83 protein-coding genes (1 of these 83 only partly in view) are annotated in these 88013 nt (G+C 73.0%); 43 read left to right on the forward strand and 40 right to left on the reverse strand.

Going from position 1 to position 88013, the window contains the following annotated elements; translation table 11 throughout:
* From ACFYW1_RS01510 to ACFYW1_RS01565, 12 genes are all read left to right on the forward strand, one after another.
* Positions 1-123, forward strand: partial view of a GNAT family N-acetyltransferase gene (locus ACFYW1_RS01510; RefSeq protein WP_388985522.1) — the end only. It extends 474 nt beyond the left edge of the window; 123 of the gene's 597 nt are visible here — the last part of the coding sequence; the start codon falls outside the window, past its left edge; its stop codon occupies positions 121-123.
* A gap of 228 nt (positions 124-351) precedes the next feature.
* Positions 352-435, forward strand: coding sequence for a putative leader peptide (locus ACFYW1_RS01515; protein ID WP_316248393.1), 84 nt, complete (start codon positions 352-354; stop codon positions 433-435).
* Between the two features lie 124 nt (positions 436-559).
* Entirely contained in the window at positions 560-2257 is a 1698-nt protein-coding gene (locus ACFYW1_RS01520) for a nitrite/sulfite reductase (protein ID WP_388985524.1), read from the forward strand.
* Positions 2254-2433 carry a hypothetical protein gene (locus ACFYW1_RS01525; protein ID WP_388985526.1) on the forward strand — a complete coding sequence of 60 codons (180 nt, stop codon included), beginning with the start codon at positions 2254-2256 and terminating at the stop codon, positions 2431-2433. Before ACFYW1_RS01520 ends, ACFYW1_RS01525 begins: the two co-directional genes overlap by 4 nt.
* Positions 2430-3146: a phosphoadenylyl-sulfate reductase gene (locus tag ACFYW1_RS01530; RefSeq protein WP_388985527.1), complete on the forward strand. Its 717-nt coding sequence runs from the start codon at positions 2430-2432 to the stop codon at positions 3144-3146. The genes ACFYW1_RS01525 and ACFYW1_RS01530 overlap by 4 nt, the downstream gene beginning before the upstream one ends.
* A gap of 23 nt (positions 3147-3169) precedes the next feature.
* Positions 3170-3715, forward strand: a complete 546-nt coding sequence (gene cysC, locus ACFYW1_RS01535) for an adenylyl-sulfate kinase (RefSeq protein ID WP_388985529.1) — start codon at positions 3170-3172, stop codon at positions 3713-3715.
* Positions 3712-4647, forward strand: a complete 936-nt coding sequence (gene cysD, locus ACFYW1_RS01540) for a sulfate adenylyltransferase subunit CysD (protein ID WP_388985530.1) — start codon at positions 3712-3714, stop codon at positions 4645-4647. Before cysC ends, cysD begins: the two co-directional genes overlap by 4 nt.
* On the forward strand, positions 4648-5982 hold the full coding sequence (locus ACFYW1_RS01545; RefSeq protein WP_388985532.1) for a sulfate adenylyltransferase subunit 1: 1335 nt from the start codon (positions 4648-4650) through the stop codon (positions 5980-5982).
* 233 nt (positions 5983-6215) lie between these two features.
* On the forward strand, positions 6216-7331 hold the full coding sequence (locus tag ACFYW1_RS01550) for an aliphatic sulfonate ABC transporter substrate-binding protein (protein ID WP_388985534.1): 1116 nt from the start codon (positions 6216-6218) through the stop codon (positions 7329-7331).
* A 42-nt stretch (positions 7332-7373) separates the two neighbouring features.
* Complete coding sequence (locus tag ACFYW1_RS01555; protein ID WP_388985536.1) at positions 7374-8162, forward strand: ABC transporter ATP-binding protein; 789 nt, start codon at positions 7374-7376, stop codon at positions 8160-8162.
* Positions 8149-9027 carry an ABC transporter permease gene (locus ACFYW1_RS01560; RefSeq protein WP_388985538.1) on the forward strand — a complete coding sequence of 293 codons (879 nt, stop codon included), beginning with the start codon at positions 8149-8151 and terminating at the stop codon, positions 9025-9027. Before ACFYW1_RS01555 ends, ACFYW1_RS01560 begins: the two co-directional genes overlap by 14 nt.
* An 8-nt stretch (positions 9028-9035) precedes the next feature.
* Complete coding sequence (locus tag ACFYW1_RS01565; protein ID WP_388985540.1) at positions 9036-9800, forward strand: sirohydrochlorin chelatase; 765 nt, start codon at positions 9036-9038, stop codon at positions 9798-9800.
* A gap of 12 nt (positions 9801-9812) precedes the next feature.
* On the opposite strand, the gene ACFYW1_RS01570 is transcribed toward ACFYW1_RS01565, so the two are convergent.
* Positions 9813-10448: a DsbA family protein gene (locus ACFYW1_RS01570; RefSeq protein ID WP_388985542.1), complete on the reverse strand. Its 636-nt coding sequence runs from the start codon at positions 10446-10448 to the stop codon at positions 9813-9815.
* 111 nt (positions 10449-10559) lie between these two features.
* Between ACFYW1_RS01570 and ACFYW1_RS01575 the strand changes: the two genes are divergently transcribed.
* Positions 10560-11954, forward strand: coding sequence for a hypothetical protein (locus ACFYW1_RS01575; protein WP_388985544.1), 1395 nt, complete (start codon positions 10560-10562; stop codon positions 11952-11954).
* Here ACFYW1_RS01575 and ACFYW1_RS01580 read toward each other — a convergent pair.
* Entirely contained in the window at positions 11843-12427 is a 585-nt protein-coding gene (locus ACFYW1_RS01580) for a TIGR03086 family metal-binding protein (protein ID WP_388985546.1), read from the reverse strand. The genes ACFYW1_RS01575 and ACFYW1_RS01580 overlap by 112 nt on opposite strands.
* A gap of 374 nt (positions 12428-12801) precedes the next feature.
* Between ACFYW1_RS01580 and ACFYW1_RS01585 the strand changes: the two genes are divergently transcribed.
* Positions 12802-13647, forward strand: a complete 846-nt coding sequence (locus ACFYW1_RS01585; protein ID WP_388985548.1) for an ABC transporter ATP-binding protein — start codon at positions 12802-12804, stop codon at positions 13645-13647.
* A 6-nt stretch (positions 13648-13653) separates the two neighbouring features.
* On the opposite strand, the gene ACFYW1_RS01590 is transcribed toward ACFYW1_RS01585, so the two are convergent.
* The 8 genes from ACFYW1_RS01590 to ACFYW1_RS01625 form a co-directional block, all read right to left on the reverse strand.
* Positions 13654-14046: a DUF4440 domain-containing protein gene (locus tag ACFYW1_RS01590; protein ID WP_388985550.1), complete on the reverse strand. Its 393-nt coding sequence runs from the start codon at positions 14044-14046 to the stop codon at positions 13654-13656.
* A complete protein-coding gene (locus ACFYW1_RS01595) occupies positions 14043-14618 on the reverse strand; it encodes a DUF1697 domain-containing protein (protein ID WP_388985552.1) in 576 nt (191 codons plus the stop codon). Before ACFYW1_RS01595 ends, ACFYW1_RS01590 begins: the two co-directional genes overlap by 4 nt.
* Before the next feature lie 126 nt (positions 14619-14744).
* A complete protein-coding gene (locus ACFYW1_RS01600; protein WP_388985554.1) occupies positions 14745-15947 on the reverse strand; it encodes a S8 family serine peptidase in 1203 nt (400 codons plus the stop codon).
* Positions 15948-16295: 348 nt separating this feature from the next.
* The gene (locus ACFYW1_RS01605) at positions 16296-17339 is read right to left on the reverse strand and encodes a cytochrome P450 (protein ID WP_388985556.1); all 1044 of its coding nucleotides are present in this window, start codon (positions 17337-17339) and stop codon (positions 16296-16298) included.
* 115 nt (positions 17340-17454) lie between these two features.
* On the reverse strand, positions 17455-17580 hold the full coding sequence (locus tag ACFYW1_RS01610; RefSeq protein ID WP_388985558.1) for a tryptorubin family RiPP precursor: 126 nt from the start codon (positions 17578-17580) through the stop codon (positions 17455-17457).
* Positions 17581-18182: 602 nt separating this feature from the next.
* Positions 18183-19481, reverse strand: a complete 1299-nt coding sequence (locus ACFYW1_RS01615) for an ABC transporter substrate-binding protein (protein ID WP_388985560.1) — start codon at positions 19479-19481, stop codon at positions 18183-18185.
* The gene (locus tag ACFYW1_RS01620) at positions 19481-20320 is read right to left on the reverse strand and encodes a carbohydrate ABC transporter permease (protein ID WP_388985562.1); all 840 of its coding nucleotides are present in this window, start codon (positions 20318-20320) and stop codon (positions 19481-19483) included. The genes ACFYW1_RS01615 and ACFYW1_RS01620 overlap by 1 nt, the downstream gene beginning before the upstream one ends.
* On the reverse strand, positions 20317-21267 hold the full coding sequence (locus ACFYW1_RS01625) for a carbohydrate ABC transporter permease (protein WP_388985563.1): 951 nt from the start codon (positions 21265-21267) through the stop codon (positions 20317-20319). Before ACFYW1_RS01625 ends, ACFYW1_RS01620 begins: the two co-directional genes overlap by 4 nt.
* 125 nt (positions 21268-21392) lie before the next feature.
* Here ACFYW1_RS01625 and ACFYW1_RS01630 point away from each other — a divergent pair, with 125 nt between their 5' ends.
* Positions 21393-22259: a phosphotransferase enzyme family protein gene (locus tag ACFYW1_RS01630; RefSeq protein WP_388985565.1), complete on the forward strand. Its 867-nt coding sequence runs from the start codon at positions 21393-21395 to the stop codon at positions 22257-22259.
* Positions 22260-22380: 121 nt separating this feature from the next.
* Here the strand turns inward: ACFYW1_RS01630 and ACFYW1_RS01635 are convergent, their stop codons facing one another.
* Both ACFYW1_RS01635 and ACFYW1_RS01640 read right to left on the reverse strand, forming a co-directional pair.
* Positions 22381-23109 (reverse strand): 3'-5' exonuclease, encoded by a 729-nt coding sequence (locus tag ACFYW1_RS01635; protein WP_388985567.1) that lies wholly within the window; start codon positions 23107-23109, stop codon positions 22381-22383.
* Positions 23110-23186: 77 nt separating this feature from the next.
* Positions 23187-24419 carry an SAV2148 family HEPN domain-containing protein gene (locus ACFYW1_RS01640; protein WP_388985569.1) on the reverse strand — a complete coding sequence of 411 codons (1233 nt, stop codon included), beginning with the start codon at positions 24417-24419 and terminating at the stop codon, positions 23187-23189.
* A gap of 366 nt (positions 24420-24785) precedes the next feature.
* Here ACFYW1_RS01640 and glgX point away from each other — a divergent pair, with 366 nt between their 5' ends.
* Together glgX and treY are read left to right on the forward strand one after the other, a co-directional pair.
* On the forward strand, positions 24786-26933 hold the full coding sequence (gene glgX, locus ACFYW1_RS01645; RefSeq protein WP_388985571.1) for a glycogen debranching protein GlgX: 2148 nt from the start codon (positions 24786-24788) through the stop codon (positions 26931-26933).
* Between the two features lie 125 nt (positions 26934-27058).
* Positions 27059-29428, forward strand: coding sequence for a malto-oligosyltrehalose synthase (gene treY, locus ACFYW1_RS01650; protein ID WP_388985573.1), 2370 nt, complete (start codon positions 27059-27061; stop codon positions 29426-29428).
* 34 nt (positions 29429-29462) lie between these two features.
* Here treY and ACFYW1_RS01655 read toward each other — a convergent pair whose 3' ends face one another.
* Positions 29463-30452, reverse strand: a complete 990-nt coding sequence (locus ACFYW1_RS01655; protein ID WP_388985575.1) for a cytochrome P450 — start codon at positions 30450-30452, stop codon at positions 29463-29465.
* Between the two features lie 267 nt (positions 30453-30719).
* Complete coding sequence (locus tag ACFYW1_RS01660) at positions 30720-31286, reverse strand: DUF1707 and FHA domain-containing protein (RefSeq protein WP_388985578.1); 567 nt, start codon at positions 31284-31286, stop codon at positions 30720-30722.
* A gap of 219 nt (positions 31287-31505) precedes the next feature.
* On the opposite strand from ACFYW1_RS01660, the gene ACFYW1_RS01665 reads away from it, so the two are divergent.
* Positions 31506-32438: a GNAT family N-acetyltransferase gene (locus ACFYW1_RS01665; protein WP_388985911.1), complete on the forward strand. Its 933-nt coding sequence runs from the start codon at positions 31506-31508 to the stop codon at positions 32436-32438.
* A gap of 28 nt (positions 32439-32466) precedes the next feature.
* Here ACFYW1_RS01665 and ACFYW1_RS01670 read toward each other — a convergent pair whose 3' ends face one another.
* Both ACFYW1_RS01670 and ACFYW1_RS01675 read right to left on the reverse strand, forming a co-directional pair.
* Positions 32467-33549 (reverse strand): alpha-L-fucosidase, encoded by a 1083-nt coding sequence (locus ACFYW1_RS01670; RefSeq protein ID WP_388985580.1) that lies wholly within the window; start codon positions 33547-33549, stop codon positions 32467-32469.
* Positions 33550-33618: 69 nt separating this feature from the next.
* Positions 33619-34980 (reverse strand): GH1 family beta-glucosidase, encoded by a 1362-nt coding sequence (locus ACFYW1_RS01675; RefSeq protein ID WP_388985581.1) that lies wholly within the window; start codon positions 34978-34980, stop codon positions 33619-33621.
* Between the two features lie 181 nt (positions 34981-35161).
* Here ACFYW1_RS01675 and treZ point away from each other — a divergent pair, with 181 nt between their 5' ends.
* On the forward strand, positions 35162-36952 hold the full coding sequence (treZ, locus tag ACFYW1_RS01680; protein WP_388985583.1) for a malto-oligosyltrehalose trehalohydrolase: 1791 nt from the start codon (positions 35162-35164) through the stop codon (positions 36950-36952).
* A 57-nt stretch (positions 36953-37009) separates the two neighbouring features.
* Here treZ and ACFYW1_RS01685 read toward each other — a convergent pair whose 3' ends face one another.
* The 4 genes from ACFYW1_RS01685 to ACFYW1_RS01700 form a co-directional block, all read right to left on the reverse strand.
* On the reverse strand, positions 37010-38137 hold the full coding sequence (locus ACFYW1_RS01685; protein ID WP_388985585.1) for an aminopeptidase P family protein: 1128 nt from the start codon (positions 38135-38137) through the stop codon (positions 37010-37012).
* 105 nt (positions 38138-38242) lie between these two features.
* The gene (locus ACFYW1_RS01690) at positions 38243-38896 is read right to left on the reverse strand and encodes a nucleoside/nucleotide kinase family protein (RefSeq protein WP_388985586.1); all 654 of its coding nucleotides are present in this window, start codon (positions 38894-38896) and stop codon (positions 38243-38245) included.
* A 41-nt stretch (positions 38897-38937) separates the two neighbouring features.
* On the reverse strand, positions 38938-39597 hold the full coding sequence (locus tag ACFYW1_RS01695; protein ID WP_388985588.1) for a LuxR C-terminal-related transcriptional regulator: 660 nt from the start codon (positions 39595-39597) through the stop codon (positions 38938-38940).
* Positions 39585-40814 (reverse strand): sensor histidine kinase, encoded by a 1230-nt coding sequence (locus ACFYW1_RS01700; protein WP_388985590.1) that lies wholly within the window; start codon positions 40812-40814, stop codon positions 39585-39587. Before ACFYW1_RS01700 ends, ACFYW1_RS01695 begins: the two co-directional genes overlap by 13 nt.
* Positions 40815-40988: 174 nt before the next feature.
* Between ACFYW1_RS01700 and ACFYW1_RS01705 the strand changes: the two genes are divergently transcribed.
* Complete coding sequence (locus ACFYW1_RS01705; protein ID WP_388985592.1) at positions 40989-41696, forward strand: ABC transporter ATP-binding protein; 708 nt, start codon at positions 40989-40991, stop codon at positions 41694-41696.
* The gene (locus tag ACFYW1_RS01710) at positions 41693-44377 is read left to right on the forward strand and encodes an FtsX-like permease family protein (RefSeq protein ID WP_388985594.1); all 2685 of its coding nucleotides are present in this window, start codon (positions 41693-41695) and stop codon (positions 44375-44377) included. The genes ACFYW1_RS01705 and ACFYW1_RS01710 overlap by 4 nt, the downstream gene beginning before the upstream one ends.
* Positions 44378-44438: 61 nt before the next feature.
* On the opposite strand, the gene ACFYW1_RS01715 is transcribed toward ACFYW1_RS01710, so the two are convergent.
* The 8 genes from ACFYW1_RS01715 to ACFYW1_RS01750 form a co-directional block, all read right to left on the reverse strand.
* Entirely contained in the window at positions 44439-45371 is a 933-nt protein-coding gene (locus ACFYW1_RS01715; protein WP_388985596.1) for a LysR family transcriptional regulator, read from the reverse strand.
* Positions 45372-45471: 100 nt separating this feature from the next.
* Positions 45472-46668, reverse strand: coding sequence for a glycine C-acetyltransferase (locus tag ACFYW1_RS01720; protein ID WP_148840033.1), 1197 nt, complete (start codon positions 46666-46668; stop codon positions 45472-45474).
* Between the two features lie 105 nt (positions 46669-46773).
* Entirely contained in the window at positions 46774-47802 is a 1029-nt protein-coding gene (tdh, locus tag ACFYW1_RS01725) for an L-threonine 3-dehydrogenase (RefSeq protein WP_388985598.1), read from the reverse strand.
* Between the two features lie 252 nt (positions 47803-48054).
* Positions 48055-50181: a bifunctional serine/threonine-protein kinase/ABC transporter substrate-binding protein gene (locus ACFYW1_RS01730; RefSeq protein WP_388985600.1), complete on the reverse strand. Its 2127-nt coding sequence runs from the start codon at positions 50179-50181 to the stop codon at positions 48055-48057.
* Between the two features lie 6 nt (positions 50182-50187).
* Positions 50188-52323 carry a bifunctional serine/threonine-protein kinase/ABC transporter substrate-binding protein gene (locus tag ACFYW1_RS01735; protein ID WP_388985602.1) on the reverse strand — a complete coding sequence of 712 codons (2136 nt, stop codon included), beginning with the start codon at positions 52321-52323 and terminating at the stop codon, positions 50188-50190.
* Between the two features lie 6 nt (positions 52324-52329).
* Positions 52330-53100 carry a hypothetical protein gene (locus ACFYW1_RS01740; protein WP_388985603.1) on the reverse strand — a complete coding sequence of 257 codons (771 nt, stop codon included), beginning with the start codon at positions 53098-53100 and terminating at the stop codon, positions 52330-52332.
* A gap of 248 nt (positions 53101-53348) precedes the next feature.
* A complete protein-coding gene (locus ACFYW1_RS01745) occupies positions 53349-53987 on the reverse strand; it encodes a GNAT family N-acetyltransferase (RefSeq protein WP_388985605.1) in 639 nt (212 codons plus the stop codon).
* Positions 53988-54133: 146 nt separating this feature from the next.
* The gene (locus ACFYW1_RS01750; protein WP_388985607.1) at positions 54134-55018 is read right to left on the reverse strand and encodes a peptidase S1; all 885 of its coding nucleotides are present in this window, start codon (positions 55016-55018) and stop codon (positions 54134-54136) included.
* Positions 55019-55651: 633 nt separating this feature from the next.
* Between ACFYW1_RS01750 and ACFYW1_RS01755 the strand changes: the two genes are divergently transcribed.
* From ACFYW1_RS01755 to ACFYW1_RS01775, 5 genes are all read left to right on the forward strand, one after another.
* Entirely contained in the window at positions 55652-56923 is a 1272-nt protein-coding gene (locus ACFYW1_RS01755) for a hypothetical protein (RefSeq protein ID WP_388985609.1), read from the forward strand.
* 356 nt (positions 56924-57279) lie between these two features.
* Positions 57280-57954, forward strand: a complete 675-nt coding sequence (locus tag ACFYW1_RS01760) for a transposase family protein (RefSeq protein WP_388985611.1) — start codon at positions 57280-57282, stop codon at positions 57952-57954.
* Positions 57951-58460, forward strand: a complete 510-nt coding sequence (locus tag ACFYW1_RS01765) for an ISAs1 family transposase (protein WP_388985613.1) — start codon at positions 57951-57953, stop codon at positions 58458-58460. Before ACFYW1_RS01760 ends, ACFYW1_RS01765 begins: the two co-directional genes overlap by 4 nt.
* 94 nt (positions 58461-58554) lie before the next feature.
* Positions 58555-59193 (forward strand): GrpB family protein, encoded by a 639-nt coding sequence (locus tag ACFYW1_RS01770; protein WP_388985615.1) that lies wholly within the window; start codon positions 58555-58557, stop codon positions 59191-59193.
* A complete protein-coding gene (locus ACFYW1_RS01775) occupies positions 59190-60440 on the forward strand; it encodes an MFS transporter (protein WP_388985616.1) in 1251 nt (416 codons plus the stop codon). Before ACFYW1_RS01770 ends, ACFYW1_RS01775 begins: the two co-directional genes overlap by 4 nt.
* A gap of 246 nt (positions 60441-60686) precedes the next feature.
* Here ACFYW1_RS01775 and ACFYW1_RS01780 read toward each other — a convergent pair whose 3' ends face one another.
* Positions 60687-61151: an ATP-binding protein gene (locus ACFYW1_RS01780; protein WP_388985618.1), complete on the reverse strand. Its 465-nt coding sequence runs from the start codon at positions 61149-61151 to the stop codon at positions 60687-60689.
* 165 nt (positions 61152-61316) lie between these two features.
* Between ACFYW1_RS01780 and ACFYW1_RS01785 the strand changes: the two genes are divergently transcribed.
* The 4 genes from ACFYW1_RS01785 to ACFYW1_RS01800 all read left to right on the forward strand — a co-directional run bounded on the left by ACFYW1_RS01785 (position 61317) and on the right by ACFYW1_RS01800 (position 65671).
* Positions 61317-62171, forward strand: coding sequence for a Scr1 family TA system antitoxin-like transcriptional regulator (locus ACFYW1_RS01785; RefSeq protein WP_388985620.1), 855 nt, complete (start codon positions 61317-61319; stop codon positions 62169-62171).
* Positions 62168-62425: a DUF397 domain-containing protein gene (locus ACFYW1_RS01790; protein WP_388985622.1), complete on the forward strand. Its 258-nt coding sequence runs from the start codon at positions 62168-62170 to the stop codon at positions 62423-62425. Before ACFYW1_RS01785 ends, ACFYW1_RS01790 begins: the two co-directional genes overlap by 4 nt.
* A gap of 197 nt (positions 62426-62622) precedes the next feature.
* Positions 62623-65079, forward strand: coding sequence for a GTPase-associated protein 1-related protein (locus ACFYW1_RS01795; RefSeq protein WP_388985624.1), 2457 nt, complete (start codon positions 62623-62625; stop codon positions 65077-65079).
* Between the two features lie 112 nt (positions 65080-65191).
* Positions 65192-65671, forward strand: a complete 480-nt coding sequence (locus ACFYW1_RS01800) for a hypothetical protein (protein ID WP_388985626.1) — start codon at positions 65192-65194, stop codon at positions 65669-65671.
* A 39-nt stretch (positions 65672-65710) separates the two neighbouring features.
* On the opposite strand, the gene msrB is transcribed toward ACFYW1_RS01800, so the two are convergent.
* The 4 genes from msrB to ACFYW1_RS01820 form a co-directional block, all read right to left on the reverse strand.
* Entirely contained in the window at positions 65711-66118 is a 408-nt protein-coding gene (gene msrB, locus ACFYW1_RS01805; RefSeq protein ID WP_388985628.1) for a peptide-methionine (R)-S-oxide reductase MsrB, read from the reverse strand.
* Between the two features lie 9 nt (positions 66119-66127).
* Positions 66128-67522: a UDP-N-acetylmuramate--L-alanine ligase gene (murC, locus tag ACFYW1_RS01810; protein WP_388985630.1), complete on the reverse strand. Its 1395-nt coding sequence runs from the start codon at positions 67520-67522 to the stop codon at positions 66128-66130.
* Between the two features lie 61 nt (positions 67523-67583).
* Positions 67584-68036, reverse strand: a complete 453-nt coding sequence (locus ACFYW1_RS01815; protein ID WP_388985632.1) for an indole-3-glycerol phosphate synthase — start codon at positions 68034-68036, stop codon at positions 67584-67586.
* Between the two features lie 148 nt (positions 68037-68184).
* The gene (locus tag ACFYW1_RS01820) at positions 68185-68949 is read right to left on the reverse strand and encodes a pyrimidine reductase family protein (protein ID WP_388985634.1); all 765 of its coding nucleotides are present in this window, start codon (positions 68947-68949) and stop codon (positions 68185-68187) included.
* A gap of 37 nt (positions 68950-68986) precedes the next feature.
* Between ACFYW1_RS01820 and zapE the strand changes: the two genes are divergently transcribed.
* The 4 genes from zapE to ACFYW1_RS01840 all read left to right on the forward strand — a co-directional run bounded on the left by zapE (position 68987) and on the right by ACFYW1_RS01840 (position 73268).
* Positions 68987-70126, forward strand: coding sequence for a cell division protein ZapE (zapE, locus tag ACFYW1_RS01825; RefSeq protein WP_388985636.1), 1140 nt, complete (start codon positions 68987-68989; stop codon positions 70124-70126).
* 82 nt (positions 70127-70208) lie between these two features.
* Complete coding sequence (locus tag ACFYW1_RS01830) at positions 70209-70634, forward strand: OsmC family protein (protein ID WP_388985638.1); 426 nt, start codon at positions 70209-70211, stop codon at positions 70632-70634.
* Between the two features lie 147 nt (positions 70635-70781).
* Positions 70782-72203: an alkaline phosphatase PhoX gene (locus ACFYW1_RS01835; RefSeq protein WP_388985639.1), complete on the forward strand. Its 1422-nt coding sequence runs from the start codon at positions 70782-70784 to the stop codon at positions 72201-72203.
* A gap of 186 nt (positions 72204-72389) precedes the next feature.
* Positions 72390-73268, forward strand: coding sequence for a polysaccharide deacetylase family protein (locus tag ACFYW1_RS01840; protein WP_388985641.1), 879 nt, complete (start codon positions 72390-72392; stop codon positions 73266-73268).
* A 29-nt stretch (positions 73269-73297) separates the two neighbouring features.
* Here the strand turns inward: ACFYW1_RS01840 and ACFYW1_RS01845 are convergent, their stop codons facing one another.
* Genes ACFYW1_RS01845 through ACFYW1_RS01860 form a run of 4 tightly spaced genes read right to left on the reverse strand, consistent with a single transcriptional unit; the run spans position 73298 to position 75772 of the window.
* Positions 73298-73522, reverse strand: coding sequence for a hypothetical protein (locus ACFYW1_RS01845; protein ID WP_388985643.1), 225 nt, complete (start codon positions 73520-73522; stop codon positions 73298-73300).
* A 14-nt stretch (positions 73523-73536) separates the two neighbouring features.
* The gene (locus ACFYW1_RS01850; protein WP_388985644.1) at positions 73537-74205 is read right to left on the reverse strand and encodes an ABC transporter; all 669 of its coding nucleotides are present in this window, start codon (positions 74203-74205) and stop codon (positions 73537-73539) included.
* Positions 74202-75050 (reverse strand): ATP-binding cassette domain-containing protein, encoded by an 849-nt coding sequence (locus ACFYW1_RS01855; RefSeq protein ID WP_388985646.1) that lies wholly within the window; start codon positions 75048-75050, stop codon positions 74202-74204. Before ACFYW1_RS01855 ends, ACFYW1_RS01850 begins: the two co-directional genes overlap by 4 nt.
* Before the next feature lie 44 nt (positions 75051-75094).
* Complete coding sequence (locus ACFYW1_RS01860; RefSeq protein ID WP_388985648.1) at positions 75095-75772, reverse strand: AIM24 family protein; 678 nt, start codon at positions 75770-75772, stop codon at positions 75095-75097.
* A 71-nt stretch (positions 75773-75843) separates the two neighbouring features.
* On the opposite strand from ACFYW1_RS01860, the gene ACFYW1_RS01865 reads away from it, so the two are divergent.
* From ACFYW1_RS01865 to ACFYW1_RS01890, 6 genes are all read left to right on the forward strand, one after another.
* On the forward strand, positions 75844-76590 hold the full coding sequence (locus ACFYW1_RS01865; RefSeq protein WP_388985650.1) for a peptidyl-tRNA hydrolase: 747 nt from the start codon (positions 75844-75846) through the stop codon (positions 76588-76590).
* A gap of 40 nt (positions 76591-76630) precedes the next feature.
* Positions 76631-77146 carry a hypothetical protein gene (locus ACFYW1_RS01870; RefSeq protein ID WP_388985652.1) on the forward strand — a complete coding sequence of 172 codons (516 nt, stop codon included), beginning with the start codon at positions 76631-76633 and terminating at the stop codon, positions 77144-77146.
* The gene (locus ACFYW1_RS01875; protein ID WP_388985654.1) at positions 77134-77667 is read left to right on the forward strand and encodes a GNAT family N-acetyltransferase; all 534 of its coding nucleotides are present in this window, start codon (positions 77134-77136) and stop codon (positions 77665-77667) included. The genes ACFYW1_RS01870 and ACFYW1_RS01875 overlap by 13 nt, the downstream gene beginning before the upstream one ends.
* 190 nt (positions 77668-77857) lie before the next feature.
* Positions 77858-79162 (forward strand): DUF692 domain-containing protein, encoded by a 1305-nt coding sequence (locus tag ACFYW1_RS01880; RefSeq protein ID WP_388985655.1) that lies wholly within the window; start codon positions 77858-77860, stop codon positions 79160-79162.
* 5 nt (positions 79163-79167) lie between these two features.
* A complete protein-coding gene (locus ACFYW1_RS01885) occupies positions 79168-80190 on the forward strand; it encodes a TIGR04222 domain-containing membrane protein (RefSeq protein WP_388985657.1) in 1023 nt (340 codons plus the stop codon).
* An 89-nt stretch (positions 80191-80279) separates the two neighbouring features.
* Positions 80280-81080, forward strand: a complete 801-nt coding sequence (locus tag ACFYW1_RS01890; RefSeq protein WP_388985659.1) for a TIGR04222 domain-containing membrane protein — start codon at positions 80280-80282, stop codon at positions 81078-81080.
* 159 nt (positions 81081-81239) lie between these two features.
* On the opposite strand, the gene hemQ is transcribed toward ACFYW1_RS01890, so the two are convergent.
* Positions 81240-81968 carry a hydrogen peroxide-dependent heme synthase gene (hemQ, locus tag ACFYW1_RS01895; RefSeq protein WP_388985660.1) on the reverse strand — a complete coding sequence of 243 codons (729 nt, stop codon included), beginning with the start codon at positions 81966-81968 and terminating at the stop codon, positions 81240-81242.
* A gap of 4 nt (positions 81969-81972) precedes the next feature.
* Positions 81973-83460, reverse strand: coding sequence for a protoporphyrinogen oxidase (hemG, locus tag ACFYW1_RS01900; protein WP_388985662.1), 1488 nt, complete (start codon positions 83458-83460; stop codon positions 81973-81975).
* Positions 83461-83592: 132 nt separating this feature from the next.
* Here hemG and ACFYW1_RS01905 point away from each other — a divergent pair, with 132 nt between their 5' ends.
* Complete coding sequence (locus tag ACFYW1_RS01905; RefSeq protein ID WP_388985664.1) at positions 83593-84975, forward strand: FAD-dependent oxidoreductase; 1383 nt, start codon at positions 83593-83595, stop codon at positions 84973-84975.
* 64 nt (positions 84976-85039) lie between these two features.
* On the opposite strand, the gene hemE is transcribed toward ACFYW1_RS01905, so the two are convergent.
* On the reverse strand, positions 85040-86113 hold the full coding sequence (gene hemE / locus ACFYW1_RS01910; RefSeq protein ID WP_388985666.1) for a uroporphyrinogen decarboxylase: 1074 nt from the start codon (positions 86111-86113) through the stop codon (positions 85040-85042).
* A gap of 91 nt (positions 86114-86204) precedes the next feature.
* Here hemE and ACFYW1_RS01915 point away from each other — a divergent pair, with 91 nt between their 5' ends.
* Positions 86205-86864 (forward strand): DUF3000 domain-containing protein, encoded by a 660-nt coding sequence (locus tag ACFYW1_RS01915; RefSeq protein ID WP_388985668.1) that lies wholly within the window; start codon positions 86205-86207, stop codon positions 86862-86864.
* Positions 86865-87180: 316 nt separating this feature from the next.
* The gene (locus ACFYW1_RS01920; protein WP_148840003.1) at positions 87181-87843 is read left to right on the forward strand and encodes a response regulator transcription factor; all 663 of its coding nucleotides are present in this window, start codon (positions 87181-87183) and stop codon (positions 87841-87843) included.
* The last annotated feature ends 170 nt before the right edge of the window (positions 87844-88013 follow it).

The raw sequence follows: 88013 nt of genomic DNA on the forward strand, positions 1-88013 counted from the left end.
TCCAAGGACGGACCGCACGCCATGGACAACTATCTGCGGCGCGGCTTCCGGCTCTTCGACACGAAGGTGGAGCTGGAGCCGGACGTGGCGACCCCCGGACCGTGGCCGGGCGCCGGACGGTAGCCCCCGGCCCGCCGTCCCCGTCCGCCCGTACCCGGGCCCGGCCCCGGAACTCCACCGGGACCGGGCCTTCCGCTTCCGCTGCCATGTCGGGAGATTGCCGCCATTCCGGATGGAACCGATCGGGCACACCGCGTGACGGGCGCCACATCGTCCCACACTTCAGGACGATCCCGTCCAGATATTGGATGGTGGTGGACTGGCCCGAGAGACGCGTGCCACGCTTCCGTCATGCCCGGAACTGGAATCGCCTTGGTGAGTCGACGTCACGTCGACCTCGGCCGCATGTCCAGCGCCATCTGTCCGGCGGGCTGAGAGTCCCGGCACCGCCGCGTTCCCCCCTTTCCCCGCTTCTTCAGCACGACCTGCGCACCGCCGCGCCTCAACGCGAGTGTGCAGTTCAGAGCCGCCCTCCTGCAGTCCCGAAGGACGTACCGTCATGGCCGCTACCCCGAAACAGCCCGCGCCCGCGGCGCCCCGCCGCAAGGCCGGACGCCACCGCGGCGAAGGCCAGTGGGCCCTGGGGCACTACACCCCGCTGAACGGCAATGAGCAGTTCAAGAAGGACGACGACAGTCTCAATGTGCGGACACGCATTGAGACGATCTACTCCCAGCGCGGTTTCGACTCCATCGACCCCAACGACCTTCGCGGACGCATGCGCTGGTGGGGCCTGTACACCCAGCGGCGGGCCGGCATCGACGGCGGCAAGACCGCGGTCCTGGAGCCCGAGGAGCTGGAGGACAAGTACTTCATGATGCGGGTCCGCATCGACGGCGGGAAGCTGACCACCGAGCAGCTGCGCGTCATCGGCGAGATCTCCCAGGAGTACGCCCGCGGCAGCGCCGACATCACCGACCGGCAGAACGTCCAGATGCACTGGATCCGCATCGAGGACGTCCCGGCGATCTGGGAGAAGCTGGAGGCCGTCGGGCTCTCCACCACCGAGGCGTGCGGCGACTGCCCCCGCACGATGATCGGCTCCCCCGTGGCGGGCATCGCCGCCGACGAGATCATCGACGGCACCCCGGCGCTGGAGGAGATCCACGCCCGCTACATCGGCAGCCCGGAGTTCTCCAACCTGCCGCGCAAGTTCAAGACCGCGATCTCCGGCTCCCCGGTGCAGGACGTGGTGCACGAGATCAACGACATCGCCTTCGTCGGCGTCGAGCACCCCGAGCACGGGCCCGGCTTCGACCTCTGGGTCGGCGGCGGCCTCTCCACCAACCCCCGGCTGGCCGAACGGCTGGGCGCCTGGGTGCCGTTGGACGAGGTCGCGGACGTCTGGGCCGGTGTCGTCGGGATCTTCCGCGACTACGGGTACCGCCGGCTGCGCAACCGCGCCCGGCTGAAGTTCCTGGTCGCCGACTGGGGTGTCGAGAAGTTCCGCCGGGTGCTGGAGGACGAGTACCTGAAGCGCCCGATGCTGGACGGCCCCGCCCCCGCGGAGCCCAGCAGCCGGTGGCGCGACCACATCGGCGTCCACCCGCAGCGGGACGGCCGGTTCTACATCGGTTTCGCCCCCCGGGTCGGGCGCGTCGACGGCTCCACCCTCGCCAAGATCGCCGACCTGGCCGAGGCGCACGGCTCCGGCCGGGTGCGCACCACCGTCGAGCAGAAGATGATCATCCTCGACGTGGCGCAGGACCGGATCGAGTCGCTGTCCGAGGGGCTGGAGGCGCTCGGTTTCCAGGTGAAGCCCTCGCCGTTCCGCCGCGGCACGATGGCCTGCACCGGCATCGAGTACTGCAAGCTGGCGATCGTCGAGACGAAGGCGCGCGGCGCCTCGCTCATCGACGAACTGGAGCGCCGACTGCCGGACTTCGACGAGCCGCTCACCATCAACATCAACGGCTGCCCCAACGCCTGCGCCCGCATCCAGACCGCCGACATCGGCCTCAAGGGCCAGCTCGTGCTGGACGACGACGGCAACCAGGTCGAGGGCTACCAGGTGCACCTGGGCGGTGCCCTCGGGCTGGAGGCCGGCTTCGGCCGCAAGGTCCGCGGCCTGAAGGTCACCTCGGCCGAACTGCCCGACTACATCGAGCGGGTCCTGGGCCGCTTCCAGGAGCAGCGCGAGGACGGCGAGCGGTTCGCGACCTGGGCGGCGCGCGCCGGTGCGGAGTCGCTGTCATGAGCGGACGCGCCGCGCCGTTCTACTGCCCGTACTGCGGGGACGAGGACCTGCGCCCGCACGAGGCCGGTCACGGCGCCTGGGAGTGCGCCTCCTGCAACCGCGCGTTCAAGCTCGGGTTCCTGGGGCTGCTGACCCGGGGTCTGCGGGGCGACGACGGTGAAGGAGACGGGAGATGACGGACACTCGACTCGGCACCGGACCCACCGCCAAGGAGCTGGAGGAACTGGCCGTGCGGGCGGGCCGGGAGCTGGAGGAAGCCTCCGCGACCGAGATCCTGCGGTGGGCCGCCGACACCTTCGGCCGGAAGTTCTGCGTCACCTCGTCCATGGAGGACGCGGTCGTCGCCCACCTCGCGTCGCGCGTCCTGCCCGGCGTGGACGTGGTCTTCCTCGACACCGGCTACCACTTCCCGGAGACGATCGGCACCCGTGACGCGGTCGAGGCGGTGATGGACGTCAACGTCATCACGCTCACGCCCCGGCAGACCGTGGCCGAGCAGGACGCCGAGTACGGTCCGGGGCTGCACGACCGCGACCCCGACCTGTGCTGCGCGCTGCGCAAGGTCGGGCCGCTGCGGGAGGGTCTGACCGGGTACACGGCCTGGGCGACCGGGCTGCGCCGCGACGAGTCCCCCACCCGGGCGAACACCCCGGTCGTCGGCTGGGACGCCAAACGGGAAAAGATCAAGGTCTCGCCGATCGCCCGCTGGACGCAGGACGACGTGGAAGCATACGTGGCCGAGCACGGCGTGCTCACCAACCCGCTGCTGATGGACGGCTACGCCTCCGTGGGCTGCGCGCCCTGCACCCGCCGGGTGCTGGCCGGCGAGGACGCCCGCGCCGGGCGCTGGGCGGGCCGGGGCAAGACCGAGTGCGGGCTGCACGACTGATGACGACTGATCAGGAGACTTCGATGAGCGTGACGGAGACGGGAGCCACCATCTGGCTGACCGGTCTGCCGAGCGCGGGCAAGACCACCATCGCCTACGAACTCGCCGGGCGGCTGCGCGGCGAGGGCCACCGGGTGGAGGTGCTCGACGGCGACGAGATCCGGGAGTTCCTCTCCGCGGGGCTCGGTTTCTCCCGGGAGGACCGCCACACCAACGTCCAGCGGATCGGCTTCGTCGCCGAGCTGCTGGCGGCCAACGGCGTGAAGGTCCTGGTCCCCGTCATCGCCCCGTACGCGGACAGCCGGGACGCGGTGCGCAAGCGGCACCAGGCCGAGGGCACCCCGTACCTGGAGGTGCACGTCGCGACCCCGGTCGAGGTGTGCTCCGAACGCGATGTGAAGGGCCTGTACGCCAAGCAGGCGGCGGGCGAGATCAGCGGGCTGACCGGGGTCGACGACCCGTACGAGGAGCCCGAGTCGCCCGATCTGCGGATCGAGTCGCACCGGCAGACCGTGCAGGAGTCCGCGGCGGAGCTGTACGCGCTGCTGAGCGAGAGGGGTGCGGCATGACGACCGTCGCGACCGTGCCGGAGGGCACCGGCCATCCGTACGCACTCAGCCACCTGGACTCCCTGGAGTCCGAGGCGGTGCACATCTTCCGCGAGGTGGCGGGCGAGTTCGAGCGGCCGGTGATCCTCTTCTCCGGCGGCAAGGACTCGATCGTGATGCTGCACCTGGCGCTCAAGGCGTTCGCGCCCGCGCCGGTGCCGTTCGCGCTGCTGCACGTCGACACCGGGCACAACTTCCCCGAGGTGCTGGAGTACCGCGACCGCGCGGTGGCCCGGCACGGGCTGCGGCTGCACGTCGCCTCCGTGCAGGAGTACATCGACGCCGGGAAGCTGCGCGAGCGCCCGGACGGCACCCGCAACCCGTTGCAGACCGTGCCACTGACCGAGGCGATCCAGCAGCACCGCTTCGACGCCGTGTTCGGCGGCGGGCGCCGCGACGAGGAGAAGGCGCGCGCCAAGGAGCGGGTCTTCTCGCTGCGCGACGAGTTCTCCCAGTGGGACCCGCGCCGCCAGCGCCCCGAGCTGTGGCAGCTCTACAACGGCCGGCACGCCCCCGGCGAGCACGTCCGGGTCTTCCCGATCTCCAACTGGACCGAGCTGGACGTCTGGCAGTACATCGCCCGGGAGGGCATCGAGCTGCCGGAGATCTACTTCGCCCACGAGCGCGAGGTCTTCAACCGCAACGGCATGTGGCTGACCGCCGGCGACTGGGGCGGCCCCAGGGAGCACGAGGACGTCGAGACCCGGCAGGTGCGCTACCGCACCGTCGGCGACATGTCGTGCACCGGCGCGGTCGACTCGGACGCGACGACGCTGGACGCCGTGATAGCCGAGATCGCCGCCTCCCGGCTCACCGAGCGGGGCGCGACGCGCGCCGACGACAAGATGTCCGAGGCCGCGATGGAAGACCGCAAGCGCGAGGGGTACTTCTAGATGTCCACCACAGCCGAGCAGTTGTCGGCCACCACCCTGCTGCGGTTCGCCACCGCGGGGTCCGTCGACGACGGCAAGTCCACCCTCGTGGGGCGTCTGCTGCACGACTCCAAGTCGGTCCTCACCGACCAGCTGGAGGCCGTCGAGCACGCCTCGCGCAGCCGGGGCCAGGAGGCGCCCGACCTGGCGCTGCTGACCGACGGCCTGCGGGCCGAGCGCGAGCAGGGCATCACCATCGACGTCGCCTACCGCTACTTCGCGACGGCGCGCCGCCGTTTCATCCTGGCCGACACGCCGGGCCATGTGCAGTACACCCGGAACATGGTGACCGGCGCGTCGACGGCCGAGCTGGCCGTCGTCCTGGTCGACGCCCGCAACGGGGTCGTCGAGCAGACCCGCCGGCACGCCGCCGTCGCCGCGCTGCTGCGGGTGCCGCACGTGGTGCTGGCCGTCAACAAGATGGACCTGGTCGACTACGCGGAGCCGGTGTTCGCCGCCATCGCCGAGGAGTTCACCGCGTACGCCGCCTCGCTCGGCGTCCCGGAGATCACCGCGATCCCGATCTCCGCGCTGGCCGGGGACAACGTCGTGGAACCGTCCGCGCACATGGACTGGTACGGCGGCCCCACCGTCCTGGAGCACCTGGAGACGGTGCCGGTCAGCCACGACCTCACCGCCTGCCACGCCCGTTTCCCCGTCCAGTACGTGATCCGGCCGCAGACCGCCGAGCACCCCGACTACCGCGGCTACGCCGGCCAGATCGCGGCCGGCGCGTTCCGGGTCGGCGAGGCCGTCACCGTACTGCCCTCGGGCCGTACGTCGACCGTCGCCGCGATCGACGCGCTCGGCGAGAGCGTGGACATCGCCTGGGCGCCGCAGTCCGTGACGCTCCGGCTGACCGACGACATCGACATCTCGCGCGGTGACCTGATCGCCCCGTCCGACGACGCGCCGGCGGTCACCCAGGACGTGGAGGCGACCGTCTGCCACGTCGCCGACCAGCCGCTCGGCGTCGGCCAACGGGTGCTGATCAAGCACACCACCCGCACGGTCAAGGCGATCGTCAAGGACATCCCCTCGCGGCTCACGCTGGACGACCTCTCCCAGCACCCGGCGCCCGGCCGGCTCGTCGCCAACGACATCGGCCGGGTCGTCCTGCGGACCGCGGAGCCGCTCGCCCTGGACGCGTACGCGGATTCCCGGCGCACCGGATCGTTCCTCCTGATCGACCCGGCGGACGGCACCACGCTGACGGCCGGCATGGCGGGCGCCTCGTTCGCCGAGTCCGCCGCGGCCGGGGACGACGCGTCCGACGACGCCGAATGGGACTTCTGATGGACATCGACGTCTACTCCACGTTCGCGAAGGAGGGCGGCCGCATCGGCAGCGGCGCCCTCGGCAGCGGCCAGGGCGGAGTCGCGCGATGTGCGCGATGACGTACGCGCACCGCCTGCGCGCCCGGTCGTACCACCCGCACCGCCAGTTCAGACGAAGACCTGCCGACCGCCCGGCCGCGTCCCCGTAGTTCCGGGGACCCGAGCACCGGGCCGACGAGAGGAAGACCTCCCGTGCCTGCCCCCCGTACCGCGCTGCGCCGAAGCCTCGCCGCCGTCGCCGCACTGCCGCTGCTCGCCGTCGCGCTCACCGCCTGCGGCTACGGCTCCGAGGCGAAGAAGGACGACGCGGGGAAGGCGGGAGTGACGGCCGGCGGCAAGAAGCTCTCCGTGGACACCGTACGGATCGGCTACTTCCCCAACCTCACCCACGCCACCGCCCTGGTCGGCGACCAGGAGGGAATCTTCCAGAAGGAGCTGGGCGGCACCCGGCTGAAGACCTCCCAGTTCAACGCGGGCCCCTCCGAGATCGAGGCGCTCAACGCCGACTCGATCGACATCGGCTTCATCGGCCCGTCGCCCTCCATCAACGGCTTCACCAAGTCCGGCGGCAAGAGCCTGCGGATCATCGGCGGTTCGGCGTCCGGCGGGGTGAAGCTGGTCGTGAACCCGAAGAAGATCAAGACCCTGGACGACCTCAGGGGCAAGCGGATCGCCACCCCGCAGCTCGGCAACACCCAGGACGTGGCCTTCCTCAACTGGATCTCCGAGAAGGGCTGGAAGGTCGACGCCCAGAGCGGCAAGGGCGACGTCTCCGTGGTCCGCACGGACAACAAGGTGACCCCGGGAGCCTACGCGTCCGGTTCCATCGACGGCGCCTGGGTCCCCGAGCCCACCGCGTCCAAGCTGGTCGCCGAGGGCGCGAAGGAACTGCTCGACGAGTCGAGCCTGTGGCCGGACGACAAGTTCGTGATCACGAACATCATCGTGTCGCAGAAGTTCCTGGGCGAGCACCCGGACGTCGTCGAGGCGGTGCTGCGCGGTTCGGTGAAGACCAACGCGTGGATCAACGCCAATCCCGAGAGGGCGAAGGAGTCCGCCAACTCCGCGCTGGAGAAGCTGACCGGCAAGGCGCTGCCCGCCGACATCGTCGACCCCGCGTGGAAGTCGATCCAGCTCACCGACGACCCGCTGGCCGCCACGCTCGACGCGCAGGCGCGGCACGCGGTGAAGGCCGGGCTGCTGGAGAAGCCGGACCTCGACGGGATCTACGACCTGCGGCCGCTGAACAAGGTGCTCAAGTCCGAGGGCAGGCCCGGGGTCACCGACGCCGGTCTCGGCGTCAAGTAAGCCGTCCGGACCCGAATCCAGGATTTCCAGGAGGTGACGACCATGGCGACCACTCTCACCGAGGCCGAGGAGCGCACGGCTGTCGGGCACGCGGCCCGCATCGCGCACGTGTCCAAGTCCTTCGGCGGACCGCAGGGGCAGCAGCTCGTGCTCGACGACATCACGCTCGATGTCGCACCGGGCGAGTTCGTCACCCTCCTGGGGGCCTCCGGGTGCGGGAAGTCGACCCTGCTCAATCTGGTGGCCGGACTCGACCGCCCGACCTCGGGGTCCATCGAGACCCCCGGCGGGCGGCCGGCCCTGATGTTCCAGGAGCACGCCCTGTTCCCGTGGCTGACCGCGGGCAAGAACATCGAGCTCGCGCTGCGGCTGCGCGGCGTGGACAGGTCGGAGCGCCGCACGGAGGCGGAGCGGCTGCTCGAACTCGTACGGCTCGGCGGGGCGTACCGCAAGCGCGTGCACGAGCTCTCGGGCGGCATGCGGCAGCGGGTGGCGATGGCCCGCGCCCTCGCCCAGGACAGTCAACTGCTGCTGATGGACGAGCCGTTCGCCGCGCTCGACGCCATCACCCGGGACGTGCTGCACGACGAGCTGACCCGGATCTGGCGCGAGACGAACCTCTCGGTCCTCTTCGTCACCCACAACGTGCGCGAGGCCGTGCGGCTCGCCGAGCGGGTGGTCCTGCTGTCGTCCCGCCCCGGCCGGATCGCCCGCGAATGGACGGTCGGCATCGAACAGCCGCGCCGCATCGAGGACAACGCCGTCGCGGAGCTGTCCGTCGAGATCACCGAACAACTGCGTGGGGAGATCCGCCGTCATGGCCGGCACTGACACGAAGCCCGACGACCTGGCCGGACTGGAGGCGGGGCTCGACGCGCTGGACACCGTGCAGGTGCGCCGCACCCCGGTGCGCGAGGTGCTGGTGCGCAAGGTGCTGCCGCCGGTGCTCGCGGTGGCGCTGGTGATCGTCGTCTGGCAGTTGCTCGTCCGGGCCCAGGTCACCGACGACTACAAGCTGCCGTCCCCGGCCGCGGTCTGGGACAGCGCGGCGCAGATGTGGTTGCAGGGGACGCTCCTGGACGTCGTCTGGACCAGCGTCTCGCGCGGTCTGCTCGGCTTCCTGCTGGCCGTGGCCATTGGTACGCCGCTGGGTCTGCTGGTCGCCCGGGTGCGGTTCGTACGGGCCGCGATCGGCCCGATCCTGTCCGGGCTGCAGTCCCTGCCGTCGGTGGCGTGGGTCGCTCCGGCCGTGATCTGGCTCGGGCTGAACGACCGGATGATGTACGCCGTGATCCTGCTGGGCGCCGTCCCCTCGGTCGCCAACGGGCTGGTCTCCGGCGTCGACCAGGTGCCGCCGCTGTTCCTGCGGGCGGGCCGCACGCTCGGCGCGACCGGGCTGCGCGGGACCCGGCACATCGTGCTGCCGGCCGCGCTGCCCGGCTACCTGGCGGGGCTCAAACAGGGCTGGGCGTTCTCCTGGCGCTCGCTGATGGCCGCCGAGATCATCGCGTCCTCCCCCGATCTCGGCCTGGGGCTCGGCCAGTTGCTGGAGAACGGCCGCAACAACGCGGACATGCCCGGCATCTTCCTCGCCATCATCCTGATCCTGTTCGTCGGCATCGCGATCGACCTGCTCGTCTTCAGTCCGCTGGAGCGGTGGGTGCTGCGCAGCCGCGGCCTCCTCGTCAAGGACTGAGCCCGCCCATGAACCCCCCGGTCCTTCTCGTCGTCGCCCACGGCAGCCGTGATCCGCGGCACGCGGCGACCGTGCACGCGCTCACCGCGCGGGTACGGTCACTGCGGCCGGGGCTGCGGGTGGAGACCGGTTTCCTGGACTTCGACGCGCCGGCGGTGCCGCGGGTCCTGGAACGGCTGGCGGCGCGGGGCGCGCGGGAGGTCATCGCGCTGCCCCTGCTCCTGACCCGGGCCTTCCACGCCAAGTCCGACATCCCCGCGGTGCTGCGCGAGGCCCGGACGAGGCTGCCCCGGCTGCGTGTCCGGCAGGCCGGGGTGCTCGGCCCCTCGCCGCTGCTGAACGCGGCCCTGGAACGGCGGCTGCACGAGGCCGGGATCCGTCCCGGCGAGCGGGGCTCGACCGGGCTCGTCCTGGCCTCGGCGGGCTCCACCGACCCGGAGGCGATCGCAGTGATCGCTGAAATCGCGCGGGAGCTGCGGCACACCGGTTGGTGTTCCGTGCGGCCTGCGTTCGCCTCCGCCACGTCTCCCGCGGGGTTCCCCCGCACCGAGGACGCGGTGCGGGCCCTGCGGGACGAGGGGGTGCGGCGGGTGGCGGTGGCTCCTTATGTCATCGCGCCCGGCCGGCTCCCCGACCGGATCGCCGCGGGCGCGGCCGGCGCGGACGTGCTGGCCGACGTCCTGGGCCCGGCGCCGGAGCTGGCGCGGCTGCTGCTGGCCCGGTACGACGGGGCCCGGGTCCCGGCGGCCCGGACCGCCGTGCTCAGCGCGTGACGCGGCGCCCGCTCACCCCACGTCCAGGCTGCCCGTCCGGGTCCGCTTGAGCTCGAAGAAGTCCGGGTTCCCGGCGAGTGTGCGGAAGCTGTCGAAGAACCGGCCCGCCTCCTCGCCGCGCGGCGCGGCGCGCAGGACGGGCCCGAACCAGACCGCGCCGTCGACGTGGATGGTGGGCGTGCCGACGTAGGCGTCCGCCTCCGGGTCCTTGCCGGCGTCGTGGCTGAGCCGCAGCGCCTCGTCGTACGCCTCCGAGTGCGCGGCGTCCGCCAGTGCGGCGGGCAGGCCCAGCTCCGCGAGGGATTCGGCGATCACCTGGTCGAAGTCCTCGTTCTTCTCCCGGTGGATGCGGGTGCCCATCGCGGTGTAGAGGTCGCGCAGGATCCCGTCGCCGTGCCCGGCCGCGGCGGCGACCGCGACCCGCACCGGCCCGATCGACCGGTCGACCAGGTCCCGGTACCAGTCGGGGAGTTCGTTGCCGGTGTTGTGCAGGTACAGGCTCATGACGCGGAAGCGGAGCTCGATGTCCCGGTGGCGTTCCACCTCCAGCATCCAGCGGGAGGTGATCCAGGCGAACGGGCAGGCCGGGTCGAAGTAGAAGTCGACGGTCGTCCGGCCCGGTCCGGAGGTGTGCGGTGTGCTGTTCATGGACCGATCGTAGGCTTCAAGTGGCATGTGTTCCCGGGCCATTTGCCGTCGATTCCCCTGGGCCAATCAATCCACCGGCGGAAAGCCTGCCGCAGGCGGTAGCATCCGCTGATGCCCACCGTGGAAACCCTGATCCCGCAGGCCGGACAGGCCGATGCCGAGGGTCTGCGCGCGTTCGACGCGGACCTCCTGGCGGAGTACGTGACCGATCCGGCGCATCCGTGGTGGCGCCGCAGGCCCTGTGTGCTCGCGCTGGCCGGGCGGGTGCCGGAGCACCGCGTCGCCGGGCTGATCGCCCGCGTCCACGATCCGCGGGACGTGGCGGAGGTCCGCATCGCGCTCCTGGACCTGCTCGCCGACCGGACCGAACTCCTGCCCTGGCTCGGGCACCCGGACCGGCGGCAGGAGGATTCGTACGGCATGTCCGAGGCGATCCTCAAGGCACGCGGTCTGCTCGGCGACCGCTCGGCGACCGGCGAACTGACGACTCTCGCGGCCAGTCCCTGGTCGCGCACGCGGGCGCTCGGCGAGGCCGGGCTGGACGCGCTGGTGGCCAGGTACGGGGCCGGGGCGGTCCTGTCCGACGTCGGTGACGAGCGCCCCGAGGACCGGGCCTTCCGGGTCCGGATGCGGCACCGGGCCGGTGCGGACGTCGTCGACGCCCTCGCGGACCCCGACCGCGCGGTCGCGTACCTCGCCCAGTCCCTCCTCACCGACCCGGACCGGCTGCGCGGCCACCTCGACGAGGCACCGACGACCGAGGCGAAGCTGTGGACGGCGTACGCGCTGCACCGGCTCACCGGTGACACCGCCGAGACCCGCGCGATCCACGCCTCGCTGGGCCGCCCCCGGGTCGAGGTCACCGGACTGGACGAGGAACTGCGCTCGGCGATCGTCCAGGAGTACGGGCGGTACTGCCAGGAGCGGAGCGACCCGCGCTGGCGGATCGAGGCCATCTGCGCCGGACCGCCCGTGCCGCCGGACGAGGAGAACGGCTCCGCCGCGCCACGGCCGCGCTCACCTCGGCGGGCCTGGCACCGCGGCCCCCGGTCTCCTGCGGGGAGTACCACCGGCAGGGCGGCGGCACCTATCACGTCATCGGCCTCGGCGGGAGCGGGGCGGAGGACGACGGGGACGGGCGCGCGGTCCTCGTCAGCACCCTGGGCCGGTTCGTCACCTCCTACGAACCGGAGCCCGCCGCCCGTGCCGCGCTGGAGGCGGCGGACTTCCGCTGGATCCCGCAGGAAACCGGGGCGATCCGGGTCACCGACCTGTGCGTCTACTACTTCGGCGACCGCGAGCCCCTGGACGTCGCCACCCTGCTCTTCTACTGGCAGGACTGACGCCCCCGCCCGGCCCGGACCGCGCCGGGCGGGGCTCCGGCGGACCGTGGCTCAGGCCGCGGTCCAGTGCGGGTCCCGGCCGCTGTGGGCCAGCGCGCGTTCGAAGACCGACGCCGATCCGGGCACGGCGACCTCGTCGGCGAAGCCGTCGTACTGCCGGTAGAGCGCGGCGGTGCTGTCGACGACGCCGAGGACGTACGCGGCCGCCTCCTCGGAGAGCCGGAACTCCTCCCCGACGACCCGGGCCACGTCCCAGCCGTGCAGGGCCGTCTCCTCGATGAGCATCGCGGCGATGTCGGCGGCCGGCGAGGTCGAGCCGCCGAGGTCCACCTCCCCCTCCCAGACGGCCGGGTCCGCCCAGGCCGCGACGGCCCGGTCCAGCTGCTCGGCGTACTGCTGCGCCCAGTCGGCGTCGGCGGTGAAGTCCCGTCCGGTGAGCTCGTCGGGGAGGTCCTTGCGCAGGGCCCGGTGCTCCAGGCCGTGAGAGGTGTAGAGCACCCAGTGGTTGATGAGTCCCCGCAGGTCCCAGTCGCCGCAGGGGGTCTTCGGCGCGTCGAGCTGTGCGGCGCCGATGGAGCGGGCGATACGGGCCGCCTCGGCGGCGACTTCGGTCATGTGCGCGTGCTCGTTCTTCATGTCCGCAGCCTAGAACCGGCCCCCGGAGCGGGGATTGAAGAAAGGCGACAGGATCCGTACGGCTTCGCCCGGTGCGGTGCCCCGGGCCCCCGGACGGGCCGGGGCAGCGGGATAGGATCGGTGCATCGGTCCGGCCACCCCCACCGCCGACCGGCCGGAGCAGGCGCTCTCCCCGACCGGGACCGCCTCGGCGCAGAACCGCTTCGGTCCCCCGATCGTCCGTCGGACGCGGTACTGAAGGCGCGCGGGGCCCACGGCCCCGTCTTTCCTCCCCGGTTCCCGTCGGCCGACGGTGCCCCGGCCGGGCGGACGCGACGCCCGCGGGCAGATCACCCCCGCCCCGCCGCTCGCCCCGCCTCGAGGAGTGTCCGCCCATGACCGTCTCGCCCGTCACCGCCGTCCCCGTTCCCGGCTCCTCGGCCCCCGCCGCCCCGGTGGTCGTGGCCGACGGCGTCTCGATCGTGCGGGACGGCAACGTCCTGCTCGACTCGGTCTCGCTGACCGTGCGCCGCGGTGAGCACTGGGCGCTGCTCGGGGCCAACGGGGCCGGGAAGAGCACGCTGCTGGGGCTGCTCGGCGCGGTCGTCCATCCCACCCTGGGCTCGGTGGAGGTGCTCGGGCGGCGGCTCGGCCGGGTCGACCTGCGGGAGCTGCGGTCGCTGCTCGGGCATGTGAACCCGCGCCATCCGCTGCGCTCCGCCCTGTCCGTGCGCGAGGTGGTGCTGACCGGTCTGACCAACTCGGTCGAGCTGGTGCCCCGCTGGTCGGCGGCCCCGGAGCAGCGGGAGCGCGCGGAGCGGCTGCTGGAGATGCTCGGCATGGGCGGCCGGGGCGGGTCGCGCTGGCCCACGCTGTCGCAGGGCGAGCGGGGCCGTACGCTCATCGCCCGTGCCCTGATGCCGCAGCCGCGGCTGCTGCTGCTCGACGAGCCGGCCACCGGGCTCGACCTCGCCGCGCGCGAGCAGCTGCTCGACAGTCTGGACGCGCTGCGCGAGGAGCACCCGGACCTGGCGACGGTGCTGGTCACCCATCATCTGGAGGAGCTGCCCGCCTCCACCACGCACGCCCTGCTGCTGCGGGGCGGCCGGTGCGTGGCCTCGGGCCCGGCGGACGAGGTCCTGACCACCGAGCGGGTCGGCGAATGTTTCGGGCACCCGGTGCTGATCTCCCGTACGGACGGCCGGTGGGCGGCCCGGACGCAGCGTCCGGGGCGTCGCTGAACCGGCTCAGCGGCAGGTGCCGGGGCCGGGGTCCGCGGCGGTGAAGGGTGTGGCCTGGTGGAAGTACAGCACCCAGCCGTCACCGGCCGGCCGCCAGAGCGAACTGCGGTGGGACAGACGGCCCTTCGTCTCGGTGTCGTAGGTGAGATGGACGAGTTCGTCGCCGAACTGGACCCCGCTCATCCGGGACGCGGTGAGCGGGCCGGGGCGCGGGGCGTCCGCGGCGGTGAGTTCGGCGATGATCGTGTCGCGGTCCCAGATCCGGCCCTCGTGGTCGATCTCGCGGTACTCGGGGTGCAGCACCCGGGCGAGGAGTTCGGCGGAGGCGCGTACGGCCGGGTCCAGGAGGCGCAGCTCGCCCTCGACCGCCGCTGCCACGCCGGGGGACGGTTCGCTCATGCGCGGGCCCCGTCCTGCGCGGCCCCGGTCGCCGAGGTCATCTCCACCAGCTTGACCACGGTGTTCCAGTTGCGCGAGGTGGCGACGAGGTCCTTGGTGACGGAGGTGCGGGACAGCGCGTCGCCGAGCTTCGAGGTGCCCAGTCCCCCAGGGGCGTAGAGGTAGAGCGCGCGGTCCCCGAGGCGGAACTCCTCGGGGAGGAAGGCCGCCGGGTCGATCCGGGCGAAGCGGCCGGCGTCGACCGGCCGGTCGTAGTACGTGATGTGCAGTTGCCTGCCTTCGAGTTCGGCGGCCGGGAACGGGCAGGCCGCCGCGGTCCCCGCCAGGTAGGCGCCGTCCCTGACCAGGCAGGGGACCGGGAAGCCGAACCGTTCCTCGATGGCCTGCTCCAGCTCGGCGGCGAGGGCGTTCTCGTCGCCGGAGGCGCTGCTGAAGACGGCGTTGCCGCTCTGCAGATGGGTACGGACGTCTCCGTGGCCCAGTTCGGTGAGCAGTGTGCGGAGTTCGGCCATCGGAACCCGCTTGTGGCCGCCCACGTTGATTCCGCGCAACAGCGCCGCGTACATCGTCATGACCACACCATAGGGCGAGCTCTTCGCACCGTGCGGCCGCCGCGCCCCGTGGGGGAGGGCGCGGCGGCCTTCGGTGCCGTCGTGCCGGGCGGCGTTCGCCCGGTCACGGCCGCGGTGGGGCGTCGGTTACTCGACGACCTTCAGCAGCTTGTTCGCCGTGCCCTCGGTCGCGTTGGAGATCGCGTCGGGGGTGGCGCCCTCGGTCAGCGCCGTGGCGACCTCCTCCGGGGTGGCGTCCGGGTGGCCGGCCAGGTAGACGGCGGCGGCACCGACGACGTGCGGGGTCGCCATGGACGTGCCGGAGATGGTGTTGGACGCGTCGTCGCTGTCGTTCCAGGACGAGGTGATGTCCGAGCCCGGTGCGTAGATGTCCACGATCGAGCCGTAGTTGGAGAAGTCCGACTGCTCGTCGTCCACCGTGGACGAGGCGACCGTGATGGCCTCCGGAACGCGGGCCGGGGAGCTGCCGCTCGCGTCGGTGGACTCGTTGCCCGCGGCCACCGCGAAGGTGACGCCGGAGGCGATGGCACGCTGGACCGCGGCGTCGAGCGCCTCGTCCGCGCCGCCGCCGAGGCTCATGTTGGCGACGGAGGGGCCCTCGTGGTTCTCGGTGACCCAGTCGATGCCCGCGACGACCTGCTCGGTGGTGCCCGAGCCGGAGTCGTCGAGCACGCGGACGGCGACGATGTTCGCCTTCTTGGCGACACCGTAGGTGGCACCGGCGATGGTGCCCGCCACGTGGGTGCCGTGGCCGTTGCCGTCGTCGGCGCTGTCGTCGTTGTCCACGGCGTCGTAGCCCGAGGTGGCGCGGCCCTCGAACTCCTGGTGGGTGACGCGGACACCGGTGTCGATGACGTACGCGGTGACGCCCTCGCCGGCGCTGTCCGGGTAGGTGTACGCGTCGTCGCCGGTCGTCTCGGTCTGGTCGATCCGGTCCAGGCCCCAGGACGGCGGGTTCTGCTGGGTCTCGCTGATGTGGAACTTCTTGTTCTGGACGACCTTGGAGACGGCCGGGTCGGCCGCCAGGCGCTTGGCCTCGGCGAGCGAAAGGCCGCTGGCGGAGAAGCCGTTGATGGCGGAGCTGTAGTTGCGCTTCAGCTTGCCGCCGTACTCCTTGGCGAGCTCCGCCTTGTCGGCCTTCCCGTCCAGCATGACGATGTAGCTGCCGGCCACGGCGCCCGCCGCGTCCGCGCCGTAGACGACACCGGTCTCGGGAGCCGGGGCGGCACCGGCGAGCGAGGTGTTGAGCAGGGTGACACCGGCCGCTGCGGCGACTGCGGTTATCGCTGCGGTCAGCTTGATCCGGCGTGCGCGCTTGTGAATTGCCATGAAGAGGGATCTCCTCGTCATTCTTTGTGGGGGGATTGACCCCCGGCCGGAAGATCTCCGGGGGGCTGGCTCGAAACCCTGACCGATTGACGCGCCCAGATCAAGGGCTTCATCCGGCTGTGACTTACTCAACAAAGTTTCGTAATAAGAAACCGGCCAGTCGCCCCCATCTCGGGCACCGCCACCGCAACGCCCGTTGCCCACACGGGACTTGCCGCCCACGTCAGGCACTATCGGCCCGCTTCGCGAGCGGGAAGGCGGGGTTCGCCGGAGTGCGGCTGTGAAGGTGGGGGCGGCTTGAATCCGCCCCCCATGTTCACAGAGCCCACACGACGTGAGGAAACGGATTCAAGCCCTCACGACCCGCACGTCGCAGACCCCCATCAGCCCGGCGAGGGGCACTTTCGCGGTGGTCTGCTCCGGACTCACCGTCAGGCCGTCGGCGCGCAGCCGGTCGAGCAGCATCTCGGCGAGCGGCATCACCATGTGCCGGCCCCAGCAGCGCTCCGAGGCGTGCCCGAAGGGGAGGTAGCCGGGGTGGCCCTCGGGGTCGAGCTCGTCCCAGCGCTCGGGGCGGAACTCGTCGGGGTCCTCCCAGAGGGCGGGGTCGCGGTGGCTCAGCAGGGGCAGGATCAGGACGTCGTCGGTCGCGCCGATCCGGGGGTCGAGAGCGGGATACTCCGGCGACGCCCTCCGCAGGATGTTCCAGGACGGCGGCAGCAGGCGCATGGCCTCGTACAGGATGTTCCGGTTCGAGGTGTCGTCGTCGAAGGGCGCCCCGAGCCAGAGCGCACTGGCGACGAGCGTCGAGACGGTGAAGCAGACCGGGGCCGCCGCCCGCCGGTACAGCCCCATCGCGTAGCGGCGGTCTCCGTACCCCTCCGCCTCGGCGGTCAGGCCGGCGATGGCGGAGACGGGTGCGCCGGGGCGGAGCCGGCCGGGCAGGGCCGCCCCCGTGGCGATGACCGTCCAGGTGAGCTTGGGCGTCAGTTCCAGGGCGCGGTCCATGAGGATGCGCAGCCGGTAGGGGTCGCCCTCCAGGACGAGGTCGCGCAGGAACACATGGCCGACGTGCGGCCACTCGCCGGAGAGGTCGACCGCCCCGACGGGCTTCTTCAGTGCCGTCCGCACGTCCCGGCCGATGGCCCGCATGACCGTCGACGCCTCGGCGCGCGGAATGGACCGCCCGTGCAGGGGCTTGAACGTGGGGCGTTCGTCCTCGGTGGCCGGCCGGGCGGCGAGGATCCGGTCGGACAGCTCGGCCCCGGCCACCCCGACGGTGCCGGGATCCAGCCGGAAGACGTCCTCGCCCCGATGGTCCCGCAGGAGCGCCTGGAGCCTCGGCGCGAAGACGACTTCCCGGGCGCGGCTGCCGGTACCGGACATGTGCATCGATGGTCTCCAAGAAGCGGGAAGGGCCCGCGTCCGGCGGGCCGATGGGGCCTGGCCGGACACGGGCCCGAATCGACTGACCGTGTCCCTCGTGACGAAGGACCGCCCTGCCGGTTTAGTACCAGTGGTACCAGGCGTAAGCCTTCAGGCTCTTCTCCGGCGTCATCTTGTCCTTGAGCAAGAAAAGGAACTTCATAACAGCACCTCCATCTTTTACTCTGAATTTGCATTCACAGGGCATGACCAGGCCTGTTCGCGACGACAATCCCCCGCCTCGGACAGGAAATTCTCTTGCCGCTCACCGCCGAAAAGAGTGAAGCCCAACGAGAAAGCGCTTGTCAATGATTTCTTTCGCGCCGCGCCCGACTTGCTCCCAATGCGCGGAATGCAATGAAATGACCGACCGAGGAGGCGGATCGGTGGAGTGGGCCCGGAAAAGCGGCCATGCGTCCACTTTTCGAACTCCTTCCCCCTTGGACAGCGGCGCTGAGCAGGGAAGACGAGGGATTCACCTGCGCTCTCCATACTCCCGTGGACGCGGGTGCACAAGAGCCTGAAGAGCCGAATTCACCCTCCGAATGCCTGAATCGCCGACAATGCTTGATGTTTGGATCCGGATTTCCTGCTTCCGGGCGACCACCGGAACCGCCGGGCGGCGGACCCAAAGAAACGTACCGGTCGGTAATCCCGGATCCCTTCGGAGAAAAATTGATTTCCTGATGAAACCGGAACGTCCCGGCGCCCGCCTGCGGGACTTCCGGGGCCGTCCGGCACGCGGCCCACGGCGGCGGGGCCGCCCGAAGACGCGGCCCCGCCGCCGTGTGCCGGACGGTGGGCGGTGGTTCAGCGCTGATAACGGGCCAGGACCCGGTTCCCGTCCTCGACCAGACGTTTCCTCAGCTCCTCGGCCCCGATCGCACCGCTGTAGTACTCCTGGAGGGCGGGGGTGGCGACCTTGTCCTTCCATTCCGGGTAGCCGCGCACCGACTGGGCGGGCGCCGGACGCAGTTCCTTCGCGACGGCGACGCCGGTCGCCCAGCCGTTCTCGGCGGTGTGCAGGGAGGGGTCCGCGAGCGCCGCCGTGCCGGTCGGGAGCATCCAGTCCCCCTTGGCCAGGCGCACCATGTTCGGCGGCCGGAGCAGGAAGTCGATGAACTGCGCGGCCGCCTTCTTGTGCGGGCTGGCCTCCGAGACGGAGAGGGTCTGCGGGCTCACCCCCTGGGCCAGTCCCCCGCTGCCCGCGGGGGCCGGCAGGACCGTCCACTCGAAGCCCTCGGGGGCCTGTTCGACGACCTGCTGACGGTACGAGAATCCCAGCGGGACCATCGCGTACTTGCCGCCGAAGAAGCCGGGAAGGGTGTCGGAGCCGCCCATGCCGAGCGTGGTGCGCGAGGCGCTGCGGTCGGTGTTGACCTGGTCGTGGATGACGCCCGGGACGACCCGGTCGCCCTCGTCCGCGCGGATGGTCACCCTGCCGTCGGCGCCCCGGTGGAAGAGCTTGCCCCCGCCGGAGAGGCCGAGGTTCAGCGTGACGGAGACCGGCTCCTTGAGCGGCCAGGCGACGCCGTATCTGCCCTCCTTCGTCAGCTCCCCGGTGACCTGCCGGAACTCGTCCCAGCTCCAGGGGTTGCGGGGCGTCGGGATGCGGACCCCCGTTTCCTTCAGGATTTTGGTGTTGGCGATCAGGACCCGGGGTTCCTGGAGGAACGGCACCCCGTAGACGCCCTCGCCGAAGGTGGTGGTCCGCCAGCTCTCCCGGGGAATGTCGGCCCTCAGCCGGTCGGGGAGGAGTCCGCGCAGGTCGGCGAGGTAGCCGCCGTACGCGAAGTCGGCCAGGTCGTCGGAGGCGTCGTGGATGACGTCCGGCGCCTCGTCGCCCTCGAAGGAGGTGAGCAACTGGTCGTGGACGGTGTCCCAGCTGCCCTGGACGTAGCTGACGTGGATGTCCGGGTGGGTCTCGTTCCACTCCTCCACCAGTTGCCTGTTGGCGTCGACGGACTCCTTCTGCCAGGCCAGCGACTGGAAGGTGAGCTCGATCCGCCCGTCGCCGCCCCCGTCGTCGTCCGGGCCCGCGCAGCCGGTGAGCAGCAGGGCCAGCGCCGCGGCCGCGGCGGCGACCGTCCTCGTCAGGGACGCGCGCATCAGTTCTTCACCGCCCCGGCCATCATGCCGCCCGTGATCCGCCGCTGGATGATCGCGAAGATGACCAGCGAGGGCAGGGTGGCGAGGAACGCGGCGGCGGCCAGCGGTCCGAGGTCGGCCGCTCCCTCCGCCCCGATGAAGTGGGTCAGCACGACCGGCAGGGTCTGCTTCTCCGGCGTCTTGAGCAGGACGAGCGCGAAGAAGAGCTCGTTCCACGCGGTGATGAACGCGAAGAGCGCGGTGGCGACGATGCCGGGGGCCAGCAGCGGGGCGGTGACCGAGACGAGCGTGCGCAGCCGTCCCGCGCCGTCCACCGAGGCGGCCTCCTCCAGCTCGACGGGCACGGCCCGTACGTATCCGACCAGCATCCAGAGCGCGAACGGCAGCGCCCAGACGACGTACACCATGATCAGCCCCCACAAGGTGTTGATCAGATGAAGGTTCTTCAGGATCAGGAAGAGCGGAATGATCATCAGGACGATCGGGAACGCCTGGCTGACCACGACCCATCCGGTGGCGGCCGTCGAGAGCCGGGAGCGGTGACGGGCCATCACATAGGCCATGGGGGTGGCGACGAGGACCGCGAGGAGCGCGGCGCAGACCGCGGCGAGCAGGGAGTTGGCGGCGGCCTGCAGCAGCGGCTGTTCGTCGAATGCCGTGCGGAAGTTGTCGAACGTCGGGTTCTCGGGGATCCAGGTGGGGTGCAGGGACCCCAGTTCGCGTGCCGGTTTGAAGGCGGTGGAGATCAGCCACAGGAACGGGAACGCCAGGAAGACGAGGTACCCGAGGAGCGCGAGGTACTGCGCGGCGCGTGCCGGTCCGCCGGTGCGTCGGTTCATCGGTCCTCGCCTCCCCTGATCCGGCCGGCCAGGTACACCGCGAGGATCACGGAGATCACCGCGACCATCACGCAGCCCATGGCGGCGGCGTAGCCGAACTGTCCGTAGTGGAACGCCTCTTCGTAGGCGAAGAGCATCGGCAGCCGGGTGCGGCCGCCGGGCCCGCCGTTGGTCAGCACGTAGACCAGGGCGAAGGAGTTGAAGTTCCAGATGAAGTTGAGCGCGGTGATGGCGAGCGCGACCGGTCTGAGCACCGGCCAGGTGACGGTCCAAAAGCGGCGCCAGGCACCGGCCCCGTCCAGGGCCGCCGCCTCGTGGAGTTCGTGCGGGGTGTTCTGCAGTCCGGCGAGCAGGGCGACGGTGGTCTGGGGCATGCCCGCCCAGACGCCCACGACGATCACGGCGGGCAGGGCGGTGGCCAGTCCGGTCAGCCAGTCCCGGCCGTCGCCCAGGCCGAGGTCGCGGATGGTCTCGTTGAGGACGCCCGCGTCGGGGTTGTAGACCAGGCGCCACATGATGCCGACGACCACCTCGGGCATCGCCCACGGGATGATCGCCAGGGCCCGCGCCAGCCAGCGCAGCCGCAGCTTCTGGTTGAGCAGCAGGGCGAGGCCGAGGGCCAGGACGAACTGCGGGACCGTGACGCCGACCGCCCACAGCAGCCCGATCCGGAACGAGTCCCAGAAGAGGGTGTCGTGGAGCAGGTCCTGGAAGTTGAGCCCGCCCACCCACTGGGTGGCGCGGGTGCGGCCGGACTGGGCGTCGGTGAAGGCCAGCGCGATGCCGTAGAGGAGGGGGCCGACGCTGAGGACCAGGATCGGGATCAGCGCGGGCAGGACCAGGAACCAGGCGCCGATGTTCCGGTTGGCCGGCCGGGACCGACTGCCGGGCGGGCCACCGGGTGGACTCTTCTTGCCGGAGCGTACGGTTGCATCCGCCAATGTCATCAATTCGCCCCCTTGCGTCATTCGATCGGTTTCATACCGTTCTGGCCGCTCAGGTGGCCCCCGTCATCGTGCTGATGGCCCGTCGGTTCGTCAAGGCAACCTGCACGGATGCGAAAATCGGATCCATGAACGAGATGCGTGCGCGCGAGGTGCTGGCCGCTGCCGGACTGTCCGGTGGGGCGGAGCTGCTCGCGCTGGGCGAGAACGCGGTGTTCGCCGTCGGCGACCTGGTGGTCAAGGTCGGCCGGGACGCCGTGCACCACCCGGAGCTGCGGGACCGGGCCGAACGCGAGGTGGCCGTCGCCCGGTGGCTGGCCGACTCGGGGGTCCCCGCCGTGCGTGCCGCCGAGCCCGGGGCGCGCCTGGTCGAGGGCCACCCGGTGACGCTCTGGCACCGGCTTCCCGACGCCGTGCGCCCCGCCGAGCCGCGGGACCTGGCCGGGCTGCTCGCCCTGGTGCACGCGCTGCCCGCCCCGGAGGGGGTCTTCCTGCCGCGCCGCGAGCTGCTGGGCGGGGTCGAGCGCTGGCTGCGGCTCGCCGGTGACGCCATCGATCCGGCCGACGCCGACTACCTGCGCGAGCGGCGCGACGGCTTCGCGGCGGCCGCGGCGGCGCTGGTGCCCCATCTGCCGCCGGGGCCGATCCACGGGGACGCCCTTCCCCGTAATGTCCACGTCGGCCCGGACGGGCCGGTGCTGGTCGATCTGGAGACCTTCTCGGCGGATCTGCGCGAGCACGACCTGGTCGTCCTGGCGCTGTCCCGGGACCGGTACGGCCTGGCGCCCGAGGCGTACGACGCCTTCACCGCCGACTACGGCTGGGACGTCCGCGAGTGGGACGGCTGCGCGGTGCTGCGCGGGGCCCGGGAGACGGCCAGCTGTGCGTGGGTGTCCCAGCACGCCCCGGCCAACCCGCGGGCGCTCGCGGAGTTCCGCCGCCGGGTGGCGTCGCTGCGGGACGGCGACCCGGCGGTGCGGTGGTACCCGTTCTGAGCGCCGGGCGAGGGACCTGCCCGTCCGCCCGGAACGCGTCACGGGCCGGGCGGTGCCTCCGGGCGGACCCGCGCCGTCCGGCGCCCGTGCCCGGTCCCCGCCCCGGTCGGACCCGGGAGGATCAGCCCGGGACGCCGGCCGGTTCCCGCAGGGGCCAGTGGCCGTCGATCACCGCGTCCGCCGTGCCCTTGCGGCGCAGGAACTGCTGGAAGTCCGCGGCCCACTGCGCGTACCACTCCACCTGGCGCTCGTGCAGCTCGGCGGCGGTCAGTGCGGCCACCGAGCCGTGCCGCTCGGCTATCGCGTACGCCACCCGGACCGCGGCCAGCGCGTCCGCCCCCGCGTCATGGGCGCCGCCGTGCACCACGCCGTACTCGACGCAGACCGCTTCGAGGTTGCGCTTGCCCTTGCGGTAGCGGTCGACGGCCCGGTCGATGGTGTACGGGTCGATGACCGGGCCGATCCCCGCCCCGTCGAGCCGGTCGCTCAGCGAGGGCAGCCCGTGGCGCCGCAGCTCCGCCGTGAGCAGGGTCAGGTCGAAGGCCGCGTTGTACGCCACGACCGGCACTCCGCGGCGCCAGTACTCCGTGAGCGTCCCGGCGACCTCGTCGGCCACCTCGCGCGCCGGCCGGCCCTCCGTCGCCGCCCGCTCGTTGCTGATGCCGTGGATCGCGGAGGCCGGCTCGGGGATCGGCACGCCCGGATCCGCCAGCCAGGTGCGCTGCCGCGCCGGCTCCCCGTCCCGGCCGTCGACGCCGACGACCGCCGCCGTGACGATCCGGGCCTCCAGCGGTTCCGTACCCGTCGTCTCCAGGTCGAAGCCGACCAGCGCCTCCCGGTGCCAGCTCATCCCGTACCTCCTTCGTGGTGCTCTCCCCCATGTGCGTCCACCCTCGCACGCACCACTGACAACGCCCCGGCGGCCCCTCAGGAGACGGGTCGGGAGTCCGTCCACACGGACTCGAACTCCTCGCGGTACGTCTCGAACAGTCCGTGCTCGTTGTCCTGCCCCGCCCGGACCACGGCGCGCCCGCCGCCGCGCAGCACCAGCACGGGCGCCTCCATGCCGCGTGCGCGCCTCAGATAGGGCTGGACGACCCCGACCGCGTCCGTTCCGTCGCCGTCCACCAGGTAGGCCGTGAAGCGCGGCGTCTCGTCGAAGACGTGGATCTCGAAGGCGCCCGGGTCGCGGAGCCTGGAGCGGACCCGGCGCATGTGGAGGATGTTCATCTCCACCGACCGGCTCAGCTCGCCCTTCTTGAGCCCCAGCTCCCGCTCGCGGCGCTTGACCGCGCTGCTGGCCGGGTTGATGAAGAGCAGCCGTATCCGGCAGCCCGACTCGGCGAGCCGGATCAGCCTGCGGCCGGAGAAGTTCTGCACCAGCAGGTTGAGCCCGATGCCGATCGCGTCCAGCCGGCGCGCGCCGCCGAAGAGGTCCTCGGCCGGCAACTGGCGCTGGAGCCGCACCCGGTCGGCGTGGACGGAGACCACGTCCGCGTACCGGTCGCCGACCAGTTCCTCGACGGCGTCGACCGGGAGCCGGTCGGCGGACGGGACGGCGGCGCCGCTGCCCAGGATCTCCAGGAGCCGGGCGGAGGCCCGTTCGGCCTGGGCGAGGACCGCCTTGTTCAGGGCCCGGTTGCGGGAGACCACGTTGCGGGCGACCTCCAGCTCGTCGAGCGCCAGCTCCACCTCGCGCCGGTCGTCGAAGTACGGCTCGAAGCACGGCCAGTGCTGGACCATCAGCTCCCGCAGCTGCGGGAGCGTGAGAAAGCTGAGGACGTTGTCGTCGGCGGGGTCCAGCAGATAGCCCTTGCGGCGGGAGACCTCGCGCACGGCGACGGCGCGCTGCACCCACTCCTGCCCGGCGGGGCCGGCGGCGGCCACCACCCAGTCCTCGCCGTGGACCGGTTCGTAGATGGGCCGGAGCACGGCGGCCACCACCGCGCGCAGCCGCTGTTCCACCAGGTTGAGCCAGATGTAGGCGCGTCCGGCCCGCTGGGCGCGCGTGCGCACCTCGCTCCAGGCGTCCGCTCCCCAGTCCAGTTCCGCGCCGATCTCCATGGGCCGCGCAAGCGATACCGCCCCTGGTGGGACGTCGCTGGAATCCCCCTCGTGACCCGTGTCACCCGGGGGCAGCTCGATCCCTCCCGAGCTCACCCGCGCACCGCCTTCCACTCCCCCACCAACGATCAAGGAAGGGTACTCCGCGAGCGGGAGCCGGTGCAGCCCGATGCGCATGCTGCTTCACCAACTCCCCATCGGTGCTGGCCGGTTCCCGACGGCGAGATCGGCCGTAGTGAGGGGATTCATAGTGATTGGGCCCCCTGCCCGGTCCGTGGGCCGGATCCGCGACCGGGCCGGGCGCACATGGCGGTGCCGGGCGACACGGAGGGGCCCGATGTTGACCGGACCGCGCGACGTCCTAGGCAGCCGCACCTCTTTCGGGGAAGATTTCGGGAGAGATACGGAACAAACAGCCCCAAAGCCCCGAACACCCGGATCAGAAGGGGAAGAGTCGATTCCATGCAGGTCTGGCCGGGACAGGCATACCCTCTCGGCGCCACGTACGACGGCGCCGGGACCAACTTCGCGGTCTTCTCGGAGGCCGCCCACCGAATCGAGTTGTGCCTGCTGCACGACGACGGTTCCGAGACGGCGGTGGAACTCAGGGAGACCGACGCCTTCGTCCGCCACGCCTATCTGCCCGGGGTGATGCCGGGGCAGCGGTACGGGTTCCGGGTCCACGGGCCCTACGAACCGCAGCGCGGCGTCCGGTGCAATTCGGCGAAGCTGCTGCTCGACCCGTACGCCCGTGCGGTCGCCGGGCAGATCCGCTGGGGCGAGGAGGTGTACGGCTACCCCTTCGGCCGGCCCGACGCGCGCAACGACCTCGATTCGGCGCCGCACACCATGACCTCGGTGGTGGTCAACCCGTACTTCGACTGGGGGGACGACCGGCGGCCCCGTACGGACTACCACCGCACGGTGATCTACGAGGCCCATGTGAAGGGCCTGACGATGCTCCATCCGGGGCTGCCGAAGGAGCTGCGCGGCACCTACGCGGGGCTGGCCCACCCGGAGGTGATCGCCCATCTGACGGAACTGGGGGTCACGGCCATCGAACTGATGCCGGTGCACCAGTTCGTCCAGGACCACCGGCTGGCCGACGCCGGACTGGCCAACTACTGGGGCTACAACACCATCGGTTTCTTCGCCCCGCACAACGCGTACGCCTCCTGGGGCGACCGGGGCGAGCAGGTGCTGGAGTTCAAGCAGGCCGTGCGGGCGCTGCACCAGGCGGGCATCGAGGTGATCCTCGACGTGGTCTACAACCACACCGCCGAGGGCAACCACCTGGGCCCGACGCTCTCCTTCCGGGGCCTGGACAACGCCTCGTACTACCGGCTGGCGGAGGACCAGCGGTACTACACGGACACCACGGGGACCGGGAACTCCCTGCTGATGCGGTCGCCGCACGTGCTCCAGCTGATCATGGATTCGCTGCGGTACTGGGTCACGGACATGCACGTGGACGGGTTCCGCTTCGACCTGGCGGCGACCCTGGCCCGGCAGTTCCACGAGGTGGACCGGCTGTCGTCGTTCTTCGACCTGGTGCAGCAGGACCCGGTGGTCAGCCAGGTGAAGCTGATCGCCGAGCCGTGGGACGTGGGCGAGGGCGGCTACCAGGTGGGGAACTTCCCGCCGCTGTGGACCGAGTGGAACGGCAAGTACCGGGACACGGTGCGGGACCTGTGGCGGGGCGAGCCGAGGACCCTCGCCGAGTTCGCCGGCCGGCTGACCGGGTCGTCGGACCTGTACCAGGACGACGGGCGGCGCCCGCTCGCCTCCATCAACTTCGCCACCTGCCACGACGGGTTCACCCTGCACGACCTGGTCTCGTACAACGACAAGCACAACGAGGCGAACGGGGAGGGCAACCGGGACGGCGAGAGCCACAACCGGTCCTGGAACTGCGGCGTGGAGGGCGAGACCGACCGGCCAGAGGTGCTGGACCTGCGGATGCGGCAGATGCGGAACTTCATCGCCACGCTGATGCTGTCGCAGGGCGTGCCGATGCTGAGCCACGGCGACGAGTTCGCCCGGACGCAGCGGGGCAACAACAACGCCTACTGCCAGGACAGCGAGCTGTCCTGGGTGCACTGGCCCGACCCGGCGAAGGCCGGTACGGACGGGGACGAGGGGGATGCGGCGGCGAGCAGCCTGCTGGAGTTCACCCGGGCGATGGTGTGGCTGCGCCGCGACCATCCGGTCTTCCGGCGCCGCCGGTTCTTCCACGGCCGCCCGGTGGAGGGCACCCACGACGAGCTCTCGGACATCGCGTGGTTCACGCCGGAGGGCCACGAGATGACGCAGCGGGACTGGCAGGCCGCGCACGCCAAGGCGCTGACGGTCTTCCTGAACGGGCACGCGATCTCGGAGCCGGGGCCGCGCGGCGAGCGGATCTCCGACGACTCGTTCCTGCTGATGTTCAACGCGAGCGCCGAGACGCTGGAGTTCTCCGTCCCGGTCAACCACGGCCGGCAGTGGCTGGTGGTCGTCGACACGGCCCGCCCGGCCGGGGTGCTGCCCGGCTCGGGGCCGAAGGTGGCGGCGGGCGATCGGGTGACGCTGGTCGGGCGGAGCATGGTGGTGCTGCAACGGCCCGCGTGACGCCGCGCGCCGGGCCGGGAGCAATGATCCCGGTGGCGGGCCGGCCCGCCACCGGGACGCCGCCGGTCGAGCCCTTTGCGGCGTCCGGTGACACGGAAGCCGTCCGGCCGGGTACGAACGACCGCATGACGCCCACCGCCACCTACCGCCTCCAGCTCCAGCCCGGCTTCCCGTTCTCGGCGGCGGGACGCGCCGTGCCGTACCTCGCCGGGCTCGGTGTCTCCCACCTCCACCTGTCCCCCGTGCTGGAGGCCGTGCCCGGCTCCCGGCACGGCTACGACGTCGTCGACCACGGCCGGGTGCGGGCCGAGCTCGGCGGCGAGGAGGGGCTGCGGGAGCTGGCCCGCACGGCCCGGGCGCACGGTCTCGGGCTGGTCCTGGACATCGTGCCGAACCACATGGCCGCCCACCCCCGGTACAACCACGCCCTGCGGGAGGTGCTGCGCGAGGGCCCCGGATCCCCGTACGCCCGCTGGTTCGACATCGACTGGGCGGCGGGCGGCGGCAAGGTGCTGCTGCCGGTGCTCGGCGACCGGCTCGGCGAGGAGATCGGCCGGCTGCGGGTGGACGGGGACGTGCTGCGCCACGGCGAGCAGGAGTTCCCGTTGCGGGCCGGCACCGCGGGGCTGCCGCTGCCCGAGCTGCTGGACGCCCAGCACTACCGGCTCGCCTGGTGGCGGCTGGCCCGTACCGAGCTGAACTACCGGCGGTTCTTCACGGTCTCGGACCTCATCGGGGTGCGGGTGGAGGACCCCGAGGTCTTCGCCGCCACCCACGTCAAGATCCTCGAACTGGTCCGGGACGGCGTCGTCGACGGGCTGCGCGTCGACCACCCCGACGGGCTCGCCGATCCGGCGGCCTACCTGGACCGGCTCGCGGCGGCGACCGGTGGGCGGTGGACGGTGGTGGAGAAGATCCTCGGCCCCGCCGAGCGGCTGCCCGCGGACTGGGCCGTGGCGGGGACGACGGGGTACGAGGCGCTGCACCGGGTCGACGGACTGTTCGTCGACCCGATGGGCGCGGCGGAGCTGGTCGGCCGCTACCGGGAGTACGCCGGGCCCGCGGACGGTCTCGGCGGCGACTGGACCTCGACCGTCCGCCGGGCCGCGTACCGGGTCGTCACGCACGAGCTGGCCGCGGAGACCGGGGTGCTGACCCGGCTCGCCGGGCGGATCTGTGCCGCCGACCCGGCGCTGCGCGACCACGCTCCGTGGGCCCTGCGCGCCGCCGTGCGCGAACTGCTCGTACGGGTGCCCGTCTACCGCCCGTACGCGACGGCCGGCGGGAGCTGTTCGCAGGAGGCCGTGGCGACGCTGCCGGAGTCGGCCGTGCGGGACGCGCGGGCCACGTTCGCCGTCCCGGAGGAGGCCGCGGCGGTCGACGTGGTGCGGGAGCTGGCGCTGGGGCGGCTGGGGGCGGGGCCGGAGCGGGAGGCGTTCTGCGTCCGGTTCGCCCAGACCGCGTCCGCGCTGCGCGCCAAGTCGGTCGAGGACGCCGCGTTCTACCGGTACCTGCCGCTGATCTCGGCGAACGAGGTGGGCGGGAATCCCGGGCGGCCCGCGGTTTCGCCGGAGGAGTTCCACGCCTTCTGTGCCCGCTCGGCCGCCGACCGGTCGGCCGGCGGCACGGTGCTGACCACCCACGACACCAAGCGGAGCGCCGATGTCCGGGCCCGGATCGCGGTGCTGACGGAGTGCCCGGAGAAGTGGTCCGGGCTGCTCACGGAGCTGGGGCGGACGGTTCCGGCCGCCGCCCCCGACGCGCAGTTCGCCTGGCAGGCCTGGCAGACCGCGGTGGGCTGCGCGGGGCTGCCGGCCGGCGAGGCGGCGGGCCGGCTGGAGCCCGCGCTGCTGAAGGCGGTCCGCGAGGCGGGGCTGCACACCGGCTGGACCGAGCCCGATCCGGCGTACGAGCGGGCGGTGGTGGACTTCGTGGCGGCCGGCCCGGCCGCCGAGACCGGGCCGGTGCGCGAGGCGCTGGACCGGTTCACGGCGGTGCTCGCCCCGTACGCGCGGGCCAATGTGCTGGGGGCGGCCCTGGTGCACCTCACGATGCCGGGCGTGCCGGACCTGTACCAGGGCACGGAACGGGAGTACACGGCACTGGTCGACCCGGACAACCGCCGCCCCTTCCGCGCCCCGCCCGCCGACGCCCCGGCCTGCGAGAAGAGCGAACTGACCGGGACGGCGCTGCGGCTGCGGCGCGAGCGGCCGGAGGTGTTCGGCGCGTCGGGCTCCTACGCCCCGCTGGGCGCGCGGGGGCCCGCGGCCGCGCACTGTCTGGCGTTCTGCCGCGGGGGCCAGGTGGTCACCGCGGTGACCAGGCTGTCGCTGCGGCTGGCCGAGTCGGGCGGCTGGCGCGATACCGAACTGGTGCTGCCGGACGACGGGCCGTGGGCCGATCTGCTGGCGCCCGGCCGGAAGTTCACCGGGGCCTCGGTCGCGCTCGCCGACCTCTTCGCCGACCGGCCGGTGGCGCTGCTCGGCCGGGCCTGACGGCGGGGGGAACGCCGCGCCCCGGCGGCCCCGCTCAGCCGGGCCCGACGACGAGGCTCCGCGGACCGCGGGTGAGCAGGCCGGTGACGACGGGGCGGAAGCCGTCCGCCCAGCGGAGCCCCGGCATGGCGTCGAGCAGCGCGCGCACCCCCTGGCGGGCCTCCAGCCGGCCGAGCAGGACGGCGGGGCAGTCCGCGGGGCCGGCCGGGGAGCGGACCTGGTCGCGGCGGAAGGGGTCGAAGCGGTCGGGTGCGGCGAACCGTTCGGGGTCGCGGCCCGCCGAACCGGTCAGACAGGCGACGGGCGCTCCGGCGGGCAGCGTGCCGCCGCTGAGGGCGACCTCGGTGACGGTGCGGCGCAGCACGACCTGGACCGGCGGGTCGCGGCGCAGGGTCTCGGTCCAGGCCCGCTCGGCCAGGGCGGGTTCGGTGGGCAGGGCGGCCAGCAGGTCGGGGGCGTCCAGCAGGTTGGCGAGGAAGGAGGCGAGCGCCGTCTCGCGCAGGCCGGTGTGCCGGGTGCAGGGCGGGGCTGCGGTGCCCGGCGCGGTGCGGGCCGCCCGGGGCGGGCGGGTGCCCGGCCCGGGTGCGGCGCCGACGGGCAGCCAGCGGCAGAACTCCGTGACGAGGTCGACGTGCCGGCGTCCCGCGATGCGGCGCGCCAGCACGTAGGCGGTCCGTTCGACGCGTTCGGCCGTGTGGCGCGGCGGGGCCGCGGGGGCGGGCCGCCGGCCGGGGGCGCACTGCGGGCCGCCGTGGCAGAGCCCGAGGGGTGCGGGGCCGCCGCCGGGGGCGGCGTCGTGCGGGAAGCCGGTGAACCGGGGGTCGGTGAGGGCGGCGGTCACGTCCGCGTACCGGCTGACCAGCCAGGCGCCCAGGGGCGCGTCGTAGACGAGCGGGTGTTCCTCGCGCAGGACGCGGTACAGCCGGTGCGGGTCGCGCGCCGTCCCGGGGGCGAGCAGGCTGGGGCCGTGCGCCGTGCGGCCGGGGGCCGGGGCGGGTATGCCGTGCGGCGCGTCGGCCTGCATCCGTACCCCCGGGGCTCAGGGCGCCGGTGTGCGGCGCGGTTTCCCACCAGGGGACCACCGGCCCGGGCGCCGCGCAGTCGGCGCGCGGCCGTCCGGGTGATCGCGGCTCCGGGGGCCGGGACGGGGCGTGCCGGGTGCGCCGGTGCCGTGGACGGGGTGCCCGGGTGCCCAAGTCGCGTGCGGTGGCGCGGCGTTCGCCTTCTCCCCGGCGCAACCGCCTTTCCCGTACGGGCACTTCGTGACGGGACCGGTCGGCCGGGCCGGTGCTCAGGCGGGCGGGCCGGCGACGGGTGCGGAGAGGCGGAAGCTCATCTGCCCGAAGCTCACCTGGTCCCCCTCGTGGACCGGGACGGTGCCGACGACCCGCTGCCCGTTGACGCAGGTGCCGTTGGTCGAGCCGAGGTCGCGCAGCAGCCACCGGCCGTCCCGCACGGTGAGTTCCGCGTGGAGCCGGGAGACGGTCTCGTGGTTGAGCCGCAGGCCGTTGCCCGGGTCGCGGCCGATGAGCAGGGGGTGCGGGCTCGGGGCGGGCAGCAGGAGCTTAGGGAGCCGTTCGGTCTGCCAGACGCGGCGCACCCGGCCGGGGAAGCCGGAGACCCCGCCCACCACCCGGAGGATCCGCCGCGACCAGCGGCCCCCGCTCTCCAGGTCGGCGGTGAGCGGTTCCAGGTCCTCGGGGCGCCGGGCGTTGAGGGCCAGTTCCATGCGTCGCATGAAGGTGTCGTGGGACAGCTTGCCCTGTGCGGCGCCGTCTCTGAGTACGCCGAGGACACGGTCGCGCTGGGCGTCGGACAGCCGCGCGGGATACGTGTGGGACTCGAAGGGGGACGTCACGGGGCCAATTGTCGGCCCGACCGCCCCGGAGTGTCCAGAACGGTCCCGCTTCCCCGTTCCGACCTGCGGCCCGAGGCGCGTGCCGGGCGGGGAGGGGCCGCTCCGGAATTCCCGTGCGGAGCCCGGGCACGGTTGCTAATGTCTGCCGCCGCCAGCCGTCGGGCGCCCGCCGGGCGGTTTCGTTGTCGAGGAGACCGTGTGCCCCGTGTTCCGCAGGAACTGACCATCCGCCCGCTCACCGGCCCGCAGGAGCTCGGACTCTTCCGGCAGCTGCCGTACGTGCTCGACCACGAGCTCGCCGACGACCTGGAGAGCGGGCGCCGCCTCCCCGGGTGGATGTGGGTGGCGCTGGCCGGCGACCGCGTGGTGGCGCGGCTCGCCTGGTGGGGCCGCGCCGGGGGCCCTCCGCTGCTGCTCGACTTCTTCGACCTCGACGACACCCTGCCCGAGCCCGAGCGCGGCGAGGTGGGCCTGCGGCTGCTGGAGACGGCGACGGCGGCGGTGGTCCCGGCCGGGACGAAGCGGCCGGAGTACGGGCGGTTCGTCCCGCCGGACTGGCGCGAGGACGCGGCGGCGCGCGAGGTCGTCGAGGCCCGGATGCGGGTGATGGAGCGTTCCGGCGCACGCCTGCTGGTCGAGCGGCTGCGCCTGGAGTGGCGCACCGGTACGCCGGTCCCGGCCGACGACGGGCGGCTGCGGTTCCGCCCGGTCGAGGGGCGCGAGGACCTCCTCGCGCTGATGACGCCGGTGATGGAGGGCACCCTCGACGCCCACGGACGGGCCGACCTGGAGTCCGGGCTCAGCGCCCGCGAGGCGGCCGAGAAGCACTACGACGAGGAGCTGGCGGGGTACACCACGCCGCGGGAGTGGTGGCGCGTCGCCGAGCTCCCGGACGGCGAACCGGTCGGGTTCGTGATTCCGGCACGCAACGCCTACAACCCGATCATCGCCTACATCGGGGTACTGCCCGCCCGGCGCGGCCACGGCTACATCGACGACATCCTCGCCGAGGGCACCAGGGTGCTGGCCGGGCAGGACGGCGTGGAACGCATCCGGGCCTCCACCGACCTCGGCAACGTCCCGATGGCGAGGTCCTTCGCCCGTCTCGGGTACGTGAACTTCGAGCGCTCCTTCGACATGGTCTGGGACTGAGGACCCGCCGGGGACGGGGCGTCCCGGGTCACTCCCCCGCCGTCGCGGCGGTCCGGGCGCGCCCGGAGCACTCCGCCAGCCAGTCCAGGCGGAGCCGCTGTTCGGCGGGGATCGTCGCGTCCTCGCCGCGCGGGCCCACGGTGAGCAGCAGGTTGCCGCGGGCGGCGGCGGTGTCGCGGACCAGCCCCTCCAGTTCCTCCCGGCGGAGGAACGCCCCGGGCGGTGCGGCGCGGTTGTGGCAGGCACCGGGGCCGATGTCGCGGGTGACCTCGTACGGGCCGGTGCCGGTACGGAAGCCGCTGTTCCCGTCCCCGGTTCCGGTGCGGCGCGCCCAGCGCTCGTACAGCGTCCCGGCGCCGGGCAGCCGCAGGGCGTGCCGGACCGGCGGGGCCGGTACCGGGTGGCCGACGACGCCGTGCGGGACGGTGAACCGGTGGTAGTCGACGAGGCGCCGGGCGTCGATGCGGGTGCCGGGCCAGAAGAGGTCGGTGCGCAGGACGTCGGGCCGGTAGCGGCGGGTCAGTTCGCGCAGCTGGGCACCGGCGTATTCGGGGTAGCCGCCGCGCGGGACCGCCCGGACGAGGTCGGCCGGGCCCGCGACGGGGCGGCCGTCGAAGGTCCGGTCGAGCCCGCCGGAGTAGTGGACGCCGAAGCGCATCCCCTCGGCCCGTACCGCCTCGGCGAACTCGCCGGCCACGTCGCGCCGGGTGTGCCAGCCGGCCCGGTGCGGGTTGCGGATCGCGGAGGGCCAGAGGCAGAAGCCGTCGTGGTGCTTGACGACGAGCACCGCGTAACGGGCCCCTGCCGCCCGGAAGGCGCGGGCCCATCCGGTGGGGTCCCAGGCGTGCAGGGCGTCGTTGAAGTCGCCCCCGAACGCGGCGTACGGGCGGGTGCCGTAGGTCGCGCGGTGGTGGGCCGAGACGGGGCTGCCGGGGAAGCGCAGCGCGTTCTCGTACCACTCGGCGCGCGAGGTCCAGCCGAGCGGCGCGCGGCGCCCCGCCAGGGGGAGTTCGTCCGCCGGTACGTGCGACGGGGCCCAGCCCGGCACGGAGGCGGGCGTCCAGTGCACGAGGATTCCCAGTCCGGCCCGGGACCACCAGGAAGCGACCATGGCGCGAAGTATTGATCATTCCGGGGCCGTTCGTAAGCCCCCGGCCCGGGCCGGACGGTCCGGGCCCGGTCAGCGGGCCGGGCCGGCCGCCTTCTGCGCGTGGATCAGGTCGCGGTACCAGGCGTACGAGTCCTTGGGGGTCCGGCGCAGCGTCTCGTAGTCGATGTGGACCAGGCCGAACCGTTTGCTGGTGCCCTCGGTCCACTCGACGTTGTCGGTGAGCGACCAGGTGAAGTAGCCGCGCACGTCGACGCCCGCGTCGATGGCCGTCCGCAGGGCCCGCAGGTGCCCCTCCAGGTAGGCGATGCGGCGGGTGTCCTCGGCGGGCTCGTCGACGGCGCAGCCGTTCTCGGTGATGTAGAGCGGCGGGAGCCGGTCGCCGAAGCGGTCGTGGAGCTGGACGAGGGTCTCGCGCAGCCCGTCGGGCACCACGGGCCAGCCGAAGTCGGTCTTCTCGTAACCCTCTATCTCCCGGATGCCGAAGGGGAGTTCGGCGGGCATCCGGAAGCCGGAGAAGTCCTCCGGGGCGTTTGCGGCGGGGGCGCCGACCAGTGTGGGGTTGTAGTAGTTGACGCCGTACCAGTCGAGCCGGGTGGAGATGGTGGACAGGTCGTCCTCGACCGGGCCCGGCATCAGTGCGGCGATGTTCTCGTCGGGGTAGCGGCCGGTGAGGATCGGGTCGGCGAACATCCAGTTGGTGATCGTGTCGTACAGTTCCGCGCCCTGCCGGTCCTCTTCGGAGTCCCCCGCGGTCCAGACGGGGGTGTGCGAGACGGCGACGCCGATGTTGTCCGCGCCCGCGCCGCGCAGGGCGCGCACGGCCAGGCCGTGGGCGAGGAGCTGGTGGTGGGCGGCGGGCAGGGCGTCGAAGAGGAGGGCGCGGCCCGGTGCGTGCTCGCCGAGGGCGTAGCCGAGCAGCGTCACCTCGGCCGGTTCGTTGATGGTGATCCACATCGGTACGCGGTCGGCGAGACGCTCGGCGACGATTCCGGCGTACTCGGCGAAGCGGTAGGCGGTGTCCCGGTTGAGCCAGCCGCCCTCCTCGTCCAGCGGGAGCGGGGTGTCCCAGTGGTAGAGGGTGGGGGCCGGGGTGATGCCGTGGGCGCAGAGTTCGTCGACGAGCCGGTCGTAGAAGTCGAGGCCCTGCGGGTTGACCGAGCCGCTGCCGCCGGGCACCACGCGCGGCCAGCTGACGGAGAACCGGAAGGCGTCGGCGCCCAGGCCCGCCAGCAGGGCCACGTCCTCGCGGTAGTGCTGGTGGAAGCCGGTGCCGCGGGTGGTGTCGGTGCCGTCCTTGATCCGTCCGGGCTGGGCGGCGAAGGCGTCCCAGCCGGAGGGCCCCTTGCCGTCGGTGTCGACCGCGCCCTCGGTCTGGAACGCGGACGCGGAGGCTCCCCAGAGGAAACCGGGCGGGAACGGCGGCACATTCATCTCGGCCTCCACAGCCGTAAGAGCGAGTGCGTATTGAGCAGAATCTGACGGGGCAATGATCAGAACCAGACCTTAACCGCCGGTAACGGGCTCGATCCAGTGTCATGGGCCGGTGATCGCGACCGCGTGCCCCGGACCGGGGTACGGAACGCGAGGACGGCGACGAGACGAGGAGCGTTGCATGCTGTTCGAGGTGTGGGCACCGGACGCGGAATCGGTCGGACTGCGGCTGGCGGGCGGGCTGCGGGCGATGGAGCGGGACGCCGCACGGGCCGGCTGGTGGACGGTCGAGGCGGCGGCCTCGGACGGGGACCGCTACGGCTTCGTCCTGGACGGGGACGGGGACGGGAGCGCGGGCGGGGGCGCCGGGCGGGTGCTTCCCGATCCGCGGTCGCGCCGTCAGCCGGACGGCCCCGACGGCGAGAGCGCCGTCGTCGACCACTCCCTGTTCCAGTGGCGCGAGGGCTGGACGGGCCGGGGCCTGCCGGGCGCCGTGCTGTACGAGCTGCACATCGGCACGTACACCGCCGAGGGGACCTTCGACGCCGCGGCCGAACGGCTCGGGCACCTCGCCGAGCTGGGCATCACCCATGTGTCGCTGATGCCGGTCTGCCCGTTCCCCGGCACCCACGGATGGGGGTACGAGGGCGTGTCGCTCTGGGCGGTGCACGAGCCGTACGGCGGGCCGGAGGGGCTCAAGCGCTTCGTCGACACCGCCCACGGTCTCGGGCTGGCGGTGGTGCTGGACGTGGTCCACAACCACCTCGGCCCGTCCGGCAACCACCTCCCCGCCTTCGGCCCGTACTTCACCGACACCCATCACACGCCATGGGGCGCGGCGGTCAACCTCGACGCCCCCGGCTCGGACGAGGTGCGGGCGTACCTGCTGGGCAGCGCCCTGGCCTGGCTGCGGGACTACCGGCTCGACGGGCTGCGGCTGGACGCGGTGCACGCCCTGGCCGACGGCCGGGCCCTGACCTTCCTGGAGGAGCTGTCCGCGGCGACGGACGCACTGGCGGCCGAGCTCGGACGGCCGCTCCCGCTGATCGCCGAGTCCGACCTCTGCGACCCGCGGACCACGACCCCGCGCGAGGCCGGCGGCCTCGGCCTGCACGCCCAGTGGAACGACGATTTCCACCACGCGCTGCACACCGCGCTCACCGGCGAGTCCCAGGGCTACTACGCGGACTTCGCCGTCGCCCCGCTCGCCGCCGTCGCCAAGACCGTGACCCGCGCGTTCTTCCACGACGGCACGTACTCCGGCTTCCGCGGCCGGACCCACGGCCGCCCCGTCGACGTCGTCAGCACCCCGGCCCACCGCTTCGTCGGCTACGCCCAGACCCACGACCAGATCGGCAACCGGGCCCTGGGCGACCGGCTCTCCGCCACCCTCTCCCCCGGGCTGCTGGCCTGCGCCGCGACGCTCGTGCTGACCGGGCCCTTCACGCCGATGCTGTTCATGGGCGAGGAGTGGGGCGCCCGTACCCCCTGGCAGTTCTTCACCGACCACACCGACCCGGTCCTCGCCGAGGCCGTCCGCGACGGCAGGCGGCGGGAGTTCGCGGCGCACGGCTGGACGGCGGACGAGGTGCCGGACCCGCAGGACCCGGCCACCCGGAACCGTTCCTGCCTGGACTGGGACGAGCCCACGAAGGAACCGCACGCCCGGCTGCTCGCCTGGTACCACGAACTGATCACGCTGCGCCGCGCCCTGCCGGACCTCTCCGATCCGGACCTGGCCTCGGTGCGCACCGCCCACGACGAGCGGGCGCGCTGGCTGGCGTACCGGCGGGGCGATCTGCGCGTCGCGGTCAACCTCTCCGGGGAGCCGGCCACGATCCCGTTGGGCGGCGGCCGGCGGTGGGGCCGGGCGGGGCGGGTGGTGGCGGCCTGGGACCCGGTGGCGGCCCCGGGCCCGGACGGCCTGCTGCACCTGCCGCCGGAGTCGTGCGTCGTCCTGGCGGACGGCTGAACCGGCCGGGGCGCGGGCCCGGGACGCCCGGGCGCCTCCCGCGCCCCGGCCGGCCGGCTACTCGACGATCGCCAGGTCGCGCGCGGTGGTGTTGAGGCGGCGGCCGCCGTCCTCGGTCACGGTCACGATGTCCTCGATCCGGACCCCGAACCGGCCCGGCAGGTAGATGCCGGGCTCCACGGAGAAGCACATCCCGGGCACCAGCGGCTGTTCCTCGCCCTCGATCATGTAGGGCGGTTCGTGGGTGGTGACACCGATGCCGTGGCCGGTGCGGTGGATGAAGCGCTCGCCGTAGCCGAACTCGGTGATGACGGCGCGGGCCGCCCGGTCGATCTCCTGACAGGCGACGCCCGGCCGGACCGCCCGGCAGCCCGCCTCCTGCGCCTCCCGCACGATGTCGTGCACCCGCTGCTCCTCGGCGGTGGGTTCGCCGACGTGGACGGTGCGGGAGGTGTCGGAGCCGTAGCCGTGCTTGAGGCCGCCGAAGTCGAGCACGACCATGTCGCCCCGCTCGATGGTGCGGTCGCCCGCCTCGTGGTGCGGGTTGGCGCCGTTCGGCCCCGAGCCGACGACGGTGAAGTCGACCTGGGAGTGCCCGAACCGCTTGAGCAGGTCGGCCAGTTCGGCGGCGATGTCGGTCTCCTTGCGGCCCGAGAACCGCACCTTGAGGATCTCCTCGTACGTGGCGTCGGCCGCGGCCCCGGCGGCGGCGAGCCGCTCCAGCTCGGGGGCGTCCTTGACCGCGCGCAGCGTCGGCAGGGCCTCGGTGAGGGAGACGTACGAGGTGTCCGGCAGCGCCCGCTGGAGCCCGAGCAGATGCATCGCCCAGGTGTTGTCGCTGACCCCGAACCGGCCCCGGCCGTCGAGCAGCGGGGCGGTGACGGCGTACGGGTCCTTGCCGTCGGTCCAGTCCCGCAGGGTGAGGGCCGGGGCTCCGGCGGCGCCCTCGGCGTCCGGGGCCTCCAGCGTCGGGACGACGAGGACCGGGTCCTGGCCGGGAGTGAGGACGAGGACGGTGAGGCGTTCGGTGTTCACCGGCCGGTAGCCGGTGAGGTGCACGAGGTCGGGGCCGGGTGCGACCAGCACGCCCGCGAGCCCGGCCTCGGCGGCGGCGTCGGCCGCCCGCGCCATGCGGGCCCGGTAGTCGTCGGCGGTGAACGGCGCGGGCTGGTTCGGACTGGACATGCGGGAGCCTCCTGACGGCGCGACACGGCGTACAGCATCCTGCCCGTCCGCGCCGGTCGACGCGAGTGGGCCCGGGGCGTCCGGCGGGCCGTCGGCCCGGGCCGTTCAGTCCTGCGGGGCGGGCCGGACGACGAGGTCCGCCCGGTCGCGGCCCCGCTCGACCAGGCGCGCGTTGGCCTCGTCGGAGTCCGCCACCCAGCGTTCGGCGTACGGGCGGGGCTTGCCGAACCGGACGTGCCGCTCGACGAGCCGCCGCACCCGCCGGGCCCGGTCGAGGTCCAGGTACCACACCTCGTCGAGCAGCGGGCGCACGTCCGCCCAGTGCCCCTCGTCGTGCAGCAGGTAGTTGCCCTCGGTGACGACCAGCGGGACGTCGGGGGGTACGGGGACGGACCCGGCGACCGGTTCCTCCAGGGTGCGGTCGAAGGCGGGGGCGTACACGGTGGTGCCCGGCCGCGGGGCGCGCAGGCGGGCGAGCAGGGCCGCGTACCCGGCGGCGTCGAAGGTGTCGGGGGCGCCCTTGCGCCCGGCGCGTCCGAGCCGGTCCAGTTCGGCCCCGGCGAGGTGGAAGCCGTCCATGGGGACGAGGACGGCGAGCCCGTCGAGCGCCTCGACGAGCCGGGCCGCCAGGGTGGATTTGCCGGCTCCGGGCGGCCCCGCGATGCCGAGGACGTGGCGCCGGCCGGGGACGGCGAGCCGGCGGGCGCGGGCGGTGAGTCCGCCGAGGTCGCTGAGGTCGCTGAGGTCCATGCGGGGCATTGTGCCGCCGCCGGGAGTCGGGCGGGGTGCCGCGGGGGCCGTCAGCGGGTCCCCCTGCCCTCCAGGTAGGCGAGCACCGCCAGCACCCGCCGGTGCACCGTGCCGTCGTCGGGCTCCAGGCCGAGCTTGAGGAAGATCGAGCCGATGTGCTTGCTCACCGCCCGTTCCGTCACCACCAGTTCGGCGGCGATGGTGCCGTTCGCCTTGCCCTGGGCCATCAGTTCCAGGACCTGGCGCTCGCGCGGGGTGAGGCTCCGCAGGGGTTCGGCGGACGCCTTGCGGGTCAGCAGTTGCGTCACCACCTCGGGGTCGAGGGCCGTGCCGCCGGCCGCCACCCGGTCGAGCGCCTGGAGGAACTGGTCGACCCGGCCCACCCGGTCCTTCAGCAGGTAGCCGATGCCCTGGGCGCCCCCGGCGAGCAGCTCGGCGGCGTACGTCTCCTCGACGTACTGCGACAGGACCAGGATGGGCAGCTCGGGCAGCCGCCCGCGGGCGGCGATCGCGGCGCGCAGCCCCTCGTCGCGGAAGGTGGGCGGGAGCCGCACGTCGAGCACGGCCGCGTCCGGCCGGTGCTCCAGCAGCGCGGGCAGCACCTCGGGCCCGGTCGCCGCGTCGGCCACCACCTCGTGGCCCGAGCTGGTGAGCAGCAGGATCAGCCCCTCCCGCAGCAACGCGTTGTCCTCCGCGATCACGATCCGCACGGCAGCTCCACCTCGATCTGTGTCGGCCCCCCGGCGGGGCTTTCGATGCGGGTGGTGCCGTCCAGCGCCGCGACGCGACGCCTGATCCCGACCAGTCCGCTGCCGGCGCGTTCGTCCGCGCCGCCGTGGCCATCGTCCCCGATGGTCACGCGCAGCGTCCCGGGGGGCCGCTCGATGCGCACGGCCGCGGCCGTCGCACCGCTGTGCTTGCTGATGTTGGTGAGGGCCTCGGCGACCACGAAGTAGGCGGCGGCCTCGATCGCGGCCGGGAGCCGGCGCCCGTCCTCGACGCCGTCGAGTCCGACGGTCACGGGAACGGCGACGTCACCGGCCAGCGCCCGTACCGCGCCCGCCAGTCCGCGGTCCGTCAGCACGGGCGGGTGGATGCCGCGCACCACGTGCCGCAGCTCCGCGAGGGCCGCCTCCGCGCCGTCCTGCGCCTCGTCGAGCCGGACCCGGGCGGCGGCCGGGTCGCGGTCGAGGAGCTGCTTGGCGAGGCCGATGCGCATCGACAGGGCGACGATCCTGGCCTGGGCCCCGTCGTGCAGGTCCCGTTCGATGCGGCGCAGTTCGGCGCCGTGCGCCTCCACGGCCCCGGCCCGGCTCTCGGTCAGCTGGGCGATCCGCTCGGTGAGCGCGGCGGACGGTGCCGGGGTGAGCAGCGCCCTGGACCAGCTCGCCGACAGATCGGCGAGCACCCCGTGCAGGGGCAGCACCCAGCCCCGCCGCACCGGCCGTTCCGTGCCGTACTCGTCGGCCGTCCGGCGGTCCAGCAGATGGACGACGGACAGCCCGATCCCGTCCACCAGGAGCCCCACCGGCCACAGCACCATCGTGAAGTAGCCGAGCACGTTCCCGGCGAGGGCCTGGGCCGGCAGCCAGAGCGCGTCGCGCCGGGCCGTCGGGTCGGCGAGCACCCGTCGTACCCGCTCGGTGACCTCGGCGCTGTCCAGCGGCGGGTACGGGGTGGGGGTGAACGGTACGCCCAGCCGTGCCGCCGCCCGGCGGCGCTCGAACTCCGCGGCCCCGCGCAGCGCTTTGGCGGCCTCGGGCAGTGCGGGCAGCCCGATGACGACCGCGGCGAACAGCAGCACCGCCGCCACCAGGAACGTGCCCACGTAGGTGGCCAGCCCGATCCCGAGCCCGATGAACAGATAGCGCGACGCGTCCCACGAACGCCGGACGGCGACGGTCAGCGGGGCGGGATCAGTGCTCATGGCACCCCACGTTACGGCGGGCCGCCCGCGGTCGGAGTGGGGCCCTCTCCCACACCCGTGGTGGAGTCCGCTGCACCCCTTCCGGGGCACCTGCCCCCTCGTCCGGCCCTCGTCCGGCTCGTAGCTTTTTTCGCAGGTCAAGAGGTACGGAACGAGGAAGGAACGGGGTCCACGGTGGACACGGTCACAACGGCACGGGCGACCGCGCTGAGTCTGGAGTCGGTGAGCCGGCGCCACGGGCGGCGCGGGGGCGGGGAGGTCGTCGCGCTCGACGGGGTGAGCTGTACGGTCCCGGCCGGGAGCTTCACGGCGGTGGTGGGCCCCTCGGGGTCGGGGAAGAGCACCTTCCTCCAGTGCGCGGCGGGTCTGGACCGTCCGACGTCGGGGACGGTACGGGTGGCGGGCACCGACCTGGGGTCGTTGTCCGAGGCGGCGCTGACCAGGCTGCGCCGGGACCGGATCGGTTTCGTCTTCCAGTCGCACGCCCTGAATCTGGTGCCGTCGCTGACCATCGAGGAGAACGTGGTGCTGCCGCTGGTGCTGGGCGGCGCCGATCCGGCGGACGGGCGGGTGCTGGAGCGGGGCCGGGCGCTGCTGGGCCGGGTCGGTCTGGCGGGCCACGGCGGCCGGGGGCCCGCGACGCTCTCCGGCGGCCAGCAGCAACGGGTCGCGGTGGCACGGGCGTTGGCCACCGAGCCCGATGTGATCTTCGCGGACGAGCCGACCGCTTCCCTGGACCCGGAGTCGGCGGTGCTGGTGCTGGACCTGCTGCGGGAGGCGGTACGGACCGAGGGCCGCACGGTCGTGATGGTCACCCACGACCCGGTCGCGGCGGGCCGGGCGGACACCGTGCTGACGATGGACGGCGGCCGGCTGCGATGAACACGAAAACGTCCACGTCCCGCACGGGCGGGCGAAAGGGCCGCGCCGACGCGCGGGGGCGCCGCGCGAAGGCACCGGGGTCCGGGACCGAGGAGCGGCGGCCCGGCGCGGAGGTGCGGCACGGGATGCGGCGGGCCTCGGCGTTCCTGGCCCGCCGCTCGCTGCGGGCCCATCGCCGGGCCTGGACCGCGGTGTTCGTCGCGGCGGCCGCGGCGGCGGCGCTGATCGGCGCGTTCGCCCTCGTGCTCGGTTCGCTGCTGCTGGCCCGGCCGCCGGTGGAACGGTACGCCGGGGCCGACGCCGTGGTGGCGGCCGACCAGCGGGTGACGTACACGGCGAAGCCGTGGGGCAGCGAACCGCAGACCGTGAGCGCGTACCTGCCCGAACGGGTGCGCCTGGACCGCTCCGTGGTGGCGCGGGCCGCCGCGGCCGACGGGGTCGCGAAGGCCGTCGCGGACGATTCGGTCCCCCTGGTCGTGGGCGGCGGCAGCGGCGGGGTCCCGGTCGTCGGCCGGTCCTGGGCGTCCGCCGCGCTCACCCCGTACCGGCTGACGGCCGGGCACGCGCCGAGGACCGGGACCGAGGTGGTCGTCGACCGGGCCGTGGCCGCCGCCACCGGGAGCGGGCCCGGCAGCCGGGTGTCCCTGCGGGCGGACGGGGCCTCCCGGCCGTACACCGTCAGCGGAGTCGCCGACACCGGTCACCGGGGCGCCTCCCCCGCCGTCTTCCTCACCGAGCGACGGCTCACCGGCCTGGCCGGCCACCCCGGCACGGTCGACGCCGTCGGCATCGTCGCCGAGCGGGGCGTCCCCGCCGGGGCGCTGCGGGCGTCCCTGGCCGGGGCGCTGCCCGACCGCGCCCGCGGCGACCGCGGGATCCTGGTCCTCACCGGCTCGGAGCGGGGCCTGGCCGAGCACCTCGACGCGCCCGGCGCACGCGCCGAACTGCTCCCGCTGCTGGCCTCCGTCGCGGCGACCGTCCTCATGGTGGCGCTCCTGGTGATCGCCACCACCATCGCCCAGGCCGTGCACCAGCGGTCCGGTGAACTGGCGCTGCTGCGCGCGGTCGGGGCGACGCCCCGGCAGCTCAGGTCGGCCGTCGGCCGCGAGGCGGGCCGGGTGGCCGGGGCCGCCGCGCTGCTCGGCGCGGTCGGTGCCCTGCCGCTGGGGCTGGTGATGCGGTCGCTGCTGACCACGGACGCGCTGCCGCTGGCCGTGCCGGTGTGGCTGCCGGTCGCGGCGGGTGCCGTGGGTGCGGGGCTCATCGCCCTGGCCGCCCGTCCGGTGGCGCTGCTCGCGGCCCGGTCCGTCACCCGGGTGCGGCCCGCCGACGCGCCGGGTGCGGCGCGGGCGGCCGAGCCGGCCGGGCCGGGCCGGTTCCGTACGGTCGCCGGGGCGGTGCTGGCGGTGGCCGGGGTGGGTTCGGCCGGTGCGGCGACGGCGCAGGGCGGGCAGGCGGCGGCGATGGCCGCGTCGGGCGCGGCGACCTCGCTGATCATCGCGGTGGCGCTGCTCGGTCCGTGGATCGCCCGGGGCGCTGCCCGGGTGCTGGGGGCGCCGGTGCGGCGGCTCGGCGGGGCCTCCGGTTTTCTGGCCGCCAGGTCCGCCGCGGCGCACCACCGGCGGCTGGGGGCGGCGATCACCCCCGTCGTGCTGGTCGTCGCCTTCGTCTGCGTGCAGTTGGCGGCGGCCTCGACGCTGGAGCGGGCGGCCGGGAGGGAGGCCGCCGCGGCGCTCCGGGCCGATCTGGTGGCGACCGGGCCGGGCGGGCTGCCCGCCGACGCGGTACGCGCGGTGCGCGGGGTTCCCGGGGTGGCCGCGGCGACCGGGGTGCTGCGGTCCACCGTCGTCCTCGCCCGCCGCGAGCTGGGCGAGCCGGTGCTGGAGCGGCTGCCCGTGCTGGGGGTGACGGCGGACCGGCTGTCGGACACCCTCGATCCGGGCGTCACGGCGGGCGACCTGGCGGAGCTGAGGGGCCGCGGCACGGTCGCGGTCGGCGAGGACCGGGCCGCCGACCTGGACATCGGCACCGGTGACACGGTGGAGCTCCGCCTCGGCGACGGCGCCCCGGTCCGGCTGCGGGTGGTGGCGCTCTACGAACGGGCCCTGGGGCTCGGCGAGTTCATGCTGCCGCGCGGGCTCCTGGCCGGGCACGTCTCGGCCCCGTACGACCAGCAGGTCCTGATCCGCTCGGCGGACGGCGGCGCGGTCGCGGCCCAGGCGTTGCGGCGTGCGCTCGCCCCGTACCCGGGGGCGCGGGTCGGTGCGGCGACGGCGGACGACGTACGGATCGCCCCGCCGACGTCGGACGGGGACGACGCCCTGGTCGTCATCGGTGTCGGGGTGATCGGCGGCTTCGCGCTGCTCTCCGTGGTCAGCACCCTGTCCCTGATCTCGGTGGGCCGCCGTCCGGAGCTGCGCCTGCTGCGCGTGGTCGGCGCGGGCCGCCGCCAGGTGCGGCGGATGCTGGTCCTGGAGACCGGTCTGGTGGCGGTGGCGGGCCTGGCCGTCGGCACGCTGGTCGCGGCGATCCCGCTGACGGCGTTCTCGGTGTCGGCGGCCGGTTCGGTGCCGTACCTGCCACCGGCGCACTACGGGGTGCTGGCGCTGACCGTGACGGTGGCGGCGGGGCTGGGCACGATGTGGCCGGGCACGGCGGGGGGCCGGTCCGTCCGCCGGTGAGCCGTGGAGCGGTCCGGTTCCGGGGCCCGGCCGGCGGCGGGTGCCCCGGGGCCGTGTCGGGTCACGAGGACGCGGGCAGCGGCAGCGCGCCCTCCCGGCCCGCGGCCGCGGCCAGCGCGTCGAGCACCGGGGCGATCAGCGGATGTCCCTCCGCCCCGTGCCGCACCGCGGCGAAGACCCGGCGGGTCGGCGCGCTGCCCTGGACCGGCCGCACCACCACCCCCGTCAGTTCCATCCCCCGCAGTGCCGACCGCGGCACCAGCGCCACCCCGGCCCCCGCCCCGGCCAGCGCGACCACCGCCCGGAAGTCGTCCGAGGAGTGCTCCATCCTCGGCTGGAACCCGGCGAACTCGCAGGACAGCACCACCACGTCGTGGCAGGGGTTGCCCGGGTACGGACCGATCCACGGGTCCTTCTCCAGGTCGGCGATCGCCACCTGTTCCCGGCCGGCCAGCCGGTGCCCCACCGGCAGCACCGCGTCGAACGGCTCGGAGTACAGCGGCACCCGGGTCAGCCGCAGGTCGTCCTCGCCCGGTGCGCCCCGGTACTCCACGGCGACCGCCACGTCGACCTGCCGGTCGAGCACCATCGGCACGCTCGCGTCGCCCTCCGCGTCCTGGACCCGGACCCGGATGCCGGGTGCGGTGAGGGTCAGCTCGGCGATGGCGGGGGCGAGGACCAGGCCGATGCCGGTGGCGAACGCGGCGACGGTGACCGTACCGGCGTCCCCCGAGCCGTACGCGGCGAGTTCCGCCTCGGCCCGCTCCAGCTGGGCCAGCACCGCGTTGGTGTGGGTGAGCAGGATGTCCCCGGCGGGGGTGAGCCGGGCCCCGCGCGCGCCGCGCTCGACCAGCCGGTGCCCGGTCTCCTGCTCCAGCGCGGCGAGCTGCTGGGAGACCGCGGAGGGGGTGAGGTACAGCGCGGCGGCTGCGGCCGTCACCGTGCGATGGTCCGCCACCGCACGCAGGACGCGCAGCCGCCGTGAATCGATCATGTCCCCATTGTCCCAGGTCACGGAGGTGACCCGGCCGCCCGGGTGAAGCCCCGGGCGGATGGGCGGACGGGGCGCCCGGACAGCGGCCCCGCCCGCCCCGTCACTGTTCCCCGAGTGCCGCGCGCGCGTCGACGAACGCGTCCACGGCCCGGTTCACGTCCTCGGTGGAGTGGGCGGCGGAGAGCTGGACGCGGATGCGGGCCGCGCCCTGCGGGACGACCGGGTACGAGAACCCGATCACGTACACCCCGCGCTCCAGGAGCAGTTCCGCCATCCGGCCGGCCTTCGCCGCGTCCCCGATCATGACGGGGGCGATGGCGTGGTCGCCGGGCAGGACGTCGAAGCCCTCCGCGGTCATCCGGGTGCGGAACAGCTCGGTGTTGGCGTTGAGCCGCTCGCGCAGGTCGCCGGCCGCCTCCAGCAGGTCGAGGACCTTGAGCGAGGCCGCCGCGATGACCGGGGCGAGGGAGTTGGAGAAGAGGTACGGGCGGGAGCGCTGGCGCAGCAGCGCGACGATCTCGGCGCGGGCCGCGACGTAGCCGCCGGACGCGCCGCCGAGCGCCTTGCCGAGGGTGCCGGTGATGATGTCGACGCGGTCCATCACGTCGTGCAGTTCCGGGGTGCCGCGGCCGCCGGGGCCGACGAAGCCGACCGCGTGCGAGTCGTCGACCATGACCATGGCGTCGTGGCGCTCGGCGAGGTCGCAGATCTCGCGCAGCGGGGCGACGTAACCGTCCATGGAGAAGACGCCGTCGGTGACGACGAGCCGGCGGCGGGCGCCGGACGCCTCCTTGAGCTGCTTCTCCAGGTCCGCCATGTCGCGGTTGGCGTAGCGGAAGCGCTGGGCCTTGGACAGCCGGATGCCGTCGATGATGGAGGCGTGGTTGAGGGCGTCGGAGATGACCGCGTCCTCCGGGCCGAGGAGGGTCTCGAAGACACCGCCGTTGGCGTCGAAGCAGGAGGAGTAGAGGATCGTGTCCTCCTGGCCGAGGAACGTGGAGAGCCGCTGCTCCAGCTCCTTGTGGACCTCCTGGGTGCCGCAGATGAAGCGGACCGAGGCCATGCCGTAGCCCCAGCGGTCCAGCGCCTCGTGGGCGGCGGCGATCACCTCGGGGTGGTCGGCGAGGCCCAGGTAGTTGTTGGCGCAGAAGTTGAGCACCTCACCGGGGCGTCCGCCCGCGGTGACGGCGACGGATGCGGACTGCGGGGTGCCGATCACCCGCTCGGGCTTGTGCAGTCCGGCGGCCTCGATCTCTTCGAGGGTGGTGCGCAGGTCGTCGCGTACGGAGTCGAACATGAGGAGTGTCTCCCAGTTGTCTACGGGGGCGTCGTCCGAGGGGCGTCGGCCGGTCCGAGAAGTGTCGGCCGGTCCGGGGGCGTCGGTCGGTCCGAGGGGCGTCGGTCAGGAGGTCCAGTCGAGGATGATCTTGCCGCCGCGGCCGCTCGCCGCGTCGTCGAAGGCCGCGTCGAAGTCGCGGTAGTCGTAGCGGCCGGTGATCACGGGGGCGAGGTCGAGGCCGCCCTCCAGGAGCACGGACATGGCGTACCAGGTCTCGTACATCTCACGGCCGTAGATGCCCTTGATGGTGATCATCGAGGTCACGATCCTGGACCAGTCCACCGCGAACTCCTCGGACGGCAGTCCGAGCATGGCGATGCGTCCGCCGTGCGTCATGTTCGCGATCATGTCGCGCATCGCCTCGGGCCGGCCGGACATCTCCAGGCCGATGTCGAAGCCCTCGCGCAGGCCCAGGCGCCGCTGCCCCTCGGCGATGGTCTCCTCGGCGACGTTCAGGGCGAGGTTGGCCCCGACCTTCCGGGCCAGTTCCAGCCGGGCCTCGCTGACGTCGGTGATGACGACGTTGCGGGCGCCCGCGTGCCGGGCGACGGCGGCGGCCATGATGCCGATCGGCCCGGCGCCGGTGATCAGCACGTCCTCGCCGACCAGCGGGAACGACAGCGCGGTGTGGACGGCGTTGCCGAACGGGTCGAAGATCGCGGCGACGTCGAGGTCGACGGGGATGCGGTGCACCCAGACGTTGGACGCGGGCAGGGCGACGTACTCGGCGAACGCCCCGTCCCGGCCGACGCCGAGGCCGAGCGTGGCGCGGCACAGGTGGCGGCGGCCGGCCAGGCAGTTGCGGCACTTCCCGCACACCAGGTGGCCCTCGCCGCTGACCAGGTCGCCGATGGTGATGTCGACGACGTCGGCGCCGGTCGCCGCGACCTCGCCGACGAACTCGTGGCCGAGGACGAGCGGGGTGCGCACGGTCTGCTGCGCCCAGCCGTCGTAGTTGCGGATGTGCAGGTCGGTGCCGCAGATGCCGGTGCGGAGCACCTTGATCAGCACGTCCGAGGGGCCGATCTCCGGCTCGGGCACGTCCATGAGCCAGAGTCCCGGCTCGGCCTTCTGCTTCACGAGTGCCTTCACGGCGGTGGCTCCCTGCGCTGGTACGGCGTTGAGTGCCCCGGGCCGGAGGCGGCCTTGCGCGAGCCTGCGGCCCGGGGAGGAATGAGAGGGACGGGTTCCATGGCAGCGCGCGTCGATCGGCTGCCGCGCACCATCCTCTGCCGTCACGGAGAAATCTGCCGCACCCCGCGCCACAGGTCCATCGAGGTTTTCTTAAACGCGCCCGCAGCTCCACTTCATGCCACCGCCGCGCTTCCTCGGGGGGACGACGGCTCACACCTTCAGGTAGGGCCCCAGGAAGCGGGCCCGGCCGTCCTCGACCCGGTAGAGGAATATCCCCTCCTCGAACCGCAGCTGGCGGCTGGAGCGGAAGGAAATGGTCCGGGTGATGCCCTTGTGGGTGGTCAGGAAGAGGCGTTGCGCGATGCCTTCGCGTTCCGCCCCGGTGGCGCTGGTGGCGCGGGCCGCGCGGGCGATCAGCCCGACCGCGTCGTACGCCTCGGCGGCCCAGCGGGCGGGCGGTGCCCCGAACCGCTTCCGGTGCGCGGCGGTGAACGCCTTCGCGGCCGGGAGCGCCGTCGGGTCGCTGTACGCCTGGGCGAACACCCATCCCTCGGCGGCCTTCCCCGCGCCGTCGAGGAAGGCGGTGGCCAGGACGGGCCCGGTGGAGACCCGGCTGCCGGTGAATCCGGCGGCGGCCAGGGCCACCGCGCAGCGGGCGCCCCGGGTGGGGGACGTCGAGGCGAGGACGACGGCGTCCGCGCCCCCGGCGACCACCGCGCGGGCCACCGGCCCGAAGTCGTCGGTGTCCGCCGCGACCTGGTGCCAGGTCACCTTCGAGCCCTCGGGCGGGGCGTCCCGGAAGGTGCTCGCGATGGCCCAGGCGCCCTCGGGGTCGGCGCCGTCCTCCACGACGGCCGGCCGCCGGGCCGGGCGGACCTGGGACAGATAGCGCAGGATGCCGGCACCCAGTACGTCGTCGAAGGGGCTGAGCACGCAGAGGGTCTCGACGGCCTCCAGCCCGGCGGTGGTGGACCGGGCCGAGACGACGGCCTGGGCGAGGCCGGTCCGCTCGTAGCGCTCGACGACGGCTTCGGCGACGACGTTCCCGGTGGGGCCGACGACGGCCAGCACCTTCGGGTCGGCGGCCAGCCGGTCGGCGACGCGCAGGGCGCGGGCGGGGTCCCCGGCGTCGTCCTCGGCACGCAGGGCGAGCCGGAAGGCGATGCCGGCGCGGGCGTTGTGGTCGTCGACGGCGAGCTGCATGCCGCGCCGGTGCGCCAGGCCGACCGCCCGGCCGGGGCCGGTCAGGTCGGCGTGCAGGCCGATGGTGTGGACGGGGAGGGCGCGGCGGGGTTCCGTCTTCCCTCGCCCCGCCAGCCAGGCCGCCGTGCCGCCGCCCGCCAGCAGGACCGCGCCGGCGGCCGACGCGGTGAGCAGGCGGCGCCGTGAGAGGCGGGGCGGGGCGGGGTCCTCGGCGACTGTCGGAACCTCGGCGACCGTCGGGGGTTCGGGGACGGGGAGCGCGAGGGCGGTGGCGGAGCGTTCGGCGATCAGGGCGGACAGCCCCGGCGGCGCCCAGGAGGGGTCGGGGGCGTGCCCGGTGCCGCCGAGCCGTTCCTCGACCTGGCGGGCGGTGGGCCGGTCCGCCGGGTCCTTGGCGAGGCATGCCTCGACGAGCGGGAACAGTTCGGGCGGCAGGCCGCGCAGGTCCGGTGGCTCGTGCACGGTGCGGAACAGCACGGACGCGGCCCCGTCGTCCCCGAAGGGGCGCCGTCCGGTCGCCGCGTACACCAGGACGCAGCCCAGCGAGAAGATGTCGCAGGCCGGTCCGAGCGGCCCCGCCGACGCCTGTTCGGGGGCGAGGTAGCCGGGGGTGCCGATCACGGCGTCGGTCGCGGTGAGGGCGGTGGCGCCCTCGTGGCGCGCGATGCCGAAGTCGATGAGCCGGGGCCCGTCGAGGGCGAGGAGGATGTTGCCGGGTTTGACGTCGCGGTGGACGAGACCGGCCCCGTGCACGGCGACGAGGGCGCCGGCCAGCCGGGCGCCGAGCGCCCGGACGGTCGTGACCGGCAGCGGCCCCTCGGCGGCGACGACCTCGGCCAGCGAGGGGCCGGGGACGAACCCGGTGGCGAGCCAGGGTTCGCGGGCCTCGGCGTCGGCGCCCGTCACCGGGACCACCCAGGGCCCGGTGACCCGGCGGGCGGCCTCGGCCTCGCGCCGGAACCTGGCCCGGAAGCCGGGGTCGGTGGCGTGCTCGGCGCGGATCACCTTCACCGCGGCCAGCGCCCCGCCGGGGGAACGGGCCAGGTAGACCACGCCCATGCCGCCCGCGCCGAGCCGCACCAGGGTCCGGTACTCGCCGACGGTGCGGGGGTCGTCCGGGGTGAGTGGTCGCATGCCCGGTCAGTTCTCGGTCCGGGGGGCCGGGCCGAGGTAGCGGAACGCGCCGTCGCGGACTCCGTGGAGGTGGGCGGTGATCCCCTTGAGCCGGTAGTCCTCGCCGAAGGCGTAGTCGCGGGAGACGCCCTGGTACGAGGAGGTGGCGATCTTTTTGACGAGGGCGGCCCGGGCGGGTGGCCGGTTCTTCCGGGCGAGGGCGGTGACGGCGGAGAGGACCAGCCCGGCCGCGTCGTACGCCTCGGCGGCCCAGGGGGCGGGGGCGCCGCCGTACTTCTTGCGGTGCGCCGCGGTGAACTCCTTCGCGGCGGGAGCCGTCGCGCCGACGCAGGGCGAGACGAATTCCCAGCCCTCGGCGGCGGCCCCGGCGTCCTTCAGGAAGCGGGCGCCCATGGCCGTGTGCATGGCCATGCGGGGGCCCTTGTAGGAAGTGGCGGCGAGCGCCCGCGCGGCGCGGGCGGCCCCGGCCTGGTCCCCGGCGTGGAAGAGCGCGTCGCTGCGGTTCGCGAGCAGGTCGGCGACGACCGGGGCGAGGTCGCGGGTGCCGGCGGGCACCACGCGCGGATAGGTGGTCCCGTCGGTGGTGGTGCCGACGATCCGGTTCAGGAAGTAGCCCGCCTGGTACGCGGACTGGCCGCCGGCCCGGTCGAGGAGCACCCCGAGCCGATGCACGTCGGGCCGGAGCACCAGCCGGTCGCGGATCGGGTACGCCAGCGCGGCGTCGGAGGGGACCGCCTGGAAGAAGGACCGCATGGACCGTACGGCGAAGGTGAGTTGCTGGGACGACACGGTGACGATCGGCAGCATCGCCTCGTCGTAGGTTCCGAGCACCGCGGTGGTGACGGGGTCGTCGGTGGGGCCGATGACGGCGAGCACGTCGCGGTCCCGGGCGAACCGTTCGGCGGCGCGCTTGCCCTCGGCGGTCGCGCCCCGGTCGTCGATCGCCTTCACCCGCAGCGTGAACGGCTTGTCCGTACGGGAGTTGAACCGCTCGACCGCGAGTCGCACCCCGCGTTCCTGGGCCCGCCCGGCCGCCGCCCGGGGCCCGGACAGGTCGGCCTGCACGCCGATGGTCCAGGTCCGGGGGCCGGTCGCGCCGGAGCCGGTGGTGTCGTCGCGCAGCCATTCGCGTACGGCGAAGGCGCCGCCGCCCGCGACGGCCACCGCCCCGGCACCCGCGAGGAGGAGCAGCCTGCGCCGGGACGGGGCGGGGGCGGCGGGGTCCGCGGCGACCTGGGTGGCGTCGATGCCGGGCAGGGCGAGGATCTCGGCGGACCGCTCGGCGATCAGCCGTACGACGTCCTCGGGCAGCCAGTCGACCGAGCCTTCCGGGGCGTCCTCGGTGATCCGCTCGTCGAGTGCGGCGGCGGTGGGGCGGGCGGCCGGTTCCTTGTCGAGCATGGTGCCGAGCAGGGCGCGCAGTTCGGGGTCGTCGATGCCGTCGAGATCCGGTGCGTCGTGGACGGTGCGGTAGAGCAGGGCGTCCACGGCGCCGCTCCCGAAGGGCGGCCGTCCGGTCGCGGCGTACGCGAGGAGGCAGCCGAGCGAGAAGACGTCACCGGCCGGTCCGACGGCTGCGGCACCCTCGGTGGCCTGTTCGGGGGCGAGGAATCCGGGGGTTCCCACCACCAGGTCCGCGGCGGTCAGCGCGGTGGCGTCGGTGACCCGGGCGATGCCGAAGTCGATGAGCCGGGGCCCGTCGGCGGTGAGGAGCACGTTGCCGGGTTTGACGTCGCGGTGGACGAGCCCGGCCGCGTGCACCGAGGCCAGGGCGCGGGCCAGCAGCCGGCCGAGGACCCGGACGCTGCGGGCGGGCAGCGGTCCGCACCGGGCGACCGCCTCGGAGAGCGCGGGTCCGGGCACGAACTCGGTGGCCAGCCAGGGGCGTTCGTCCTCCGTGCCGGATCCGGTCACCCGAACCGCCCAGGGGCTGTCCACCCGGCGCGCGGCCTCGGCCTCGCGGCGGAAGCGGACCCGGAAGTCGGCGTCCCCCGCGTGTTCGGGCAGGATCACCTTGACGGCGGCCAGCGCCCCGTCGGCGGTCCGGCCGAGGTAGACGGCGCCCATGCCGCCGGCGCCGAGGCGCCCCAGCAGCCGGTGTCCGCCGATCCATGACGGGTCCGAGGCCCGCAGCTCCTCCATGCGCCCTCAGCCCTTCTTCCCGACGGCCTGGTGCAGCCGTATCAGCATGGTGCTCTGCGCCTGGGCACTGAGATCGGTGATCTCTTCGTCCGTCCACCCCTTGGCACCCTTGGCGGTCACGGCGAAGGTGAACCGGAGGATCTGGTCCTGCTCCCAGAAGTACGGGTGGGGGCCGCCGAGTTCGTTGCTGCGGTACTCGCCGGATTCCATCAGCGAGTCCTCGGAGTTGTCCTGGTTGGCCTCGCCCCGGCCCAGGGCCCCCGCGCCGAGTCCGCCGATGAACTCGCCCTGCCGGAGCTGCTGCGTCGGGCAGCGCATCGTCTCCTCGATCGATTCGGCCATCTCCCACCGCGCGCCGTCGTCCGTGCGGTGGACGGTCATGATCGCGGCCAGCCGCAGTGGCCCCTTGCCCTTGGCGGCGGGCACCTCGAAGGAGCGGGTGAGGGTGGCGAGGATGCCGCGGCCCGGATCGCCCTGCTGCCACACGCAGTTGCGGTCGAGCACCGGCCAGCTGTCCGGGCCGCTCTCGTACGGGGTGCGGGCGACGACCCCGGGGCCGAAGTTCTCGGGGTCCGCGATGACCTTCCCGATGAGGTCGAGAGCGGCTTTCCGCGTGGTGGGCAGCCGTGCCGGGTCGGCGTCGACGACGGGCCCGGTCGTGGCGCCGGACGAGCCCTTCGCGGTGGCGGTGGCCTTCGAGGCGCCCGGCCGCTTCTCCGCCTCGTCCCCGTCGCCTCCACCGCCGCAGGCGGTCGCCAGCAGCAGCGGTACCGCCACCAGGACCCCGTACCCGCGCCACCCGCGTATCGGCCCGCCGCGCACCACGATCGACCACCCCCGTATCCCCGAAGTCGCGTCGATCCTATGAGTACGGAAGAGGGGCTGCCGGTTCCCGGGGAAACTATTGCGCCATCAGGACGTCCGGGATTCCCGGACAAGCGCCGGTATCGGTGACGAACCAACAGATCACTTGTATCTCAAGGGAGTTGTCGCCACCGAACCGGCGTACGGGGGTGTGGTCCGGGCTACTTCCCCTCGACCCCGGCAGGCTCGGGGTCGGTGGACAGCCGGGCGTGCAGGTGCTCGTCGTGGTACTTGCCGTCACCGAAGACGTGGGAGTCGCGCAGGGTGCCCTCGGGAAGGTAACCGCAGCGGTCGGCCACCCGGCAGGACGCCTCGTTGCCCACGGCGTGGGCGATCTCGATGCGGCGGGCGTCGGCCGTCGCGAAGCCCCAGCTCGTCACCGCCCGGGTGCCCCGGGTCGCCAGGCCCCGTCCGCGGGCGGCCGGCAGCAGCCAGTAGCCGATCATCGCCAGCCCGTCCTCGCGGTCGACCCAGCGCAGGTTGACACCGCCCAGCAAGGTGCCGTCGGTGGCGTCCAGGGCGACGAAGGGGGCGGCCGCGCCGCGTTCCCACACCCCGTCGCGCGCCTCCACCCATGCGCGGGCCGCGTCCCGGTCGGCGACCGCGATGGGGTTCCAGAGGGCGATGTCCGGGTCCGTCCCGGCGGCCACCAGGCCGTCCAGCAGGGCTTCCGATCCGGCATCCTCCCGGGTCCAGGGGCGCAGCACCACGTCTCCCAGATCGAGGGTGGTGCGGACGAAGGACTTGCGGTCGACGGGGCCGAGGGTCTGGGCGGCCTGCGGGGCGGAGGAAGTACTCATGGAGCCTTTGTAAAGGAACAGCAAAGCTCTGGCCAGCGATTTTCTCCGGATCGACGGCCCGTCCCGGTCGGCGCCGCGCCGCACACCGAAGTCGGCACCGGTGCGCGGCGCGGCGGATCCCACGGGTCACATGCCGGACGGCAGGGTCAGGAGAGCGCCAACTCCGTCACGTTGCCCGCCTCCAGGACCCAGGTCGCGCTGAGGCCGCCCTCCTTCACCCGGGCGTCGCCGTCGCCCTTGAGGACGCCGATGCGCTTGCCGGACAGCGCGATCTGGATGGCCTGGTCGTACTCGTGCACCCAGGTCGCGCTGAGCCCGCCCTCCTTGACGTGGACCTTGCCGTCGTCCTTCAGGATGCCGATGCGGTCGCCGGACAGTTCGAGCTGGACGACGTCGTCGGCCTCCCGCACCCACGAGGCGCTGAGGCCGCCCTCCTTCACCCAGGCGACGCCGTTGCCGGCGAGGACGCCGATGCGGTTCCCGGCCAGGTCGATGCCGATGGCGTTGTCGGACTCCCTGATCCAGGAGGCGCTGAGCCCGCCCTCCTTCACCCAGGCCACTCCGTCACCGGTGATGACGCCGATGCGGTTGCCGGACAGCTCCAGCTCCTTGACCTTGGCGGACTCCTTGACCCAGGTGGCGCTGAGCCCGCCCTCCTTCACATAGGCGTCGCCGTTGTCCTTGAGGACGCCGATGCGGTTGCCCGACAGTGCGATCTGCTTGACGTCCGTGGCCTCCTTGACCCAGGTCGCGCTGAGGCCGCCCTCCTTCACCCACGCCACTCCGTCACCGGTGAGCACACCGATGCGGTTGCCGGACAGGGTGATCTGCTTGACGTTCCCGGACTCCTTGACCCAGGTGGCGCTGAGCCCGCCCTCCTTCACGTAGGCGTCGCCGTTGACGCGCAGGGTGCCGATGCGGTTGCCGCCGTCGCCGGAGACCGTGCCGGGCACCGCGCCCGCCGTGGCCGCACCGGCGAGACCGGCCAGGGCCAGAACGGCCGTCGCCACGGAGAGAGTCTTGAGGTTCAACGGAGTAACTCCTCTGCTCGGGTGACCCCTCGGGCCCGTCGAGCGGCGCCCTCGGGGGAATCGATCGATCCGAAGACGACCAACGACCGACGGGGCGGCCGGTGCGTGAGCCATTGAGGTGAGCCCGGCGCACTCGGTACGGCCCGCCGCGCCCCCCGAAGAGCGCTGCCAGGAAGCATCGTTGAGGAGGTTGTGACCCAGGGGAGTGATGATGTGGCCGGCAGTGCGCAGCGGGTTGATGACGAAGCCGCGGAGGGCGGCCATGTTCTCCGGGCCGTGCTCGGTTCGGATCTCGCAGGCGTCCTGCTCGGGCGGCGCGGTCGGCCCGCATGTCTTGCACTGCCTGCTGCGGGAAACCTCCCACAGGCCGGTGCGTCGGCCTCTACCGTGAATGTTGAAGCCCTGGGCTCGTCCATCCAGTCCGTGAAGACATTCTGGTCAGGTCCGGCAGGCAGGACGGAATAGAACTGATCCGCAGCCCCCGCACGGCCGCAGCGGGGCCGCGGATGGGCACAGGAAGCGAACGAGAGGCACACATACGCGCTCATTACCGACGCCGCTCAAATTTCCTACGCCAGCAGGTGGGATGACGTTATTGATGCAGGCTCGTGGATTCTTGAACATCGACCATCCGTGCTATCTGTGGTCTTTTTCCTCAGAGACTTCTTCGCGGCATTTCTTGTTCTGTTCCTCGCACTCTCGCCGCTTTTCAATCGCTGGTTACGCAGACGCACAGAGAGGGTGTTCGAGCCGATAAATATTCATCGGCGAGCATGGGCCGCCAGGTGGGCGGAGCAGGATGTATCCGATGCCCTGGCGTGCGCGGACGCCTCAAGCCCCGCAGTATCCGACGAGGACATTAATCGCCTGACCGAGACCGCCAGGTTTTGGTATTATCGCGGCCCTCTGACGATCCTGTGGGATATGGCCAAACTGGCAGGCATTTCGGTATTGCTGCTCCACATCATACCCATTATGGATAAGCTGAACAGTCCGGCGGGGAGAAAATGCCTGTATGGGACGGGGGCGAATTCCAATCCAGAGAGCTGCCTGCCCGAAGGGGCAGCCTCACTTGCTGTGCTCTGGGACCCCAAGACGGATCTTGTCATCCGGGCGTGGAAGGCCGTGAGTACGTCGGTGACCCACCCCTTGGCGAATCCCCAGAAAACCGCCACCACGATTGTGGCGGTATTCCTGCTGGTGGTGATCATCAAGAGGGTGCACGCGCTGGCACCTTCCCTCCTGCACTTCTTCTCCCGGGAGCGGAGTCGCCATGCGCAGGAACCAGGGGTTTCGCAAGCTGCCGCCGGGGGCGGCCCGGTTCGTGAAGTGGATCGCCGGCGGCCCACGATCCTCCTGCTGGCCACCTGCAGGAAAATTCGTCAGGCGCACCAGCAGCTGGAGGCCGGCGGGAGCGCGCCGGAAGTCAACCTGAAAACTGCGGAACGCGTGGTATATGACGCCTGGCGAACCCGCCACGGGAAAACCGGGTCGGTCTCGCAGCGTGATGCGATCGAACATGCCGAGCGGGTGGTCGGCGCCCTTCGCGCCATGGAAAGCAGGCGGAAGAGCGATGCCGACACCGGGAGAGTTCTCGAAGAAACAAGGGCCATGTTACTGAAGATCAGTTGCCGGTACGAGGAAGGTCTCACTTTGAGGCTGCTCGACCCCGAAGACCTCGAAGGAGTCGAGCCTGCGGTGCGCCGGGAATGGCTCCGGAGGATTCTCGTAGTGGCAGCCGTGGCCGGTTTGATTGCAGCGACCAAGTTCGGGGAGCTGTCGGGAGAAGTACTGGCGTCCCTGGTCGTACCGGTGGTCCTGATCGCCGGGACCCTCGCCGGCAGGGGGCGTATCGACAGCATCGAACTGATCGACGCAATGCGCGGTCGAAGCCAAAGGCCATGAAGCTGTGCGGCGACGGCTCATTCCAACAACGGCTCGACTCGCGATGAGAAGATACGGCCGGAGTATCGCAAGAGGACATTGACGAATACCCCGAACTCCTCTTGCGCGTCTCTGGCAAATCCTTCGCCACCGGAATCGGGAATCACGAGCACCGGACCGGCAGCGTCATGGCGTCCAGGGGCATTGCATAGTCGCGATCGGTCCGGTTCGTCTGCCTCATGCGTGACGTGGCGTCATGTCCCGGCCTGGTCTGGAATGCCCCCGGGAAGCAGAGCAGGCACGGTGCCGGTGATCATGTGGTTGTCGAGGACCCATGAGAACCGAGCGAGACCGTGCCTGCCCGAACGCCATCGCCCATGCCCGCCGGGCTGGGGAATCTGGCCCTCCCGAACCTCTGCGCCACTACGCAGGATGCCGCTGACCTGCGACGCTTCCTGGTCTGGGTGCCCGATCCGCGTGGCCTGCGAGGGCGACGGTATCCGCTGCTCCCCCTGTTGTGCGCGGCTGCGGCAGCCGTCCTGACCGGTGCCCGGTCTCTCATCGCGATCGGTGAATTGATCGGCGATGCCCCGCAGCCCGTCCTGGGTGTGCTCGGTTTCCCGGCCGGCCCGTTCACCGGCATCCGGCCGGCGCCGCACGCCGCCACCGTCCGTCGCCTGCTCCAACGCGTCGACGGCGACGCGCTGGATGCGGCCATCGGTGCTTACCTCCAGGCCAGAACGCCACGGCCGGAAGAGTCCGAGCCGCCGTCGAAGTCGGCTCCACGGGCGATCGCGGTCGACGGCAAGACAGTCCGCGGCTCCCGCACCGCCACGACCACCGCAGTCCAGCTGCTGGCCGCGATGGACCACCACGGCGTGGTCCTGGCCCAGCGTCAGGTCGCCTCCAAGAGCAACGAGATTCCATCTTTCCAGCCACTTTTGGACACCATCAACGTGGAGAACACCGTGCTGACCGGCGACGCCCTGCACACCCAACACAGCCACGGTGCGTACTCCGCCGACGCGGTGCCCACTACCTGGCCATCGTGAAGAAGAACCACCCCGGACTGTATGCGCAGGTCACCAAGCTGCCCTGGGCCGAGATCCCGCTGGATCACAGCACCCGGGACCGGGCCCACCACCGTGACGAGATCCGTCGGATCAAGGTCGCCGTCTTCCCCCACCTCGACTATTCCGGCGCCCGCCAGGCCATCCAGATCGTCCGGTGGCGGCGCGAGCTGAGCACCGGGAAACTGACCACCGAGCGCGTCTACGTGATCACCAGCCTCAACGTCTTCGACGCGACACCGGCCCAACTCGCCACCTGGATCAGAGGCCACTGGGGCATCGAGAACCGCCTGCACCACGTCCGCGACTGCACCTTTTGCGAGGACGACTCCAAGGTCTGCACCGGCCATCTGCCCCGCACCATGGCCGGCCTGCGCAACCTCGCCATCAGCGTCTTCCGCCAGAACGGCGAGACCAACATCGCCGCCGCCCTCCGCCGCACCAGCCGCGACTACCACCGACCGCTGTCGACCCTCGGCCTCACGTAATCAACCCGGACAGCTCGCGATCAGCCAACGACCCTGGCTAACTACCCTCTAGCCTAGTGGAGTTGACAAGCGAACCGAACAAGGACGAAATGTCATGATGCCACAGGAACGCCAAGAGCAGGAGATCCCCCGCGTCTCGATGACTGACGAGGAGATCGAAGCCGCGAACCTGAAGACGCCCCCCCTGCTCAACAGCAGCATCAAGCTGATGGAGTACACACCGGAATGGGCCGCCGCGTTCACGGAGGAAGCCCGCCGGATGAGCGACGGGCTGGGCGCGCTGCCACACCGGATCGAACACACCGGATCCACCTCGGTACCCGGGTTGCCCGCCAAACCGGTCATCGACATCCTGCTGATCGTTCCCGACTCCGCCGACGAATCCGCCTACGTGCCCAGCCTGTCTCCCCTCGGTTACACGCTCGCGATCCGGGAGCCCGATTGGTATGAGCACCGCGTCCTGCGTAAGCCCGACCTCGCGCCCAGTGCCGAATCAGCCAATCTGCATGTGCTCTCCACCGGCTGCCCCGAGATTCAGCGCATGATCCTTTTCCGCGACTGGCTGCGCGCCCACACGAACGATCGCGACCTCTACGCCCGAACCAAAAGGGACCTCGCACAGCGGACATGGACGTACATGCAGCACTACGCCGACGCGAAGAGTGAAGTCATCGCGGACATCCTCGAACGTGCCATGAGAGCTGAACCTTCCAGCGCCCATGGCAGTTCATGAAAGGTGATCTCAGCCTGCTGCGGGAGCGGAATTTCCTCCTGTTCTTCCTCGCCCGCACATTGTCCCTGACGGGCAACGTCATCGCACCGCTGGGCCTCGCCTTCGCCGTGCTGGCCTTGCCTGACGGCTCCCCGTCCCAACTCGGACTACTGCTGGGGACCCGCACAGTCGCTCAGCTCGGTCTGATTCTGCTGGGCGGAGTCCTCGCGGACCGGTTCCCCCGCCAGCGTCTGATCATCGTGGGGGAGACCGCCGCCGGATGCTCCCAAGCGCTCACCGCCGCCCTGTTTCTGCACGGCAGCGTGCCGATGAACCTTCTGATCGTCCTCGCCGCCGTCAACGGCGCGTCCTCCGCCGTCAGCCAACCAGCCGCCATCGCGCTCGTACCCCAGCTCGTCGACGCCGAACGCATTCAGCCTGCGAATGCGTTGCTGCGCCTAGCGGCCAACCTCTCGCGTATCGGAGGCGTGTTCGTCGGCGGAGTAATCGTCGCGGCCGTCGCGCCTGGCTGGGCCTTGGCGGCCGACGCCGCCACCTACTTCCTGTCCGCCGTACTGCTGATGTTCAGCCGCCCTCGTACGGCATCGCGGGCACTCACCGCGACAGAGGCGCCGACAAGTCTCCTCAGCGAACTGCGCAGCGGCTGGAAAGAGTTCTCCTCCCTGCGCTGGATGTGGCCGGTCGTAGGCCAGTTCGCCATCGTCAACGCCTCCTTCGGAGGAGCCATCATGGTGTTGGGCCCGGCGGTGGCCAAGCAGGAGCTGGGCGGCGCGGTCGCCTGGTCGGTCGTTCTCGGCGCCCACTCGGCCGGTTTCGTCCTCGGCAGCCTGATCGCGATCCACATCCGTCCCCGTTACCCCCTGCGTACGGGAGTTTTCGTCACCTTCGGCTTCTTCCCGGCCTACCTGTTCCTCGCCGCGGGCTCCCCAACCTGGCTCATCGCCACCAGCATGCTGGTGGCTGGTATCTGCATTGATGTGTTCGAGGTCCTGTGGAGAACCACGGTCCACACTCATGTTCCCGAGCAGGCCATGTCCCGCATCAGCTCATACGACTCGCTGGTCTCCTTCATCTGCACGCCCCTGGGCCTCGCCGTGGCAGGCCCGGTGGCTGCTCACATCGGCATAGCCGAAACACTCCTGCTCAGCGGTGTACTCGTCCTCCTGGCCAGCACCATCCCTCTCCTCCTCTCGGCCGTCCGCAACCTCCCGGCTCGTTGCACTGTCCCGGAGCATGTACCCGAATAAGAGCTCGCAGAGGATCAATACGCCTTGACCACCCCACAGCCGGTCATCAGCAACTCCGCTTCAGCCCACCCGAAACGGCGAGGTCAGCTGTGGTCGGCCAGGGACCAGGTCGTTGCCTGATCGCCGACAACCACGTGGTCACCGGCACCGTGCCCGCTCTGCTTCCCGGGGCATCTCAGACCAGGCCGGGACATGACGCCACGTCACGCATGAGGCAGACGAACCGGACCGATCGCGACTATGCAGTCAGTGCGACACGTCCAGCTCGGCCCGGACCGTCTTGCCCGGGGGATTGCGGTCCAGCACCGCCCATCGGTCGGCCAGCGCGTCGACCAGGACGAGTCCGCGCCCGCCCTCCGAGCCGGACGGCGGCGCCACCAGCTCCGTCGGTCCCGGGGGCCGCGAGTCGCCCCGGGTGTCGCTGACCTCGATCCGCAGTACCCCCCGCGCGCCTCCGACGCCCGGCGAGTGGCCGAGCCGCAGCTCGAAGTCCCGCCCCGGCACCAGACCGTGCGTCACCGCGTTGGTGACCAGCTCGGCGACGATCAGCTCCGCCGTCTCCGAAGCGTCACTGCCGTACGGGATGCCCCAGTCGTGCAGCACGTGCAGGGCGAGGTGGCGGGCGAGCCTGGCGCCGCGCGGTGTGGAGCTGAAGCGCTGCACGAACACACGTACGGTGACCGGCGGTTGGGGGGTGGCGAGTGCTTCCATGCCCTCACCGTGGCAACCGGAACCCCATGGGACCAGCAGCAGAACCCGTACGCTCGGTCAGCGTACGGGTACGGACGGTGGACAGTAGGGGTAACGGTCCGTGACGATGGGCGAGTTGTCTGCCGGTAGAGGCACGGAGCGCGGCGAGTACGGAGGTGGCCGGACATGACGGACGGCGTGGGCACGACGGGTGGGGCGACGAGGTCGGGCGGGGAGCCCGAACCCACGGAGAGCCTGAGGACGTTCGGGGAGATCGTCAAGGTCTTCCGCAAACGGGCCCTGCTGACCCAGGAGCAGTTCGCACCGCTGGTGCAGTACTCGGTGCCGACCGTCGCCTCGATCGAACAGGGCCGCAGGTTCCCGCCGTTGCCCTTCGTCGAGCGCTCCGAGTCCGTGCTGGACGCGTTCGGGGCCATCAGGGCGGCGGCGAAGCACCTGTCCCGGCGGCCGGGCATCGCGAGCTGGTTCCAGCAGTGGGCGAAGCTGGAGACCGAGGCGATCAGCCTGTTCACGTACGAATGCCGGTTGGTCCCGGGGCTGTTGCAGTCGGAGGCGTATGCGCGGACGCTGTTCCTCAACCAGCTTCCGCTGTTCGACGAGGAACAGATCGAGCGGCAGCTCGCGGCCCGGATGGACCGCCAGCAACTGCTGCGGGAGCGGATCCACACCACCTACAGCTTCATCCTCGAAGAGCATCTCTTCCTGCGGCGCACGGGCGGCACCCAGGTCACCCGGGAGGCCATCGACCACGTTCTCCAGCTCGCCGAGCTCCGCAACGTCGAGCTTCAGATCATGCCGCAGGTCCGCGAGAGCCACGCCGGGCTGGACGGACCGATCCAGCTGCTGGAGACGCCGGAGCACAAGTGGCTCGGCTACAGCGAGGGGCAGAAGTCCGGCCAGCTCCAAGCCGACCCGGCTGTGGTCAGTGTGCTCCAGATGCGGTATGCCAGGATGCGTTCGCAGGCTCACACCCCCGAGGACTCCGTGGGTCTGTTGCAGCGGATGCGAGGAGCGCTATGAGCACCACAACAGACCTGACCTGGTTCAAGAGCAGCTACAGCAGCGGCGACGGCGACTCCTGCGTCGAAGTCGCCCTCTCCTGGCACAAGTCCAGCTACAGCGGCGGCGACGGCGACTCCTGCGTCGAGGTCGCCACCTGCCCCACCACCGTCCACGTCCGGGACTCCAAGGTCGAGCAGGGCCCGCAGCTCGCCCTCTCCCCCGCCGCCTGGACCGGCTTCGTCGCGTACGCGGTGGGCACCGCGCGCGTCTGACGCACCGTGCCGCGTACCGGAGCGATTCCGGTGCGCGGTACGGCCGTTCGGCGGGGCGCGCGGGGAGGCGCGCGCCTTGATAGCGTCGCTCCCGCGATCGCGGTTCCCGCCTCCCGCCGGGGTCGTCGCCGTGCGTCGTGCGGCCTGCCCCGAGGGGCACGGGGAGTTCCGCGGCAAGGACGAAGAGGGCCCGACGCATGAGTCTCGCGCAGTTGCACTACACCTCTGCCGCTGCCGCCTCCGCGGACGACGACGGGGGCGGCGGCGCGCGCTTCACCGCGGTCAGTGCCGGACTGCCCACGCAGGTGCTGGCCGAGGCCGAGCAGCTCCTTCGCTACGAGCCGCCCGCCGACGCCCCGCACCGGCCGACCCCCGACCAACTCCGTTCGCTGCCCGAGGCGTTCAGCTTCGGGGACCTGCCGGACGGCGGGCACCTGCTGTCCCGCGCGGTGGCGTTCGCCGGACACGGCACCCTCGGTTTCCACGCGCACGCGGTGCACCTGCCGGCCGGTACGCGGCTGCCGGGCGGCGTTCTGCCGATCACCGCCTGGCGGTCGCCGAACTGGGCCTCCACCCCACCGGAGGGCGGCACCCCCGGCCGGATATCCGAGCTGCCCGCCTCCGCCGCCTTCGGTCCCGGGGCGCTGAACGACTTCGCGGTCTCCCGGAGCCCCTGGCTGGCGGCGGTCTTCGCCGATCTGCGCCGGGTGTGCGAGGACCCGGCGGCGGGACGACTGGTGCTGGTGGAGCGGCACAGCGCCGATGTGGCCAGGTGGATCGCCCTCGCGTCGGCCGTGCTCCCGCCGGACGACGCGCACCGGCTGACGTTCACGACGTACACCCGCCGCCCGGCGCGCTCCCCGTACCGGATCGTCGGTGTGCTCCCGCAGGACGCTCCGCCGACGGACGGTCCCGACGCGCTGCGGGTGCACGACTGCACGGGCGCCCGGCCCGGGGAGCCGGTGGACGACGCCTGGGCCGAGACCTGCGCCCGGATCTGGCGGAACCGGTCCCCCGAGCTGTTCCGGGCGGCGGCCGAACTGCCCGGCGGGCCGTTCGCCGCCGGGCCGCTCGCCGTGACGGCGCTCTGCGCGGACGTTCCGCTCGGGCCCGGTGAGCGGGCCGCGGCGGCCGAGTGGGCCGCCGAGCGGCCGTACGCCCTGGACGAGGAGCACACGCACCGGCTCACCGACGCGCTGACCGACCCGGACATCGACCGCACGCCCCGCGAACTCGCCGCCGTGGCACGCCTGTTGACCGCGCTCGACGGACGGGCCCCGGCCGCCGTGACGGGTTCCCTCGGTGCCCTGCTGGTGACGGAGGCGGTCTACGGGGGCGATGTCCTCGTGACTCCGCCGGGGCGCTCGGTCTTCGCCGGTCCGGGCGGGGAACGCGTCGCCGCGGCGCTCGTCGGGGCCGTCGGCGGCGATCTGCGCACCGAACTGGCCACCGGCGGGCCGGCGGCCGTCCCGGACGCCGCTCCCGGCCGGAGCGTGGGGCGCACCGTTCAGCTGCTGCGCATCGCGCGGCTGCTCGACGTGGACTGCGCGGACCTGCTCCCCGCCGTCGTGGGCCGGATGGCCCGGTCCCTGCTGGAGGAGGGGGCGGGCGACTTCGGGCCGGTGCTGCTCGACCTCCTGGACGAGCAGTTCGACGTGCGGACGGCGCTGCTCGGCGAGCTGGACCGGCTCGCCCCGTACGACCCGTCGGGGACGGAGCGGCTGCTGGCCGGGGTCGCGCTGCCGTTCACCGGGGCGCAGGCGCTGCCGCACCTGCGGATGTGCGCGGCGGCCCCGGACGCCAAGGCGGGCGGCGGCGACGACCGGGTGAGGGCGCTGCACGCGGTGCTGCGGGCCGGCGGGCTGTCGCCCTTCACCGAGCCGTTGGTGCTGCGTACGGCGATGGGGCTGGTCTGGGGCGACGGCACGCCCACGGCGGGCGAGGCCCGGCAACTGCTGGCCGCGAGCACCTCCGACGCGCACCGTGCGGCCGGTACGTGGTCGGTGCTCGTCGCGGCGGCGCTCGGTGCGCCCCGCGACGACGCGGAGGCCGCCGAGCTGGCCCATGACCTGTTGCGCGGTTTCCCCGGCGAGATCGACGCGCGGGCGCGCGGCGCCCTGCTGCTCCTGGAGTTCGCGCGGGAGCTGCGGTCGGGTGCGGCGGAGCCGGACTGGGCGCAGCGGGCCCGGCGGCTGTGCGCGGCGGCCGAGCCGGTGGAGCCGGGCGTCCGCGATCAGGCGTTCGGGGCGCTGGCGCAGCGGCTGCTGTCCCCGGACCGCCCGGAGGCCGAGCTGTACGCCTTCGTCCACAGCGACGACGCCGATCTCCTCGCGGCCTACGGCCGGGCGGCCCGGCAGGACGCGGTGCTCGCCCGGCTGCGTTCGGAGCCGGCCTACGTCGCCGACTGCTTCGCGGTCTGGAGCGCCCATCCGCACGCGGGCCCCGCCTGGGGCGAGGTCCGGACGGCGCTGCTGGAGGAGGTGCTGCGCCCGGTGGTCCGCGCCCTGCCCGCCGACGGGACCGCGGCGGTCGAGGAGGCGGCCGGGCGCATCGGCAGCAGCCGCACGGCGGAGGCGTTCCGGGCGTGGAGCAGGCCGGGCGGTTTCGGCAGGCGGCTCGGCAGCCGGCTGACGGCCCGGGTGCGGCGTTCGTAGCGGCTGCTGGAGCAGTGCGCGGTGGCGGGCCGGGGCGGAGTTGCCGGTACCGTGGGGCGTACCGATCTCGTGTGCTCCTGGCGGGCTGCGTGACATGCCTCAGGAGGAGCAGATGACGACGAACCGCGGACGCAAGGACGTCATCCGCGACCGGATGGCCGCGACCGGCGAGTCGTACAACGTCGCCGCGCGGCATCTGAAGGCGATGAAGGACATGGGCGCCACCCGGGAGGCCGTCCTCACCCAGCGCTGGCACCCCGCCGAGTCGCCGGATATGCCGTGCCCCTGCGGCAGCACCTGCGAGCCCGGGGAGCGGTGCGGGCGCTGCCACGCCCTGCACCGGCACGTGGCGCGGTATCCCGGCAGCGTCACGGACGTGGAGACCTGGGCGGACCGTTACGACTGCATGGGCTGCGCGTCCTCGTACGTCCTGACCGTGGTGCTGCCGGGCCGTCCGTGGGGCGTCGCCGGGGCGGCACCGGCCGCGCCCGGGGAGCAGGCCGCGCGGGCCGTGGTCTTCCCGGGCGTCGCCCATCCGCTGCTGCGGCCGGTGGCCGCCGGGGACGGGGACCCGGACGGCGACGAGGGCTGACGTCCGGCCGCACCGGCCCCGCCCGGGGCGTTGCGGCCGTCAGTCCCCGGTGGGCGTCAGGCGCAGCGAGATCGAGTTGATGCAGTACCGCTGGTCCGTCGGAGTGGGGTAGCCCTCGCCCTCGAAGACGTGGCCGAGGTGCGATCCGCAGCGGGCGCAGCGGACCTCGGTGCGGACCATGCCGTGGCTGAGGTCCTGGACCAGCTCGACCGCGTCGGTGTCCTTCGGGTCGTAGAAGGACGGCCAGCCGCAGTGCGACGCGAATTTGGTGTCCGAACGGAACAGCTCGGCGTCGCAGGCACGGCAGGAATAGACGCCCTCGGTCTGGGTGTCGGTGTACTCACCGACGAAGGCGGGCTCGGTGCCGGCCTGGCGCAGCACCGCGTACTCGGCCGGGGTCAGCTCCTCGCGCCACTGCTCGTCCGGCTTCTCGATGTCGTACGACACGTCGCTCCCTCAGCTCGACAGGTGGTCCAGGATCTGCGGGCCGAGGTCCGTGACGTCGCCCGCTCCCATGGTGAGAACGAGGTCGCCGGGCTTCGCCATTCCCGCGATGACGCCGGGGACGGCCGTCTTGTCGTGGAGGGGGGTGACGTCGGCGCCCGCGGCCCGTGCGGCGTCGATGATCAGCTCGCTGGTGACGCCGGGGAGCGGGTCCTCGCGGGCGGGGTAGATGTCCAGGACCACGGAGGCGTCGGCCAGCGCGAGGGCCTGGCCCATCTCGGTGCCGAGTTCCTGGGTGCGGGAGAAGAGGTGGGGCTGGAAGACGACCAGGATCCGGGCGTCGGCCACGGCTCCGCGCATCGCCTCCAGGTCGGCGGTCATCTCGGTGGGGTGGTGCGCGTAGGAGTCGATGACCTGGACGCCCGCCGCCTCGCCCTTGAGCTGGAGGCGGCGCTTGACGCCGGTGTACTTTCCGAGGGCGGAGGCCAGGTTGTGGGCCGGGATGCCGAGGGCGACGCCGGCGGCGAGGGCCGCGACCGCGTTGAGCGCGTAGTGGCGGCCGGGCACGGAGACGGTGAAGGTGAGGTACTTCCCGCCCAGGAGGACCGTGACCTCGCTGGTCAGGCCGCGCGGGGTGATCCGGTGGACGCGCACGTCGGCGGAGTCGGCCTCGCCGTAGGTGACGACGTTCGCCCCCGCACGGTCGCGCACGCGGGCGGTCAGCTCGACGGCCCCGGCCTGGTCGGCGGAGATCACCAGTGTGCCGCCGGGGACGATCTTGTCGGTGAATGCCTCGAAGGACTCGTGGATCTCGTCCATCGAGGCGTAGTTCGCGTGGTGGTCCAGTTCGACGTTGAGGACGATCGCGACCTCGGGGTCGTACTTCTGGAAGCTGCGGTCGCTCTCGTCCGCCTCGGCGACGAAGATCTCGCCCCCGCCGTGCGTGGCGTTGGTGCCGGGGCCGGCGAGGTCGCCGCCGATGGCGTACGAGGGGTCGAGGTTCAGCTCGGTCAGGGCGACGGCCAGCATCGAGGTGGTGGTCGTCTTGCCGTGCGTACCGGCCACCGCGATGGCGCGCAGGCCGCCCATGAGGGAGGCCAGCGCGTCGGAGCGGTGCACGACGGGGACCGACAGCTCGGCGGCGCGCACCAGCTCCGGGTTGTCGGGGCGGATGGCGCTGGAGACGACCACGCACGAGGCGTCGTCCGCCAGGTTCCCGGCGGCGTGCCCGATGTGGACGGTCGCCCCCAGCGCCCTCAGTGCCTCGGCGGTACCCGACTCCTTGGCGTCGCTGCCCGCGACCTTGGCGCCGCGCTGCGCGAGGATCTTCGCGATGCCCGACATTCCGGCGCCGCCGATGCCGATGAAGTGCGGCCGTTCCATGGCGGCAGGAATACCGGGTGCCATGCGTGTGTCTCCCCAAGAAGTCGGTACGAGTACCCGAGTCGGTACGAGGTGCCCGCCCAGCCTATTCGCTGTGCGCGAAGAGTTTGAGCACCGGTACGCCGACCTTGTGACGGGCCCGGGACGCCCAGTCGCGGTGGAAGAACTCCTCCACGTAGTGCGGTGCGGTCAGCACGATGACCTCGTCCGCCCCCGCCTCGTCGACCACGGACTTCAGCTTGTCCAGGGGGTGGTCCTCGATCACCTGTCCCACCGCTTCGGAACCCGCCTGGCGCAGCGCCTCCAGCGACACTTCGAGCGCGAGTTCGGCAGGCTGTCTGGCGTTCTTGCCCTCGGGCTCCTCGCCCTCGCGGACGGCTTCCTTCAGTTCGCCCATCGCCAGGTCGTCGATCGCCCGCAGCAGCACATCGGCCTGGTCACCGCGGGGCTGCATGAGCACGACGAAGGAGATCCGCTCCTCGCCGTGCAGGGTGGTGACGAAGTCGACATCCCCGGAAGTGAGGGGCTTCTCGATCATCAAAACGCTGGTGAACACCACGGGTGCCCTTCTGCTTCAGTGACCGTCACCGGTCTCTGCTGAAACCATCCTTCCCCGTGCTCGCACGGGGTCTGCGAGAGTAATTGTGCCCACCCGAAGCTAACCGGAACGGGTAATTCCGCTCTTTTCAGCCCTGACGGTACCGAGTGAAGAGAAACCCGGCCTCCTCCAGCAGGGAAGCCAGGACGAATCGTTCCGGCACGGCCACCGAGGGACCCCCGGCGATCCGCTGCGCGTCCCCGGCGGTCAGCATCGGCGAGAGGGTCAGACAGAGCTCGTCCAGCACCCCGGCCGCCACGAACTGCCCCAGCAGCCTCGGGCCGCCCTCGGTCAGCAGCCGCCGGAACCCGCGGTCCGCCAGCTCCCGCACGGCCCTGGCCGGGTCCACCCGGGACCCCTCTCCCGCGATCACCACCTCGGCGCCGACCACGCACGCCTCCGTGATCCGGCCCGGCGGGGCCCCGGCGCCGGTCAGCACGAGGGTCGGCACGAGCGGCGCGGTGAACAGCGGCGACGAGAAGTCGAGGTCCAGGCTGCCGCTCACCACGGCGATCGCCGGCGCGGGCCCCTGCCCGGCCGCGGCACGGCGGGCGGCGAACGCCTCGCGCGCCCTGGCGGGCCGGTAGCCCTCCATCCGCACCGTCTCCGCCCCCACCACGATCACGTCGGCCAGCCCGCGCAGGGTGCCGAAGATCCGCATGTCGCTCTCGCAGGAGATCGGCTGGGAGCGGCCGTCGTGCTGGGCGGCCCCGTCGAGGGTGGAGACCATGTTGGCGCGGAGCCAGGGGCCCTCCCGCTCGGGGTAGGCGTAGGCGTCGGCCAGGGCGTCCAGGGACCACTCCCCCTCGTCGTCGGCCGGTGTCAGGTCGGTCACAGGGAAGAGGCGTCGCATGTCCTGCAGTCTGGCACGGCGCTTAGAGTGGAGAGTTGTGTCGTCCTCCACAGCCCTGTCGGGGCAGAGCCCCATAGCCGAAACAGCTCCCCTGTCCCTGTGCGCACGCGAGCCCCACGTACCGGCCGACCGGCTGGTCGCCGAGATGGTGCCGCCGCCGCGCTTCGACTCCGTACGCTTCGATACCTATGTGCCGGACCCCAATCAACGGAGCCAGATAGAGGCGGTCAAGGTCCTGAGCGACTTCGCGGCCGGGCTCGGCGGGGCGCATGCCAGCGGTTCCGGCAGAACCGGAAGAGCGCGAAGCGCATCCCTGGAGGGGTGGTGGCGGGCGACGGGTGGGCGGTTCGGCAGGAAGCCGTCGGCGCCCTCGGCCCCGCTGGGGGTCTACCTGGACGGCGGCTACGGGGTCGGCAAGACCCACCTGCTGGCGTCCCTCTGGCACGCCACGCCCGCCGAGCCCGCGCTGAAGGCGTTCGGCACCTTCGTCGAGCTGACGAACCTGGTGGGCGCGCTGGGCTTCCAGCAGACCGTGAAGACGCTGAGCGGGCACCGGCTCCTGTGCATCGACGAGTTCGAGCTGGACGACCCGGGCGACACCGTGCTGGTGTCGTCCCTGCTCAGCAGGCTGGTGGAGGCGGGGGTCGCACTCGCCGCCACCTCCAACACGCTGCCCGGCAAGCTCGGCGAGGGCCGGTTCGCCGCCGCCGACTTCCTGCGGGAGATCCAGGGGCTGTCCTCGCACTTCCGCCCGCTGCGGATCGACGGCGAGGACTACCGCCACCGGGGGCTGCCCGAGGCCCCTCCCCCGTACTCCGACGAGCAGGTCACCCGGGCCGCGTACGCCACCGAGGGGGCCAGCCTGGACGACTTCCCCTCGCTGCTCGACCATCTGGCCCGCGTCCATCCGAGCCGCTACGGCGCGCTGACGGACGGCCTGCGGGCGGTCTGCCTCACCGAGGTCCAGCCGGTGCCCGACCAGTCGACCGCGCTGCGGCTGGTCGTCCTCGCGGACCGGCTGTACGACCGGGAGGTCCCGGTGCTCGCCTCGGGGCTGCCGTTCGACCGGCTGTTCAGTGAGGAGATGCTGAACGGCGGGTACCGGAAGAAGTACTTCCGGGCGATCTCACGGCTGACCGCGCTGGCGCGCGACGCGAAGGACCTGGTGGCGAAGTAGGTTCGGGACGTACCACCCGGGGCGTTCGAGGACGCCCCGGTTCTCCCGCGTCACCCGCGCACACCGCTCGAAGGGATTCGGCATGGCAACCACGCGTCAGTCGCACACGGTCTGGGACGGCAATCTGATCGAGGGCAAGGGGGTCGTCACCCTCGACTCCTCCGGCATCGGCGAGTTCGACGTCTCCTGGCCCTCGCGCGCGGAGAAGGCGAACGGCAAGACCAGCCCCGAGGAGCTCATCGCGGCGGCCCACTCCAGCTGCTTCTCGATGGCACTGGCGCACGGTCTGGCCTCGGCGGGCACCCCGTCGACCCAGCTCACCACCACGGCCGACGTCACCTTCCAGCCCGGCACCGGCATCACCGGCATCCACCTCACCGTCCAGGGCACGGTCCCCGGAATCGACGAGGCGGGCTTCGTCGCCGCCGCCGAGAACGCCAAGACGAACTGCCCGGTCAGCCAGGCGCTGACCGGCACGACGATCACCCTCTCCGCCTCGCTGGTCTGATGCGGATCTGATTCACAGGGGCCACTCCCGGCTCAAGAAGCAACGGGACACACACGAGGCTCAGTGACCCGCATGGTTCCCGCGCGGCGATGCGCGTGATACACACGTGCGGGTCACTTCTCCTGTCCGCCAGCAGGGAGTTGCCCCATGTCTTCAGAAACGTCACGCCCGACCGACGAAGCGTCGCGTCCCACCGACGAGACGTCACGTCCGGCCGCCACCCGTCGCCAGGTCCTGGCCGGCAGCGGCGCGGCCATCGCCTCCATCGCCTTCACGGGGGCCTTCTCCGAACTCTTCGCGGGCACCGCCGCCGCCCGGGGACACAGCGGCTACGGCCCGCTCGTGCCCGATCCCGACGGCCTGCTCGACCTGCCGAGGGGCTTCCGCTACCGGGTCCTGTCCCGGGAGGGCGAGCAGCTCCGTTCCGGCGAGGGCCGGGTGCCCAGCAACCACGACGGCATGGCCGCCTTCGCGGGCCGCCGCGGCCGCGTCCACCTGGTGCGCAACCACGAGAACCGGGTCACGGGAAGGATCCCGGTGCCGGTCGTCGAGGGCCTCACCTACGACCCGATGGGCAAGGGCGGCTGCACCGCCCTGGAGCTGGACGGCCGCAACAACGTCCTCGGCGAGCGCGTCGCCATCGCCGGTACGGCGGTGAACTGCGCAGGTGGCCGCACCCCCTGGAACACCTGGCTGACCTGCGAGGAGACCGAGGACAAGGCCGGTACCAACGGGTACACCAAGGACCACGGCTTCATCTTCGAGGTGGACGGCGCGGACCCGCGCCGCACCGGGGCCGTGCCACTCACCGCGATGGGCCGCTTCCAGCACGAGGCCATCGCGATCGACCCGAGCAACGGGATCGTCTACGAGACCGAGGACGCGTTCGAGAAGCCGTTCGGGCTCTTCTACCGCTTCCTGCCGGACAGGCCGCTCGGCGGTACCGGCTCGCTGCGGGCCGGCGGCCGGCTGGAGGCCATGCGCGTGCCGGGGGTCCCCGACCTCTCGGCGATCCAGGAGACCGGCGCCTGCTTCGAGGGCGTCGAGTGGGTGCCCGTACCGGACCCGCTGGCGGCCGGGACGCCGATCCGGTTCCAGGACTTCGGCCCGAAGGGCATCACGCACGCGCAGAAGCTGGAGGGCTGCTACTGGGGCGGGTCCTCGGTCTACTTCGTCTCCAGTTTCGCGCGCAGCACGGAGGGGTCGGCCGCCGACCACCACGGCCAGGTGTGGCGGTACGAGCCGAAGCGGCGCCGGCTCACGCTGGTGATCGTCTTCGGCCCCGACAAGGACGTCCAGCTGCCCGGCGAGTCCCCCGACAACATCTGTCTCGCCGCCGACGGCGGTCTGATGGTGTGCGAGGACGGCGACGGCGCCCAGCACGTGTTCGGGCTGACCCGGCGCGGCGAGGTGTACGCCATGGCGCGGGGCCGGCAGAACATCGGGACGCCGGAGGAGCCCGAGTGGGGCGAGTTCGCCGGGGTCACGTTCTCCCCGGACGGCGGGACGATGTTCGTGAACTGCTACACGCCGGGGACGACGTTCGCGGTGACGGGGCCCTGGCGCTGACGGGCCCCGCGGTCTGACGGACCGGGCGGGCCGCCGGGCCCGCCCGGGGCGCGGGCCGGTGGGCACTGGGCCGGCCGGGGGTAGCGGTATGTTTATCCGCCTCCGGCCGGAGTGCCGTCCGTGATCACGCCCCGGGTGATCGTCTACGTTCCGCAAGTGATCAACTCTGCACGAAGACTTACGGTGATGGTGGCTCTGGGAGCCGTACTGGGTACTGCTCCGACCGGTTGCGGGATGGACGGCGCCGCGACGGGGAGCGGCGCGGCGGATGTCGGAGCCCATGCCCCGCAGCGCACCGCCCTCCCGGTTCCGCCGTCGCCCTCACCGTCCGTGGAGGCGCCCCCGGCCCCGTCGAAGCCGCCCGTCCTGGCTCCGGGGCCGGCCGGTCTGACGCCGGTCTTCGAACGGGCCCCGAGGACCGCGGACAAGGTCGTGGCCCTCACCTTCGACGCCGACATGACGGCCGACGAGGGACCCCGCGCGAAGGCGGGCGAGCACTTCGACAATCCCGGGCTGATCGCGCTGCTGCGCCGGCTGGAGGTGCCCTCGACCGTGTTCATGACGGGGCGATGGGCCGAGCAGTACCCGGAACAGGCCAGGTCGATCGGCACCGATCCGCTGTTCGAGGTCGCCAACCACTCGTACAGCCACTACGCCTTCGCATCCCCCTGCTACGGGCTGCCGACCGTGGCGGAGGACGACATGCGCGCCGATGTGGAGCGGGCCTCCGCCGCGTTCCGGCGGGCCGGTGTGCGCAACACGGTGCCGTACTTCCGCTTCCCCGGTGGCTGTCACGACGACGCGTCGCTGCGCGCCCTCGCCCCCGCGAAGGTGACGGCGGTGCAGTGGGACGTGGTCAGCGGCGACGCCTTCGCGACGGACGCGGACGCGGTGGCCGAGCAGGTACTGGCCGGGGTGGAGCCGGGGTCGCTGGTCGTCATGCACTGCACCCGCAGCGCGGCGCCGGTCACGGACGAGGCGGTGCGCCGGGTGGTTCCCGAGCTCCGCGAGCGCGGCTACCGCTTCGTCAAGGTCTCCGACCTGATGCGGACACGGCCCTCCTGACGGACCGGTCCGCCCCTTCCGACGGAGGCTCAGCCCGAGCACGCCGTGCGCTGGGCCTCCTGCCACTCGCAGACCGGGCAGAGCGTGATGCCCTTGACGGACTCCGGGTACTCGGTCGGCTTCCGGCAGAGCACGCACGCGGCGTACGGGGGTCCGGCGGGCTCCGTGCCGTCGGACACGGGAGACGTGGGCGGTGCACCGCAGTACGCCCCGTCCGGAATCCCGCCGACGCCCTCTTCCACACGCTCGTCCATGCGTACGAGCCTACTCAGCCGCGCACCGGGGCGAGCCGGCACGTGAGCGCCGCCGCCGCGGCGGCGAGGACGAGAGCCAGGGCGAGAGCCAGGACCGGCACGTGCACCGTGCCCGTCCGCGAGCCGGTGACCAGGCCCGCCACCGCGGAGTTCGCGGGCGATCCCTCGGCCACCAGGACCAGCAGCGCGGCCGCCACGGTGGCGGCGACGGACCAGCCGCGCCGGTGCAGCAGCGGCCGGGTGCACAGCGCGCCCACGGCCGCGCCCAGCAGCACGCAGCAGGCGGCGGCGAGCAGTCCGGCGATCCCGGCGGGCAGCAGCGGTACCCGCACGCCGTTGTCGGCACCGGCCGGCCTGCTGATCACCAGCACGATCACGGTGCCGGCCGTGCCGAGCAGCCCGGCGCAGCCGAGCGCGGCGAGCAGCGCCGCCAGATGGGCCCGCACCGGTCCGGCCGCGGCGGCGGTGACGGTCCGGGCGGCGGGCGGTTCCTGGTTGACGCAGAGCCGCACGAGCCAGGCGGTGACGGGCAGGAGCCCGGCGGCGGCGTAGCCGAGCGAGTCGAGGACGGGCCGGCCCCACTGCACACCGACGGCGAGGAAGGCCGCGTACAGCAGCACGGGGGCGAGCCAGTGCTGGGAACGGACCAGCAGGGCGGTCTGGTAGCGCAGGAGCGCGGTCATGATGCCTCGGGGGTCGAACGGCCTCGGGACACCGGTGCGGTACCGGAGGTCGTGCCGTCGGGCGCGGCAACGGTGGCCAGCCCACGGATGTGCCAGGGCGGACGGGCCGTGAGCAGGGCGCGCAGCAGCGCGTCGGAGTGGGCCGCCGCGACGGTGAGCCGTACGCCGTCGGCCAGGGGGTCCCGTTCCGGTGCGCCCGGCAGCCCCTCGGGCAATGCGGCCCCCGCCGGTCCCGTCGCCTCGATCCGGACCCGCGGCCCGGTCCGCGCCGGTCCCGTCACGGGTACGGCGAGCAGGCCCCGCCCCTCCACCCGGTAGCCGGCGTCGACCGATCCGGCGAGCCTGAGCGGGTCGTGGTCGACGTAGACGACGGTGGCCCCCGCCGCGACCCGCTCGGCCACGGCCCGGTCCAGCTCGTCGCGGGCCGCCGCGTCCAGTCCGGTCCACGCCTCGTCCAGGACCAGCAGCTCCGGTTCGGCCAGGAGCGCCTGGGCGACGGCGACCTTCTGACCGGTGCCCTTGGAGAGTTCCGGGAGCGGGGTGCCGGCGTGGCCGGCGGCCCCGAAGCGGTCGAGCCACGACCGTGCGCGGTCCGCTGCCTCGGCGGACCGCAGGCCGTGGACACGGCCGAGGTGGACGAGGTATCCGGCCGCGGTGAACGGCAGCGCGGCCGAGAAGCGTTCGGGAACGTATGCCGTACGGGGCCGGCGGCCGGTGATCCGGCCCTCCGTCGGGGTGTCGATCCCGGCGAGCAGCCGTAACAGGGTCGACTTGCCGGTGCCGTTGGCCCCCTCGATCCGGATCAGGGTGTGCGGCGGCAGATCGAGGTCGATCCCGCGCAGCACCCATGGACCGCCGAGGCCGTAGCGGCGGCCGACGGCGTTCAGTTTCAGTTGGCCGTCGCCTTCTCGGGCTTGGCCTCGCTGGGCCGCACGATCACGAATCCCTCGCCGTCCAGCCGCAGCTGGATGGCCTCGCCGGAACCGCCGCGGATCATCGAGCCGAAGCTCTGCGAACGGTTCAGCGAGGTGGTCAGGTTGGCGCTCCAGCCGACCACCGCGTCGGTGTCGACGAACACCGGCTGATGCGGCGTCACGGGGATCACGATGGGGTGGCCCTCGCACATCAGGCCGAGCTTGCCGTAGCCGGTGAAGACGCTGTTGAAGAGGCCGCCGCCGGTCATCCCGGCGCCCTTCACGGTCTTTATCTCGTAGGAGATCGTGGGGTCGAAGCAGAGCACGTTGCGGCCGTTGATCGTGAGGACGTCGCCGTGCTCCAGCTCCACGATGAAGCAGTTGGCGGCCTCGTGCGCGAACCACGCCTCGCCCTGGCCGCGGACCGCCATCAGCGGCAGCCCCTCGCCGGTGACGGCGCGCTTCAGCATGCCTCCGATGCCCTGGCCCTTGCGCTCGAACTGCAGATCGCCGCGGAAGGCGATCATCGCTCCCTGGCGGGCGTGCATCTCGCCGTTGACGGCGTACTTGATGGATTTGGCGTTCTGCAGGGTCATCCCGGGGACCGTCGCCTGCTGCGCCAGGTGCTCGCTGGAAAAGAGATCGCTCTTCATGGGGTGCATCCTCACCCGGAGTATCCCGTTCTGCCAAGAAACGCTGCCCGGGCGGCTGGCAGACTGGGCGGGTGAGCAGCGAAGACATCCCCGAGTCCCCGGCCGTTTCCCGGCCGTCCGAGGCAAGCGGCCCGTTCGGATCGCGGCGGACGGACCGCGACGAGGCCCCGCAGTACGTCCTGCCGCTGGTCGTGCACATCGAGAAGACGGCTCCCCCGGCCCGTACCGACGCGCTGCAAACCGCCGCCCGCGCGGTGCTCGTGATGCTCTCCGACGAGCGCTCGGCCGGCGAGGGCGAGTGGGCGCGGGTGATGCGGGACTGGCAGGACGCCCGGATCCGCAAGGTGGTGCGGCGGGCGCGCGGTGCGGAGTGGCGCAGGGCGTCCGGGCTGCCGGGCATCACGGTGACCGGCGAGAGCGCCGAGGTGCGGGTCTTCCCGCCGGTGCCCCTGGACGGCTGGCCGAAGGAGCTGGCGAAGCTCCAGGTGTCGGGCACGGAGCTGGACGACCCCGGACCGCCGCCCGCGCCCGTCCCCGGGGAGCCGGTGCTGTGGCTGAACCCGGAGCTGGACATGTCGGCGGGCAAGGCGATGGCGCAGGCCGGGCACGGCGCGCAGCTCGCCTGGTGGGAGCTCTCGGAGACTGACCGCAAGGCGTGGCGCGAGGCGGGCTTCCCGCTCTCCGTGGCCGCCGCGGACCCGGAGCGCTGGCGCGGCCTGACAACGGGCGGACTGCCGGTGGTGCGTGACGCCGGGTTCACCGAGATCGCCCCGGGCTCGTGCACGGTGGTCGCCGACCATCCCGCGCTGCGCGGCTGAGCACCGCCCGTTGTCACAGGCGGCGCCTATGGTTCCGCGCATGACCGTTCCCGGGATCATTCCGATCAAGCACGAGGCCGACTACCGCACGGACACCATCGGGCGGTGGCGGGACGGCCAGTTCTTCGCCTCCGTCACCGGGGCCTTCCCCGAGGACCGGAGCTTCGGCGACGACTGGCAGGAGCAGAAGCGCTGGTGTGCCGTGCTCCACCGGTTCGACGCGGCCGGCCGGCACCTGGACTCGCGGATCCGGGTCACCGGCACCACGGCGGGCGGCGAGCGGGAGGCGATCGCCGCCGCCCGGCTCCTGCTGGACGAGTGGCTGGAGGCCCTGCCGGAGCGGCACTACGAGGACATCGCGATCGCCCCCTTCGCCGTCCGGTCCGAGGGCATCCTGTTCGGCCTGGTCGTCGAGGAGGGCGACGGTACGGACCCCGCACGGGCGGAGTTCCTCCCCGACTCCCTGGGGGTTCTTCGCCCCCTGGGACGGTTACTACGACACCTGAGCCCGGCCGGGCCGGGGCGGCCGGTAGCGTCGGCCGCATGCCCGAACTGATCGCGCCCACCGTCCTGCTGCACTCCGCCTGGATCGAGGCACATGAAGAGTGGGGGCCCGGCCCCCACGAGGACGGGTTCGGGCTGGAGCCGTCCGACGAGGTCGACTCGCCGGCCGGGTTCGCGGCCTGGGTGGCGCGGCTGACCGGGGAGGCGGCCCCGGCGGGGACCGGCCGGGCGGGATGCGCGTACCGGTGGATCGTCGAGGACGGGCGGGTGCTCGGCGGGATCGCGCTGCGGCACGGGTACGACGGCCTCGTGCCGCGGTTCGGGCACATCGGGTACGGCGTCCGGCCGTCCGCCCGGCGGCGCGGGCTGGCGACCTGGGCGCTGGGGCGGATGCTCGACGAGGCGCGGGCGCTGGGCCAGGACCGGCTGCTGATCGTCTGCGCGGCCGGCAACCTCGCGTCGGCGCGGACCATCGAGCGCCACGGCGGCGTCCTCGAAGGCGTGCGGGACACCGGGCACGGCCCCGCACGGCACTACTGGATCACGCTCCGGCCCGCCCCGGAGAACCGGTAGGCGGTCCGGGAGGGGCGTACGCGGCGGTCCTCGGCCCGCCCCGCACCGCGCGACCGGAGCGGCTGTCCCCTCGGCGATCCCGGTCCCGCCGGTCCGGAACCTCAAATCATCCTCTGAACGTCCTCCTTTCCGGATTCACCACCGCCCCTCGGGGCCATCAGCCCTGCACGGAGCGGAGGAGGGGGACGACATGAAGCTGGGAATCGGCATCGGATGGCGGCCGGAGATCGCGGCCGCCGTCGAGGCGCTGCCCGGGATCGACTGGGTGGAGGCGGTCGCGGAGAACATCTGCGCCGGCCATCTGCCCGATTCGCTGGTACGGCTCCGGGAGCGCGGCGTCACCGTCGTCCCGCACGGCGTCTCGCTGGGGCTCGGCGGGGCCGACCGCCCCGACGCGGACCGGCTCGCCGATCTGGCCGCCAGGGCCGAGCTGCTCGCCGCCCCGCTGGTGACCGAGCACATCGCGTTCGTACGGGCCGGGGGGCCGCGCACCGCTTCGGCCGCCCTGGAGGCCGGCCACCTGCTGCCCGTGCCGCGCACCCGGGACGCCCTGGACGTGCTGTGCGAGAACGTGCGCATCGCGCAGGAGTCGCTGCCGGTGCCACTGGCCCTGGAGAACATCGCGGCGCTGATCTCCTGGCCCGACGAGGAGCTGACCGAGGGACAGTTCCTCGCCGAGCTGGTCGAACGCACCGGGGTCCGGCTGCTGATCGACGTCGCCAATCTGCACACCAACCACGTCAACCGGGGCGAGGACCCGGCCACCGCGCTGGACGAGCTGCCGGTGGAGGCGATCGCGTACGTCCATGTGGCGGGCGGGATCGAGAAGGACGGCGTCTGGCACGACACCCACGCCCACCCGGTCACCCGGCCGGTCCTCGACGTCCTCGCCGAACTCCGCTCCCGGGTCGACCCGCCGGGCGTCCTGCTGGAACGCGACGACGACTTCCCGCCGGCCGGTGGGCTGGCGGCCGAACTGGCCACGATCCGCGCCACGCTGGACCGGGCGGCGGCCGGGGCGACGCCCCCGGCAGCGGCCACCGGCGCCGCGCACCGGCCGCCCGCCGGCGCCGCCGCCGTCGCGGACGGCGTGCGGGACCGGCTCGCGGGCGCCCAGTCCGCGTTGCTCCGCGCGCTCGTCGCCGGGGACCCCGCACCGCCCGGCTTCGACGCGCACCGGATCGGCGTCCAGAGCCACGCCCTGGCCGCCAAACGGGCCGGGGTCGTCGCCAAGGTGGCCCCCGAGCTGCCGAAGATCCTGGGCGCCGGTTACCGGCCCGCCTTCCTCGCGTACGCCGGGAGCACCCCCATGTCCGCCGGTTACCGGCGCGACGCGCTGGACTTCGCCGAATCGCTGCTGATCGCGGGACAGCCCGCCGACGAAGCGGCCCGGCGCGAACTGACCCACTGGTGGCAGGACCGGGCCGCCGCGCGACCGCCGCGCCGCACCACCCGGCTGATACGGGCGGCCCGCGCGGCCCTGGTCGGGAGGTGACCGGCATGAGCGTCGTCGCGGGTCTGCTGGACATATCGGTCATGCTCTCCTCGGTCCTCCTGATCGCGGGGCTCGCGCGTGCCCGCCGCGGCCCCGGCGGCCCCGTCCACGACCTCCACGAGGTGGCCTTCCTGAACGGCGGTCCCGGCAGGGTGGCGGACACCGTGCTCACCGCGATGCACACGGACGGCCGGATCGCCGTCGGCGGCCCGGGGATCGTCGCCGTCCGGCGGGCCGAGGCGCACGACCCGGTGGAACGCGCGGTGCTCCAGGAGCACGCCGCCGGCTCCAGCGGTGCGCTGCACACCCTGCGCGAGGCGGTGATGCGGCACCCCGCCGTGCAGGAGATCGGCGACGGGCTCGCCGCCCGCGGCCTGCTGGCCCCGCCCGCAGCCGGTCGGACGTGGCGCCGTTGGGGCATCGCCCAGGGGCTGTTCTGTCTGCTGGCCGTCCCGGTCTCCATCGCGGTGACGGTCTCCCAGTACACGTCCGCCGACCCGGCCGCCGAGTCCCCCGAGCCCTTCGTCCTGAAGGTGCTCCTGGTCCTGCTCGTCGGCGCCCTCGTCGGCTTCGTCTGCGCCCGTGTCGCCCGACGGCGCGTCACCGGGGCGGGGCGGCGGGCCGCCGCGGCGTACGCCACCGCCCTGACGCAGGACCCGTGCCCGGCTCATCTGGTGGCCACGCGCGGGCTGCGGTACCTGCCCGACTCCGACTTCCACGCGCAGCTGGTCGCGGCGGCGCGGATGCGCCCGGCGGGCGGGCGGCCTGCGGGCCGGGTGCCCTCGTCGTCCCAGGACTCCTCCGCGTTGTTGCTCGCGCCGGTGGTGTGGTGCGCCGGTGCGGAGCCGGGGCACGGCAGCTGCGGCAGCTCCGGGGACGGCAACGGGGGCGGCGGGGGCGGGAGTTGCAGTTCGGGGTCGGGCTGCGGTTCGGGGTCCGGGTCGAGCTGCGGCGGGTCGGGCGGCTCCAGTTGCTCCAGCGGTGGTTCCAGCTGCGGCGGTGGTTCCAGCTGCGGCGGCGGCTCCTGAATCCGGGCGGCGCCCCGCCGGCGCCGCCGAATCGTCCGCATGGTGAACAGGCCATGGTCATCCACGTCCGTCTCGCATAGGAATCTGCCATGTTCTGGGTACTGTTCCTGCTGGTCGCCTGGGGGGCGGCAGCCTTCTCGTGCATCCGGCTCTGTCTTGTCGCGGCCCGCACGGGACTGCTGCCGGACGCGTCCGACGACGACGCGCGGGACCTCGGCGCCGGTCATGAACTGACCCTGTACGAGACCGCGTTCCTGGCCGGTGGCCCGCACCGGGTGATAGATCTGGCGCTGGTCACCATGCATCTGCGCCGACGGCTGCTGCTCGCCCACACCGGCTGGGCGACGGTGGTCGACCCGGAGGGCCGGGACGAGGTGGAACGCACGGTGATCCGTGCCATAGGGCCGCAGGGCCAGTCGCCGATACCGCCGGTGCGGGCCGCGGCGGCGGCCGCCGACAGTGTGCGGGCCCTGGCCGACCGGCTCGTCGCCGCCGGGCTGGCGCGCCCGGTCGGCGCCGGGAGCGATGTGGCCGCCGCGGTGCGCGGGGTGCGCGGCGCGGCGCTGCTGGTGGTCGCGATGGCGGCCGTCGTACTGCTGGTCCCCGGCCAGGACCACGGCCCCGGCGGTCCGGTGGTGGCACTACTCGCCTGGTTCGGGCTGCCGCTCGCGCTGACGCTGGGCTGTCTGGCGATCGCCCGGATCGAGGTCCACCCGTACAGTTCCTGGGCCTCGCCCGCCGGTCAGCGGCTGCTGGCCGCGAACGAGGTGCCGCCGGGCCACGACGTCCTGTCGGCGCTCGCGGTGCGGGGGGTGAGCGCCGTGGACGATCCGGCGCTGCGGTCCGCGCTCGGGGGCGGCAGCGGCGGTCCGGCGGGGCACGACCGGTAGCACGGCGGCAGGTGCCGGTACGGGAAAAACACCGGTGCGGCGCGCGGGACGCGCGCCGCACCGGGAGCCGAACCCGGTGTCGCTGGAACGACGGGCGGCGCGGAACGCGCCGTTGCCCGCCCTCTGATCTTCCGGGCTGGGGTGGTCGGAACCCGCTCGCTACGCGAGCCCGGCCACCAGGTCTGCGACGGACTTCCTGCGTCCGGTGAAGAACGGGATCTCCTCACGGACGTGCAGTCGCGCCTCGGAGGCCCGCAGGTGACGCATCAGGTCGACGATGCGGTGCAGTTCGTCGGCCTCGAAGGCGAGGATCCACTCGTAGTCGCCGAGCGAGAACGAGGCGACGGTGTTGGCGCGGACGTCGGGGTAGCCGCGGGCCATCTTGCCGTGGTCCGCGAGCATGCGGCGACGGTCCTCGTCGGGCAGCAGGTACCAGTCGTAGGAGCGCACGAAGGGGTAGACGCTGATGTAGTTGCGCGGCGTCTCGTCGGCCAGGAAGGCCGGGATGTGCGACTTGTTGAACTCGGCGGGGCGGTGCAGCGCCATGTTCGACCAGACCGGTTCGAGTGCCAGGCCCAGCTTGGTGCGCCGGAAGAGGTTGTACGCCTCCTGCAGCTCGTCCGCGGTCTCGGCGTGCCACCAGATCATGATGTCGGCGTCGGCACGCAGGCCGGAGAGGTCGTAGGTGCCGCGGATGGTGATGTCCTTGGCTTCGAGCTGGTCGAACAGCTCCTGGACCTCGTCGGCGTAACCGGCCCGGTCGGCGGGCAGGACGTCGCGCAGCTTGAAGACGGACCACAACGTGTAGCGGATGACCTCGTTGAGGTCCTTGGCCTTCTTGCCCGCGTTGGGGCCCTTGCTTGATTTCACAGTCTCAGGCGCACTCATACGGCTATTGTCCCGCCTCGCTCCGAGTGCCCTGAACCAGGGTCGGCGTGGCGATGATCTCTTCCGCCGGGCGGCCCGTGAGCTCGTGGACGATCTCGTCCGCCGCGCGGTGGGCGCTCGCGACGCAGGCGGGGATGCCGACGCCGTCGTAGACCGCCCCGCAGACCCGCAGCGCGGGCAGTTTGGCGACCTCGGCCCGGATCCGCTCGACCCGCGGGAGGTGGCCCACGGGGTACTGGGGCAGCCCGCCGATCCACCGGGTGACCTCGGTGTCCACGGGCTTCGCGGTCAGCCCCGTGGCCTCGGCGAGGTCACGCAGCGACACGTCGACGAGTTCGGTGTCCTCGCGGTGGATGTGGTCCTCCTCGCCGTAGCGGCCGACGGAGGTGCGCAGGACGAAGAGGTCGGGGGCGGATTCGGCGACCCAGCCCCACTTGTGGGTGGAGAAGGTGGACGCCTTGATGGTGCGGCCGTCGACCGGGGGGACGAGGAAGCCGGAGCGTCCGGCGAGCGCGGTCGTGGTGTCGGTGTCGGAGCGGCGGAACGCCATGGTGACCAGGGCCATCGACGCGTACTCGACCCCGGCCAGCTCGGCGGAGGCCGCCGGGGACTCGGCGGCGAGCAGGGTGGAGGCGGACCAGGCGGGCGCGGCCAGCACGATGCCGTCGGCGGTGATCACCCGGGCGTCGGTGCGGACGTCCCAGCCGGTGGTGGTGCGGGTCAGGCCGAGGACGGGGGTGGCGGTCAGGATCTCCCCGCCGGCCGCGCGCACCGCGTCGGCGACCGCTCCGGGCAGGGTGCCGATGCCGCCGTCGATGCCCTGGAAGACGGGCCCGGTCCGCTGCCGGGCCGCGGCGCGGTCCTGGACGCGGCGGACGGCGTCGAGGAGCGGGCCGCCCTCGCGCACCGCCTCGAAGAGCTGGGGCACGGCGGCGCGCATCGAGATCCGGTACGCGTCGCCCGCGTACACGCCGCCGAGCAGCGGTTCCACGAGCCGGTCGACGACCTCGCGGCCCAGCCGGTCGGCCACGTACGCGCCGACGGCGACGTCGTCGCCGACGGTGGTCGGGGTGAGGTCGCGCTCCTGCGCGATGCGGGCGAGGCCCTCCGGGGAGAGCACCTCGGCGAGCGCCGCCGGATCGCCCGGCACGCCCATCACGTGGCCCTTGGGCATGGGCCGCAGGGCGTCGCGGGTCCAGACGGACGCGGTGGTCGTGGCGGGCGGCTGCAGGCGGTCGCCGAGCCCGACGGCGCGGGCCAGGGCGACGGCCTCCGGCCGGCGGGCGAGCATCGACTCGGCGCCCAGGTCGACCCGGGCCCCGGCGACCTCGCCGGTCATGAGCTTGCCGCCGAGCCGCTCGGTGGCCTCCAGCAGGGTGACCCGGAGACCGGCGCCGAGGAGCCGGTGTGCGGCGGTGAGGCCGGCGATGCCGCCGCCGATGACGACGACGTGTCCCGGCCCGGTGTCCGCGCTGTTGCTTGAACGCTGCATGCCCCCACTCTCTCAAACCCGTCCGGGCGCCCATCCGCTTCCCCCACGTCGTAGCGTGGGCCCCTCGGACCAGGGTTTTCCGTTCGGATCAGGTCGGATCCGGGCGGGGCCCCGGGCGTCGGAGGGACGGGCATGGCGGCGGAGCGACTGGTGATCATCGGCGGTGACGCGGCGGGCATGTCCGCCGCGTCCCAGGCCCGCCGGCTGCGGGGCCCCGGCGAACTGGAGATCGTCGCCTTCGAGCGGGGCCGTTTCACCTCCTACTCCGCGTGCGGGATCCCGTACTGGGTCGGCGGCGACGTGGCGGAGCGGGACGAGCTCGTGGCCCGTACGCCCGAGGAGCACCGGGCCCGCGACATCGACCTCAGGACGCGTACCGAGGTCACCGAAATCGATGTGGCCGGGCGGCGGGTGCGGGCCCTGGACCTGGGGACCGGCGAGTCGTACTGGACGGGCTTCGACAAGCTGGTGATCGCGACGGGGGCCCGGCCGGTGCGTCCGGCGCTGCCCGGCATGGACGCGCCCGGGGTGCACGGGGTGCAGACGCTGGACGACGGGCAGGCGCTGCTGGACTCGCTGGACCGGGCGCCGGGGCGGCGGGCGGTGGTCGTCGGGGCGGGTTACATCGGTGTGGAGATGGCGGAGGCGCTGCTGAAGCGCGGCTTCGAGGTGACCGTCCTCAACCGGGGCGAGCAGCCGATGGCGACGCTCGACCCCGACATGGGCCGACTGGTGCACGAGGCGATGGACGGCATGGGCATCACCACGGTCGGCCGGGCCGAGGTCACCGCGATCCTCACCGGGCCGGACGGCCGGGTGCGGGCGGTCGCGGCGGGCGACACCTCCTACCCGGCGGACGTGGTGGTGCTCGGCATCGGGGTGGAGCCGGAGACGACGCTGGCGCGCGCCGCGGGCCTGCCGCTGGGCCCGCACGGCGGTCTGCTGACCGATCTGTCGATGCGGGTCGTCGGGCACGGGGCCATCTGGGCGGGCGGCGACTGCGTGGAGGTGCTCGACCTGGTGGCGGGCCGGACCCGGCACATCGCGCTGGGCACCCACGCCAACAAGCACGGCCAGATCATCGGGTCCAACGTCGGCGGCGGCTACGGGACGTTCCCGGGGGTGGTGGGGACGGCGGTGAGCAAGGTGTGCGACCTGGAGATCGCCCGCACCGGTCTGCGCGAGAAGGACGCCCGCGCGGTGGGCCTGCGGTTCGTCACGGCGACGATCGAGTCGACGGGGCGGGCGGGCTACTACCCGGGGGCGCTGCCCATGACGGTGAAGATGCTGGCGGAGTACCGCACGGGCCGGCTGCTGGGGGTGCAGATCGTGGGCCGGGACGGGGCCGCCAAGCGGGTGGACGTCGCGGCCGTGGCGCTCACGGCGGGGATGACGGTGGAGCAGATGACCGCCCTGGACCTCGGGTACGCGCCGCCGTTCTCACCGGTCTGGGATCCGGTCCTGGTGGCGGCCCGCAAGGCGGTGGCGGCGGTGCGGCGGGCGGGCGCCGCCTGAGGGCCTCGCCGGGGCCGGGCGGCCCCGGCGAGGCCCTGCGGGAGTGCTGCCGCCCGCGCCGTGCTCAGCGCTCGGTGCTGGTGTGCACGTACTCGACGAGCCGGGTCAGCGCGTCCGGGTCCATCGACGGCATCACGCCGTGGCCCAGGTTGAAGATGTGGCCCTCCAGGCCGGCGGCGGCGTCCAGCACCTCCTGGGCCTTCTCCTCCACCGTCGCCGTCGGCGCGAACAGCACCGCGGGGTCGAGGTTGCCCTGGAGCGCCTTGCCGGGACCGACCCGGCGGGCGGCCTCGTCCAGCGGGACGCGCCAGTCGACGCCGACGACGTCCGCGCCGGCCTCGCCCATCGGGCCGAGGAGTTCGCCGGTGCCGACGCCGAAGTGGATGCGCGGGACGCCGTAGGGGGCGACGGCGTCGAAGACCTTCGCCGACGCGGGGAGCACCGAACGCCGGTAGTCGGCGGGGGCGAGGGCGCCCACCCAGGAGTCGAAGAGCTGGACGGCCGAGGCCCCGGCCTCGATCTGCACCTTGAGGAAGGTGCCGGTGATCTCGGCGAGCCGGTCGAGCAGGTCCGCCCAGAGCTCCGGGTCGCCGTGCATCAGGGCCTTGGTGTGCTCGTGGTTGCGGGACGGGCCGCCCTCCACGAGGTAGCTGGCGAGGGTGAAGGGCGCCCCGGCGAAGCCGATGAGCGGGGTGGCGCCCAGCTCGGCGGTGAGCAGGCCGATGGCCTCGGTGACGTAGGAGACGTCCTCGGGCGTGAGGTCGCGCAGCCGGGCCAGGTCGGCGCGGGTGCGGACGGGGTCGGCGATGACGGGGCCGATGCCGGGCTTGATGTCGAGGTCGATGCCGATGGCCTTGAGCGGTACGACGATGTCGCTGAAGTAGATCGCGGCGTCGACCTTGTGGCGGCGGACGGGCTGCATCGTGATCTCCGCGACCAGCTCCGGCATCATGCAGGAGTCGAGCATCGGGATGCCCTCGCGGACCTTCAGGTACTCGGGCAGCGAGCGTCCGGCCTGGCGCATGAACCAGACCGGGGTGTGCGGCACGGGCTCGCGGCGGCACGCCTTCAGGAACGCCGACTCATGGGTGGCGGAGGTCTTCGTCTGCTGGCCCATGGGGCGATCGTTGGCACTCACACCAGGAATCTTCGCACGAAGCCGCAAGCAGCCGGGCCCGCCCGGGTGTCCCTCCCTGCGCGAAGCCCCGGTTCCGCCTACTCTTCCCCGCATGGCTCCGGCTCAGGGACAGTTCTCCGATCAGACCGATGGCGCCGCCACCAGTGACGGCGAGGAGGGCGGCTTCGTCCCGCCCGCGTTCCGTTCCGCGGTGGACGCGTTGCATTCGGCGCGGCTCCGACCCGAGCTGGAGGTGGAGCCGACACGACCGCCCAGGCGGCTCGCCCCGTACGCGTACGCCCTGGAGGCCGCGGTCGTCGACGGCGAGGAGGACCTCGCCGACGGCCGTCTCGTGCTGCTCCACGACCCGGCCGGGCAGGACGCCTGGCGGGGCGCCTTCCGCCTGGTGACGCTGGTGCGGGCCGAGCTGGAGCCGGAGATGGCGTCCGATCCGCTGCTGCCGGAGGTGTGCTGGTCCTGGCTGACCGGCGCGCTGGAGGCGCGCGGTCTGTCGTACGGGGAGGCGGGCGGCACGGTGACCCGGGCGGGGTCGCACTACTTCGGGGCGCTGGGCGGGAGACGGCCGGCGACCCAGATCGAGATCCGGGCGTCCTGGACGCCGCGCGAGGGACACGGCGGGGTCCCGGACGCCTCGGCGCACCTCATGGCGTGGGGCGATCTGCTGTGCCAGGTCGCCGGTCTGCCGCCGTCGGATCCCGTGGACGCGACGGTGGTGACGCTCCCTCAGCGCCGCGGCCCCCAGGCCCACTGAGGCGCCGGACCCGCCACGGCGTCGCGATGTCCGTCGGGCCGTCGTGGTCCGGAGCCGTCGGCCCCCTCTTCTTTTCTGGCCGAAACCCATCCCCATCCCGGTAACCGCGCGTCACATTCGACGCACCGTTACCGGCGTTCTTTTCGTACAATCAATCGAATGTCCGGTTTGCCAGGAATTGTTACTCACTAAATCGCGATCTTCCCCTAAAGGAGGGCGGGCCCACTGCCGAAGAGGTCAATGACCCTTCAAGCACGGTTCGCCCCGGCTTCATCCCCGAGCCGGCCCGTTCCCGCCACTCCCCCCAGGAGGCCTGGTGTCCGTTCTCCTAGAGCAGCCCGCAAGCCTGGTCGCCTACCGCCCGAACAAGCCGACGGCCATGGTCGTCGTGGCCGACCCGCGCGTCCGTTCCACCGTCACCCGCCATCTGTGGGCTCTCGGAGTACGTGACGTCATCGAGGCGTCGTCCATCGCGGAGGCTCGTCCCCGCGTCGGCAACCCGCGCGACATCTGCGTTGCCGACGTCCACCTGCCCGACGGTTCCGGGCTGACCCTGTTGTCCGAGACCCGGGCGGCCGGCTGGCCGAACGGGCTCGCCCTCTCCGCCGCCGACGACATCGGCGCCGTGCGCAACGCCCTCGCGGGCGGCGTGAAGGGCTATGTCGTCACCGGCACCCGAACCAATATCGGCCATCCCGCCCGCCCCGGCGTCGCCCCCATCGGCGCCAACGCCGCCCGTATGCACCGCCGGCCCCCCGGCACCCCGAGCCACCCGGGCGGCTACCGAGAACTGTCCGGCCGCGAGGTCGAGGTCCTGCGGCTGGTCGCCGAGGGCCAGTCCAACAAGGCCATCGGTGTCTCCATGGGGCTGTCCGCCCTGACCGTCAAGAGCCACCTCGCCCGCATCGCCCGCAAGCTCGGCACCGGGGACCGCGCCGGAATGGTCGCCGTCGCCCTGCGCACGGGAATCATCCACTGACGCCACCGTCCCGGCAGGTCCGCGCGGCCCCGCCCCGGGGACCGGCCGGTTTGCATGCATCGGCGCGGGGGGGGGGGGGCGGGCGCGGGCGGGGGGGGGGGGGGCAGAAAAAGAAAACAAGAACTGGGAAGAACGCACCCGGACGACGCCTCCCCCGACACACACAACTA

Source organism: Streptomyces sp. NPDC002669 (genome assembly GCF_042889165.1).
GTDB lineage: Bacteria > Actinomycetota > Actinomycetes > Streptomycetales > Streptomycetaceae > Streptomyces.

Coding starts and splice junctions, on each gene's coding strand:
- ACFYW1_RS01520 (WP_388985524.1), top strand. CDS start 560: ATGGCCGCTACCCCGAAACAGCCCGCGCCCGCGGCGCCCCGCCGCAAG.
- ACFYW1_RS01795 (WP_388985624.1), top strand. CDS start 62,623: ATGAGTCTCGCGCAGTTGCACTACACCTCTGCCGCTGCCGCCTCCGCG.
- ACFYW1_RS01820 (WP_388985634.1), bottom strand. CDS start 68,949: ATGCGACGCCTCTTCCCTGTGACCGACCTGACACCGGCCGACGACGAG.
- ACFYW1_RS01760 (WP_388985611.1), top strand. CDS start 57,280: ATGCCCGCCGGGCTGGGGAATCTGGCCCTCCCGAACCTCTGCGCCACT.
- ACFYW1_RS01555 (WP_388985536.1), top strand. CDS start 7,374: ATGGCGACCACTCTCACCGAGGCCGAGGAGCGCACGGCTGTCGGGCAC.
- ACFYW1_RS01570 (WP_388985542.1), bottom strand. CDS start 10,448: ATGAACAGCACACCGCACACCTCCGGACCGGGCCGGACGACCGTCGAC.
- ACFYW1_RS01830 (WP_388985638.1), top strand. CDS start 70,209: ATGGCAACCACGCGTCAGTCGCACACGGTCTGGGACGGCAATCTGATC.
- ACFYW1_RS01600 (WP_388985554.1), bottom strand. CDS start 15,947: ATGGCAATTCACAAGCGCGCACGCCGGATCAAGCTGACCGCAGCGATA.
- treY (WP_388985573.1), top strand. CDS start 27,059: ATGACGCCCACCGCCACCTACCGCCTCCAGCTCCAGCCCGGCTTCCCG.
- ACFYW1_RS01700 (WP_388985590.1), bottom strand. CDS start 40,814: ATGAGCACTGATCCCGCCCCGCTGACCGTCGCCGTCCGGCGTTCGTGG.
- ACFYW1_RS01835 (WP_388985639.1), top strand. CDS start 70,782: ATGTCTTCAGAAACGTCACGCCCGACCGACGAAGCGTCGCGTCCCACC.
- ACFYW1_RS01800 (WP_388985626.1), top strand. CDS start 65,192: ATGACGACGAACCGCGGACGCAAGGACGTCATCCGCGACCGGATGGCC.
- ACFYW1_RS01625 (WP_388985563.1), bottom strand. CDS start 21,267: ATGACATTGGCGGATGCAACCGTACGCTCCGGCAAGAAGAGTCCACCC.
- ACFYW1_RS01565 (WP_388985540.1), top strand. CDS start 9,036: ATGAACCCCCCGGTCCTTCTCGTCGTCGCCCACGGCAGCCGTGATCCG.
- ACFYW1_RS01875 (WP_388985654.1), top strand. CDS start 77,134: ATGCCCGAACTGATCGCGCCCACCGTCCTGCTGCACTCCGCCTGGATC.
- ACFYW1_RS01560 (WP_388985538.1), top strand. CDS start 8,149: ATGGCCGGCACTGACACGAAGCCCGACGACCTGGCCGGACTGGAGGCG.
- ACFYW1_RS01815 (WP_388985632.1), bottom strand. CDS start 68,036: ATGATCGAGAAGCCCCTCACTTCCGGGGATGTCGACTTCGTCACCACC.
- ACFYW1_RS01780 (WP_388985618.1), bottom strand. CDS start 61,151: ATGGAAGCACTCGCCACCCCCCAACCGCCGGTCACCGTACGTGTGTTC.
- ACFYW1_RS01880 (WP_388985655.1), top strand. CDS start 77,858: ATGAAGCTGGGAATCGGCATCGGATGGCGGCCGGAGATCGCGGCCGCC.
- ACFYW1_RS01675 (WP_388985581.1), bottom strand. CDS start 34,980: ATGAATGTGCCGCCGTTCCCGCCCGGTTTCCTCTGGGGAGCCTCCGCG.
- ACFYW1_RS01770 (WP_388985615.1), top strand. CDS start 58,555: ATGATGCCACAGGAACGCCAAGAGCAGGAGATCCCCCGCGTCTCGATG.
- ACFYW1_RS01870 (WP_388985652.1), top strand. CDS start 76,631: ATGACCGTTCCCGGGATCATTCCGATCAAGCACGAGGCCGACTACCGC.
- ACFYW1_RS01775 (WP_388985616.1), top strand. CDS start 59,190: ATGAAAGGTGATCTCAGCCTGCTGCGGGAGCGGAATTTCCTCCTGTTC.
- ACFYW1_RS01630 (WP_388985565.1), top strand. CDS start 21,393: ATGAACGAGATGCGTGCGCGCGAGGTGCTGGCCGCTGCCGGACTGTCC.
- ACFYW1_RS01785 (WP_388985620.1), top strand. CDS start 61,317: ATGACGGACGGCGTGGGCACGACGGGTGGGGCGACGAGGTCGGGCGGG.
- ACFYW1_RS01580 (WP_388985546.1), bottom strand. CDS start 12,427: ATGAAGAACGAGCACGCGCACATGACCGAAGTCGCCGCCGAGGCGGCC.
- ACFYW1_RS01690 (WP_388985586.1), bottom strand. CDS start 38,896: ATGCCCCGCATGGACCTCAGCGACCTCAGCGACCTCGGCGGACTCACC.
- ACFYW1_RS01890 (WP_388985659.1), top strand. CDS start 80,280: ATGTTCTGGGTACTGTTCCTGCTGGTCGCCTGGGGGGCGGCAGCCTTC.
- ACFYW1_RS01730 (WP_388985600.1), bottom strand. CDS start 50,181: ATGCGACCACTCACCCCGGACGACCCCCGCACCGTCGGCGAGTACCGG.
- ACFYW1_RS01585 (WP_388985548.1), top strand. CDS start 12,802: ATGACCGTCTCGCCCGTCACCGCCGTCCCCGTTCCCGGCTCCTCGGCC.
- ACFYW1_RS01710 (WP_388985594.1), top strand. CDS start 41,693: ATGAACACGAAAACGTCCACGTCCCGCACGGGCGGGCGAAAGGGCCGC.
- ACFYW1_RS01655 (WP_388985575.1), bottom strand. CDS start 30,452: ATGCAGGCCGACGCGCCGCACGGCATACCCGCCCCGGCCCCCGGCCGC.
- ACFYW1_RS01745 (WP_388985605.1), bottom strand. CDS start 53,987: ATGAGTACTTCCTCCGCCCCGCAGGCCGCCCAGACCCTCGGCCCCGTC.
- cysD (WP_388985530.1), top strand. CDS start 3,712: ATGACGACCGTCGCGACCGTGCCGGAGGGCACCGGCCATCCGTACGCA.
- ACFYW1_RS01605 (WP_388985556.1), bottom strand. CDS start 17,339: ATGCACATGTCCGGTACCGGCAGCCGCGCCCGGGAAGTCGTCTTCGCG.
- ACFYW1_RS01670 (WP_388985580.1), bottom strand. CDS start 33,549: ATGGTCGCTTCCTGGTGGTCCCGGGCCGGACTGGGAATCCTCGTGCAC.
- ACFYW1_RS01545 (WP_388985532.1), top strand. CDS start 4,648: ATGTCCACCACAGCCGAGCAGTTGTCGGCCACCACCCTGCTGCGGTTC.
- ACFYW1_RS01620 (WP_388985562.1), bottom strand. CDS start 20,320: ATGAACCGACGCACCGGCGGACCGGCACGCGCCGCGCAGTACCTCGCG.
- ACFYW1_RS01790 (WP_388985622.1), top strand. CDS start 62,168: ATGAGCACCACAACAGACCTGACCTGGTTCAAGAGCAGCTACAGCAGC.
- ACFYW1_RS01735 (WP_388985602.1), bottom strand. CDS start 52,323: ATGGAGGAGCTGCGGGCCTCGGACCCGTCATGGATCGGCGGACACCGG.
- hemG (WP_388985662.1), bottom strand. CDS start 83,460: ATGCAGCGTTCAAGCAACAGCGCGGACACCGGGCCGGGACACGTCGTC.
- ACFYW1_RS01635 (WP_388985567.1), bottom strand. CDS start 23,109: ATGAGCTGGCACCGGGAGGCGCTGGTCGGCTTCGACCTGGAGACGACG.
- ACFYW1_RS01850 (WP_388985644.1), bottom strand. CDS start 74,205: ATGACCGCGCTCCTGCGCTACCAGACCGCCCTGCTGGTCCGTTCCCAG.
- hemQ (WP_388985660.1), bottom strand. CDS start 81,968: ATGAGTGCGCCTGAGACTGTGAAATCAAGCAAGGGCCCCAACGCGGGC.
- ACFYW1_RS01615 (WP_388985560.1), bottom strand. CDS start 19,481: ATGCGCGCGTCCCTGACGAGGACGGTCGCCGCCGCGGCCGCGGCGCTG.
- murC (WP_388985630.1), bottom strand. CDS start 67,522: ATGGCACCCGGTATTCCTGCCGCCATGGAACGGCCGCACTTCATCGGC.
- ACFYW1_RS01845 (WP_388985643.1), bottom strand. CDS start 73,522: ATGGACGAGCGTGTGGAAGAGGGCGTCGGCGGGATTCCGGACGGGGCG.
- ACFYW1_RS01525 (WP_388985526.1), top strand. CDS start 2,254: ATGAGCGGACGCGCCGCGCCGTTCTACTGCCCGTACTGCGGGGACGAG.
- ACFYW1_RS01590 (WP_388985550.1), bottom strand. CDS start 14,046: ATGAGCGAACCGTCCCCCGGCGTGGCAGCGGCGGTCGAGGGCGAGCTG.
- ACFYW1_RS01885 (WP_388985657.1), top strand. CDS start 79,168: ATGAGCGTCGTCGCGGGTCTGCTGGACATATCGGTCATGCTCTCCTCG.
- ACFYW1_RS01840 (WP_388985641.1), top strand. CDS start 72,390: ATGGTGGCTCTGGGAGCCGTACTGGGTACTGCTCCGACCGGTTGCGGG.
- glgX (WP_388985571.1), top strand. CDS start 24,786: ATGCAGGTCTGGCCGGGACAGGCATACCCTCTCGGCGCCACGTACGAC.
- ACFYW1_RS01905 (WP_388985664.1), top strand. CDS start 83,593: ATGGCGGCGGAGCGACTGGTGATCATCGGCGGTGACGCGGCGGGCATG.
- ACFYW1_RS01915 (WP_388985668.1), top strand. CDS start 86,205: ATGGCTCCGGCTCAGGGACAGTTCTCCGATCAGACCGATGGCGCCGCC.
- ACFYW1_RS01575 (WP_388985544.1), top strand. CDS start 10,560: ATGCCCACCGTGGAAACCCTGATCCCGCAGGCCGGACAGGCCGATGCC.
- ACFYW1_RS01860 (WP_388985648.1), bottom strand. CDS start 75,772: ATGAAGAGCGATCTCTTTTCCAGCGAGCACCTGGCGCAGCAGGCGACG.
- ACFYW1_RS01530 (WP_388985527.1), top strand. CDS start 2,430: ATGACGGACACTCGACTCGGCACCGGACCCACCGCCAAGGAGCTGGAG.
- ACFYW1_RS01715 (WP_388985596.1), bottom strand. CDS start 45,371: ATGATCGATTCACGGCGGCTGCGCGTCCTGCGTGCGGTGGCGGACCAT.
- ACFYW1_RS01720 (WP_148840033.1), bottom strand. CDS start 46,668: ATGTTCGACTCCGTACGCGACGACCTGCGCACCACCCTCGAAGAGATC.
- treZ (WP_388985583.1), top strand. CDS start 35,162: ATGCTGTTCGAGGTGTGGGCACCGGACGCGGAATCGGTCGGACTGCGG.
- ACFYW1_RS01610 (WP_388985558.1), bottom strand. CDS start 17,580: ATGCCCTGTGAATGCAAATTCAGAGTAAAAGATGGAGGTGCTGTTATG.
- ACFYW1_RS01595 (WP_388985552.1), bottom strand. CDS start 14,618: ATGACGATGTACGCGGCGCTGTTGCGCGGAATCAACGTGGGCGGCCAC.
- ACFYW1_RS01515 (WP_316248393.1), top strand. CDS start 352: ATGCCCGGAACTGGAATCGCCTTGGTGAGTCGACGTCACGTCGACCTC.
- cysC (WP_388985529.1), top strand. CDS start 3,170: ATGAGCGTGACGGAGACGGGAGCCACCATCTGGCTGACCGGTCTGCCG.
- ACFYW1_RS01685 (WP_388985585.1), bottom strand. CDS start 38,137: ATGTCCAGTCCGAACCAGCCCGCGCCGTTCACCGCCGACGACTACCGG.